At 71.4% G+C, this 114,221-nt stretch carries 105 protein-coding genes and 2 pseudogenes (2 of these 107 only partly in view); 65 read left to right on the top strand and 42 right to left on the bottom strand.

Annotated elements, in window-relative coordinates; translation table 11 throughout:
* The 3 genes from HD601_RS04765 to HD601_RS04755 form a co-directional block, all read left to right on the top strand.
* Positions 1–2,563 carry the 3' portion of a UvrD-helicase domain-containing protein gene (locus HD601_RS04765; RefSeq protein ID WP_184819801.1) on the top strand. Its footprint begins 209 nt before the window's first position, so the window shows 2,563 of its 2,772 coding nt (coding positions 210–2,772); its start codon lies beyond the left edge, outside the window; its stop codon occupies positions 2,561–2,563.
* A 104-nt stretch (positions 2,564–2,667) separates the two neighbouring features.
* The gene (locus tag HD601_RS04760) at positions 2,668–4,710 is read left to right on the top strand and encodes a helicase HerA domain-containing protein (RefSeq protein ID WP_184819800.1); all 2,043 of its coding nucleotides are present in this window, start codon (positions 2,668–2,670) and stop codon (positions 4,708–4,710) included.
* Positions 4,710–6,086 (top strand): DNA double-strand break repair nuclease NurA, encoded by a 1,377-nt coding sequence (locus HD601_RS04755; RefSeq protein ID WP_184819799.1) that lies wholly within the window; start codon positions 4,710–4,712, stop codon positions 6,084–6,086. The genes HD601_RS04760 and HD601_RS04755 overlap by 1 nt, the downstream gene beginning before the upstream one ends.
* A gap of 19 nt (positions 6,087–6,105) precedes the next feature.
* Here HD601_RS04755 and HD601_RS04750 read toward each other — a convergent pair whose 3' ends face one another.
* Entirely contained in the window at positions 6,106–6,993 is an 888-nt protein-coding gene (locus tag HD601_RS04750) for a DNA adenine methylase (RefSeq protein WP_184819798.1), read from the bottom strand.
* Between the two features lie 276 nt (positions 6,994–7,269).
* The gene (locus HD601_RS04745) at positions 7,270–10,605 is read right to left on the bottom strand and encodes an amidase family protein (protein WP_184819797.1); all 3,336 of its coding nucleotides are present in this window, start codon (positions 10,603–10,605) and stop codon (positions 7,270–7,272) included.
* A gap of 276 nt (positions 10,606–10,881) precedes the next feature.
* Between HD601_RS04745 and HD601_RS04740 the strand changes: the two genes are divergently transcribed.
* Together HD601_RS04740 and HD601_RS04735 are read left to right on the top strand one after the other, a co-directional pair.
* A complete protein-coding gene (locus HD601_RS04740; RefSeq protein WP_184819796.1) occupies positions 10,882–14,193 on the top strand; it encodes a DEAD/DEAH box helicase in 3,312 nt (1,103 codons plus the stop codon).
* Between the two features lie 16 nt (positions 14,194–14,209).
* Positions 14,210–14,758: a hypothetical protein gene (locus HD601_RS04735; RefSeq protein WP_184819795.1), complete on the top strand. Its 549-nt coding sequence runs from the start codon at positions 14,210–14,212 to the stop codon at positions 14,756–14,758.
* A 24-nt stretch (positions 14,759–14,782) separates the two neighbouring features.
* Here HD601_RS04735 and HD601_RS04730 read toward each other — a convergent pair whose 3' ends face one another.
* The gene (locus HD601_RS04730; protein WP_184819793.1) at positions 14,783–15,817 is read right to left on the bottom strand and encodes an NADPH:quinone reductase; all 1,035 of its coding nucleotides are present in this window, start codon (positions 15,815–15,817) and stop codon (positions 14,783–14,785) included.
* A 422-nt stretch (positions 15,818–16,239) separates the two neighbouring features.
* Between HD601_RS04730 and HD601_RS04725 the strand changes: the two genes are divergently transcribed.
* Both HD601_RS04725 and HD601_RS04720 read left to right on the top strand, forming a co-directional pair.
* Positions 16,240–16,392: a hypothetical protein gene (locus HD601_RS04725; protein WP_184819791.1), complete on the top strand. Its 153-nt coding sequence runs from the start codon at positions 16,240–16,242 to the stop codon at positions 16,390–16,392.
* 134 nt (positions 16,393–16,526) lie between these two features.
* A complete protein-coding gene (locus HD601_RS04720) occupies positions 16,527–17,417 on the top strand; it encodes an LLM class flavin-dependent oxidoreductase (protein WP_184819789.1) in 891 nt (296 codons plus the stop codon).
* A gap of 8 nt (positions 17,418–17,425) precedes the next feature.
* On the opposite strand, the gene HD601_RS04715 is transcribed toward HD601_RS04720, so the two are convergent.
* From HD601_RS04715 to sigJ, 3 genes are read right to left on the bottom strand one after another with little or no spacing between them, the layout of a single operon-like run.
* Positions 17,426–18,376, bottom strand: a complete 951-nt coding sequence (locus tag HD601_RS04715) for an RNA polymerase subunit sigma-70 (RefSeq protein WP_184819787.1) — start codon at positions 18,374–18,376, stop codon at positions 17,426–17,428.
* 39 nt (positions 18,377–18,415) lie between these two features.
* The gene (locus HD601_RS04710) at positions 18,416–18,844 is read right to left on the bottom strand and encodes a hypothetical protein (protein ID WP_184819785.1); all 429 of its coding nucleotides are present in this window, start codon (positions 18,842–18,844) and stop codon (positions 18,416–18,418) included.
* Positions 18,845–18,898: 54 nt separating this feature from the next.
* Entirely contained in the window at positions 18,899–19,816 is a 918-nt protein-coding gene (sigJ, locus tag HD601_RS04705; RefSeq protein ID WP_184819783.1) for an RNA polymerase sigma factor SigJ, read from the bottom strand.
* Positions 19,817–19,933: 117 nt separating this feature from the next.
* On the opposite strand from sigJ, the gene HD601_RS04700 reads away from it, so the two are divergent.
* Positions 19,934–20,344, top strand: a complete 411-nt coding sequence (locus tag HD601_RS04700) for a DUF6069 family protein (RefSeq protein WP_184819781.1) — start codon at positions 19,934–19,936, stop codon at positions 20,342–20,344.
* 14 nt (positions 20,345–20,358) lie between these two features.
* Here HD601_RS04700 and HD601_RS04695 read toward each other — a convergent pair whose 3' ends face one another.
* Positions 20,359–20,838 carry a hypothetical protein gene (locus HD601_RS04695; protein ID WP_184819779.1) on the bottom strand — a complete coding sequence of 160 codons (480 nt, stop codon included), beginning with the start codon at positions 20,836–20,838 and terminating at the stop codon, positions 20,359–20,361.
* A 100-nt stretch (positions 20,839–20,938) separates the two neighbouring features.
* On the opposite strand from HD601_RS04695, the gene HD601_RS04690 reads away from it, so the two are divergent.
* Positions 20,939–21,445, top strand: coding sequence for a hemerythrin domain-containing protein (locus HD601_RS04690; RefSeq protein ID WP_184819777.1), 507 nt, complete (start codon positions 20,939–20,941; stop codon positions 21,443–21,445).
* Positions 21,446–21,627: 182 nt separating this feature from the next.
* Here HD601_RS04690 and HD601_RS04685 read toward each other — a convergent pair whose 3' ends face one another.
* Positions 21,628–22,515, bottom strand: a complete 888-nt coding sequence (locus HD601_RS04685; RefSeq protein WP_184819776.1) for a sigma-70 family RNA polymerase sigma factor — start codon at positions 22,513–22,515, stop codon at positions 21,628–21,630.
* A gap of 37 nt (positions 22,516–22,552) precedes the next feature.
* On the opposite strand from HD601_RS04685, the gene HD601_RS04680 reads away from it, so the two are divergent.
* Complete coding sequence (locus tag HD601_RS04680; RefSeq protein ID WP_184819775.1) at positions 22,553–23,326, top strand: SDR family oxidoreductase; 774 nt, start codon at positions 22,553–22,555, stop codon at positions 23,324–23,326.
* A 163-nt stretch (positions 23,327–23,489) separates the two neighbouring features.
* Positions 23,490–23,906, top strand: a complete 417-nt coding sequence (locus HD601_RS04675; RefSeq protein ID WP_184819774.1) for a hypothetical protein — start codon at positions 23,490–23,492, stop codon at positions 23,904–23,906.
* Here HD601_RS04675 and HD601_RS04670 read toward each other — a convergent pair.
* Positions 23,861–24,268 (bottom strand): VOC family protein, encoded by a 408-nt coding sequence (locus HD601_RS04670; protein ID WP_184819773.1) that lies wholly within the window; start codon positions 24,266–24,268, stop codon positions 23,861–23,863. The two genes, HD601_RS04675 and HD601_RS04670, sit on opposite strands and share 46 nt — an antisense overlap.
* Positions 24,269–24,351: 83 nt before the next feature.
* Between HD601_RS04670 and HD601_RS04665 the strand changes: the two genes are divergently transcribed.
* From HD601_RS04665 to HD601_RS04635, 7 genes are all read left to right on the top strand, one after another.
* Positions 24,352–25,329, top strand: a complete 978-nt coding sequence (locus tag HD601_RS04665; RefSeq protein WP_184819772.1) for a glycerophosphodiester phosphodiesterase family protein — start codon at positions 24,352–24,354, stop codon at positions 25,327–25,329.
* Positions 25,330–25,461: 132 nt separating this feature from the next.
* The gene (locus tag HD601_RS04660; RefSeq protein ID WP_184819770.1) at positions 25,462–26,655 is read left to right on the top strand and encodes a right-handed parallel beta-helix repeat-containing protein; all 1,194 of its coding nucleotides are present in this window, start codon (positions 25,462–25,464) and stop codon (positions 26,653–26,655) included.
* Positions 26,656–26,773: 118 nt separating this feature from the next.
* Entirely contained in the window at positions 26,774–28,078 is a 1,305-nt protein-coding gene (locus tag HD601_RS04655) for an MFS transporter (RefSeq protein WP_184819768.1), read from the top strand.
* A gap of 38 nt (positions 28,079–28,116) precedes the next feature.
* Complete coding sequence (locus HD601_RS04650) at positions 28,117–28,500, top strand: metalloregulator ArsR/SmtB family transcription factor (RefSeq protein ID WP_184819766.1); 384 nt, start codon at positions 28,117–28,119, stop codon at positions 28,498–28,500.
* The gene (locus HD601_RS04645; RefSeq protein WP_184819764.1) at positions 28,497–29,159 is read left to right on the top strand and encodes an SRPBCC family protein; all 663 of its coding nucleotides are present in this window, start codon (positions 28,497–28,499) and stop codon (positions 29,157–29,159) included. Before HD601_RS04650 ends, HD601_RS04645 begins: the two co-directional genes overlap by 4 nt.
* Before the next feature lie 103 nt (positions 29,160–29,262).
* Complete coding sequence (locus HD601_RS04640) at positions 29,263–30,504, top strand: MFS transporter (RefSeq protein WP_184819762.1); 1,242 nt, start codon at positions 29,263–29,265, stop codon at positions 30,502–30,504.
* A gap of 240 nt (positions 30,505–30,744) precedes the next feature.
* Positions 30,745–31,332, top strand: coding sequence for a TMEM165/GDT1 family protein (locus HD601_RS04635; protein WP_184829446.1), 588 nt, complete (start codon positions 30,745–30,747; stop codon positions 31,330–31,332).
* Positions 31,333–31,341: 9 nt separating this feature from the next.
* Here HD601_RS04635 and HD601_RS04630 read toward each other — a convergent pair whose 3' ends face one another.
* Positions 31,342–32,961 (bottom strand): phospholipid carrier-dependent glycosyltransferase, encoded by a 1,620-nt coding sequence (locus HD601_RS04630; RefSeq protein ID WP_184819759.1) that lies wholly within the window; start codon positions 32,959–32,961, stop codon positions 31,342–31,344.
* 72 nt (positions 32,962–33,033) lie between these two features.
* On the opposite strand from HD601_RS04630, the gene rsmI reads away from it, so the two are divergent.
* Complete coding sequence (rsmI, locus tag HD601_RS04625) at positions 33,034–33,888, top strand: 16S rRNA (cytidine(1402)-2'-O)-methyltransferase (RefSeq protein ID WP_184829444.1); 855 nt, start codon at positions 33,034–33,036, stop codon at positions 33,886–33,888.
* Here rsmI and HD601_RS04620 read toward each other — a convergent pair.
* Together HD601_RS04620 and HD601_RS04615 are read right to left on the bottom strand one after the other, a co-directional pair.
* Positions 33,876–34,787: a M48 family metalloprotease gene (locus HD601_RS04620; RefSeq protein ID WP_184819757.1), complete on the bottom strand. Its 912-nt coding sequence runs from the start codon at positions 34,785–34,787 to the stop codon at positions 33,876–33,878. The two genes, rsmI and HD601_RS04620, sit on opposite strands and share 13 nt — an antisense overlap.
* The gene (locus tag HD601_RS04615) at positions 34,784–35,170 is read right to left on the bottom strand and encodes a BlaI/MecI/CopY family transcriptional regulator (protein ID WP_343076386.1); all 387 of its coding nucleotides are present in this window, start codon (positions 35,168–35,170) and stop codon (positions 34,784–34,786) included. Before HD601_RS04615 ends, HD601_RS04620 begins: the two co-directional genes overlap by 4 nt.
* Positions 35,171–35,266: 96 nt before the next feature.
* Between HD601_RS04615 and HD601_RS04610 the strand changes: the two genes are divergently transcribed.
* Genes HD601_RS04610 through HD601_RS04600 form a run of 3 tightly spaced genes read left to right on the top strand, consistent with a single transcriptional unit; the run spans position 35,267 to position 39,378 of the window.
* Positions 35,267–36,721, top strand: coding sequence for a cytochrome ubiquinol oxidase subunit I (locus HD601_RS04610; RefSeq protein ID WP_184819755.1), 1,455 nt, complete (start codon positions 35,267–35,269; stop codon positions 36,719–36,721).
* Between the two features lie 13 nt (positions 36,722–36,734).
* Positions 36,735–37,733: a cytochrome d ubiquinol oxidase subunit II gene (cydB, locus tag HD601_RS04605; RefSeq protein ID WP_184819754.1), complete on the top strand. Its 999-nt coding sequence runs from the start codon at positions 36,735–36,737 to the stop codon at positions 37,731–37,733.
* 19 nt (positions 37,734–37,752) lie between these two features.
* Entirely contained in the window at positions 37,753–39,378 is a 1,626-nt protein-coding gene (locus HD601_RS04600) for a Na+/H+ antiporter (protein ID WP_184819753.1), read from the top strand.
* Between the two features lie 25 nt (positions 39,379–39,403).
* Here HD601_RS04600 and HD601_RS04595 read toward each other — a convergent pair whose 3' ends face one another.
* Entirely contained in the window at positions 39,404–39,817 is a 414-nt protein-coding gene (locus HD601_RS04595) for a PRC-barrel domain-containing protein (RefSeq protein WP_184819752.1), read from the bottom strand.
* 109 nt (positions 39,818–39,926) lie between these two features.
* Here HD601_RS04595 and HD601_RS04590 point away from each other — a divergent pair, with 109 nt between their 5' ends.
* Both HD601_RS04590 and ligD read left to right on the top strand, forming a co-directional pair.
* Positions 39,927–40,199 (top strand): hypothetical protein, encoded by a 273-nt coding sequence (locus HD601_RS04590; RefSeq protein WP_184819751.1) that lies wholly within the window; start codon positions 39,927–39,929, stop codon positions 40,197–40,199.
* Positions 40,200–40,371: 172 nt separating this feature from the next.
* Positions 40,372–41,565, top strand: a pseudogene (gene ligD, locus HD601_RS33425) (non-homologous end-joining DNA ligase); the annotation flags it as partial.
* On the opposite strand, the gene HD601_RS33420 reads toward ligD, so the two are convergent.
* On the bottom strand, positions 41,547–42,362 hold the full coding sequence (locus tag HD601_RS33420) for a MerR family transcriptional regulator (protein ID WP_221440531.1): 816 nt from the start codon (positions 42,360–42,362) through the stop codon (positions 41,547–41,549). The pseudogene ligD and the gene HD601_RS33420 overlap by 19 nt on opposite strands.
* A gap of 102 nt (positions 42,363–42,464) precedes the next feature.
* On the opposite strand from HD601_RS33420, the gene uvrA reads away from it, so the two are divergent.
* The 9 genes from uvrA (at position 42,465) to HD601_RS04540 (ending at position 53,638) form a co-directional block, all read left to right on the top strand.
* Positions 42,465–45,020, top strand: a complete 2,556-nt coding sequence (gene uvrA / locus HD601_RS04580; protein ID WP_184819749.1) for an excinuclease ABC subunit UvrA — start codon at positions 42,465–42,467, stop codon at positions 45,018–45,020.
* Positions 45,021–45,037: 17 nt separating this feature from the next.
* Positions 45,038–45,913: an LLM class flavin-dependent oxidoreductase gene (locus HD601_RS04575; protein ID WP_184819747.1), complete on the top strand. Its 876-nt coding sequence runs from the start codon at positions 45,038–45,040 to the stop codon at positions 45,911–45,913.
* A 171-nt stretch (positions 45,914–46,084) separates the two neighbouring features.
* Complete coding sequence (locus HD601_RS36340) at positions 46,085–46,999, top strand: hypothetical protein (protein ID WP_184819745.1); 915 nt, start codon at positions 46,085–46,087, stop codon at positions 46,997–46,999.
* 75 nt (positions 47,000–47,074) lie between these two features.
* Complete coding sequence (metG, locus tag HD601_RS04565) at positions 47,075–48,658, top strand: methionine--tRNA ligase (protein ID WP_184819744.1); 1,584 nt, start codon at positions 47,075–47,077, stop codon at positions 48,656–48,658.
* Complete coding sequence (locus tag HD601_RS04560; protein WP_184819741.1) at positions 48,655–49,548, top strand: TatD family hydrolase; 894 nt, start codon at positions 48,655–48,657, stop codon at positions 49,546–49,548. The genes metG and HD601_RS04560 overlap by 4 nt, the downstream gene beginning before the upstream one ends.
* 334 nt (positions 49,549–49,882) lie before the next feature.
* A complete protein-coding gene (locus HD601_RS04555) occupies positions 49,883–51,019 on the top strand; it encodes a ubiquitin-like domain-containing protein (RefSeq protein WP_184819739.1) in 1,137 nt (378 codons plus the stop codon).
* A gap of 40 nt (positions 51,020–51,059) precedes the next feature.
* Complete coding sequence (rsmA, locus tag HD601_RS04550; RefSeq protein ID WP_184819737.1) at positions 51,060–51,953, top strand: 16S rRNA (adenine(1518)-N(6)/adenine(1519)-N(6))-dimethyltransferase RsmA; 894 nt, start codon at positions 51,060–51,062, stop codon at positions 51,951–51,953.
* 30 nt (positions 51,954–51,983) lie between these two features.
* Positions 51,984–52,871, top strand: a complete 888-nt coding sequence (locus HD601_RS04545) for a 4-(cytidine 5'-diphospho)-2-C-methyl-D-erythritol kinase (protein WP_184829440.1) — start codon at positions 51,984–51,986, stop codon at positions 52,869–52,871.
* A gap of 149 nt (positions 52,872–53,020) precedes the next feature.
* Positions 53,021–53,638, top strand: coding sequence for a nucleotidyltransferase domain-containing protein (locus HD601_RS04540; protein WP_221440529.1), 618 nt, complete (start codon positions 53,021–53,023; stop codon positions 53,636–53,638).
* Positions 53,639–53,878: 240 nt separating this feature from the next.
* On the opposite strand, the gene HD601_RS04535 is transcribed toward HD601_RS04540, so the two are convergent.
* Positions 53,879–54,721: a class I SAM-dependent methyltransferase gene (locus HD601_RS04535; protein ID WP_184819735.1), complete on the bottom strand. Its 843-nt coding sequence runs from the start codon at positions 54,719–54,721 to the stop codon at positions 53,879–53,881.
* A 47-nt stretch (positions 54,722–54,768) separates the two neighbouring features.
* Between HD601_RS04535 and HD601_RS04530 the strand changes: the two genes are divergently transcribed.
* Positions 54,769–55,377 carry a helix-turn-helix domain-containing protein gene (locus tag HD601_RS04530; protein ID WP_184819733.1) on the top strand — a complete coding sequence of 203 codons (609 nt, stop codon included), beginning with the start codon at positions 54,769–54,771 and terminating at the stop codon, positions 55,375–55,377.
* Here the strand turns inward: HD601_RS04530 and HD601_RS04525 are convergent.
* Positions 55,340–55,789, bottom strand: coding sequence for a MarR family winged helix-turn-helix transcriptional regulator (locus HD601_RS04525; protein ID WP_184819732.1), 450 nt, complete (start codon positions 55,787–55,789; stop codon positions 55,340–55,342). The genes HD601_RS04530 and HD601_RS04525 overlap by 38 nt on opposite strands.
* A 48-nt stretch (positions 55,790–55,837) precedes the next feature.
* On the opposite strand from HD601_RS04525, the gene HD601_RS04520 reads away from it, so the two are divergent.
* Positions 55,838–56,047: a hypothetical protein gene (locus HD601_RS04520; RefSeq protein WP_184819730.1), complete on the top strand. Its 210-nt coding sequence runs from the start codon at positions 55,838–55,840 to the stop codon at positions 56,045–56,047.
* 14 nt (positions 56,048–56,061) lie between these two features.
* Positions 56,062–57,816 carry an ABC-F family ATP-binding cassette domain-containing protein gene (locus HD601_RS04515; protein ID WP_184819728.1) on the top strand — a complete coding sequence of 585 codons (1,755 nt, stop codon included), beginning with the start codon at positions 56,062–56,064 and terminating at the stop codon, positions 57,814–57,816.
* Positions 57,817–58,339: 523 nt separating this feature from the next.
* On the opposite strand, the gene HD601_RS04510 is transcribed toward HD601_RS04515, so the two are convergent.
* Positions 58,340–58,966 carry a M23 family metallopeptidase gene (locus HD601_RS04510; protein ID WP_184819727.1) on the bottom strand — a complete coding sequence of 209 codons (627 nt, stop codon included), beginning with the start codon at positions 58,964–58,966 and terminating at the stop codon, positions 58,340–58,342.
* Between the two features lie 453 nt (positions 58,967–59,419).
* Here HD601_RS04510 and icmB point away from each other — a divergent pair, with 453 nt between their 5' ends.
* From icmB to HD601_RS04485, 5 genes are all read left to right on the top strand, one after another.
* A complete protein-coding gene (icmB, locus tag HD601_RS04505) occupies positions 59,420–59,833 on the top strand; it encodes a coenzyme B12-dependent isobutyryl CoA mutase small subunit (RefSeq protein WP_221440528.1) in 414 nt (137 codons plus the stop codon).
* A gap of 126 nt (positions 59,834–59,959) precedes the next feature.
* A complete protein-coding gene (locus HD601_RS04500; RefSeq protein WP_184819725.1) occupies positions 59,960–63,289 on the top strand; it encodes a phosphodiester glycosidase family protein in 3,330 nt (1,109 codons plus the stop codon).
* 129 nt (positions 63,290–63,418) lie between these two features.
* Complete coding sequence (gene sucC, locus HD601_RS04495; RefSeq protein ID WP_184819724.1) at positions 63,419–64,606, top strand: ADP-forming succinate--CoA ligase subunit beta; 1,188 nt, start codon at positions 63,419–63,421, stop codon at positions 64,604–64,606.
* A gap of 12 nt (positions 64,607–64,618) precedes the next feature.
* Positions 64,619–65,518 carry a succinate--CoA ligase subunit alpha gene (gene sucD / locus HD601_RS04490; RefSeq protein WP_184819723.1) on the top strand — a complete coding sequence of 300 codons (900 nt, stop codon included), beginning with the start codon at positions 64,619–64,621 and terminating at the stop codon, positions 65,516–65,518.
* A 128-nt stretch (positions 65,519–65,646) separates the two neighbouring features.
* On the top strand, positions 65,647–66,069 hold the full coding sequence (locus HD601_RS04485; protein WP_184819722.1) for a hypothetical protein: 423 nt from the start codon (positions 65,647–65,649) through the stop codon (positions 66,067–66,069).
* 295 nt (positions 66,070–66,364) lie between these two features.
* Here HD601_RS04485 and HD601_RS04480 read toward each other — a convergent pair whose 3' ends face one another.
* Complete coding sequence (locus tag HD601_RS04480; protein WP_184819721.1) at positions 66,365–66,976, bottom strand: TetR/AcrR family transcriptional regulator; 612 nt, start codon at positions 66,974–66,976, stop codon at positions 66,365–66,367.
* A 54-nt stretch (positions 66,977–67,030) separates the two neighbouring features.
* Here HD601_RS04480 and HD601_RS04475 point away from each other — a divergent pair, with 54 nt between their 5' ends.
* Positions 67,031–67,609, top strand: coding sequence for a dihydrofolate reductase family protein (locus HD601_RS04475; protein WP_184819720.1), 579 nt, complete (start codon positions 67,031–67,033; stop codon positions 67,607–67,609).
* Here HD601_RS04475 and kynU read toward each other — a convergent pair.
* The 5 genes from kynU to HD601_RS04450 are packed head-to-tail and all read right to left on the bottom strand — an operon-like array spanning position 67,602 to position 72,797.
* Positions 67,602–68,834, bottom strand: a complete 1,233-nt coding sequence (gene kynU / locus HD601_RS04470) for a kynureninase (protein WP_184819719.1) — start codon at positions 68,832–68,834, stop codon at positions 67,602–67,604. The genes HD601_RS04475 and kynU overlap by 8 nt on opposite strands.
* A gap of 37 nt (positions 68,835–68,871) precedes the next feature.
* Positions 68,872–70,344 carry a hypothetical protein gene (locus tag HD601_RS04465; RefSeq protein WP_184819717.1) on the bottom strand — a complete coding sequence of 491 codons (1,473 nt, stop codon included), beginning with the start codon at positions 70,342–70,344 and terminating at the stop codon, positions 68,872–68,874.
* Positions 70,341–70,868 (bottom strand): SigE family RNA polymerase sigma factor, encoded by a 528-nt coding sequence (locus HD601_RS04460; RefSeq protein WP_184819716.1) that lies wholly within the window; start codon positions 70,866–70,868, stop codon positions 70,341–70,343. The genes HD601_RS04465 and HD601_RS04460 overlap by 4 nt, the downstream gene beginning before the upstream one ends.
* A 5-nt stretch (positions 70,869–70,873) precedes the next feature.
* A complete protein-coding gene (locus HD601_RS04455) occupies positions 70,874–72,310 on the bottom strand; it encodes a hypothetical protein (protein WP_184819715.1) in 1,437 nt (478 codons plus the stop codon).
* Positions 72,303–72,797: a sigma factor-like helix-turn-helix DNA-binding protein gene (locus tag HD601_RS04450; protein WP_184819714.1), complete on the bottom strand. Its 495-nt coding sequence runs from the start codon at positions 72,795–72,797 to the stop codon at positions 72,303–72,305. Before HD601_RS04450 ends, HD601_RS04455 begins: the two co-directional genes overlap by 8 nt.
* 192 nt (positions 72,798–72,989) lie before the next feature.
* Between HD601_RS04450 and HD601_RS04445 the strand changes: the two genes are divergently transcribed.
* The 10 genes from HD601_RS04445 (at position 72,990) to HD601_RS04400 (ending at position 82,584) form a co-directional block, all read left to right on the top strand.
* Entirely contained in the window at positions 72,990–74,444 is a 1,455-nt protein-coding gene (locus HD601_RS04445) for a cell division protein PerM (protein ID WP_184819713.1), read from the top strand.
* 21 nt (positions 74,445–74,465) lie between these two features.
* Positions 74,466–75,071, top strand: a complete 606-nt coding sequence (purN, locus tag HD601_RS04440) for a phosphoribosylglycinamide formyltransferase (RefSeq protein WP_343076385.1) — start codon at positions 74,466–74,468, stop codon at positions 75,069–75,071.
* Positions 75,068–76,630: a bifunctional phosphoribosylaminoimidazolecarboxamide formyltransferase/IMP cyclohydrolase gene (purH, locus tag HD601_RS04435; RefSeq protein ID WP_184819712.1), complete on the top strand. Its 1,563-nt coding sequence runs from the start codon at positions 75,068–75,070 to the stop codon at positions 76,628–76,630. The genes purN and purH overlap by 4 nt, the downstream gene beginning before the upstream one ends.
* A gap of 217 nt (positions 76,631–76,847) precedes the next feature.
* Positions 76,848–77,021, top strand: a complete 174-nt coding sequence (locus tag HD601_RS04430) for a DUF5302 domain-containing protein (RefSeq protein WP_184819710.1) — start codon at positions 76,848–76,850, stop codon at positions 77,019–77,021.
* Positions 77,022–77,064: 43 nt separating this feature from the next.
* Complete coding sequence (locus tag HD601_RS04425) at positions 77,065–77,934, top strand: bifunctional methylenetetrahydrofolate dehydrogenase/methenyltetrahydrofolate cyclohydrolase (RefSeq protein WP_184819708.1); 870 nt, start codon at positions 77,065–77,067, stop codon at positions 77,932–77,934.
* Between the two features lie 74 nt (positions 77,935–78,008).
* Positions 78,009–79,136: a citrate/2-methylcitrate synthase gene (locus HD601_RS04420; protein WP_184819706.1), complete on the top strand. Its 1,128-nt coding sequence runs from the start codon at positions 78,009–78,011 to the stop codon at positions 79,134–79,136.
* Positions 79,133–79,486: a DUF3017 domain-containing protein gene (locus HD601_RS04415; protein ID WP_221440527.1), complete on the top strand. Its 354-nt coding sequence runs from the start codon at positions 79,133–79,135 to the stop codon at positions 79,484–79,486. Before HD601_RS04420 ends, HD601_RS04415 begins: the two co-directional genes overlap by 4 nt.
* Before the next feature lie 38 nt (positions 79,487–79,524).
* Complete coding sequence (locus HD601_RS04410; protein ID WP_184819704.1) at positions 79,525–80,508, top strand: malate dehydrogenase; 984 nt, start codon at positions 79,525–79,527, stop codon at positions 80,506–80,508.
* A 54-nt stretch (positions 80,509–80,562) separates the two neighbouring features.
* Positions 80,563–81,780 carry an NADP-dependent isocitrate dehydrogenase gene (locus tag HD601_RS04405; RefSeq protein WP_184819702.1) on the top strand — a complete coding sequence of 406 codons (1,218 nt, stop codon included), beginning with the start codon at positions 80,563–80,565 and terminating at the stop codon, positions 81,778–81,780.
* A 51-nt stretch (positions 81,781–81,831) separates the two neighbouring features.
* Entirely contained in the window at positions 81,832–82,584 is a 753-nt protein-coding gene (locus HD601_RS04400; protein ID WP_184819700.1) for a hypothetical protein, read from the top strand.
* Positions 82,585–83,537: 953 nt separating this feature from the next.
* Here HD601_RS04400 and HD601_RS04395 read toward each other — a convergent pair.
* From HD601_RS04395 to HD601_RS04375, 5 genes are all read right to left on the bottom strand, one after another.
* Positions 83,538–84,593, bottom strand: coding sequence for a glycoside hydrolase family 172 protein (locus HD601_RS04395; RefSeq protein ID WP_184819698.1), 1,056 nt, complete (start codon positions 84,591–84,593; stop codon positions 83,538–83,540).
* 20 nt (positions 84,594–84,613) lie between these two features.
* Positions 84,614–85,507 (bottom strand): carbohydrate ABC transporter permease, encoded by an 894-nt coding sequence (locus HD601_RS04390; protein WP_184819696.1) that lies wholly within the window; start codon positions 85,505–85,507, stop codon positions 84,614–84,616.
* Positions 85,491–86,402, bottom strand: a complete 912-nt coding sequence (locus HD601_RS33410; RefSeq protein ID WP_184819694.1) for an ABC transporter permease subunit — start codon at positions 86,400–86,402, stop codon at positions 85,491–85,493. The genes HD601_RS04390 and HD601_RS33410 overlap by 17 nt, the downstream gene beginning before the upstream one ends.
* Positions 86,399–87,721: an ABC transporter substrate-binding protein gene (locus HD601_RS04380; protein WP_184819692.1), complete on the bottom strand. Its 1,323-nt coding sequence runs from the start codon at positions 87,719–87,721 to the stop codon at positions 86,399–86,401. The genes HD601_RS33410 and HD601_RS04380 overlap by 4 nt, the downstream gene beginning before the upstream one ends.
* Positions 87,722–87,817: 96 nt before the next feature.
* The gene (locus HD601_RS04375; RefSeq protein ID WP_184819691.1) at positions 87,818–88,837 is read right to left on the bottom strand and encodes a substrate-binding domain-containing protein; all 1,020 of its coding nucleotides are present in this window, start codon (positions 88,835–88,837) and stop codon (positions 87,818–87,820) included.
* Positions 88,838–88,949: 112 nt separating this feature from the next.
* Between HD601_RS04375 and HD601_RS04370 the strand changes: the two genes are divergently transcribed.
* Both HD601_RS04370 and HD601_RS04365 read left to right on the top strand, forming a co-directional pair.
* On the top strand, positions 88,950–90,359 hold the full coding sequence (locus HD601_RS04370) for an L-fucose/L-arabinose isomerase family protein (RefSeq protein ID WP_184819689.1): 1,410 nt from the start codon (positions 88,950–88,952) through the stop codon (positions 90,357–90,359).
* Between the two features lie 49 nt (positions 90,360–90,408).
* Positions 90,409–90,831: an MmcQ/YjbR family DNA-binding protein gene (locus HD601_RS04365; protein WP_184819687.1), complete on the top strand. Its 423-nt coding sequence runs from the start codon at positions 90,409–90,411 to the stop codon at positions 90,829–90,831.
* Here HD601_RS04365 and HD601_RS04360 read toward each other — a convergent pair.
* The gene (locus tag HD601_RS04360; protein WP_184819686.1) at positions 90,767–92,215 is read right to left on the bottom strand and encodes an MFS transporter; all 1,449 of its coding nucleotides are present in this window, start codon (positions 92,213–92,215) and stop codon (positions 90,767–90,769) included. The genes HD601_RS04365 and HD601_RS04360 overlap by 65 nt on opposite strands.
* A 102-nt stretch (positions 92,216–92,317) precedes the next feature.
* Here HD601_RS04360 and HD601_RS04355 point away from each other — a divergent pair, with 102 nt between their 5' ends.
* A complete protein-coding gene (locus tag HD601_RS04355; protein ID WP_184819685.1) occupies positions 92,318–93,151 on the top strand; it encodes a helix-turn-helix transcriptional regulator in 834 nt (277 codons plus the stop codon).
* Positions 93,152–93,372: 221 nt separating this feature from the next.
* Complete coding sequence (locus tag HD601_RS04350) at positions 93,373–93,528, top strand: hypothetical protein (protein WP_184819684.1); 156 nt, start codon at positions 93,373–93,375, stop codon at positions 93,526–93,528.
* 16 nt (positions 93,529–93,544) lie between these two features.
* Here HD601_RS04350 and HD601_RS04345 read toward each other — a convergent pair whose 3' ends face one another.
* The gene (locus tag HD601_RS04345) at positions 93,545–94,498 is read right to left on the bottom strand and encodes a siderophore-interacting protein (protein ID WP_184819683.1); all 954 of its coding nucleotides are present in this window, start codon (positions 94,496–94,498) and stop codon (positions 93,545–93,547) included.
* 82 nt (positions 94,499–94,580) lie between these two features.
* Complete coding sequence (locus HD601_RS04340; RefSeq protein WP_184819682.1) at positions 94,581–94,937, bottom strand: nuclear transport factor 2 family protein; 357 nt, start codon at positions 94,935–94,937, stop codon at positions 94,581–94,583.
* A 41-nt stretch (positions 94,938–94,978) separates the two neighbouring features.
* On the opposite strand from HD601_RS04340, the gene HD601_RS04335 reads away from it, so the two are divergent.
* Positions 94,979–95,734: a GNAT family N-acetyltransferase gene (locus tag HD601_RS04335; protein ID WP_184819681.1), complete on the top strand. Its 756-nt coding sequence runs from the start codon at positions 94,979–94,981 to the stop codon at positions 95,732–95,734.
* 12 nt (positions 95,735–95,746) lie between these two features.
* On the opposite strand, the gene HD601_RS04330 is transcribed toward HD601_RS04335, so the two are convergent.
* From HD601_RS04330 to HD601_RS04310, 5 genes are read right to left on the bottom strand one after another with little or no spacing between them, the layout of a single operon-like run.
* Complete coding sequence (locus HD601_RS04330) at positions 95,747–96,658, bottom strand: aldose epimerase family protein (RefSeq protein ID WP_184819679.1); 912 nt, start codon at positions 96,656–96,658, stop codon at positions 95,747–95,749.
* A complete protein-coding gene (galK, locus tag HD601_RS04325; RefSeq protein ID WP_184819677.1) occupies positions 96,655–97,779 on the bottom strand; it encodes a galactokinase in 1,125 nt (374 codons plus the stop codon). The genes HD601_RS04330 and galK overlap by 4 nt, the downstream gene beginning before the upstream one ends.
* Positions 97,758–98,714 carry a UDP-glucose 4-epimerase GalE gene (gene galE, locus HD601_RS04320; protein WP_184819675.1) on the bottom strand — a complete coding sequence of 319 codons (957 nt, stop codon included), beginning with the start codon at positions 98,712–98,714 and terminating at the stop codon, positions 97,758–97,760. Before galE ends, galK begins: the two co-directional genes overlap by 22 nt.
* Positions 98,711–99,790, bottom strand: a complete 1,080-nt coding sequence (galT, locus tag HD601_RS04315; protein WP_184819672.1) for a galactose-1-phosphate uridylyltransferase — start codon at positions 99,788–99,790, stop codon at positions 98,711–98,713. Before galT ends, galE begins: the two co-directional genes overlap by 4 nt.
* Positions 99,787–100,590: a DeoR/GlpR family DNA-binding transcription regulator gene (locus HD601_RS04310; RefSeq protein WP_184819670.1), complete on the bottom strand. Its 804-nt coding sequence runs from the start codon at positions 100,588–100,590 to the stop codon at positions 99,787–99,789. The genes galT and HD601_RS04310 overlap by 4 nt, the downstream gene beginning before the upstream one ends.
* A gap of 358 nt (positions 100,591–100,948) precedes the next feature.
* On the opposite strand from HD601_RS04310, the gene HD601_RS04305 reads away from it, so the two are divergent.
* A complete protein-coding gene (locus tag HD601_RS04305; RefSeq protein WP_184819668.1) occupies positions 100,949–101,473 on the top strand; it encodes a DUF2087 domain-containing protein in 525 nt (174 codons plus the stop codon).
* Between the two features lie 12 nt (positions 101,474–101,485).
* Here the strand turns inward: HD601_RS04305 and HD601_RS04300 are convergent, their stop codons facing one another.
* Positions 101,486–102,694: an MFS transporter gene (locus HD601_RS04300; RefSeq protein ID WP_184819666.1), complete on the bottom strand. Its 1,209-nt coding sequence runs from the start codon at positions 102,692–102,694 to the stop codon at positions 101,486–101,488.
* 58 nt (positions 102,695–102,752) lie between these two features.
* On the opposite strand from HD601_RS04300, the gene HD601_RS04295 reads away from it, so the two are divergent.
* Positions 102,753–103,700, top strand: a complete 948-nt coding sequence (locus HD601_RS04295) for an ArsR/SmtB family transcription factor (RefSeq protein WP_184819665.1) — start codon at positions 102,753–102,755, stop codon at positions 103,698–103,700.
* A gap of 3 nt (positions 103,701–103,703) precedes the next feature.
* Here the strand turns inward: HD601_RS04295 and pgm are convergent.
* Positions 103,704–105,354, bottom strand: a pseudogene (pgm, locus tag HD601_RS04290) (phosphoglucomutase (alpha-D-glucose-1,6-bisphosphate-dependent)).
* 107 nt (positions 105,355–105,461) lie between these two features.
* On the opposite strand from pgm, the gene HD601_RS04285 reads away from it, so the two are divergent.
* Entirely contained in the window at positions 105,462–106,781 is a 1,320-nt protein-coding gene (locus tag HD601_RS04285) for a CNNM domain-containing protein (RefSeq protein WP_184819664.1), read from the top strand.
* Between the two features lie 9 nt (positions 106,782–106,790).
* Here the strand turns inward: HD601_RS04285 and HD601_RS04280 are convergent, their stop codons facing one another.
* Positions 106,791–107,438 carry a TetR/AcrR family transcriptional regulator gene (locus tag HD601_RS04280; RefSeq protein ID WP_425503476.1) on the bottom strand — a complete coding sequence of 216 codons (648 nt, stop codon included), beginning with the start codon at positions 107,436–107,438 and terminating at the stop codon, positions 106,791–106,793.
* A gap of 59 nt (positions 107,439–107,497) precedes the next feature.
* Here HD601_RS04280 and HD601_RS04275 point away from each other — a divergent pair, with 59 nt between their 5' ends.
* Positions 107,498–108,196, top strand: a complete 699-nt coding sequence (locus tag HD601_RS04275) for a DUF4386 domain-containing protein (protein ID WP_184819663.1) — start codon at positions 107,498–107,500, stop codon at positions 108,194–108,196.
* Here the strand turns inward: HD601_RS04275 and manD are convergent.
* A complete protein-coding gene (manD, locus tag HD601_RS04270) occupies positions 108,157–109,410 on the bottom strand; it encodes a D-mannonate dehydratase ManD (RefSeq protein ID WP_184819662.1) in 1,254 nt (417 codons plus the stop codon). The two genes, HD601_RS04275 and manD, sit on opposite strands and share 40 nt — an antisense overlap.
* A gap of 83 nt (positions 109,411–109,493) precedes the next feature.
* On the opposite strand from manD, the gene trpS reads away from it, so the two are divergent.
* The 3 genes from trpS to HD601_RS04255 are packed head-to-tail and all read left to right on the top strand — an operon-like array spanning position 109,494 to position 112,103.
* Positions 109,494–110,504, top strand: coding sequence for a tryptophan--tRNA ligase (trpS, locus tag HD601_RS04265; RefSeq protein WP_184819661.1), 1,011 nt, complete (start codon positions 109,494–109,496; stop codon positions 110,502–110,504).
* 4 nt (positions 110,505–110,508) lie between these two features.
* Positions 110,509–111,060 carry a 2'-5' RNA ligase family protein gene (locus HD601_RS04260; protein WP_184819659.1) on the top strand — a complete coding sequence of 184 codons (552 nt, stop codon included), beginning with the start codon at positions 110,509–110,511 and terminating at the stop codon, positions 111,058–111,060.
* Positions 111,057–112,103 carry a YhjD/YihY/BrkB family envelope integrity protein gene (locus tag HD601_RS04255; protein ID WP_184819657.1) on the top strand — a complete coding sequence of 349 codons (1,047 nt, stop codon included), beginning with the start codon at positions 111,057–111,059 and terminating at the stop codon, positions 112,101–112,103. The genes HD601_RS04260 and HD601_RS04255 overlap by 4 nt, the downstream gene beginning before the upstream one ends.
* Positions 112,104–112,115: 12 nt before the next feature.
* Here the strand turns inward: HD601_RS04255 and HD601_RS04250 are convergent, their stop codons facing one another.
* Together HD601_RS04250 and HD601_RS04245 are read right to left on the bottom strand one after the other, a co-directional pair.
* Complete coding sequence (locus tag HD601_RS04250; RefSeq protein WP_184819655.1) at positions 112,116–113,357, bottom strand: D-alanyl-D-alanine carboxypeptidase family protein; 1,242 nt, start codon at positions 113,355–113,357, stop codon at positions 112,116–112,118.
* A gap of 95 nt (positions 113,358–113,452) precedes the next feature.
* Complete coding sequence (locus HD601_RS04245; protein WP_184819653.1) at positions 113,453–113,953, bottom strand: MarR family winged helix-turn-helix transcriptional regulator; 501 nt, start codon at positions 113,951–113,953, stop codon at positions 113,453–113,455.
* 94 nt (positions 113,954–114,047) lie between these two features.
* Here HD601_RS04245 and HD601_RS04240 point away from each other — a divergent pair, with 94 nt between their 5' ends.
* Positions 114,048–114,221: the beginning of a methyltransferase domain-containing protein gene (locus tag HD601_RS04240; RefSeq protein ID WP_184819651.1), read on the top strand. Its footprint extends 594 nt past the window's final position; only the first 174 of its 768 coding nucleotides appear in the window; the start codon lies at positions 114,048–114,050; the stop codon falls past the right edge of the window.

Below are 114,221 nucleotides of genomic sequence, written 5' to 3'. Positions count from 1 at the left end.
GATCGTCGAGCGGGAACACGGCCAGCTTAACGGACTGGCTGAGATGTACATCGGGACGATGCACAGCTATGCGCTCGGCCTGCTGCAGCGGCTCGTTCCCGATACGTTCAAGTACTCGGTGCTCACCGACATCACCGCACAGCTCCTAGTTGACCGCTACAGCCGCAAGTCGGGGCTTACATCGTGCCCGACGACGGCCGTTCAGGGAACGCTCCGGCGGTACCGGAACTCCAAGCTCTACCTGCAGGTCGCGAGCGTGCTGCGCGAGGACCAGATCGACTACAGCAGAGTGCCGGCGGGCGTGCTCGAATCGTTCGAAAAGTACGCCGAGCTGCTCGAACAGAACGCGGCCTTTGACTACACCGAGATCATCCGTCGAGCTGTCCACTACCTGGAGGGTGATCCGTACGAGGACGACGATTTTGGTAGAGTACACGAGCACGTCGCGAAAGACATCAGGTACGTAGTCGTCGATGAGTACCAAGATGTTAACCCGCTGCAAGAGCGGCTCGTGCGCGGATTAGTCCGGTTCGGAGCGAACCTGTGTGTCGTCGGCGACGACGATCAAACGATTTATCAGTGGCGTGGTAGCCAGGTGTCGAACATCGTCACCTTCGCGAGACGATACGCCGACGTTCGACAGGTGAGGCTCGACGACAACTTCCGGTCCAGCATCGGAGTCGTTGAGCTTGGCCGCTCCGTCGCCGAGCGCATCCCGGCGAACGCGCGACTCCCGAAGTCGATGGTGGCGGCGGGTCATCAGAAGTGGGAGCGTGGCGACCTCGTCGCGCTGACCATGGATGACCCTCTCGCAGAGGCTACATGGATCGTCGACCGCATCGTCGAGCTGCGCGGCGTTGCGTTCCAGGATAGGCCCGACTCGGGGCCACGAGGTCTGTCGTGGTCGGACTGTGCAGTGCTCTTCCGTTCAGTGACAAATGACTCGGGGCCGTTGGTGGAGGAGCTGCGGCAGCGTGGCATCCCGTTCATCGTTAAAGGTCTCAACCGGCTCTTCGACAGCCCCGAGATCCAGGCAGTCGTAGGCGTGTTCCGATTCATGGTCTCCGAGATCGACGATGGCGCGCTCCGCGCACTTTGGGACGAGGCACAGCTCATTCCAGCAACGGGCGACTGGACAAGGGCCATTCGGGTGCTGGAGGTCGGGCGAGACTTCGCCGCGACCCGCCGCCATGCGGTCTACAACATCCAGCGTCTGTATCTCGACTTCCTCGAGGCCCTGGACGTGCGCGAGGAGAACCTCCCCGGCGCGCCGACGCGCGCCGAGCTCGTCTTCTACCAGCTCGGCAAGTTCAGTCAGGTGATCTCCGACTACGAGCAGATCTACTTCACTACCGAGCCCGCAGCAAAATATGAGGGTTTCGCAAAGTGGTTGCAATTCCAGGCGCCCGACTACTACGCTGACGCGGATGCCGACGTCGGTTACGCCACGCCCGATGCTGTAACCATTGCCACCGTGCATCAGGCCAAGGGTCTTCAGTGGCCGGCAGTCTTCCTGCCCGCGATGCGGCGAAACCGATTCCCGGCCCGCGTCATGGGTGGCGTGAGCCTTCGGCACGTCATCCCCGACGACGCGCTCGACGACCCTGCGCGCTACCGCGGCACCGTTGAAGACGAGACGCGGCTGCTTTATGTCGCCGTGACTCGCGCGCAGAAGTACCTCTACGTAACGTTCGCCCCGATCCAGTCGAACCAACAGCAGCGCAACCGGTCCGAGTTCTTCGACCACATCGCTGCTCAGCAATGGGTGTCGACGGCTGCATCGCCTGTGGCTGGAGCCAAGCTCGCGCCGCACCCCCTGCATGAGACGCCGCAGGTGACACTCTCGTTCTCGGAGCTGAAGTATCTCTTCGAGTGCTCTTACCAGTTCAAGCTCCGGTTCTTGTACGGTTTCAACGCGCCGATCCACGAGGCGCTCGGTTACGGCAAAGGACTCCACGACGCGTTGGCTGAGGTCCATAAGCGGGCGCTTGAAGGCGACATAGCCACCAAGGACGCTGCTGGTGCCCTGGTCGACCGCCACATGCACGCCCCGTTCGCCTACCCGGCGCTGAAGGAGCAGTTGCGCGCCTCCGGCATCAAAGCTCTTGAGCGCTACTTCGATACACACGGCAAGGACATCACCAAAACGGAGTTCTCCGAGAAGCAAATCCAGGTGCACGTCGCACCCGGTATCACCGTCGACGGGCGCATCGACCTCATTCGTCGCCTCGACACCGGTGAGGTCGCCATCGTCGACTTCAAGTCGACCGAGCGGGCGCAGGCCGAGGACGTGACCCGGGACCAGCTGCACGTGTACGCCGTGGGTTACCAGGAACTGACCGGGCGGTCCGCGGACGTGATTGAGGTGCTCAACCTTGACGAGAATGGCAAGACTGAGAGAGAGCCGATCAATGACCCCCTCCTCGTCGCAGTCCGCGACAGGATCCGGGATGCCGGTGAGGCGCTCCGCACCAACAACCTGCCCCGGCTCAGGGTCTGGGACAAGCACGCCTGCGGCTCGTGCGACCTTGTCGCCCTGTGTCGTGAGCGTCCAACGGCTTAACGATGTTCCGGTACGGAGGTGGCACCTTCCAAGCGGTCGATGAGGTTCTGTCAGACCGCTGTGCCAATCTCTACAAGAGACCTCGCTTCTTTCGGGAGACCGCGATGACCGAACTGATCCCCGGCGTCGGCGCCGGTTCGCTCCTGCACTCGCAACTGCTCGCCGACGACCGGTCGACCCGCATTGGAGCTGTCTACCGCATCGACTACGGCGAGGCGATCGTGCTTACCCACGACCGTTGGAAGTTCGACGCCGGGGGCATCCCCCAGTACTCCTTCCTGCTGGCGACTGCCCAGGACATCAACACCTCGCAGGTCGACGACGATGAGGTGCTCCTCCTTCGGGTGCAGGGCACGTCACCGTTGTCGATGGAGAGCGATCTGCATGCCGTCCGTGAGGAGTCGTTGCGCTCTGCCCTCTCGAGCAATCAGAACCCGTCGCCCTCAGTCGTCCTAGACGTCGAAATGGACCCCTTCACCAAGAACCGAGTCTCGTTCACCGGCCTGCGTTGCAAGGTCCTCGGCACATTCTACGAGGACGATGTGGATGGCCAGAAGGTCCTTGAGTTCGGCGCTGACGTCGACAATTTCTACGCCACGTCCACCTATCGGGTGCTCAAGCCCGTCGGTGAAGGACTATCGACTATCGCGTCGTATCTCAAACCGACCGGGCGGCCCGTCGAGAGGGTGCGCCTCGGCGCCGTACGGTACTCGGCAACTCGCCGCCGTGCCAAGGCGTCCAAGCAGGCTGACGCGGCCGTCGAGGTGAACATCCGTGACTTTATTGGGCACAAGACGGCGCTCCTCGGCATGACCCGCATGGGCAAGTCCAACACGGCAAAGATCATAATTGCGCGCACGTTCGCGGTTTCCGAGCGTCAGAGGGCGGCTGGTGGACGTCCTATCGGGCAGCTCATCTTCGATCCGCAGGGAGAATACGCCAACCCCAACACCCAGGACGGCACCGAGATCGCCGCCATTGGCGCGAAACACGTCCAGATCTTCAAGTTCGGCGCGGATGGATCCCAGCCGCATGTGAAGCCGCTGAACATAAACTTCTACTCGGAGAACCAGATCGATGCGGTTCAGAGCCTTATCTCGGACCAGTTGAGCACTGACGAGTCCGGCTACGTGAAGGACTTCGCGGGCGCTTCCTATGCCAACGTCTCGGGTGACCCGTCGGCAACCACCCATGCTCAGCGGGCACGACTCGTGCTCTACGGTGCGCTTATGAAGGCTGGATTCGCGGTGCCGGAAAGCTTCCGGGTGCGCATAAATGTCAAGGCCATTTTCCAGCAGAAGCTCGTCACCGCGCTCGGGCGGAACCCCTTCACACAGGCTGGCAGCACCGCGAACATGGTCACGATTTCCGCTACTGACGTGGAAGAGGTTGTCGACAAGATCGTCGAGCTCCGGGAGGTGGCAGACAAGGACGCGAGCGACTTCACGAAGGACGTTCGCTGGAAGAGCGTGGAGCCGATCTTCACCACAAAGAGTCAAGGCCGGAACGTTCGCGGTTGGAAGAACCTCAACCCTCTGCGCCCGTTCCACAGTCCGATCACGCAGAACGACCCAGCGATCGAGATTTACGACGAACTCGTCAAGGGCCGCATTGTGATCGTCGACCTCCACGTCGGCGCCGCCCCGATCACGAAGTCGCTCAGTGAGTCGATCACTGCACGCCTCCTGGAACGTCAGACGACCGTGTTCACATCCGGGGAGGAGCCGCCTGCGATCCAGGTCATGCTCGAGGAGGCTCACAACCTCTTTGCGTCGGACCGCTACAAGGATGACCGAGACATCTGGGTGAGACTCGCGAAGGAGGCCAGCAAGCTGAACCTCGGCATGACCTACGCCACGCAGGAGGTCTCAGGGGTCGCGCATCAGGTCAAGGCCAACACCGCAAATTGGGTCGTCGCCCACCTGAACAACACCAAGGAGGTACAGGAGTTGGCCCGCTTTTACGATTTCGGCTCCTTCTCCGACGCGATCATCGCCTCCGAGGACCGCGGCTACGTCCGCCTGAAGACCCTGTCATCGCCTTACATCGTCCCGGTTCAGATCGACCGCTACGATATGGAGCTCGTCAACGACGCTCGCGCCGCGGCCGGCGACGCGCCGCTGACTCCGAACGGATCGACTCCCTAATGCCGTACGAGACCGTTGGCGGCAGCTACGAGCTCGCCTCCCGCCTTGGACACGCGACCGCTGCTGTTCGCGCAATCGCGGATCAGCGCACTTTCCACGTCCCGGCGGAAGCCCTGCGCGATGTGGACGAAATCAAGAAAAGGATACGACCCCGGGTCAGCTTCGTCATCCCGAGCATGAAGCCGCAGTTGACGTCTGCCCTCGCTGTGGATGGCTCTCAAGTCGTCGAGAGAGTCCGAGACGGCCTGCCGTCCGTCCTGTACGGATTCGCGCAGGCGGCGGCCGCGTACGTCGACCTCGGCATCCTCGAGACGCAGAAGGCGGAGAGGTTCGTCGACCCCTACGAGATTGACCGCGCCGTGAACACCGCGCTCGTCACGCTCGATCTCCCTGTTGCAGGCGCCTACACGCGCGAGGGTGTCGACATCGTGACGTCCTGGCGCGAAGCGATCGATCAGCTGTTCCGCGTCAAGAAGATCGAGGTCAATCGCCTCAACCAAAGCCTCTTGGACCTACTCTTGCTGATGCACGGCGAGCCGGGGAAGCCCGTCGCGACCGTGCGCGTGAACTGCCCGACCGAGGACTGCAACGAGAACGTTCCGGTGCCCTCGACCGGTGTCGAGTGCGACGCGTGTGGCGTGCGGCTGTTCCCCACCGACGTGTTGCGCATCCATGAGGAGGTTGGGGAGGAAGGCAGCAACCAGTCCGCCCTAGGCCGGCTGATGTCGGTGGTCGAACTTCTCGTGCTCGTTGGTCTCGCCACGCTCCTTTGGGAGCAGTCGCGCCAGGAGCTCCTGCCGACCACGCTCTTCATCGTGGATGGCCCACTCGCGATGTATGGTCCTCCAGCGAAGTTGCGGGGGCGGGCTCTTGACTACTTCCAGAGCATGGCGCGCACTACGTCCGACGACGCACCTTACATCTGCGGACTCGAGAAGTCCGGCGCGATGGTCGATTACGCCCGGCAATTGGCGCGCCACGATGTGCTTGGCCCCGGTGACGTTCTAGTATGCGACGAAGAAGTTATCGCCCGTGTTGCCAACGTCAACAATGCCCGCGCTTACGGAAAAGAGACCTATTGGGGGCGCAAGTTCGTCTATCGCGCGCTCGACGGGCGAGTTGTTGTACCGACGATAATGCCGCCGACCGGCGCGCCTTACGACACCAACGGTGGCCAGCCTGACCCCGATGCGTATCCGACGCTACCAGCGATTCTGGACGTTATCGACCGGACAGGCTCATCGATGTACGTCGACGGCATTATCCCAGTCGCGGCCGCGCACGGGAAGGCAGCGTTTCCGATCGGCGTCGGCACTGACGTCCTGCGCCTCGTTGCAATCAAGCGCCTCGGCCTCGACAACTCGGATGATAGTTAATTGCCAGCACTCGTTCGCGTTAGTAACTCTCGGTCCTGGCCGCTTTCTTCGCGAACGCGTCGGCGAGCGGGTCGGATACGACCATCAGCTCGCTCGCCAGTTCGCGACGGTTCGCCGAGTAGTGCAGGTTAAAGTCCAGCATTGTGCGGTCCGTGTACATGGCCCGGATTGGTTCGGCCATGTCATAAGTCAGAACCCAGTTCGCGTCGGCTAGCGAGTTGAGCCAATTCGCGAGGTTGTGGTGTTGCGGGTCGTTGAACGAGTTGAGATAGAGAAAGCTTCCCTTTTCGTAGTAAGGCGGGTCAACGTATGCGAAGACATTCTCCTTCGGAAGCCAATGGCGGAGGCGGAGGACGCCATCTTGATGACTGACCAGGATCTTCGACCTGTGCTCGGCAACCTGCTCGATCCGCGCCCTTAGCGTCTCCCGGTTGAAGCGAGCGTCCATCCTGTAAGTGCCAGTCTGTTTGAGCCCGCCGATGATCCCTCCGCCCAGGACGCCGGAACGGTTAGTGCGATTGAGGTAGAAGGTCGCGAAGCCGAGGTCTTGGGGATCCAGATCGCCATCATCACGCCTGCGGTAAATCTCTCTCTGTCGTTTCCACTCATCGACAGTGAGCGGCGCACGTTCGAGACGCTGTAGGAAGTCGTCGGTACGGTGAAGCATGGAATCCCAGACCGCGTAGATCGACCGATCGAGGTCGTTGATCACGACCCGACCCACCACACCCCGGTACAAGAGGGCGAGGCCAGCACCCGCGCCGCCGGCGTACGGTTCGACGTAGGTGGGCTTCGACAGTCCGAGGGCGTTGATCGCGGACTCGAAGAAGTCCGCCAGCGACGCCTTGCCGCCCGGATACCGAAGGGGGCTCGGGTTCGATCGTCGGCGTGCGACAACGTCAATCACGCACGCCTCCGCTCACGAGTTCTTCCCTGGCCGCCTAAGAGTACTCAAGGGGTATGACATGAAGGGCGGGACGTGCTCCTGAGTTGAGGCAGGGCGCCCGCCTGCACCAGGATGGTAGAAGCGGGGAACCTGTCCAAGCGCTTCGGCGGCCGCCCCGCCACGTCGCCGGACCCGGTGCTGCCGAGAACATCCACATGGGTAAAGTGTGCTGGTCAATTTCGTGAGCGCGTGTGCTGGGTGGGGTCTCGCGCTCGAGGCCCCACCCAGCGTCCGTTGTTACGTCCTTGGCGGGGCGCAGCCGGTGACGGCCGCGACGCGGGAGGCCTCGGCGGTGATGGATGAGCCCGTTGCGGCGGGGACGCCCCGGCCGGACCTGCCGACGTTCGCTACGAGGGCGTCGATCAGCGAGCAGGCGGCAGCCTGGCGGTCATCCGACTTGGCGTCCTGGATGTTGGCCACGATCGAAGCCCAGCTGCGGCCGGGGCCGAGGCCGTCGACAAGTTCGGCGAGGGCTTCGCCGCTGTCGCCGGGGTTGCAGAGCTCGCCGGTGAAGAACGAGCCGCCCGGGGTGCAGCGCCACATCGACGGGTTCGTCACGCCAGGAGCGCGCCGACCGTACGAGTGGCCCTGCTCGAACGCGTACCCGGCCGCCAGCAGCGAGGCCTCGCTGCCCGCCGTCCCGACGAAGGTGACGCCGATGGGGTTGCGGCCGGCGTTGCCGGTGCCCTCACCCGCGGGAACGGTCAGAACCGGGTAGCCGGCGCGGTCGGCGATCCCGACCAGGGTGCTGTTGCTCGGCACCATGATCACGTCGTAGCCGGACGCGAGCACCGAGTCGATGACAGCGGCGCTCTCCGCGCGCCCGACCGACAGGTCGGACTCGTACGTCTCCAACGTCGCGGCCGATGCTGCCAGCAGCTCGTTCTGCTGGTACTTCAGGCCCTCGACCGGGTTGGCCTGGTTGTACGCGATGATCTCGTCCAGTGAGGACGCCCCGCCGAGATACGCATCCAGGTCCCGCGAGAATTCCCGCAGCACGATGCTCGGCCGCGTCGTCGGCGCACCCAGCGTCACTGAGCCGACCGTCGCGCCCAAGCCCTCGACGGTTGCTACCGCCGCCGGGTACGGGGCGGATCCGCCGGAAACGACGGCGACCTTCTTGCCGGCCAGCGCCGTCTGCGTCAGGCCGGCCGTGTAGTCGACCGACGACGAGTCGACAGCACCAAGAGTCACCGCCGCGTCGTACACCGACCGCGTCAACGGGCCGATGGCGTCCTGCGAGGACGCCACGGGAAGCACGCCGTCGCCGTCGACGACCCCCACGCCAGGCTTCAGGCCCACCACGCCCGCGACTCCCGCGGGAGCAATGAGCTGCGCGCCCACATCCGTCCCAGTTTCCATGCCGATCGTCAACGCCGCGAGACCAGCCGAAGTCGCCGCCGCCGAACCCGCGGACGATCCAGCAGGAGTCTTGTCGGTGTCCGACGGCAGCAACACCTGGCCGCCGAGCGACGAGTAGCCCTCGGGCAGGTTGGCGTCGAAGACGCCGTTGAGCTCCGTCACGTTGGTCTTGCCCAGGATGATCGCCCCGGCCGCCCGCAACTGAGCGACGACGGCGGCATCGTCGGCCGGCAACAACGACTGCAGGGCGATCGATCCCGCCGTCGTCGGCAGGCCAGCGACGTCGAAGGAGTCGTCGAGAAGAACAGGAATGCCGTGCAGGGGACCGCGCGGCCCGCTCTTCTTGCGCTCCTTGTCGAGCGCCTTCGCCTCGGCGACGGCATCGACGTTGAGCGCGCGCACGGCCTGGATCGCCGGACCCTCAGCATTGGAAGCGGCGATCCGCGCCAGGTACGCCCGCGTCAACGTCTCCGCCGTCAGCGTGCCCGCGGCCTGGCGCGCTTGCAGGCTCTGCGCCGTCTCCGTCTCGAGCGAGAAGGGCAGTCGCGGCACCGACCCGGCCAACTCCATCGCCGTCGAGTACGACGGGTTGCACCCACCACGCGACGCGAACGCAGGCGCCGGCACGGTGTCAGCGCACCGGTACATGCTCGGGTTCAATTCCGACACGGGCTGCCGCAAGCGAGTCGCCTGCTCGATCACGTAGGCAACGCCGATCAGGTTGCGCTCGCTGTACGCGTTCCCGTGGATCGACACGTTCACAGCACGCCGGTGCGTCGTCGAGTACCCCATCGGGATCGTGATCTGCGGCGTTCCGGCGGTCGCGCCGCTCGGGACGCTGCCGAGGATCGCCAGGAAGTCGTCCGAGGGATCGTCGGGTGTCTGGTTGTTCATCATGCTGTCGATCGCGGCCCACTGCGCCGCCCGCCGGATCGGCATGGCCGCGCGGTACGCCGTCTCGTTCGGCCCGCCCGGCTCCGTCTCGGCAGCCGCCGCGTTGGCGTGGTTCTGGTTGCCGAACTTCAGCGCCTGGTCCGACTCGGCCGCGTTGACGGCGACCTCTTCCTCCAGCGAGTTGATCGGAGCGGACGCCCCCAACCCGCGGTAGTACTCGTCGATCGCCTTGTGCTGCTGGTAACCGCTGGGCAGCGCGGGCACGTCGCCGACCGGTATCGACGGGCGCTCGACCATGATCGCGCCGGCCGCGACCAGAGCGTCGAAAGCGAGCGCCGTCGGCGACCCGGGCTCGATGGTGCCGTTGTAGCCGATCCGCTGGCCGCGGACGAAGTCGAGGTCGAGCGCGGACATGTAGTCCGGCGCCTCCTCGGGCGCCCGCTTGATCGACGCCTGCCAGTTCGGCCCGAAGACGGCGGCGTAGCCGGCCTCGTTCTTCGGGTCGCGGCCGACCATCGACTGCAGGTGCATGGCGGCATTGGCGACGGTGCGATCCATCGGACCCGCGGTGTCCTGCGACGACGAGATCGGGCCGATGCCGTAGGCGGGCACAATGCCGACGGTCGGGCGGATGCCGACCAGGCTCTGCGCGCCGGACGGGCTGATGATCGAGCCGGACGTCTCGGTGCCGACGGTGAGCATCGACAGCGCCGCCGCGCCGGCGGCCCCCGTGCCCGACGAGGACCCGCTCGGGTTCTGGTCGGCGTCGTTGGCGTTGAGCACCTGGCCCGTGAGATTGCCGAAGCCGGACGGCTGGCTGCCGAAGCTGTTCGCCCACTCCGACAGGCCGACCTTGCCGAGGATGATCACGCCGCTCTCGCGCAGCTTCTTGACGATGCCGGCGTCGTCCTCCGGGTAGGAGTGGCGCAGCGAGTAGTTGCCGTTCGACGTGTACATGCCCTTCACGTCGATGAGGTCCTTGAGCAGCACGGGCAGGCCGTGCGCGGGGCCGAGCACGACGCCGTCGGCGCGCAGTTCGTCGGCCCGCCGGGCTTCAGCCATGACGGCGGGATTGATCTGCGTGACGGCGTTCAGCCCTGGACCGCTCTTGTTGAGCGCCTCGATGCGCTCCAGGTACGCCTGCACGAGCTGCACGGACGTGAGCTCGCCGGACTCCATCATCTGCTCGGCAGTGAGGCCGTCGAGCGTCTCCAGATCGAGAACCGGGGGAGGCGGGGCCGCGCTGACGGGCGGCGAGCTGGGTGCCGCCGCCAGGACGGGCGCGGCGAGCACTGCCGCGACGGCGAGGGAGAGCAACCTCCGAACGATGACTGACCGATGCACCGCGACTCCTCGAGGGAAGCAGAACCGGGCCAATGTGACATTGCGGATCAAATGTCAACGAGGTCCGTTTCGCGCTCATGTCCGAGCCGTGACGATCACCGTCCGGTGATCTCCGCACGTCGTCCTGAGTCGGGCAAGTGCCGGGCGGGTTTGCCCGCAACGTCGGGCAAACTTGCCCGCCGAATCGGGCAAACGGGTATGCGGCGGAATGGCCCGAGATTGTCGGTGGCGACGGCTAACGTGCTCGATATGTGGCCGGGAATCCAGGTGAACGACGACGCGGGTCTGCTGAAGGTGGTGGACCCGTCGACGTACGTGCGCGGCCTCATGTACGCGCAGCACGGCGCGGTGACGGACGTGGTGTGGGGGCCGAACGACGGCATCGTGACGGGCAACGTCATCGGCAGCGCGCGGCAGCCGTACTCGACGGTCGCGATCATGAAGCCGGCCGGCGGCGGCAGGTTCACGTTCGTCGAAGGGCGCTGCAGTTGCCCGGTCGGGTTCGACTGCAAGCACGTCGTCGCGCTGGTGGCGACGGCGTTGAGCGGCGGCCTGCCGGGCGACCGGCAGGCTACGAACGAGGGTCCGGCGGACTGGCAGCTGTCGCTCGACTCGCTGCTCGACCCCGCCGTGGTGCACCACGACGGCGGCACCAGTGAGATCGCCGTCGAGCTGACGCTGTCGAGCAAACCGCGGGCGACCGGACGCTGGGAGGACGCCACCGGAACGCATCCGCGGCTACTCGCGAGGCTGGTGCGACCCGGCCGCGGCGGGTGGGTGGCCGGCGAACTGAGCTGGTCGCGGCTCCGGCACCGCCCCGAGCTGGTGGCCGGACCCATCGAGAAGCTGCGCTGGCTGCGTCAGTTCTTCCTGCTCTACGAGGCCGGCCGCAGCGACACCGGCTCCTACTTGCCGTACGGTCGCGAGGAGAAGCACCTCGACCTCACCGGGTTCGAGTCCACCCAGCTGTGGCCGCTCCTCGACCAGGCGAAGGACCTGGGCATCCGCTTCGTCTACGGCAAGAAGCGGGCCGGCGACATCGACGGCTACACGACAGCGTGCATCGTGCTCGACGTCACGAGGGACACGACGAGCGGTAACCTCGTGATCGTCCCGGTGCTCATCGTCGACGACGTGGGCACGGAGGTCGTGCCGGTCCGGTTCATCGGCGCCGACGGGCACGGCGTGGTCTACGCGCCGCGCCACAACCTCCAGACCACGCCCGACCCGCAGAACTGGCGGTTCGGGCTCGCCAAACTCGAGCGCGCGGCCAGCCGGCAGCTTCAGGACCTGGTGCTGGACCAGGGCCGGCTGATCGTCCCGGCGGGTGATACCGAGCGATTCCAGAGCGAGTACGTCCCGCGGCTGCAACGGCTGGCGACGGTCGTGTCGTCGGACGGGTCGTTCGTGCCGCCGGAGGTGTCCGGCCCGACGCTGGTCGCTCGCGCCGACTACAGCGAGGGTCACGGGCTGGAACTCGACTGGGAATGGCGCTACGAGATCGGCGACACCGAACGCCGGGTGCCGCTGGACGAGCTGCACGCACCCGGGCCGGACGACGGGTTCCGCGACACCGACGCGGAGCGGGCGTTGCTCGCCGAACTGGAAGCCGAGTTGAGTGGTTTCGGTCCGGACGCACAGCGCCGGTTCGACGGGCTCGAGACCATGCGCTTCAGTACCGAGGCGCTGCCGCGGCTGCGCGACTTCGACGACATCGACGTCGAGGTGTTCGGCGATCCGGCCGACTACCGCGAGGTTGGCGACTCCCTGGTCATCGGCGTGTCCACCGAGGCCGCAGAGGGCGAGAACGACTGGTTCGACCTCGGCGTCACCATCACCGCCGACGGGCAGGACGTGCCGTTCACCGACCTCTTCCTGGCGCTCGCCCGGGACCAGCCCTATCTCTTGCTGCCCGACGGTGGCTACTTCTCGCTCGAGAAGCCCGAACTGCAGGCACTGCGCCGGCTCATCGACGAGGCGCGGGCACTCGGCGACCACGCCGGCGACGGCACCAGGATCAGCCGATTTCAGGCCGGCCTCTGGGAAGAACTGGCCAACCTCGGCGTAGTGAACCACCAGGCCGACTCCTGGCAGCGGCAGGTGCAGGGGCTGCTCGCTCTGGGTGGCGCGCTCGACGCGGCCGCCGCGCCTCCCAGCATGCTGCACGCGGAACTCCGGCCGTACCAGCTCGACGGCTACCGCTGGCTGACGTTCCTGTGGGAGCACGGGCTCGGCGGGATCCTCGCCGACGACATGGGGCTCGGCAAGACCCTGCAGACGCTGGCGCTCGTCTGCCACGCGAAGCAGCGCGACCCGGACATGCCGCCGTTCCTCGTGGTGGCGCCGACCAGCGTCGTGTCGAACTGGGTGACCGAGGCCGCGCGGTTCGCGCCCGGGCTCACGGTCGTGCCGGTGACTGACACACTGCGGAAGCGCGGTAGGTCGATCGATGAGGTCGTCGCCGGCGCGGACATCGTCGTCACCACGTACACGCTGCTCCGGCTCGACGGCGACGCCTACCGACAGGCGGCGTGGTCGGGGTTGGTGCTCGACGAGGCACAGCACGTGAAGAACCACCAGTCCAAGACCTACCAGGCGGCGCGGAAGCTGCCGGCGCCGTTCAAGCTGGCCGTCACCGGCACGCCGGTCGAGAACAACCTCATGGAGCTGTGGTCCCAGCTCTCGATCTCCGCGCCCGGCTTGTTCCCGCACCCCGCCAAGTTCGAGGAGTACTACGCCAAGCCCATCGAGAAGCAGCGCGACACCGAGCGGCTCGCGCAGTTCCGCCGCCGCATCAAGCCGCTGGTCCTGCGGCGCACCAAGGAACAGGTCGCCGCCGACCTACCGGCGAAGCAGGAGCAGGTGCTCGAGGTGGACCTGCATCCGAAGCACCGCAAGATCTACGACAAGCACCTGCAGCGCGAGCGGCAACGCGTGCTCGGCCTGCTCGACGACGTCGACAAGAACCGGTTCGTCATCTTCCGGTCACTGACGCTGTTGCGGCAGCTCAGCCTGCACGCCGGCCTGGTCGAGGACGCGGACCTCGACGTCGCCAGCGCCAAGATCGACGTGCTGATCGAGCAGCTCGGCGACGTCATCGAGGGCGGGCATCGGGCGCTGGTGTTCAGCCAGTTCACCGGCTTCCTCGGCCTGGTGCGGGCCCGGCTCGAGGCGGCCGGCATCGAGTACTGCTACCTCGACGGCTCGACGCGGCACCGCGAGCAGGTGATCGCGCAGTTCAAAGAGGGCGACGCTCCGGTCTTCCTGATCAGCCTCAAGGCCGGCGGGTTCGGGCTCAACCTCACTGAGGCCGACTACTGCTTCATCCTCGACCCATGGTGGAACCCGGCGACCGAGGCACAGGCGGTCGACCGCACCCACCGCATCGGCCAGACCCGCAACGTCATGGTCTACCGGCTCATCGCCCGAGACACGATCGAGCAGAAGGTCATGGCGCTCAAGGAACGCAAGGCCGAGCTCTCGGCCAATGTCATGGACGACGGCGACGCTTTCAACGGCCGCCTCGGCGTCGACGACATCCGTCAGCTCTTCGACGACTAGATGGTGGTGAGGCCTGGTGCCTCCTGAGAACGCCCGACGCCTGGGTGAGTTGCTCCGTCGCCGCAACCTCATCGACGCTGAGATCGCGGCGCTGATCAACCGGCCGATGGCTGCCGGACATCCGGGCGAATGGATCGCCGCTCAGGTCTTCGACCTCCAGTTGGAGCCGTCGGCTACCGCGACCGCCATCGACGGCCGCTTCCGGTCCGGGCCGCTGGCCGGCCGATCCGTGAACGTCAAGTGGTACCTCAAGCGCGAGGGCATCCTGGACATGACCACGTCCGAGGTCCTCGACTACTACCTGGTCATGACTGGCCCTTCGGCGTCCGCGGCCTCGTCACGCGGCGGGGTGCGCCCTTGGTGCATCCACAACGTCTACCTCTTCGACGCGCGAGAACTGCTTGAGGTGCAGCGGGCGCGGGGCGTCAAGATCGGCATCGCATCGAGCGTCCCCAAGGCGCTCTGGGCCGCGGCCGAGATCTTCCCCGTCGCCACGAACGTGCAGCTCTCGATGACGGGGGAGCAGCGAGCAGCGCTCGAGGTCTTCCGGCTGGATGCGCCCTGACGAGGCGGGATGGTCCAGCCCCGGTCAGACGTCGAGGACGGAGATGAGGACCTTGCCGGTCGCGCCGTCCTCGACGGCGCGGTGGGCGTCGGCGGTCTGGTCGAGGCCGAAGTGGTGCAGCGGCAGCCCGGCCTCGTCGCCGACGCGGTAGCCGCCGTCTGCGATGGCGGCGTTGATGTCGTCGCCGGCCTCGCGGAGCTTCTCCCAACCCAGCGTGTACAGCAGCACGAACTGCAGCCGCGCGTTCAGGCCCATGTACTCGCGCACGTTGAGGTCGAACGGCCGGTCACCGTTGTTGGCGTAGATCGCGATCGTGCCGAGCGGCTTCACGACGGCGGTATCGAGAGCGGCGTTCGCGCCCGCCGCGACCTCGACGACCAGGTCGACGCCGTCGGGAGCGATGGAGCGGACGGCGGCAACGACATCAGACGACGACGCGGAACCGTAGGTCACGACGTGATGCGCTCCGGCCGCCGTCGCCAGCTCGCCCTTCTCGGACGAACTCACCGAGGCGATGACCGTCGCGCCGGCCCAGCGGGCCAGCTGGATCGCGGCGTTGCCCACCGCGCCCGCACCGCCCGCCACCAGCACCGTCCGGCCCGCCAGCGCACCCGGAAGCAGCCGGGTCGGGCCGCCCTCGGCGACGGTCAGGGCGCGGTGCGCGGTGATCGCCGGGATCCCCACCGCGGCACCCAGGTCGAACGGGGCGCCGTCGGGCAGTGCGAACACCCGCTCCGCCGGCACGACGGTGTACTCCTGCGCCGTCCCGCTGCCCGGGCGCTGGTACGCCGCCAGCGTCACCCACACCCGATCGTCCACAGACAGGCCGCTCACACCGTCGCCGACCGCATCGATCACACCCGCGCCGTCCTGATTGGGCACCGTCTCGATGCGTTCCATGGCGCCGTAGCCACCGCTGCGGGCCTTCCAGTCGGTCGGGTTCACGCCCGACACGACGACCCGGACGCGGACCTCGCCGGGGCCGGGATCGGGGACCGGGCGCTCGATGATCCGGAGGACGTCGGCGGAGCCGGACTCGTCGTGCACGATCGCCTTCATCGGGTGTCGCATCCCTTCAACGGACGGTGCCTTCGTACGGGCAACCGACCGTACCGCGGGCGCATTCCAGCCGTGTCGGCCGCGACGCAAGAAGCCCCGGCGCGGAGTCACAACAGCACGCGCCGGGGCTTGACTGGGATCATCAGTGTTAGCGCACCTCGCCCGGCCAGGACCGATGCTACGACGTAAGAAGTCCCGGCGCGGAACCACGACAGCACGCACCGGGACTTAGCCGGGATCGTAGGTGTAGACGCACCTCCCCCGACCGCCTCCAGACTACTCGTTGACGCCGTGGCTGTCGTCCTGTCATTCTGGTCGGCTAACTACATCGGGAATCCGCCCGGCGTAGTCGAGAAATCGGCTCTCGGGCGGACTGTAGACGCGGTTTGTCTGGTGGCCCTCAGCACTTGGGAGGAAACCCAGTGAACCACGACAACAGACGAGGAAGCGCGCTGAGCAGGCTACGGAAGCTGCGTCAGCACACCGAGGTCATCGGCCAGATCCTGAGGGATCTGTGGCCGTTGGTCGTGGTGATCTCCTCGATTCTGGGTGTTGCCCTGCATCAGCTCGGCTGAGGTCGAGCCGCCGGGAGCGAACGGGGTCGGCTGAGGCCGGCCCCTTCGTGCGTCTCGTGCGAAGCCCGATTCCTTCGCACCCGCCGTTCGGTCTGTCTGTCCAGGAATCAACGCAGACAGAGAGGCGATCTCCCATGGAATTCGGCATCTTCCTGCCGGTCGGGTTCGGCGGCGAATTCGGCGCGGACGGCGACCCGGTCGAGGCGGCAGAACGCGTCATCCAACTCACACAGACAGCGGAGGAGTGCGGCTTCGCGGCTGCCTGGCTCCCCGACCACCTGCAGACCATCCCGCCGTCGCCGTCGCACCTCTTCGAGTCGTGGGCGATGCTGACGGCGCTCGCGCGGCACACCGACCGGATCCGGATCGGGCCGCTCGTCAGCTCCAACTCGTACCGCAACCCGGCCCTCCAGGCGAAGATCGCGTCGACGGTGGACGTGCTGTCGCACGGACGGCTGACGCTCGGCCTGGGCGCCGGCTGGTACCAGCCCGACTACGACACGTTCGGCTACGAGTTCGCCGACGCACCCACGCGGCTCGCGAGCCTCCGCGACGGCGTCCGAACCATCACCGAGATGTGGCTGCACCCGACCACCGCACCGCAGCGCCCGCACATCCCGATCATGATCGCCGGCGGCGGCGAACGTGTCACCCTGAAGATCGTCGCCGAGTACGCCGAGGCCTGCAACGTCATGGTCTCGCCGCAGGAGGCGGCGCGGAAGTTCGCCATCCTCCGCGACCACTGCCGGACATTGAACCGCGACTACGGCACCATCCTGCGTACCGCCACCACCGGCTGCCTCATCGCCGCGACGGACGAGGAGGCGCAGGCCGCGCTGTCGCCCGCCATGGGCGCGTTCTACCCGGGCGACTTCGCCGACTACCTGCTCTACGGCTCGGTCGACACAGTCAAGAACCGCATCGCCGCCTACGAACAGGCCGGCGTCCAGCAGCTCATCGTCGGCTTCCACGAGGCGACCGACCCCGAGGCGATCCGCCGGTTCGCGAAGGAGTTCATCGGGTGACGACGGCGTCAGCCTGCGGCGGGCAGGGTGGCGGGTAGGCCGAACCGCCCCAGCAGGCCGTCGCCGGCGAAGACGGTGACCCGGGCGATCCCCGCCTGGGTCACCGTCAGCACTGCGAGCCCGAACGCCGACCCGTCGCGCAGGTACGCGCCGAACGCCGGCTGCCCGTTCGCCACCGTGGGGACCTTGCGCCAGTCGCCGGCCCCGCCGACGACCTCGCTCATCAGGTACTCCACGCAGGCGACCTTGCCGGCGAACCACATGGCGGCGGCCGGCATCTCCAGCACCGCGTCGGCCCGCAGCGCCTCCTCGAACAGCCGCGCGTCGGCCGTCTCGAACGCCGTCATGTACAGCGACAGCAGCTCCTGAGCCCGCGGATGCGACGGCTCCAGCACGGGTTCGTCGAGCGACGGCGTCACCGCGGCCAGCCGCGCTCGGGCCCGCTGCAGCAGCGACTTCACCGCGCCGACCTCCAACGACAGCGCCCCAGCCACCTCCGCCGCCGGCCAGGCCAAGACGTCGCGCAGGATCAGGACGGCCCGCTGGCCGGGCGTCAGGTACTGCAACCCCACGATCAACGCGAGCCGGACGCCGTCGCGCACCTCGGCGACCGCGGCGGGATCGTCCGACGACGGCGTCACCAGCGCGTCGGGCAGCGGCTGCAGCCAGCCCACCCCAGCTGCCGTGCTCGGTCCGCCGCCCATGTCGACGGGGACGGCGCGCCGGTCGCTGCGCTGCAGCGCGTTCAGGCAGGCGTTCGTCGCGATCCGGTACAGCCAGGTGCGCAGCGACGACCGCTCCTCGAACCCGTCGTACGACCGCCAGGCCCGCAGGTAGGTCTCCTGCACGAGGTCCTCGGCGTCGTCGAGCGAGCCCATCATGCGGTAGCAGTGGGCCAGCAGTTCGCGGCGGTAGCGCTCGGTCCGCCGTACGAAGTCGTCGTCCATGGTTGTGCTCATCCTCGTACCGACCGGCGCGGGCGCGGAAAGGAATCGCCGTCAGTCGTACGGCTCGGACCGGGAGTCGAGCCCGTGTCCCGGCGGCACGACTCGGCGGATGGCGGCGGAGAGGTCCTCGGAGTAGGTAGTGCCGCCGTGGACCACCTCGGACCGGTGCGCCGGCCGGACCCGCCGCGGGTCGAACACGCACCAGGCGGCCCGCCACCGCCAGGCCAGCCGCCCCTGCCCGTCGGTCTGGCGGTCCGGCCACAGCACCAGCAGGTAGCGCCACCGTCCCTCGCCCCGGCGCCGTCCCCACGCGACCAGCCGGCCCTGCACCCGCCGGCTGGACCGGTCGCCCATGATGACCGGAACCGCGCTGTACAGGCCGGACGCCTCGGTGTAGACGCGGAGCTTGATCTCCAGCTGCCCCGGATCGAGTTCGAGGACGTCGAGCGGTGGTTCTTCCAGCCAGTGCACGGACGACATGACGCCAGTATCGAACACATGTTCGCATGATCGGTAGTCGGGTGCGGCGCGCGGTCAGTCGGTCCAGGGGCGCAGCTTCTCCGGGTTCCGGACCGCCCACACGTGTGTGATGCGGTCGCCGGCCACGTCGAACGCGAGCACCGTCGCCGTCACGCGGTCCTCCTGCAGCACCAGGCCGGGCTGGCCGTTGACCGTCCGCTCCAGCATCGTCAGCTCCGGCGCACCCTCGAGCAGTTCGACGAGCGCGCGGGCGATCTGCGCACCGCCGTCGACCGGGCCCAGCGCCGTGACCAGCCCGCCGCCGTCGGCCACCGCGGTCGCGGACGGGTCGAGCAGGCCGACGAGCGCCTGGATGTCCTTGGCCGCCCACGCCTCCTTGAAGTCGCGGACGAGCTCGGCGCGGCGGGTCGACGTGGTGACGGCGGCAGCGGACGGCTGCGCGTCGCGGATACGGCGGCGGGCCGACGAGGCCAGCTGGCGGCAGGCGGCCGGGCTGCGTCCGACGACGTCCGCGACCTCGGCGAACGGGTAGCGGAACACGTCGTGCAGGACGAACGCGACCCGCTCGGCCGGCGTCATCGCGTCGAGCACGACGAGGAACGCCATGCTGATCGACTCGTCCAGCGTGACCCGGTCGGCCGGGTCGGCGGGCTCGGCCGTCGCGCCGCTCGACGGCCCGCCGGACCACTCGGTGCGGTCGGGGACCGGCTCCGGGATCCAGTCGCCGACGTAGCTCTCGCGGCGGACCCGGGCCGAGCCGAGCAGGTCGAGACAGATCCGGCTCGCGACCGTGGTCAGCCAGGCGGCCGGGGTCTCGACGGCGTCGCGCCGCTCCTCGGACATCGCGTACCAGCGCGTGTACGTCTCCTGCACGACGTCCTCGGCGTCGGCCAGCGAGCCGAGCAGCCGGTACGCGAGGTTGATCAGCTGCCGGCGCTCGCTCATGATCGCCTTCAGGCTCGGATCGGTCATGGCCGGCCTCCTCTCCTGCTCCACCGACGAGACAGTGACCCGAAACGTGAGGCCTGACGTTTCGCGCTCCTGTGTCGTCGTGTCGCTGACCGACCACCAGAGTGCCAGGAGGCGACGATGACGACGACGAACCTTGCAGTGCGACGACGAGGTGGTGCGATCGCGCTCGCGATTGCGGGGGCGACGGCGGCAGCTGCGGTCCCGTGGGCGGTCGCCGAGATCGCCGGCGCCGACCTCGAGGTGACCACGGGCGGCTGGACCATGGACGTCGGCCTGCCCATGGTGCTGGGCGCCGCGCTGGTGGTGTCGCTGGCAGGCTGGGGTCTGCTCACGCTGTTGCAGCGGCGACTGGGCGACGCGCGGGCCCGGCGGGTGTGGACGATCGTCGCGGTGACGGTCCTGCTGCTGTCGCTCGGTGGTCCGCTGAGCGCCGACGCGACGACGGCGACCCGGGTCTACCTGGCGCACATGCACGTCGCCGTCGGGCTGGCGCTGATCCCGGGCCTGCGCTGGGCCGTGCGGCCGTGACGCCGGCTTCGGCGTCAGGGGCCGATCATCGGCTCGGGCAGCCAGCCGTCCCAGCCGTCACGGTCCTTCCAGGAGCCCACATGGTCGGCCATCCAGCCGACGAGGTCGCCGCACCAGGTGACGCCGTCGTCGTCGCCGAGGTCGGCCGGCGGACCCTCCGCCAGCCACTCCAGACACACCGTGTGCAGCTTCTCCGGGTCGCCCCACAGCATCCAGGGACTGCGGCCGGTGCGGGTCAGCGCGTCGGACAACCACCCGGTCAGCGCGGCGCAGCGGTCGCCGTCGCTGGTGAACGGCCGCCCGGTCTGGTCGGTCCAGCGCTCACAGGCCTCCTCGACGGTGACGAGCTGCGCCGCCGGGTCGACGATCGCCCGCGGCGAGCGGTCGCCGTGCGTCGTCCACACCGCCGACGCCACCCCCGACGCGGCGATCGCGGTCACCGTTACGAGCGCGAGTGCCGGCCATGAGGGGCCGGCCCGCGTCTCCTCCCCCATACCGCCACCCTCGACCCGCCGGACCGCGCTGAGCAGGGCCGAAAGACCCCGGGCCGGAGCCGGGTTGCGGGGGAGCGGCGCGGCCTGATCGGATGGACCGATGCCCGACGGCGACCTCGACCGCACCGCCGCATGGAGCCGGCAGCTCACCGAGACGCACGCGACGCTGCGGGAGCGGCTGCGGCGGCTGCAGTCCGACCTCGGCGGTGAGACGGCCGCCGGGTTCGACGCCGACGGGGCCGACGGCGACCTGCTCGCCCACTGCCTGGGGTTCTGTGCGGCGCTCACGACACATCACGAGGGCGAGGACTCCGGCCTGTTCGCCGAGCTCCTCCGCGTCCGCCCGGACCTCGCGGCCACCGTCGCCGCGCTGCAGGAGGACCACTGGCTGATCGCCGGCATCCTCACCACCGTCCAAGGCTTGGCCGGTGAGACACAGGCCGGCGTCACCGCGGAGCGCCGCGACGCGATCCGGGGCGAGCTCGACGGGCTCGCCGCGATCATGGAGTCGCACTTCCGCTACGAGGAGCGGGCCATCGGCGCGGCGCTGGACCAGGGCGTCGCGGACACCGGCTGGACCCGGCCGGTCTTCGCGCTGCGCGACTGAGCAAGCGAGTCGACCGCCGGCGGCGCGGCAGACGATGAGTGTCGGCTGCGCGGGTGTAGACGCCAGTGCCAACAGTTGGCGTCAGCGTCAACACCTCCGCGATGGACATCCTCGCCCGTGCCCCGCGCGCCGGGCTCGAACAGGTGCGTCACCAGGTCTGCGTGGATGTTCGCGTTCCGGGATCAGGCATCGAACGCCGCCGGGTCGATGCGCTCGAGGCGGGCGGGGTCGTAGAGGACGTCGATCGCGGCGATACGGCCGTCGGCGACGGTGAAGGCCATGACGGCGAACACCCGACCGGCGATGACGACGACCGCGCCGGCCGCGCCGTTGACCAGCGCCGGCCGCACGTACCGCGACAGCCGCTGCGCCGTCGCGGCCTGCCCGGCGACCGTCCGCGCCCCGCGCAGCAGCACCGTCGGGCGGGTCCGCACCGCACCGCCGTCGGCGCGCAGGACGACCTCGGGGTCGAGCACCGACACCAGCGCGTCGAAGTCGCCGTCGCGGGCCGCGGCGTAGAACGCGTCGACCGCGACCCGCTGCCGGGCGAGGTCGGCGTCGGGGACCGGGGCGGCGTCGTGGACCCGGCGGCGGGCCCGGCTGGCCAGTTGGCGCGCGGCCTCCGGGGTCCGCTCGACCAGCGGCGCGACCTCCTCGAACGGGACCGCGAACAGGTCGTGCAGGACGAACGCCAGCCGCTCGGCCGGCGACAGGGTGTCGAGGACGACCTGCATCGCCAGCCCGACGGAGTCGGCGAGCAGCGCCTCCTGCTCGGGGTCCGGGCCGGTCAGCGGGCTGACGACCGGGTCGGGCAGCCGCAGGCTCACGCCGTCGCCGTCGTCCAGCGGCTCCTCGGCGCGAGTGGCTCGCGCCCGCAGCAGGTTGAGGCAGACGCGGCTGACCACCGTCGTCAGCCAGCCCGCGAGGTTCTCGACGTCGGAGGTGTCGGTGCGCTGGTAGCGCAGCCAGGTCTCCTGGACAGCGTCGTCAGCCTCGCTGAGCGACCCCAGCATGCGGTAGGCGACGGCGCGCAGGTGTGACCGGTGATGCTCGAAAACTTCTTCGCTCATCCGGTCACATTCCTCCGTCTCCGCGGGTCAGCCGAGTATGACCACACCTCTTCTCGTCACCGGCGGCACCGGCACCCTCGGACGTCTCATCGTGCCACGGCTGGTCGCGGCCGGCCGGACCGTCCGCATGCTCAGCCGCACCCCGCGCGAACCCGCAGCCGACGCCGTCGAGCACGTCGCGGCCGATCTCCGCGGCCCCGACGCCGCACGCCACCTCGACGCCGCGCTCGGTGGCGTCGAGGTCGTCCTGCACCTCGCCGGCGGACCCAAGGGCGACGCCGAGGCGACGACGGCGCTCGCCGCGGCCGCCGCCCGGGCCGGCGTGAAGCACCTCGTGCACATCTCGGCGATCGGCGCCGACCGGGTGCCGATCGCCTGGTTCCGCATGAAGCTGGCCGCCGAGGAGGCCGTGACCGGCGCGGGCGTGCCGTGGACCGTCCTGCGCGCCGCCCAGTTCCACGACCTCGTGTTGAAGACGGCGACGGCGATGGCGAAGCTCCCCGTGGTGCCGGTCCCCGGCGGCCTGCGGTTCCAGCCCGTCGACGCGCGCGACGTGGCCGCCCGGCTGACCGAGCTGACCCTCGGCGAGCCGGCCGGCCTGGTGCCCGACCTCGCCGGCCCGCGGATCGAGCCGATGGGCGAGCTGATGCGCTCGTACCTGCGGGCGGCCGGGAAGCGGCGGGCGCTGTTGCCGGTGCGGATGCCCGGCAAGGCGGGCCGCGCGTACCGCGACGGCGCCAACCTGACCGTCGACGGCGCCGACCTCGGCACCCGCACCTGGGAGGAGTTCCTCGCCGAGCGCCTCGGCTGACGCGGGCTGCCGCGCCGCCGCGCGCCGTCCCCCACCCAAGTTGATCTTGGAGTTCTTCGGCCATCAATCGGGGCAAATTACCCCGCATATGCCGAACAACTCCAAGATCAACGTGGGTGGGGGAGGTGGGGCATGCGTCCTGAGCGGCTGTCACACTGCGGACATGACGGACACCCGCGAGCTGCGCCTTCCGGACGAGCGCCCGTGGCCCGCGTGGGCGCTCCCGGTCTCGGCCGTGGCCGGCGTGGGCGCACTCGGCGCCGGACTCGGCCTGGCCGTGGCCCGGTACTGGGGCGATCCGCTCCCGCTGGCGATCGCGCCCGTGCTGCTCGTCATGGCTGCCGGCTGCGGCGCCGCGGTGGTGCGGCGGGCCCTGCGGCACGAGCGGCGCACGTACGCCGTGACCGAGGTGGCCGTCGTGCTGGCGGTGGCCGCGGTGCTCTACGCCGGCAGCCCGCTGGGTCGGGCGGTGCTCGCCGCGCTGGTGGGCGGCGGCCTGCTCGCGACCGCGTGGGCGGTCCGCAGCGAGCGCCGTCAGCCCACGAAGATGCAGAACGGGTGGCCGTCGAGGTCGGCATAGACGCGCAGCGGCTCGTCGGGGTCGTCGAGGCGGTCGAAGATCATGCGCCCGCCCAGCGCGAGCACGCGGTCGTGCTGGGCCAGCAGCTCCTCGAGCGACGGCACCGTCATGTCGAGGTGCAGCTGCTGCGGGACGGCGGCGTCCGGCCAGGTCGACGGCGTCAGCTGGTCGACCTGCTGGAACGCCAGCCGTCGCTCGCCGCCAGGCTCGTCGAGTAGGACCAGCCAGTCGTCGCCGGCGGGGTCGGTGGTCTCGTGGCCGGGCCGGTACACGTAGCCCAGCAACTGCCGGTAGAACTCCGCGGCGGCGCGGGCGTCGGTGGTGTCGAGGACGGTCTGCAACACGCTGGGATACGTCGCCATGATCCGGACCGTACCCACCAGCACCGACAGCACGTTCATCTCCTGTCGGCGCGACTGTCACCACCACCCACTACGGTGCCGCCATGAACAGGCTCACCGGTCTCGCTGCCGCCGGCGCCGTCGCCGCGGTCCTGCTCCCGACGACCATGACGGCGGCCGGCGCGCCTGCCGTCCCCGCCGCGGAGCAGAACCCGTGGCTGGAACGCCGTGTCCTCAACATCGCGCACCAGGGCGGCGAGATCGAGGCGCCGTCGGACACCCTCTACGCATTCGAGACGGCGCTCGACAAGGGCGCCGACGTGCTCGAGCTCGACGTGCACGCCACGGCCGACGGCGAGCTGGTCGTCCTGCACGACACCACCGTCGACCGCACCACGAACGGCACGGGCCGGGTCGACCGGCTGACGCTGGCGCAGATCCGCGCGCTCGACGCGGCGTACTGGTTCGTGCCCGGCTGCGGGACGTGCCACGACCAGGACGCGGCCGCGTACACCCTTCGCGGCGTCGCGACCGGCGACCGGCCGGCCCCGCCCGGCTACACCGCCGAGGACTTCCGCATCCCGACGGTGCGCGAGGTGCTCGAGGCGTTCCCCGGCGTGCTCATCAACGTCGAGATCAAGCGCACCCGGCCCGAGACCACGCCGTACGAGCGCACCATGGCAGACCTCCTCGCCGAGTTCGGCCGCGGCACCGACACCGTCGTCGCCTCGTTCTCCGACAGCGCGGTCACCCGGTTCAAGCTGTACAACCGCGAGGTCAGCACGTCGCCGGGCACCACGCAGGCCACGGCGTTCTGGCTGAACACGCTCGGCCCACTGACCGGCATCACGCTGCACGGCCACCACGCGCTGCAGGTGCCGCCGTCGCAGTCGGGCATCCCGGTGGTCACCGCGGACTTCGTCGCCGACGCGCACCGCCGCGGCCTCGCCGTCCACGTGTGGACCATCAACGACCGCGCCGAGATGGAGCGGCTCATCGACCTCGGCGTCGACGGCATCATGACCGACCGGCCGACGCTGCTCGAGGACGTGCTCCAGGACCGCGGGATCGCCGTCGGCTGACGCCGTCGGGCTCGACCCGGCACATAACCGAACTCTCACGCCGTCTTGACCGAATCCTCCCGGACGGTCGGAAGCGTGGGGGCCATGAGAACCCCCCTCAGAACGGCGGCTGCGGCCGCGATCCTGATTCTCATGGCGACGGTGTTCGTCCCGGTTGCCGCACACGCGGCTCCCAACTGCGGCGCCGTCGTCACCACCAACACCACCGTGACGGCCAACCTCACCGACTGCCCCGGCGACGGCCTGATCATCGGGGCGCACAACATCACCCTCAACCTGAACGGCCGCACCATCGACGGCGTCGGGCTGGGGGTGGGCGTGCGCAACAACGGCTTCGACAACGTCACCATCCGCAACGGCACGATCACCGGCTTCGACCACGGCGTCGCGCTCAACCCGGGCACCGTCGGCAACCTGGTGACGGCGCTGACCGTGCGCGGCAACGAGGTCGCCGGCATCCAGCTGTCCAACGCCGACACCAACAACCGCGTCATCAGCAACACCGTCGAGCTGCAGTCGCAGCGCGGCATCGCGGTCCTGGGCGACTCCAACGGCAACGTCGTGCGCAGCAACACCGTCCGCAACAACGCCGACGGCATCCACGTCGAGAACTCGCTGAGCAACCTCGTCGAGCTCAACAACGTCAGCGCCAGCAGCGACCAGAGCGTCGAGATCCTCGGCGGGCGCAGCAACACGCTGCGGCAGAACACGATCACGACCGGCGGCGACGGCGCCATCGGCCTGACCAGCACGACGCTGAACGTCGTCGACAACAACACCGTCACCGGCAGCGGCGACACCGGCATCGAGCTGATGACCGCGCCGAGCAACCAGGTCATCAACAACCGGGTCTCCGGCAGCAGCGACTCCGGGATCCTGCTCACGTCGTCGAACGGCAACACCGTCCGCTCGAACAACCTCAACGTCAGCGGGCCCAACGCGGCCGGCGTCGAGCTGGTGTCGTCGAACTCGAACACCGTCCAGTCCAACGCGGCGAACTCGCAGCTCAGCCACGGCATCGAGCTGCAGAACTCGGCGTCGAACCGGCTGCTGAGCAACACCGCGAACAGCAACAACAGCTCCGGCATCTACGTCTCCGGGTCCGCGGGCGTCGCGGCGAACCTGCTGGAGGCCAACACCGCGAGCAGCAACGAGGGCGACGGCATCCACGTCGCCAACGCCGGCAACACGCTGCGCCGCAACATCGCCCGGCTGAACGGCGGCTGGGGCATCTACGCGGTCGCCGGCACCACCGACGGCGGCGGCAACCGGGCCAGCGGCAACGACGAGGCGGCCCAGTGCTCCGGGGTGGTCTGCACGGCCTGAGGCGAAACCTGGTGTGTGCGGCGGGCCGTCGGGCATAGTTCGGGCATAGTTCGGGACGACGGGCACTTGTACCTTGATTAGTCGCGCCGACGCGGCTGGACGAGAGGACGCTGTGCCCATGAACACCGAGGCCCGCCGCATTCAGGGCGTCTACATCACGCTGATGCTCGGCAACACGCTCGCGGCGTCGTTCATCTGGGGCATCAACACGCTGTTCCTGCTCGACGCCGGGCTGAGCAACCTCGAGGCGTTCGCCGCCAACGCGTTCTTCACCGCCGGCATGGTGCTCTTCGAGGTCCCGACGGGGGTCGTGGCGGACACCGTCGGGCGGCGGGCGTCGTACATGCTCGGCACCCTGACGCTGGCCGCGTCGACGGCACTCTACTACCTGATGTGGCAGATCAGCGCGCCGTTCTGGGCGTGGGCGCTGGTGTCGGTCCTGATCGGCCTCGGGTTCACGTTCTTCTCCGGCGCGGTCGAGGCCTGGCTGGTCGACGCGCTGCACTTCGCCGGCTACGACGGCAGCCTCGAGACGGTGTTCGGCCGCGGCCAGATGGTGTCCGGCGTGGCGATGCTGGGCGGGTCGGTGGCCGGCGGCGTCATCGCGCAGGCGACGGACCTGGGCGTGCCGTTCCTGATCCGGGTCGCCGTCCTGCTCGCGATGTTCGTGGTGGCGGGGCTGCTCATGCGCGACCTCGGGTTCACGCCGGACCGCTCGTCGGGGACGGCGAAGGCGGTGCGCGGCATCTGGACGGCGTCGATCGAGCACGGCCTGAAGAACCCGCCGGTGCGCTGGGTCATGCTGGCCGCGCCGTTCGCGTCGGGCGTCGGCATCTACACGTTCTACGCGCTGCAGCCGTACCTGCTGGAGCTCTACGGCGACCCCGACGCCTACTCCGTCGCGGGCCTCGCCGCCGCCGTCGTCGCCGGAGCCCAGGTGGTCGGCGGGTACGCGGCGCCGTACGCCCGCAAGATGTTCCGCAAGCGGACGACGGCGCTCATCCTGGGGACGGTGCTCAGTGCCGTCATCCTCGGGCTGCTGAGCATCACCGAAGTGTTCTGGGTCGCGCTGCTCCTGCTGGTGCTCTGGGCGCTGATCTTCGCCGCCGAGACGCCGATCCGGCAGGCGTACCTCAACGACATGATCCCGTCGAAGCAGCGGGCGACGGTGCTCTCGTTCGACTCGCTCATGGGCAACACCGGCGGGGTCGTCATCCAACCGATCCTGGGCCGTGCGGCCGACGTGTACAGCTACGGCACGTCGCTGGCCATCGGCGCGGTGTTCCAGGTGCTGGCCGCGCCGTTCCTGGTCGGCAGCCGGCGGCAGAACTCGCCCGCCGACGTCGCGGTCACCGTGCCCGCGTCGCCGGTGGCGGACACTGTGGAGGGCGCGTCGCCGCGGCCGTCGAGCGAAGAGAAGTAGCGTTGACTTATATAAGTGACAAGCGATAGGTTGCGGATGTGCATGCCTTCGACGTGCTCGGCGACCCGGTTCGCCGGCGGATCCTGGAGCTGCTCGCCGACGGCGAGCTGACCTCCGGCGCCGTCACGTCGGTCATCCAGCAGGAGTTCGGCATCTCCCAGCCGGCCGTCTCGCAGCACCTCAAGGTGCTGCGCGAGTCCGGGTTCGCGACGGTGCGGCCCGACGGCGCGCGCCGGCTGTACGCCGTCAGCTCCGAACCGCTGCGTGACGTCGACGCGTGGCTGGACCGGTTCCGGAGGTTCTGGACGCCGCCGCTGGACGCACTGGCCACCGAGCTGGCCAGGGGCAAGCGCGAACGCCGGCTGCAGCAGCAGGCCGGCCAGGACCCATCGCACCCCGCGGATCAGGAGAACACCCCATGATCGACGTCGCCCAGCAGATCAACTCCGTGCGCCGCCAGGTCGGCTCGCGCACCATCGAGCCCGGCGAGGCACGCACCGTCGTGCTCATCCAGACCTACTCCGCCGCCGTCGACGACGTGTGGGACGCCGTGACCAACCAGGAGCGGATCCCGCGCTGGTTCTCGCCGGTCAGCGGCGAGTTGAAGCTCGGCGGCCGGTACCAGGTCGAGGGCAACGCCGGCGGCACCGTCGAGCGCTGCGACCCGCCCAAGAGCTTCGCGGCCACGTGGGAGTTCAACGGTCAGACCAGCTGGATCGAGGTCCGGCTCGCCCCCGACGGTGACGAGCGGACCCGGCTCGAGCTCGAGCACATCGCCCTGGTCACCGACGACGGCCTCGCGTTCTGGGACCTCTACGGCCCCGGCGCCGTCGGCCTCGGCTGGGACCTCGCGCTGATCGGGCTGACGCTGCACCTCACCTCGGGCGGCGAGCAGGTCGACCCCAAGGCGGTCGAGGCCTGGACCGTGTCCGACGAGGGCAAGGACTTCATCTCGTCGGCCAGCGAGAAGTGGCGCGATGCGAACGTGGAGTCCGGCTTCGCCAGTGCCGAAGGCGCCCAGGCCGCCGCCGACCGGACGACCGCCTTCTACACCGGCACCGAGGCCCCCGCGGAGGGCTGACTCCTTGCGTCGGGAGGGAGTTCTCCTCGCTATAGCGGGTGAAAGTCCCTCCTGACGACCACGCGGCCGACGTTGTCGGACCCTCGCCTTAACGTTCCGCGGCATGACGACGGTGGCGGAGGCGGGCGCGGCGGTGCGCTGGCGAGGCGGGTACGGGCGATTGTGGACGGCGGCGGTGCTGTCGCGGTTCGGCGACGCCGTGCGCAATGTCGCTCTGCCGCTGGTCGCCGTGGGCCTGACGACGTCGCCGTTCGTGCTGTCGCTGGTGTCGACGGCCGGGTACCTGCCGTGGCTGGTCTTCGGGCTGCTCGGCGGCGCGCTGGCCGACCGCGTCGACCGCCGCCGGGCCATGTGGATGGTCGACGTTGCGCGGGGAGCGCTGGTGGCGGCGTTCGCGGTCGCCCTGGCGCTCGGCCACGCGCACATCGCGGTGCTGGCGATCCTCGCGTTCGCGCTCACCACGCTGCAGACCCTGTTCGACAACGCGGCCACGGCCATCCTCCCGGGGATCGTGCCGCGCGACGCCCTGCCCTCGGCCAACGCGCGGCTCATGACCGGGCAGGCGCTGGCAGGAACGTTCCTCGGCGCGCCGGCGGCCGGGCTCCTGGTCGGTGCGGGCGTGGCGCTGCCGTTCGCCGTCGACGCCGCGACGTACCTGGTCGCGGCCGCGCTGATCGCCTCGCTGCCACGGCAGGCGGCACCCAAGGTGACGACGGCGCAGGGCAGCACGCTGCGCGCCGACATCGCCGAGGGCGTCCGCCGGCTCTGGCGCGACCGGCTCCTGCGCGGCGGCTGCCTGGCGAACCTGCTCGGCAACCTGGTCATCGGCGGGCTGCAGGCGGTGCTGGTGCTCATCATCACGCGCTGGGCCGGCGCCTCCGACGTCGTGTTCGGGCTGGTCCTCGCCGCGTACGGCGCCGGCGGGGTGGTGGGTGGACTGGTCGCGACGCGCATCGGCCGATGGGTCGGCGGCGGAGCGCGGGCCATGGTGCTGGCGCTCGCCGCGCAGGCCGGCTGCCTGGTCGTCATCGGTGGCGTCGCGCACCCGGCGGCGACGGCGGCCGCGCTGGCCGTGTTCGGGGTGGCCGGCATGGTGATCAACGTGCATCTCGTGACGCTCACCCAGCAGCGCACACCCGACGAGCTGCTCGGGCGGGTCAGCTCCGCCCAGCGCACGCTCGGCACCGTCGGCGCGCCCGCCGGAGCCCTGGTGTTCGGCGCGCTGGCCGAGGCCACCGAGGTCAACGTGCCGGCGCTCGTGGGCGCGGCCGTCATGGCGGTGTCGGCGCTGGTCGTCCTCCACGCCACCCGTGCCGACCCGACGACACCATCGACGACACCATGACCAGAAGGTGAACGCCGGGGTGTGAGCCTGCGCACGTCGGCTGGATTCCTGATCCGCGATCCCGGTAAGCTGCACACAGCGAAGGGGAGTAGCCCCCAATGTCGCGGTCGACACACTGACGCTCCGGCGTCCGGCCGCGCGGCCTCTTTCGAGAGGCGGGCGAGACCTTCGACCACTGGCAGCAATGCCGGGGTCGGAGTCTCGCGTCTTCCGGTCCCGGCCGTGACCGGAAGGGATCCGATGGCCGACCTGTGGGCCGCGTTCCTCGTGAGCTTCGGCGTGATCTTCGTGGCCGAGCTCGGCGACAAGTCCCAGCTGATGGCGTTGACGTTCGCCACGCGCTACAAGGCGTGGCACGTCATCCTCGGCATCACCATCGCGACCACCGTCGTGCACCTGGCGTCGGTCGCGATCGGGTTCGGACTGGGCGAGGCGCTCCCCACCGGCTGGATCAACATCGTCGCGGCCGTCGCGTTCTTCGGCTTCGCCGCGTGGACCTGGCGCGGCGACACCCTGACCGACGACGAGAAGAGCAAGGCCGAGCGAGCCACCCGGGCCGCCGTCATCGCCGTCGGCACCGCGTTCTTCCTGGCCGAGCTCGGCGACAAGACCATGCTCGCCACCATCACGCTGGCCGCCGACCACGACTGGCTCGGCGTCTGGCTCGGCTCGACGGTCGGCATGGTCGCCGCGGACGCGCTGGCCATCGTCGTCGGCCGGTACCTCGGTCAGCGGCTGCCGGAGCGGCTCATCCAGTACGGCGCCGCCGCGCTGTTCGTGCTGTTCGGCATCTGGCTGCTGATCGAGGGGATCGCGGAGCTCACCTGACAGGAGCGCTCAGATCCAGCTGTCGAACCACATGCGGGCCCGCCAGTCGTCGTACGGGATCAGCTGGTCGACATGGATGGGGTAGAACCAGGCGGCCACCGCGATGACGATGAGCACGTATCCGCCGGCGACGGCGACACCGATCGCCCGCCGCCGTGGTGAGGCGTCGGGTGGCCCGATGATCAGGCCCAGCACGAACGTCACGGCCAGCACCAGGAACGGCGCGAGGGCGACGGCGTAGAAGTAGAAGATCGTCCGGTCGGTGCCGGAGAACCACGGCAGCCAGCTGGTCGTGAAGAACATCCACGGCACCCAGGTGGCGGTGAAGCCGGCCAGGACGGCACCGGCCCGCCAGTCGCGGCGGAAGAACCACCACCACAGGCACACCAGGATCGCCGCGAGGGCCCCCCACCACAACGGCGGCGTGCCCAGCGCGAGCACCGCCTGGCTGCAGCGTTCGACCTGGCAGCCGCCCTGCCCGAGGTCATAGCCCTCGTAGTCGAACGAGACCGGCCGGCCGAGGTAGAGCCACTCCCACGGCTTGGACATGTAGTCGTGCGGGGTGTCGAGGTCGCGATGGAACCGCAGCATGTCGTCGTGGTAGTGCCAGAGGCTGCGGGCCCAGCTCGGGAACAGTGAGCCGAACGCGGACGGCGCGTGCTCCGTCGCCCACTGCCGGCCGTAGCCGTTCTCGGAGAAGATCCAGCCCCACCATGACCCGACGTACACGACGACGGCCGTGCCGACCATGGTCAGGAAGGCCACCGGGCCGTCGCGCAGCATCGAGTTCAGCACCGGGCTCTGCAGCTCGGCCGCGCGCCGGGCGCCGACCTCCCACAGCACCGTCATGAGCCCGAAGACGGCGAGGGCGTACAGCCCGCTCCACTTGGTGCCGCAGGCCAGGCCGAGCATGAGGCCCGCCGCCAGCCGCCACGGCCGCCACCAGAACAGCGGACCGTCGCCGGGCTCGGTCAGGCCGCGGGCGAGGCGCGCCTCGGCCCAGTCGGCGTACTTGGCCCGCATCGAGTCGCGGTCGACGAGCAGGCAGCCGAACGCCGCCACGATGAACATCGTCAGGATGCCGTCGAGCACCGCCGTCCGGCTCATGACGATGGACAGGCCGTCGACGGCGAGCAGCAGGCCGGCGACGCAGCCCAGCAGCGTCGACCGGAACATCCGCCGGCCGATGCGCGCGACCAGGACCACCGTCAGGATGCCGCACAGGGCCACCGCGATGCGCCAGCCGAACGGGTCCATGCCGAACACCCGGATGCCCTGGCCGATGAGGAACTTGCCGACCGGCGGGTGCACGACGAACGACGGCTCGTTGAGGAAGACGTCGAGGTCGCCGTTGAGAATGCGTTCGTTCGCGTCTTCGGTGAACTTGCGCGAGTAGCCGAACAGCAGCTGCGAGTAGGCGTCCTTGGCGTAGTACGTCTCGTCGAAGATGATCTTGTTGGGGCGGCCGAGGTCGACCAGCCGCAGCACCGCCGCGACCACTCCGACCAGCAGCGGGCCGATCCAGCCCCAGACGCGGTCGGTGGGCATCGGCCGGACGAGGCGGGCGCGGATCGCGGCCGCGGACCTCGCCGTCACGGATGCCTCGGGGGCGTCAACCGTCTGGGTCACCGGGTCATCCTACGAGTGCGTCCTGTGAAGTCCGGTGCATCGCTGCGCGAGGATGGGCGGGTGGCGAACTCGATGACCGACGGCGTGCTGGTGCTCGCCGGCACCCCGATCGGCGACGTCGGCGACGCGCCGCCGCGGCTCGCGGCCGAGCTGGCGACGGCCGACGTGGTGGCTGCCGAGGACACCCGGCGGCTGCTCCGGCTGACGTCGTCGCTGGGTGTGACGGTGTCCGGGCGGCTGGTGTCGTACTTCGAGGGCAACGAGTCCGCGCGGACGCCGGAGCTGCTGACGGCGCTGACCGACGGCGCGCGCGTGGTGCTGGTGACCGACGCCGGCATGCCGTCGGTGTCCGACCCCGGCTACCGGCTGGTGGCGGCCGCCGTCGACGCGGGCGTGCGGGTGACGGCGGTGCCGGGGCCGTCGGCGGTGCTGACGGCGCTCGCGCTCAGCGGGCTGCCGGTCGACCGGTTCTGCTTCGAGGGCTTCCCGCCGCGCCGGCCGGGGGAGCGGGCGCGGGTGTTCGGGGCGCTGGCCGACGAGCCGCGCACCATGGTCTTCTTCGAGTCGCGGCACCGGCTGGCCGAGACGCTGCGCTCCATGGCGACGGCGTTCGGTGACGGCCGCGCAGCGGCGGTCTGCCGCGAGCTGACCAAGACGCACGAGGAGGTCAAGCGCGGTCCCCTGGCCGAGCTGGCCGGCTGGGCCGAGACCGACGGGCCGCTCGGTGAGATCACCATCGTGGTCGGCGGCGCGCCGCCGAGAGCCGCGGCGACGGTGGCCGACGCCGTCGCGCTGGTGGCCGAGCGCGAGACCACCGGCGTCCGGCGCAAGGAGGCCATCGCCGACGTCGCCCGCGAGCTGGGCCTGTCCAAGCGCGACGTCTACAACGCCGTCGTCGCCGCGAAGGACTCTGCTCAGGGGAGCTGAGCGGCGCGCGTCAGGGCCGCGAGCCAGGGGGCGGCGACGGCGACGGTGGGGACGACGACCAGCGCGGCGGCGACCGTGTAGGCGACCGCGGCGATCAGCCCCACCGGGATCCGGCTCTCCATCGACGACGGCGCCAGCCTGCGGATCCGCACGGCCGGGGTCACCGCGCCGGAGCCCAGCGCGCCGGCCGGGACCGGGGCGTGCGCGAGCCGGGCCAGCGCCCGCGCCAGCGGGACCGCACCGGAACGCCGTCGGGCGGCGTCGTCGGCGAGCATCTCGACCAGCCCGGACGCCGAGTCGAGCGCCACTGAGCTGCGGACCAGCCGTGGGAACGCGTTGTGCAGCACGCCGAACCCCTCGAGCACGAGGTCGTGCCGGGCCCGGGCGTGCGCCCGCTCGTGCGCCAGGACGGCGTCGACCTCGGCCTCGTCCAGCGCTTCCAACGTGGGTGAGGACACCACGACCCTGGGCCGGACGCCGGGGATGCAGTACGCCAGGGCCGGCGCCACGTCGACCACCACCGCCCCCGGTGCCCGCCCGTCGGACCGCCCGACCAGGTCGACGACGTGCCGCTGCCGCCGTCGCCGCGCCCGCAGCGTCATGCCCAGCGTGTGCGCCGACCACAGCAGCCGCGCCGCCACCACGACCGTCAGCAGCAACGAGGCGCCGTGCAGCACCAGCAGCCACCAGGACGGCGCCGGATGTCCGACCACCAGCGTCCCCGCCGACGCGCCCGCGCCGAGCGCCGACAGCACCGCCGCCAGCGCGACCGCCTGCCAGAGCACCAGGGCCGCCCGCGGCGCCCGCAGCGGCCACCGCGACCGCGCCAGCAGCGCCGGCGCCGGCCCGGCCAGCAGCAGGGCCAGGACCAGCAGCACGACGGGCGTCGTCTCCGTCACGAGGAACCCTCGACCGCCTCGACCGCTTCGAGCGCCTCGCGCAGTGCCCGCGCGTCGTCGGCGGACGCGGACCCGACGAACCGCAGCAGCGCCGCCGTGCGGTCGGACCCGTCGACGGTGTCGAGCGCCTCGTGCATGAGCTCGGCCGTCAGCTCGTCGCGCGAGACGGCGGGGCGGTAGCGGTAGGCGCGGCCGTCGCGGATCTGCTCGGCCGACCCCTTGCGGGCCAGCCGGTCGAGCACCGTCATGACCGTCGTGTACGCGACGTCGCGCGACCCGGCCAGCGCCTCGTGCACCTGCCGCACGGTGGCGGGGGTCTCGAACGTCCACAACAGGTCCATGACGGTGCGTTCGAGTTCACCGAGTCGGGCGCGTCCTGGCACATCTCACAGTCTACCGACCGCTCGTAGTACTACAGTAAGTCGTAGAATCTACGACGGAATGTAGTACCCCGGCGCCCCGAAGGGTCACGAACGAACATGGACGTGCTGGACCTCGCCCGCTGGCAGTTCGGCATCACCACGGTGGTGCACTTCTTCTTCGTCCCGTTCACCATCTCGATGGCGTTCCTCGTCGCGATCATGCAGTCGGTCTGGATGCGCACGAAGAGCGAGCGCTGGCTGCGGCTGACCAAGTTCTTCGGGAAGCTGCTGCTGATCAACTTGGCCGTCGGCGTGGTCACCGGCCTGGTGCAGGAGTTCCAGTTCGGCATGAACTGGAGCGACTTCAGCCGCTTCGTCGGCGACGTGTTCGGCGCGCCGCTGGCCATGGAGGCGCTGCTCGCGTTCTACCTCGAGTCGGTCTTCGTCGGCGTCTGGATCTTCGGGTGGGGCCGCATCCCGCCGAAGATCCACCTCACGACCATCTGGGTGACGGCGTTCGGGACGCTGCTGTCGGCGTACTTCATCCTGGCCGCGAACTCGTTCATGCAGAACCCCGTCGGCTACGAGATCGACGAGGCGGCCGGATGCGCCGAGCTCACCGACATCTGGGCCGTGCTGACGAACAAGGTGCTGCTCGTCACGTTCCCGCACACGATCTTCGCCGCGTTCATGGTCGGCGGCGGAGTGGTCGCGGCGGTGGCGATGTGGCACCTGGTGCGCGGCGCGCGCAACCCTGACGACGCCGCCCCCGGCGCACCGTCCGACCGGGGCGCCTTCCGCACCGCCCTGCGCATCGGCGCCGTCACCGTCCTCATCGGCGGCATCGGCGTCGCGATCACCGGCGACACCCAGGGCAAGGTCATGACCGAGGTGCAGCCGATGAAGATGGCGTCGGCCGAAGCGCTCTACGAGACCGCGCAGCCGGCGCCGTTCTCGCTGTTCACCGTCGGCACGCTGGACGGCAGCGAGGCGCTGTACTCGATCGAGGTCCCGCAGCTGCTCTCGTTCCTCGGCACCGGCTCGTTCGACGGCCAGGTCGAGGGCATCAACGACCTGCAGGCGCAGTACGAGGAGCTGTACGGGCCGGGGGACTACAGCCCGAACATCCCGGTGACGTACTGGACGTTCCGCATGATGATCACCATGGGCGGGCTGGCCGGGCTGATCGCGCTCTGGCAGCTCTGGGCCACCCGGCGCGGACGGGTCCCGGCGTCGCCCTGGGCGCTGCGCGCGGCCGCCGTCCTGCCCGTCCTGCCGCTGGCCGGCAACGCGTTCGGCTGGATCTTCACCGAGATGGGCCGGCAACCCTGGCTGGTGTTCGGCCTCATGCGGACCGAGTCGGGCATCAGTCCCAGCACCAGCGCCACGACGGTGTTCGTCTCGCTCGCCGCCTTCACGGTGTTGTACGCCGGCCTGACCTGGCTGTGGGTGTACCTGCTGCTCAGACACGCCCGGCCCGGCCTGCCCGACGTGACGCCCACCGGCGGCGACGCGGAGCCGGACCAGCCCGATGAGGCCGACGCCGACAAGCCGCTGAGCTTCGCGTACTGAGAGGACGGACACGATGGAATCGACCACGCTCTGGTTCCTGCTCATCGCCGTCCTCTGGACCGGCTACCTGGCGCTCGAGGGCTTCGACTTCGGCGTGGGCCTGCTGACCCGCCGGTTCGCCCGCGACGACACCGAGCGCCGGGTCCTCATCAACACCATCGGACCGGTGTGGGACGGCAACGAGGTCTGGGTCATCACGGCCGTCGGCGCGACGTTCGCCGCCTTTCCCGAGTGGTACTCGACGGCATGGTCGGCGTACTACCTGCCGCTGCTGCTGATCCTGCTGGCGCTGATCGGCCGCGGCCTGGCGTTCGAGTACCGCGCCAAGGGCGACACCGACAGCTGGCGCCGTCGCTGGGACCTGGTGATCTTCGTGGGTTCGGCGGTCCCGGCGTTCGTCTGGGGCGTCATCCTGGCCGGGTTCGTGCAGGGCCTCCCGCTGGACGCGCGGCACGACTTCGTGGGCGGCTGGGCCGACCTCGTCACCCCGTACACGCTGCTGGGCGGCGTCGTGACGCTGGCGCTGGCGCTGCTGCACGGCACCCACTACGTCGCGCTCAAGACCGTCGGCGACATCCGGGTCCGGGCGCGGCGGCTGGCCGGGCGGCTCGCGGTCCCGGTCGGTGTCGTGCTGGCGGCGTTCCTCGCCTGGACGCTGCTGCGCGACGACACCCCGTCGCGGCTGGCGGCAGCCGGCGCGCTGGTGACGGTGGCGGCGGTCGCGGCCGGGGCGACGGCGATCGCGCGCGGCCGCGAGGGGTGGGCGTTCGTGGCGACCTTCGCGGCGGTCGCCGGCACCGCGGTGACGCTGTTCGCGGCGCTCTTCCCGGACGTGCTGCCGTCGACCCTCGATGCGGCGAACGGCCTGACGACGGCGAACGCGTCGTCGTCGGACTACACGCTGACCGTGATGACCTGGGTGGCGGTGCCGTTCGTCCCGGCGGTGCTGATCTACCAGAGCTGGGTCTACTGGATGTTCCGCAAGCGGATCGGGGTCCAGCACATCCCGTAGGCCGTTAGCCTGCTGATCGATGCAGTTGCTGCTCGTGGTGGTGGGCGCGATCGCGGTGACCGCGGTCGCCAACCGGCGCGGGCTGCAGCCGTCGATCGTCGTCGTGGTGCTGGCGTCGCTGGTCTCGTTCATCCCCGGGCTGCCGCGGTTCGAGTTGGACCCGGAGCTGATCCTCAGCGTCGTGCTGCCGCCGCTGCTGTACTCCGCGGCGCTGGACTTCAGCGTCTACAGCCTGGCCCGCAACCTGCGCCCGATCCTGTCCCTCGGCATCGGCATGGTGGTCGTGTCGACGCTGATCACCGGGGCCGTGGCGAACTGGGTGGTCCCGGGCCTCGGGGTGGTATCGGCGCTGGTGCTGGGCGCGGTCGTGGCGCCGCCGGACGCCGTGAGCGCCGTCGCCATCGGGCGCAAGCTCGGGCTGCCGAAACGGCTGATGACGATCCTGACCGGCGAGAGCCTGGTCAACGACGCCACCGCGCTGACCATCTTCACCCTCGCCGTCGCCGCGGCCACGGGCAGCCACCCGTTCATCGACAACGCGATCCTGCTGTTCCTGTACTCAGCGGCGGTCGGCTGCGCGGTCGGCCTGGCGCTGGCCGCGGGCGTGCACTGGGCGCGGCAGCGGCTCGGCGACAGCGGCCTCGAGACCGTCCTCGGCCTGGTGGTGCCGTTCGCGGCGTTCCTGTTCACCGAGGAGCTGCACGCCTCGGGCGTCCTCGCGGTGGTGACGGCCGGGTTCTGGCTCGGCCACCACGACGCCGATGCCGGCTTCGCGACCCGGTTGCAGGGACGCCAGGTCTGGCGCAGCCTCGACACGTTGCTCGAGGCGCTGGTCTTCGCCTACATGGGCCTGCAGTGCCGGTTCGTCTTCGCCGACCTCGGGCTGACGGACGGCGAATGGTGGCGGTTCGCGCTGGCCGCCGGGGCGGTGCTGCTGGTGGTGCTGCTGGTCCGGCCGTTCTGGGTGTTCCTCACCTACGGCCAGCGGGTGCTGCGACGGCGGTACCTGCCGTTCCGCAGGCGACGCCGTCGACCCCGGACATACCAGCCGTTGCCGCGTCCGTACCTGCTGGTCATCTCGTGGTCGGGCATGCGTGGCGTGGTGACCCTGGCGGCGGCCGCCGGCGTCCCGGCCACGACGGCGTCCGGCGCGCCGTTCCCCGGGCGCAGCACCATCCAGGCGCTCGCGTTCGTCGTCGCCGTCGGGAGCCTGCTCATCCAGGCCCCGACGCTGCCGCTGCTGGTCCGCCGGCTGCACCTGAACGCCGACGACGAGCAGGCCGCCGAGGCTGAGGCGCAGCGGCTGGCCCGGCAGATCACCCGGTCCGCCGCCGAGGAGACACTGCGCGACCTGCTGACCCACCCGCCGCCCGGAGCGGACCCCGTCGTGCTCGGGTCCATGCGCGACCGGATCGCCGCCGCGATGCGGGCCCGGAACTCCGCCGACGACGCCGACGCGGAGGTCGAGCTGGCCGAGCACGCACCGGCCATGCGCGCGACCATGCTGACGGTCCGCCGCGAGATCCTCGCCGCCCAGCGCCGTGCGCTCACCGCGGCGCGCGACGCCGGCGACCTCGACGACGAGGTCATGCGGCGCGAGCTGGAACGCCTCGACTACGAGGAGGCGGCCGCGGCGGCGGACTGAACCGCTGCCGCCGTCGCCCCCGTCGTCACAGGTAGAACGGGTAGGCGGGGTAGGCGTAGCCGGCCGCCCAGAACGGCGGGTAGCCGTAGTAGCCGTACAGCTCCTCGAAGTACTCGCCCTGCGGCACCAGGCCCGGGTCGTAGGCCGGTGCGCCCGCCACGTGGCCGCGCTCCTGGGCGATGTGCACCTGCTCGTCGACCTTCACCACGGCGTCGACCGGGATGAGCTGCTTCTTCTCGCCAAGGCCGAGGAAACCGCCGGAGCCGACCTGCAGGAACCGCACCTTCAGCTCCTGCGGGTCGATGACGAGGTCGTCGACGGTGCCGACCTCGTCGCCGTTGCGGTCCACGACCGGCCGGCCGCGCACGTCGTCCTCGATCTTCACGGTCAGGTCGGAATCGGCAAGGTGAACGAGCGAACGCGGGATGTCGGTGGTCATCGGAACTCCTCTCGATCACGTGGATCTGGGTGGTCCGTACCCCGTCTGGGCCGGATTGTCACCGCCGCATGGGATCGTGGGTGCTCAGGCCGCCTTCCGGGAGGTGCCCATGAGGGGTGACAGGGTCGAGATCGTCATCGACGCCGGCGACACCACGCGCAGCTACGAGATCACCGCCACCCGGGCCGGGCGCCGGGTCGACGTCAGCATCGGCCGCGGCGTGGTCGTCGTCGCCGAGGTCACCCGCTCCGGCACGCCCGTGCGGACCGCCCGGTTCATGTCCAGCCGCGTGCTCGCCCTGGTGGAGCATCCGGTCGCCGAGGCGCCGCTGGCCCAGGACGCCGCGACGCCGCCGCCCCCGCCGCAGGCGACGCCGTCGTGACCTGCCGGCACCGCCGCATCGAACCCTGACCGCTCGGCCTTGGCACGCCGGAGCGCTCCACACATGCCGCATCTCGGGCGCGATTGGTCGCTTCCGGCGTGCCAAGGACGACGCTCGAGCGTGCCAAGGCGTGAACCGACCGGCTGTCACCCCGTCCCTCTAAGGTGGGTTCATGGCGTCGTCCTCGAAGGTGCTCGAGGTCGCCGGACGCGAGGTGACCATCACCCATCCGGACAAGGTGGTCTTCCCCGACGGCGGCCACACCAAGCTCGACCTCGTCACCTACTACCTGGCCGTGGCCGAGGGTGCGCTGCGCGGCGTCGAGGGCCGGCCCATGATCCTCAAGCGGTTCGTCAAGGGCATCGACCAGGAGGCGTTCTTCCAGAAGCGCGCTCCCGACAAACGACCCGACTGGGTCGAGGTCGCGACGCTGCGCTACCGCTCCGGCACGTCCGCCGACGAGGTCGTGGTGCGCGACGCCGCGGCCCTGGCCTGGGTGGTCAACCTCGGCTGCATCGACCTCAACCCGCACCCCGTCCGCGCCGAGGACCTCGACCGCCCCGACGAGCTGCGCATCGACCTCGACCCCAACCCGGGCATCGAGTGGGCGCAGATCATCGACGTCGCCCTCGTCGCGCGCGAGGTGCTGCAGGACCACGGGCTCACCGCCTGGCCCAAGACGTCGGGCTCGCGCGGCTTCCACGTCTACACCCGCATCGACCCGCACTGGTCCTACCGGCAGGTACGCCTGGCCGCCGAGTCCGTCGCCCGCGAGGTCGAGAACCGCGCGCCCGGCATCGCGACCGCCAAGTGGTGGAAGGAAGAGCGCGAAGGGGTCTTCGTCGACTTCAACCAGAACGCCAAGGACCGCACCGTCGCCTCGGCCTACTCCGTCCGCGCCAAGGCTGACGCCCGTGTGTCCATGCCGCTGACCTGGGACGAGGTGCCCACCTGCCGGCCCGAGGCGTTCACCCTGGCCACGGCCGCCCAGCGCTACGAGGACATCGGCGACCCCTGGGCCGGCATCGAGACGTCGGCCGGCTCGCTCGACCGGCTGCTCGAGCTGGCCGAGCGCCTCGGCCCGGCCGAGAAGCCGCCCAAGGGCACCGGCCGGCGCACCCAGACCATGCCGCTCATCGAGATCGCGCGGGCCAAGACCAAGAACGAGGCCATGGCCGGACTCGAGCGCTGGAAGGAGAGGCATCCCGACGTCGTCGCCGACCTCGCGCCCGCCGACGTCCTGGTCGACGGCATGCGCGGGCGCAGCTCGCTCTGGTACCGCATCCGCGTCAACCTGCAGCACGTGCCGGAGGACCGCCGGCCCGAGCAGGAGCCGCTCGAGGTCGACTACGACCCCTGGGCCGGCACGCCCTGGGCCAACGCCGGCGAGGCCGTGCGCGAGGCTCGCGAAGCCGCCGCCGCGGGGTCCGACGGCGCCGGCGGTTCCGACGGTTCCGACGACAGGTAGGCGAACAGCCGGCCGGCGCCGTCGAGCATGGCCAGCGACCGCGCCGTCAACTGCTCCCGCCGCTGCGCCAGAACGGCCTGCAGCGCCTCGGTGCTGCCGGTACGGCGCAGCTCGCCGAGCACCGACCCGACCTGCGCCAGCCCGTAGTAGCTCTGCCGCAGCAGCAGCACGAGCTGCGCGTCGCGCACGTCGTCGGGGGAGTAGGTGCGGTACGACGTGCCCGGCTCGCGCGACGGGGTGAGCAGCCCGGCCGCCTCCCACGTGCGCAGCGCCGACGGCCGCACGCCCAGCAGGCGGGCGGCCTCGCCCACGCGCAGTCCGGACGCGACCCCGGCCGGAGCCGCCGCGGACCCCGTCGTGACCCCGCCGGCCAGAGCCGCCAGCGCCGCGGCCGTCCGGTGCAGCCGGCGCCGCTGGTCGTGCAGGTCGGCGTGCGCCGCGTCGACCAGCGCCAGCGCCCCGGGGACGTCGCCGTCGTGGACCGTCCGCATGATCGACCGCGCGGCGATGACGCCGAACCCGGGCACCAGCGACCGGAAGGTGAGCAGCGCCTCCAGATGCCGCTCGGAGAACTGCCGGTATCCCGACGCGGAGCGCGGCACCGGAGGCAGCACTCCGGCGTCCTCGTAGTTGCGGACCTGCTGCGCCGAGACGCCCACCGCCTGGGCCAGATCGGCAGGCCGCAACGCTGCCACCGTCGAGCCCTCCTTCACCACGGTACTTGAGACTCATCCTTGCAGTTCAGCCAGCATACGAGGCCAACCTTCAATAAGGAGTTCAATGAGAGACTTGAAGGTATGGATTTCGGCGAGATCAGGGTCACCAACGCCCGCCTGCACAACCTCAGGAACGTCACCGTCGCCATCCCGCGCAACCGGCTGGTCGTGCTGACCGGCCTGTCCGGGTCCGGCAAGTCCACCCTCGCCTTCGACCTGCTGCACCGCGAGGGCCAGCGCCAGTACCTCGAGTCGCTCGGGCTGGTCACCATGCAGATGAGCAAGGCGCCGGTCGACTCCATCACCGGCCTGTCGCCCTCCATCAGCATCGACCAGTACCTCACGAACCGCAGCCCGCGGTCCACGGTCGGCACCGCCACCGAGGTCTTCACCTACCTGCGCCTGCTCTGGGCCCGCGCCGGCCACCGGCCCTGCCCGGCCTGCGGCGGCGCGCTGCTGCCCAGCTACCAGGAGGGCGACGACGACCCGTGGGACGACGAGTCCGGCGAGCCGCGCGACTCCGAGACCGTGCCCTGCCCGCACTGCGGCACCCCGGTCGCCGACCTGGTCATGGGCGACTTCTCCTTCAACAAGCCGGCCGGCGCGTGCCCCACCTGCACCGGTCTCGGCGTGGTCATGCGGCCCGACGTGTCGTTGCTCATCGACGACGGCGTCAGCGTGGCGGAGGGCGCGGTACTCGGCTGGCAGCCGGTGCTGACCGACCGCAACATCCCGATCCTGCAGGCCGCCGGCACGCACTACGGGTTCGAGTTCGACGCCTACGTGCCGGTCCGCGAGCTGGGCCTGGCCCAGCGCGACCTGCTGGTCCACGGCGTCGAGAGCCCGCAGTTCCGCCGCCACGTCGACGCGTCGGCGCAGCCGCCGCGGACGGTGTCCGCCGGCCGGTTCGAGGGCGTGGCGACGGCGGTGCTGCGCCGCTACGCCGACCGCATCGAGGACGCCGGCTACCGCGAGAGGACCGAGCGGGTGCTGCGCCAGGAGACCTGCCCCGACTGCGACGGCACCCGGCTGCGGCCCGAGAGCCGGAAGGTCACCGTCGCCGGGCTGACCGTCGTCGACGCCGCCCGGCTGCCGCTGAGCGAGCTGGCGGCCTGGATCGACGCGCTGCGCGACCGGGTCACCGCCGAGGAGTGGCGCTTCGCCGAGCCCGTGGTCGCCGACCTCCACGAACGGGTCCGGCGGCTGGTCGACGTCGGCGTCGACTACCTCACCCTCGAGCGCGCCACGCCCAGCCTGTCCGCAGGCGAGGCGCAGCGGCTCCGGCTGGCGGCGCTGCTCGGGTCCGGGCTGACCGGCGTGCTCTACGTCCTGGACGAGCCGACCATCGGCCTGCATCCGGCCGACAGCGCGCGGCTGGTCGACGTGCTGCGCCGGCTGCGCGACCTCGGCAACACCGTGCTGGTCATCGAGCACGACCTCGACGTGCTCCGGGCCGCCGACCACGTCATCGACATCGGTCCCGGCGCCGGGCGCGACGGCGGCCGGGTGGTCGCGGCGGGGACGCCCGACGAGGTGGCCGCGACCGAGGGCTCGGTGACCGGGGCGTACCTGTCCGGGCGGCTGCGGGTGCCGTCGTCGTCGACGCTGGGGGCCGACGGCGGCAGCGGCGGTCCCGCGCTGGTCGTCCGGGGCGCACGCGAGCACAACCTGAAGGACGTCACCCTCGCGCTGCCCCTGGGGCGGCTGGTCGCCGTCACCGGGCCATCGGGGTCGGGGAAGTCGTCGCTGATCCTCGACCTCGTCGACAAGGCCGGCCGCCAGCGCTTCCACGGCGCCGGCGACCCGCCCGGCGACCACGACGGCATCGACGGCTGGGAGCACCTGGACAAGGTCGTCACCATCGACCAACAGGCGGCCGGGCGGATGCCCCGGTCCAACGTCGCGACCCTGTCCGACGCGTTCACCCCGATCCGCGAGGCGTTCGCCGCGACCGACGGTGCGCGGTCGCGGAGCCTCACCGCCGGGCACTTCTCCTTCAACGTGCCCGGCGGGCGGTGCGAGCGGTGCACGGGCGCCGGGGTGCTGACGGTGTCGATGCACTTCCTGCCCGACGTCCAGGTGCGCTGCCCGATCTGCCGCGGCCGCCGGTTCACCCGCGACGTCCTGCACGCGCGGTACGGCGGCCTCGACATCGCCGAGGCGCTCTCGCTGACGGTTGCCGAGGCGGTCGAGGTGTTCGACGGCGTGCCCGCGGCGGCGTCGCGGCTGCGGCTGCTGGCCGACGTCGGGCTCGGGTACCTCCAGCTCGGCCAGCCCACGACCACGCTGTCCGGTGGCGAGGCGCAGCGCATCAAGCTGGCGAAGGAACTGGCCCGGCGGTCGACGGGACGCACGCTGTACCTGCTCGACGAGCCGACCACCGGCCTGCATGTCGACGACGTCGCGCGGCTGCTCGGCGTGCTGCGGCGGCTGGTCGACGCCGGGAACACCGTCGTGGCGATCGAGCACGACCTCGACGTCATCGCGGCGGCGGACTGGGTGGTGGACCTCGGGCCCGCCGGCGGTGCGGCGGGTGGGCGGGTGGTCGCCGAGGGGACGCCGTCTGCCGTCGCCTCGACGCCTGCGTCGCGGACCGGCGCGTTCCTGCGCGGCAGGCTTGACCTCAACGTTGGTTGAGGTTGTGTAGTGGAGGCATGACCACCACAGCGATCGAGTTCGGCGCGGCCCTCCCTGCGTCGGCGAAGCGGCTTCCCGAGCTCCTCGAGGCGACCACCATCGCCGAGGAGCTCGGGGCCGGGCTCGTCACCGTCGCCGACCATCCGTACCTGCCGTCGGAGCTGGACGCGTGGACGCTGGTCCCGCTGCTGCTCGCCCGGACGTCGCGGGTCCGAGTCGCGACGAACGTGACGGCGCTGCCGTTCCGGTCGCCGACGGTCATCGCGAAGGCCGCCGCGACGCTGCAGTTCACCAGCGGCGGCCGGTTCGTGCTGGGGCTGGGCGCCGGCGGGCCGTACGACGGGCTGCCCGGGTGGGGCGCGCAGTGGGGCTCGCTCGGGCAGGCCATCGGCGCGCTGGACGAGGCGATCCCGCTGCTCCGGCGGCTGTGGAGCGGTCACCGCGTCGACCACGACGGCGAGTTCTACCGGCTGCGCGAGGCCGTCGCCGTCGCCGGAGCCCCGCCGGACCCCGTCCCGCCGGTCTGGGTCGGCGCGTTCAAGTCGCGCATGCTGGCGCTCACTGGCCGGCACGCCGACGGCTGGCTGCCCACCAATGCCTACCTGTCGCTGGACGAGGTGCCGGCCATGCAGCGCGCGGTCGACGCGGCCGCCGTCGCCGCGGGGCGCGACCCGTCCGCGATCCGGCGTGTGTTCAACGTCATGGGCGTCATCGACGACGACCAGGCGCGGCGCAACGACCAGCTCCTGGTCGGGCCGGCCGCGCACTGGGCCGAGGCGCTGACCGACTACCGCGAGCGGCTCGGCTTCGAGACCTTCGTCTTCTGGCCGGTACGCGGCGACACCCGCCGCCAGGTCGAGCTGTTCTTCGAGACCGTCGTGCCCAAGCTCTGACCCTCCTCGCTTGATCATCCACCGCTGGCGACACCATGACGTCGCCACCCGTTGATGATCATGGGCGAACGACAGTCGGGGCCGCAGGCGCGTGGCGTTCCGGTCCAACCCCGGTCCTCGCACGCGTCCCTGCTCCGCGGCGACCCCGCACGGATCACCGAAGACATCGGCGTGGCCGTACCGCAGCGTGGCCCGTCCGTGCGTGGTGGCGCGGTTGTCGCGATGACGGTCGCGGAACCGGCCCTCGTCGGCATGTCCGACCCGGCCGTCGAGCTCGACCCGGAGCGTGTACCGGTCGTAGTCGACGTCCACCCAGGTGACGCGGCCACCAGTCACCCGCCGTTGCCGATGGCCGCGAGGCAGGGCATGGGCACGCTCGACGGCGTGGAGGTGACGGAGCTCGAGCGGCGATTGCGCACCCTCCTCGACGTCGCTCAGCATGCTCTCCACCATCGGCCGCCAGCGGATCTTCTTGCGCAGCGCGAGCGCGTCGGCGAGGCGCTCTGGTGTCGTGCGGCGGCGCTGGCAGGCCGACGTCACCCAGGTCTCGACCTCCTGCGGACGGCGGGTGATGTCGACCAGGTCGAGGACCGTCTCCTCGGTACGGGTGCGGGGTGGCGTGCGTGTGGGGTGACGCGTCCGGTCCAAGCGGTGCGCGTAGTGGACCCGGACGCCGTCGATCCGGCTGCGCACGTGCCGGTCAGCCGGCACGGTGACGTGCACCACCGGCCCGGGTTCGTCGCAGAGACCATCGAGGTACGCGGCCGTCCGGTGACTGGCGACCGCGCCCCGGCCGGCGCGCAGGATCGCGGCCCAGACGAGGCCCTCGAACGAGAGCGGTCCGGGGAAGACGGCGTACACCCGGGCGTGCACGCGCCGCCAGCGCCCCGAGCGCACGAGCCAGCCGATGCGTCGCTGCGTCAGCCCGGCCGCGATCGCCTGGTCGAGGCCGATCACGCCGTGCTGCTGCGCGGCGATCACGGCGACATCGGAAGGCAGTCCCACGCCGCCGAGCCTCATCGACGCGCGCGCTGTGCGCCAGGGCCAGAACGTGATGTGTGGACAACCTCGTGGGTATCCACATGATCATCAACCGTTGGCGACGTCATGGTGTCGCCAGCGGTTGATGATCATGGATGGGCGGGGACTACCATCGGGCGCATGCCCAAGGCGTTCTACGTCACCACGCCGATCTACTACGTCAACGACGCACCGCACATCGGCCACGCGTACACGACCGTAGCCACCGACTTCATCGCCCGCTGGCACCGTCAGCGCCAGGAGGATGTCTGGTTCCTCACCGGCACCGACGAGCACGGCGAGAAGGTCATGCGCACGGCCGAGGCCAACGGCGTCACCCCGCAGGAGTGGGCCGACCGGCTGGTCGACACCGCCTGGAAGCCGGTGCTCGAGACCATCGACGCATCGAACGACGACTTCATCCGCACCACCGAGCCGCGGCACGTGGCCCGGGTGCAGGACTTCATCCAGCACCTCTACGACGCCGGCGAGATCTTCGAGGGCACCTACGAGGGCTACTACTGCGTCGCCTGCGAGGAGTACAAGCTCCCCGGCGACCTCGTCGAGGGCACCGGGGAGTACGAGGGGCAGCTGCTCTGCTCGATCCACGGCCGGCCGGTCGAGAAGCTGTCGGAGACGAACTACTTCTTCCGCATGTCCGCCTACACCGAGCGGCTGCTGGAGTTCTACGAGCAGAACCCCGACTTCGTGCAGCCCGAGAGCGCCCGCAACGAGGTGCTCGGCTTCGTCCGGCAGGGACTGCAGGACCTCTCCATCTCGCGCTCGACGTTCGACTGGGGCGTCCCGGTGCCGTGGGACGACGCGCACGTCATCTACGTCTGGTTCGACGCGCTGCTCAACTACGCCACGGCGGCCGGCTACGGCGCCGACCCGGAGAAGTACCAGAGCACCTGGCCGGCCGACATCCACTTCGTCGGCAAGGACATCCTGCGCTTCCACGCCGTCATCTGGCCGGCCATGCTCATGGCCGCCGGTGAGCCGCTGCCGAAGAAGGTGTTCGCGCACGGCTGGCTGCTGGTCGGCGGCGAGAAGATGAGCAAGTCCAAGCTCACCGGCATCGCCCCGGCGCAGATCATCGACACGTTCGGCTCCGACGCGTTCCGGTACTACTTCCTGCGCGCCATCGCGTTCGGCAACGACGGCTCGTTCTCGTGGGAGGACATCGCCGCGCGCTACCAGGCCGAGCTCGCCAACGGGCTGGGCAACCTCGCCTCGCGCGTCGCCGCCATGGTCGGCCGCTACTTCGACGGCGTGCTGCCGGCCCCTGGGCCGTCGACCCCCGCCGAGGACGCGCTGGCCGCCGTCGCCGCCAAGGCCGCGCAGGACGCCGAGGCCGCCGTCGACCGCGTCGCCCCGCACGAGGCGCTGGCCGCCGTCTGGACCCTGGTCGAGGCCGCCAACGGCTACATCACCGAGCAGCAGCCGTGGGCCGTCGCCAAGGACGAGTCGCAGCGCGAGCGTCTGGCCACCATCCTGTACTCCTCCGCCGAGGCGCTGCGGGCGCTGGCCGTGCTGCTGAACCCGGTCATGCCGAAGGCGACGGCGAAGCTGTGGGAGTCCCTGGGGGCCGAGAAGGCGCTCGGCGCGCTGGCCGCCCAGCCGGTCGCCGACGCCGGCCGCTGGGGCCAGCTGGTCCCCGGCGCCGAGGTCACCAAGGGCGACGCACTGTTCCCGCGGCTCGACCTCGCCGCCGACGGGCAGTGAGCGACACACCCCGCGAGCGGCGGTCGGCCACCGACGAGTCGGGCCGCAAGCGCGACCGGTCGCGGCCGCCGCTGCCCGAGCCGCTCCCGCTGCCCGTCACCGACACCCATTGCCACATGGACATCGCCGACGGTGACGACGGCGACGCGTTCGGGGTGACGGAGGCGCTGGACGCCGCCGCGAAGGTGAACGTGACCCGCGTCGTGCAGGTGGGCTGCGACCTGCCGGGCGCGGCCTGGGCCGTCGAGGTCGCCGAGCGGTACCCGTCGGTCGTCGCGACGGTCGCGCTGCACCCGAACGAGGCGCCGAAGCTGGCCGCCGGGGGCACGCTGGACGACGCGCTGGCCGAGATCGACCGGCTGGCCGGGTCGAGCCCACGGGTGCGCGGCATCGGCGAGACGGGCCTCGACTTCTTCCGCACCGGGCCCGAGGGCGTGGCCGCTCAGGAGTACTCGCTGCGCGCCCACATCGAGATCGCCCGGCGCCGCGGACTGGTCCTGACCATCCATGACCGGGACGCCCACGAGGACGTGCTGCGGGTCCTCGACGACGCCGAAACGCCCGATTGTGTCGTATTTCACTGTTTCTCGGGGAACGAGACCTTCGCGCGCGACGTCGCAGAGCGCGGCTGGTACCTGTCCTTCGCCGGTCCGGTGACGTTTCGGAACGCGGCCGATCTGCGTGCCGCGCTCGCCGTCACGCCGCTCGGAAACCTGCTCGTCGAGACCGACGCGCCGTTCCTCACGCCGCACCCGTACCGCGGCCGGCCGAACGCGTCGTACCTGGTCCCGGTGACGGTGCGGTTCATCGCCGAGACCCTCGGCCAGAGTGTCGAGACGGTGTGTCACGCGCTCCAGGAGAACACCGACCGTGTTTTCGGATCATGGTGACAGGAAGTCGTTTCCGCTGGTCAAGCGGGTGCCTGGGGCGGCTCGCGCGCGCGGGCGCCGGCGCGGCGCACGCGTGGGGGCGTCACAGTGTCACAACCGGCTCGGCCCGCCCGATATGTCTGGTTTCAGGGCATGTACGTGTTGTCCGGCCGCCCGCGATGCGTTACCGTCCCGAGATTGTTAGCCGGGGTCGGGGAAACTTCGGGTGGCAGATGAACGGCCGGACACACCGTCCGTCCAGCGGCGCGTCGATCAGGCGTGCGAAGGCTGGGCAGATCGCGTGACCGGCCGTGCCGCGCGGTCCCGTGCCCGGACGGTACGACCAAGGAGCACAGTGCGCCTGTCCGCGAAGACGATGGCGATCAATGCCACCGTCGTCACTGCTCTCGTAGGCGGCGGCGTCGCCTACATCACGCTCGACAACGCCGTCGCCCTGACCGTCGACGGCCAGACCGAGACCGTGCACACGTTCGGTGACTCCGTCGAGGACGTCCTCGACGACCGTGGCATCGAGCTCAGCGCACGCGACGAGGTCATTCCCTCGCTGGACAGCGACGTCGAGGACGGCACTGAGATCTCCGTCCGGTACGCCCGCCAGGTCACCGTCACCGTCGACGGCGAGGAGCAGCAGATCTGGACCACCGCGCTGTCCGTCGAGGAAGCCCTGGGCGACCTCGACATCCGCGCCGAAGGGGCCGACCTCTCGGTGGCGCGCTCGCAGCCCATCGGGCGCGGCGGCATCGACTTCGAGGTCCGCACCCCCAAGGAGATCACCGTCACCGCCGACGGTGCCTCGAACCCCGTCACGACGACGGCGCTCACTGTGCGTGAGGCCCTCGGCGACGCGGGCATCAGCCTCGGCGAGCGTGACCTCGTCGAGCCGGCCCTCGAGACCGCGCTGGCCGACGCGGCCACCGTCACCGTCCGGCGGGTCACCGTCGAGACCGAGACGGTCACCGCGGCGCTGCCGTTCGAGGTGACCGAGCAGGAGGACGACTCCCTCGAGAAGGGCTCCGAGTCCGTCGAGACCGAGGGCAAGGACGGCTCCGTCGAGCGGGTCATGCAGAACACCTACATCGACGGTGAGCTGCACAACCAGAAGATGCTCTCCGAGACCGTGATCGCCGCTCCGGTCGACCAGGTCGTGCTCATCGGCACCAAGGAGCCCCCGCCCCCGCCGGCCGACGAGCCGAGCGACGGTGGCGGCGGTGGTGGCGACGTCGACGGCGGCGTCTGGGACCGGCTGGCGGAGTGTGAGTCCGGCGGCAACTGGTCCATCAACACCGGCAACGGCTACTACGGCGGACTGCAGTTCTCCGTGGGCACCTGGCGCGCCTTCGGCGGCTCCGGCTACCCGCACGAGAACAGCAAGGCCGAGCAGATCCGCATCGCCACGAAGGTCCGCGACAACCGCGGCGGGTACGGCGACTGGCCGGCCTGCGCCCGGTCGCTCGGCCTGCCGCTCGGCTGACCCTGCGTGTCTGCTGCCTGAGCCCGGATAGGCTCGGGCGGTGCAGAACGACGAGACGTCCGCCGGTCCCAGACTCCTGGGGCCGGCGGACGTTCGCCGTCTGGCCGCCGAGCTCGACCTGCGGCCGACGAAGACGCTGGGGCAGAACTTCGTCATCGACCCCAACACGGTGCGCCGCATCGTCCGCATCGCCGGCGTCGGCCCGGACGACGTCGTGGTCGAGGTCGGCCCGGGGCTGGGCTCGCTGACGCTGGCGCTGCTGCCGGTCGTCAGCCGCGTGGTCGCCGTCGAGATCGACCCCGTCCTGGCCGGGCGGCTGCCGTCGACGGTGTCCGAGTACGCGCCCGGCGTGGCCGACCGGCTCGAGGTGGTGCCGGCCGACGCGCTGCGGGTGTCCGAGCTGCCGGGTGCGGCGCCGACGGCGCTGGTGGCCAACCTGCCGTACAACGTGTCCGTGCCGGTGCTGCTGCACCTCCTCGAGACGCTCCCGAGCCTGTCGCGGGTCCTCGTGATGGTCCAGAAGGAGGTCGCCGACCGGCTGGCCGCGCCGCCGGGGTCGCGCACGTACGGCGTCCCCTCGGTCAAGGCGGCGTGGTACGCGACGGTGTCACCGGCCGGTCCCGTGGGCCGCAACGTCTTCTGGCCGGCGCCAAACGTCGACTCCGGACTCGTGCTGCTGGAGCGCCGTCCCGGCGGTGCGCGCGACCCCGCGGACCGGGCCGCCGTCTTCGCCGTCGTCGATGCCGCGTTCGCCCAGCGCCGCAAGACCCTGCGGGCCGCGCTGAGCGGCTGGGCCGGGTCCCCCGCGGCGGCCGAAGAGGCCCTCACGGCGGCCGGCGTCGACCCTCGGGCGCGCGGCGAACAGCTCACCGTCGACGACTTCGCGCGGATCGCCGCGGCGCGTCCGACTATCACCACCTTTGGCGCCTCATGAGCCGGTATTTCCGGTAAGGTCTCGCTGGTGCTGCAGGTGATCGCCCGCGTCCCGGCGAAGATCAATCTGATGCTGTCCGTCGGCCCGGTGCGCTCCGACGGCTTCCACGAGCTCGCGACCGTCTTCCACGCCGTCTCGCTCTACGACGAGATCTCGGCCGTCCACGCCGACGCCGTCACCGTCCATGTCACCGGTCCCTACACCGACCAGACGCCGGCCGACGAGTCCAACCTCGCCGTCCGTGCCGCCCGCTCCCTCGCCCGCCGCGCCCGGTTGCGCAGCGGCGCGCTGCTGCGCGTGCACAAGGAGATCCCGGTCGCCGCCGGACTCGCCGGTGGCAGCGCCGACGCCGCGGGCGCCCTGCTCGCCTGCGACCGGCTGTGGGGGCTGCGGATGCCGGAGTCGCGGCTCTCGTCCGTGGCGGCGGGCCTAGGCAGCGACGTCCCGTTCGCGCTCATCGGCGGCACCGCCGTCGGAACGGGGCGCGGCGAGCGGCTGCGGCCGGTCCCCGTCCGCGGCGAGCTGCACTGGGTGCTCGCCACCGCCGACGGCGGCCTCTCCACCCCCGACGTCTACCGCCGCCTCGACGACCTCCGCTCCGACCGCAAGGTGCCGGCACCCTCCGTGCCCGGCGAGCTGCTGGCGGCGCTGGAGTCCGCCGACCTCGACGCCCTGGCCGTGCTGCTCCACAACGACCTGCAGGAGGCCGCCCTGGCGCTGCGGCCGACGCTGAAGGACACCCTGCGGGCCGGCGAGGAGCACGGGGCCCTGGCGGGACTGGTGTCGGGATCCGGGCCCACGTGCGTCTTCCTGGCCCGCGACGGGGCCTCCGCGGGGGCGCTGGCCGTCGATCTCGCGGCGTCGGGGACGTGTGCGCGGGCTGTTGCCGTGACCGGACACGCCGCCGTCGGGACGTGACCGTTGCGCTGCGTTGCGGGGGTCGGGGGGATGCCGTCCCCGCCCGCCTCGCTCGTTCCTCGCTCGGACGCCCGCGCCTACCCCTGACGGCATCCCCCCCGACCCCCGCGAGGCTGCCGGTTCCGTCCATCCCGGGCCCGGGCCTGCTCGTGAGCCATCCGGCGTTGGGGGCGTGGGCGCCGGTGACGCCGTCGGCGGTGGGGGAGCTGTTCGGTGGCTGGGCGGAGCCGTGGTGGGTCGCCGGCGGGTATGCGCTGGAGCTGGCCGTCGGGCGGTCCTGGCGGGCGCACGGGGACATCGACGTCCTGGTGCTGCGGTCGTCGGCGGGTGAGCTGCACGCCGTCCTGGCCGGCTGGGAACTGTGGGCGGCCGACCCGCCCGGGCAGCTGCGGTTCTGGCCGGCGGACGAGCCGCTGCCGGACCATGTGCACGACATCTGGTGCCGCCGTCCGGCGTCGCCCGCGTGGGAGCTTCAGCTCATGGTCGACGAGACCGACGGGGACCAGTGGTGCTCGCGGCGCGATAGCCGATTGCGGGCGCCGATCACGGGCCTGGGGCGTCGCAGCGTGAGCGGGTTGCCGTATCTGCGGCCGGAGATCCAGCTCTTCTACAAGGCCAAGGGTCTGCGGCCGAAGGACGAGGCCGACTTCGCGGTCGTGCTGCCCACCTTGGATGCCGCCGCCCGCGGATGGCTCGACCGCGCGCTGGCGCTGACGGCGCCGAACCACCCGTGGCGGGCCGCGCTCAGGGGCGGCGCACCAACGTGACGGCGCGGGTGCAGCGGACGGAAGCGCGCCCGAGGACGTCAAGAGCCCCGGCGCGGAGCCACAACTGCACGCGCCGGGGCCTGACCGGGATCACCAGTGTTGACGCACCTCCCCCGGCTCCCATCAAGGCTAGTCGTCGACCCCTGGTTGGCCGGCTGAGGTCGAGCCGCAGGGAGCGAACGGGGACCGGCGAGAGCTGGTCCCCGTTCGTGCGTTCTGCCGCAGCTGCGCGGGCGGCGGTCAGGGGCGGTGCGCCAAGGTGACGGTGCGGGTGCCGCGCACGTGCAGGTCGTCGCGGCGCAGCAGCGACGAGGGGCCGTCGGGGTCCAGCAGCCCGGCCAGTGTCGCCGCGTCCGCGGGCGTCAGCTGGTCGCTCAGCCGCTCACCCAGTCGCCGCAGCCAGAGGTCGGCGTAGCGGCCCGTGCTCGGCGGCGCCGGGGCGAGGTCGATGACGAACGGACGCACGTCCACCAGGGTGAACCCGGCCGCCGTCAGCCGGGCGGGCCAGTCGGTCCCGAGCTCGGGCAGCCGCTCGGCGTCGTGCTCGTGGAGCAGCCCGAGCAGCCGCTCCTCGAAGCCGTCCCCGACGGCGTCGGTGAGGAACCGCGGCCGGCCGTCGAACTCGGTGACGGCGACAAGCCCGCCCGGGCGGGTGGCCGCGTGCAGGTCGCGCAGGACGCGGTCCGGACCGGTCAGGTGGTGCAGCGACAGCGACGCCCACGTGACGTCGACGGTGCCGAGGTCCGGCCAGGGCTGGTCGAGATCGGCCTGGACGGTGCGGACCCGGCCGGCCAGCCCCTGGGCCAGGGCCTTCGCCCGGATCCGGTCGAGCATGTCGGGGGAGGAGTCGACGGCGACCACCTCGGCCTCGGCGAACCGGTCGGCCAGTCGCAGCGTCCCGGTCCCCGTCCCGGCGCCGAGGTCGACGATCCGCTGTCGCGGCCCGCCGTCGGCCGCCTGCCGGACCCAGTCCAGCGCGTCGGCCCAATAGTCGGTCAATACCTCGCCGTCGAGGTCGAGCAGCTCGGCGAGCGAGCTGTCGCCGTCGTCGCTCCCATGGCGGTGGTGGTGATGGTGGCCCATGCTGTGACGGTAGAACGACGGTGCGTCGATCGCATAGCCTCTTGCCTATGACGCAAGACGCCGATGACCTCGACGCCGTGATCCGGGCCCGCATCCGTGGTCTCCGCCAGGCCAAGGGCTGGTCGCTGGATGCGCTGGCCGCCCGCTGCCATCTGAGCCCGTCGACGCTGAGCCGCATCGAGACCGGACACCGGCGCATCTCCGTCGACCAGCTGGTGCTGATCGCGCGGGCGCTGGACTCCTCCGTCGACCAGCTGGTCGAGCCGGTCGACGACGCCGACGTCGTGATCCGGCCGCGGCACGACGTCGTCCACGGCGCCACCACCTGGCTGCTGTCCCGCGACGACGGGCCGCACGGGCTCACCGTCGCGAAGCTGCGCATCACCCGGCGGACCCGGCCGAAGCAGCTACGGGTGCACCCGGGGCACGACTGGTTCACGGTGCTGTCCGGGACCGTGCGGCTGTACCTGGGCGAGCGGGTGATCCTGGTGGCGCCGGGTCAGGCGGCGCAGTTCTCGACGCTGGCGCCGCACGCCATCGTCGCTCATGACGGGCCGGCCGAGGTGCTGACCATCCTCGATCACGAGGGTCAGCGGGCGCACCTCGACGCCGTCGACCTCACGCCGGAGTCGTCGCCGCCCGGATCACCCGGCTGAGCGACGTGTGCAGCTCCTCCAGCTCAGAGACCGGCATACCGAGCCGATCGACGACGGCGTAGGGGATCTTCTCGGCCTCGGCGCGCAGCGCGCGGCCGGCGTCGGTCAGCTCGACGACCAGTAGCCGCTCGTCGTCGGCGCTGCGCCGCCGAGTGACGTAGCCGACCGCCTCGAGCCGCTTGAGCAGCGGCGACAGTGTGGCCGACTCGAGCTGCAGCGTGCTGCTGAGATCCTTGACCGAGCGCGGCTCGCGCTCCCAGAGAGCCAGCATGACGAGGTACTGCGGGTGCGTGAGGCCCATGGGCTCGAGCAGCGGCCGGTAGAGGCCGATGACGCTGCGGGCGGCGACGGCGAGCGCGAAGCAGACCTGCCGGTCGAGGGCCAGCGGATCGTCACCGAGGTCTGTCGTCATGGTCACACTCTATCGCACGCGATTGATTAGTGTGCTAACTATTAATGCATGACGAGAAGCGAGGGCAAGGTGCCGTGGTACGGCCGGCTCACCGAGATCCTCATGCCGCTGCTCGGTCCCGCCGACGTCGGCCGCCAGGACGACGCTCCGCCGCCGCGCACGGTGCGCGAGGTGGAGTGCCCGCTGTGCCACCACCCGATGTCGGAGCACCGGCTCGAGCAGGTGGGCGGGAAGAACAGGCACTACTGCCCGGCGTGAGAAACTGGTGCCAAATGGCGCCCCGTAACCTCATCAACCTCGAGTCGGCTTCGCTGGCCTACGGCACTCGGTTCATCCTCGACGGGGTGTCCCTCGGTGTCGCCGACGGCGACCGCATCGGCATCGTGGGCCGCAACGGCAGCGGGAAGTCCACGCTGCTCCGGGTGCTGGCCGGCCTCGAACAGGTCGACTCCGGGCGGGTCAGCCGCACGGGTGGGCTGCGCATCGGCCGGCTCGGCCAGGGCGACGAACTCGACCCCGGCGCCTCGGTGGGCGAGGTGGTCATCGGCGACCGTGCGACGCACGAGTGGGCCGGCGACGCCCGCATCCGCGACGTCATGGCGCACCTGGTGCCCGGGCTGTCCATGGACGCGCTCGTGGGGCCACTGTCCGGCGGCGAGCGCCGGCGGGTCGCGCTGGCCCGGCTGCTCATCGGCGACGACGACCTGATCCTGCTCGACGAGCCGACGAACCACCTCGACGTCGAGGCGATCGACTGGCTGTCGCGCCATCTGTCCGCCGGCAGCCGGACGCTCGTCATGGTGACCCACGACCGCTGGCTGCTCGACACCGTCGCGACCACCACGTGGGAGGTCGTCGACGGCGCCGTCAACTCCTACGAGGGCGGCTACGCCGAATACGTCCTGGCCCGGGCCGAGCGGGTCCGCATCGCCGCCGCCGACGAGTCGCGCCGGCAGAACCTGCTGCGCAAGGAGCTGGCCTGGCTGCGCCGCGGCCCGCCCGCACGGACCTCGAAACCGCGCTTCCGCATCACCGCGGCCAACGCCCTCATCGAGAACGAGCCGCCGGCCCGCGACCGGTACGAGCTGGCGAAGATGGCCACGACACGCCTCGGCAAGAGCGTGTTCGACGCCGAGGACGTCACCGTCACGCTCGGCGGGCGCACCCTGCTCGACGACGTCACCTGGCGGCTGGGCCCGGGCGACCGCGCCGGCATCGTCGGCGTCAACGGCGCCGGCAAGACGACGCTGCTGCGGCTGCTCGACGGCTCACTGGCGCCCGACGGCGGCAAGGTGAAGGTCGGCCGCACGGTCGCCGTCGCGCACCTCGCCCAAGAGGTGGCCGGCCTCGACCCGTCGGCCCGCGTGCTCGAGACCGTCGAGGAGGTCCGCCGCGAGGTGCAGCTGGGCGGCGGCGACACCGTCACGGCCGGCCAGATGCTCGAGCGGTTCGGCTTCGCCGGCCAGCGCCAGTGGACGCTCGTCGGCGACCTCTCCGGCGGCGAGCGGCGACGGCTGCAGCTGCTGCGGCTGCTCATGGGCGAGCCGAACGTGCTGCTTCTGGACGAGCCGACCAACGATCTCGACGTCGAGACGCTCAACGTGCTCGAGGACGTCCTGGACGGCTGGCCCGGCTCGCTCGTCGTCGTCAGCCACGACCGCTGGTTCCTCGAGCGGGTCACCGACGCCATCTGGGCCCTCATGGGCGACGGCCGGCTCGTGCAGCTGCCCCGCGGGGTCGACCAGTACCTGGAACTGCGGCGAGAGCAGGCCTCGGTCGCGGCGGCTGCGGTGCCGGCGGCGCGGGCTCGGTCCGGTGACAGCCGGGCGGTCCGCAAGGAGATCGCCCGCATCGAGCGCGACCTCGAGAAGCTGGAACGGCGCGAGAAGACCCTCCACGAGCGCATCGCCGACAACGCCACCGACCACGAGAAGGTCCTGGCGCTCGACGCCGAGCTGCGCGAGGTGCACGGCGAGCGAGAGGCCCTGGAAGAGCGCTGGCTGGAACTCGCCGACGATCTCGGCTGAGGTCCCTGGGGTTGCGCTGGGTGAGCCCGTCCCCCTGCTGCCCATTCTCTTATGCCGCGCGGGTGCCCTCAAATCCGCGCGCCCAGGGGGCACTTGGACTTGACCGCACCCGCGCGGCCTAAGAACTCGGCAGCTATCAGGGGGACGGGGGGAGTCTGGCGACGGGTGGGTGGTTGGTCGCTGGTTGCGGGCGTCGGGAGGGACTTTTCCTCGCTATGGCGGGGAGAACTCCCTCCTGGCGCGCGTGGAGGGCGAGTTGCTGCTGCTCTGGCGGTAGTAACTCGCCCTCGACGACCTGTGGCGTCCGCGTTGTGGGATTTCCGGCGATTTTTGGGCCGCCCACCATGATTGCCCGACCTTCACGAGGCCTGCAGGCCTAGTACGGCACGGGATTTCGTGGTGAACGTGATCATCTCGGCCCGGGCGGATCGGAGCCGACCTCGCCAGCCCGGCAGAACCTACGCATGGGCGCGCGCCTACCGGGTAAACAACCAAGTGAGATGACAACGAAGACGACGAACCGTCAGACGTTGACGCCCTGGTCCTCGAGCCAGGAGCGCGGGTTGACGGGGTCGCCGCCGTCCGGGTGGACCTCGAGGTGCAGGTGCGGGCCGGTGGAGTTGCCCGTGGAGCCGACGCGGCCGATGACCTCGCCGGGGGCGACCTCGCCGGAGCGGAGGACGAAGCGCGAGAGGTGGCAGTACCAGGTCTCGGTGCCGTCCCAGTGGCGGATGACGATCTTGTTGCCGTAGGGGCCGTCGTAGCCGGCGAAGATGATCTCGCCGGACGAGAGCGACATGACCTCGGTGCCGGTGGGAGCGGCGAAGTCGAGGCCGGTGTGGCGGTTGGACCACATGGAGCCGCCGGCGCCGAACCCCGCGGTGATGCGGTAGTTCTCGACCGGGAGGAGCCAGCGCTTGGCCTCGCGCTCGGCGCGGGCGGCCGCTTCGGCGGCCTCGATGCGCTGCTGCTCGATGATGCGGGTGTGTGCCTCGGTGGCGATCTCGCCGGCCTCGGCCGCGAGCGACTGCTCTGCGGCGACCAGGGTGTCGAGCGCGCCGCCCTCAGTGGGGTGGCCCGACTCCTGGGGGCGCTGGGCGATGGCGTTGAGTCCGTCCGAGCTGTCCGTCGACCCGACCGCATGAGGCATGGCCAGGGCCCCGGAGGCCGCTGCTGCTACCGCTACGGAACCGACCACCGACGGGACACTGACGTGTCTGCGGCGGCTACGGTGACGCCCGCTGCCGGAGCGTTGCGACACGCCAGAACCTTTCGCCGGGGACAAGGACTCGGAGGACATTAACCGTCCCCTAGGGGTCCTGCCAAACGCCCCGCCTCAGGCGTTTCGCCACCTCATCACGGACTGTGACACCGGAAGCAACCCCGAACGGCCCGTAACCGGGTCGTGACCTCGACCAACAGGCAGACGTTGATCGACGTTGCGAGCGCAAGGTTCGTGACGCTCTGTGACATGTGATCTGCGTCACACTTGGCAACCTACGGCCGAGCTGAGGCGTCCCCCTCCACCGAACGGAGGGCGCGCGGTTCATCCGCAGGTAGTGTCGTAACACCGGTCGGATCAGCGTTGTTCCTGGAGGTGGTCATGGTGGACGCACGCCCGCTGCGGGTGGTCGTCGCGAAGCCCGGTCTCGACGGTCACGACCGGGGCGCCAAGGTGGTGGCGCGGGCGCTTCGTGACGCCGGCGTCGAGGTCGTCTACACGGGCCTGCACCAGACACCCGAGCAGATCGTCGAGGCCGCCATCCAGGAGGACGCCGACGCCGTCGGCCTCTCCATTCTCTCCGGGGCGCACATGACGCTGTTCAAGCGCGTCCTCGAGCTGCTGGCCGAGCGCGACGCCGGCGACATCGTCGTCTTCGGTGGCGGCATCATCCCCGACGCCGACATCCCGCTGCTGGCGGAACTCGGTGTGGCCCGCGTCTTCACGCCCGGTGCCTCGACGCAGGACATCGTCGCCTGGGTCGACACGCTGCGCGACCGCGCCCAGGCCTCGTAGTCCGGCTGGAAATCATTTCCGCCGATAGCACGAGTCTGCCCTGACTCGGTAAGGTTTGCCGGAAATTCACCGAGTTGCGGCCCGGCGATCGATGGCGGGTCGTCCGGCATCGATGGGGTGAACTCCGTGCTGAATCGACGTGATCGCGCGCGCTCCGCCGCCCTCACCACCGCCGCCGCACTGTTCATGAGCGGCCTGGTCCTCGTCCCCGCTGCCGCCGTCGAGCCGGAGGACCTCACCCGCCCGGGCGAGTCGGTCCTGGTCGACACCGACCGGCAGACCATCGCCCCGGGGATGGAGTTGACGACGTTCTCCCGGCTCGAGGACGGCGGCTGGAACGCCGGCAGCATCCTCGAGGTCGACCTCGACTCCGGCGTCACGCTGGACTACCAGTACTCCGGCGAGGTCACCCGGACCGCCACGGTCAGGTCGCTGGCGGAGGCCAGCGGCGCGACGGCCGCGGTCAACGGCGACTTCTACGACATCAACAACTCCAACGCGCCGCTCGGCGTGGGCGTCGGCCGCGACGAGGGCATGGTCACCGCCCCGACCGCGGGCCACGAGAACGCCATCGCCGTGGACTCCGCCGGCGCCGTCGCCATGGCGCAGGTCTTCCTCGAGGGCACCGCCGTCACGGGCGACGGCGTCAGCCTGCGGCTCGCGGGGGTCAACACCCACCGTCTGCCGGCCAACGGCATCGGCGTCTTCACGTCGGCATGGGGGAGCTACACCCGCGCCAACACCGTCCCGGCGACCGGCCCTCGCGCCGAGGTCACCGTCGTCGACGGCGTCGTCACCGCCGTGGGCGCGACGCCCGGCGCCGGCCCGATCGCCGCGAACACCGTCGTGCTGATCGGCCGCGACACCGGCGCCGCGTCGCTGCTCGCGCTGCAGCCCGGCGACACCGTCGACGTCTCCTACGCGCCGCGCTCGGACCTCGGCGAGGTCGCGGTCGCGGTCGGCGGCGGGGACGTGCTGGTCGACGACGGCGTGCAGCGCACCTTCACCGACACCGAGCCGGCTGCGCGCACGTCCATCGGGATCTCCGAGGACGGCCGCACCATGTATCTGGTGTCGCTCGACGGCAAGCAGGCCCACTCGCGCGGCATGACGCTCGGCGAGTTCGCGGAGCTGATGTCCGACGTCGGCGCCTACGACGCGCTGAACATCGACGGCGGCGGATCGTCCACGCTCGTGGTCCGCGACCCCGGCACCGACGACCGCACCGTCGTCAACACCCCGTCCGACGGCAGCGAGCGGTCGGTCGCCAACGGCCTGGCGCTGTTCGCGGCCGAGGGCTCCGGCGAGCTGGACGGGTTCCGCATCCTGGCCGGCCACGCTCAGGACACCGAGAACACCGACCGCGTGTTCCCCGGCCTCACCCGCACGGTCGAGGCGCTCGGCCACGACGAGACGTTCGCCGCCGTCGACGCCCGGCCGCGGTGGACGACGGAGGACCGCCGGGTCGCCTCGGTGCTGCGCGGCGACACCCCCACGACGGCCGTCGTCACCGGCATCCGGCCGGGGAGCACCGACGTGCAGGCCGACCTGCGCGGGTCCGAGGGCGCGCTGGACATCACCGTCCTGGGTGAGCTGCGGCGGCTGGAGCCCACCGCCACGCTGATCCCGCTGGGCGGCGCCGACGACACCGGGACGCTCGCGCTCACCGGCTACGACATCGACGGCTACCGCGCGCCGGTCGAGCCCGCTGACGTCACCGTCACCGGCGGCGAGGGCGTGGTCGCGCTGGTGCCCGACGGCGACGGGTTCACCGTCGACCCGCTGGTCGACACCGGGTCGGCGCTGGTGACGCTCGAGGCCGCGGGCGTCGAGACCAGCGTCGCGATCACCGTTGGCCTGGCCGAGGTGCCGGTCGCGGACTTCGCCGACGCGTCGCGCTGGACCATCAGCTTCGCCCGCGCGACCGGCGCCATCGCCCCCACCGAGGGCCCCGACGGCCGCGACGGCGTGCGGCTCACGTACGACTTCACCGGCGGCAACACCCGCGCTGCCTACGCCGCTCCGCCGGCGCAGTTCACCATGCCGGGGCAGCCGCAGAACATCAAGGCGTGGGTGAAGGGCGACGGCCAGGGCACCTGGATCCGGATGCGGATCTACGACCCCAACGGCACGCTGCTCACGCTCAACGGCGGCTACACGACGTTCACCGGCTGGCAGCAGCTGAGCTTCCCGGTCCCGGCCGGCACGCAGTACCCGCTGCGCTTCCGCGACATCTACGCCGTCGAGGCCTCCGGCGCCCGCAACTACCACGGCGAGACGTCGTTCAGCGACATCACCGTCGAGATCGCGCCCGAGGTGGAGCTGCCCGCGGCGGAGCGGTTCGAGGACCCGGTCGTCGTCACCAACGGCACCGCCGACGACGCCGCCCAGCGAATCGCCGTCATGAGCGACTCGCAGTTCGTCGGGCGCAACCCGGACAGCGACATCGTCCAGGCCGCCCGCCGGACGCTGCGCGAGATCGTCGCCGAGGACCCGGACGCGCTGGTCATCAACGGCGACCTCGTCGACGAGGCGGCCCCGATCGACTTCGACCTGGCCCGCCGGGTGCTGGACGAGGAGCTGGCCGGCGCCGACTTCCCCTGGTACTACGTGCCGGGCAACCACGAGGTGCAGGGCGGCCCGATCGCCAACTTCATCGCCGAGTTCGGCGCCACCCAGCACACCGTCGACCTGCCGACCGACCACGGCAGCACGCGGATCATCACGTTGAACTCCGCGTTCGGCACGCTGCGCGGTGGCGGGTTCGCCCAGGTGGCCGAGCTGCGCCGGGCTCTCGATGAAGCAGCCGAGGCGCCCGATGTCACCGGTGTGCTGGTCTTCATGCACCACCCGGCCAACGACCCGCTGCCCACGGCGAACAGCCAGCTGGCCGACCGGCGCGAGGCGGCGATGCTGGAGACCTGGCTGGCCGGCTTCGAGGCCGAGAGCGGCAAGTCGGCGGCGTTCGTCGGCGCCCACGCGGGCGTGTTCGACGCCAGTTCTGTCGACGGCGTGCCGTTCATCGTCAACGGCAACTCCGGCAAGGGCCCGGCCTCGACCCCGGACGACGGCGGCTTCACCGGCTGGACGCTGCTGGGCCTCGAGCCGTCGCGCGGGGAGAAGAAGGACGACGACGAGTGGCTGCGGGCGGAGGTCCGGGCGCGGGTCGACACCATCGCCCTGCAGGCCCCGGCGACGCTGGCGGCCGGCGCGACCGGTGCGGTCGCGGCCACCGTCGAGCAGGACGGCGTGCGCACTGTCCCGGTGCAGTGGCCGGTGTCGGCGCAGTGGGGCGGCGCCGGCGTGTGGGTCGGCGGGGCCGACGAGGCGCCGCGCTGGGCCACCGTCGCCGTCGACCCGGCGGCCGGGACGATCGTCGGCCTGCGGGCCGGAACCGCCACCCTCACCGTCACGGTGAACGGCGAGACGGCGACCCAGGCGGTCACCGTCGGCTGACACCGTCGGCGAAGACCGCCGAGCGCACTGGGGGTCACCGCCCGCCGAGGGTGGTGACCCCCTCTCGCTGCGGCCCGCGACGAGCGCGGATAGGCTGCGCACGACCGAGACTCTGAAGGATGGATTCGCGTGGACCTGATGGAGTACCAGGCGAAGGAGCTCTTCGCCAAGCACGAGGTCCCGGTGCTGCCGGGGTCCGTGGCCGAGACGGTGGACGAGGCCCGCAGGGCCGCAGCGGAGATCGGCGGCCAGGTCGTCGTCAAGGCGCAGGTGAAGACGGGCGGCCGCGGCAAGGCCGGTGGCGTCAAGCTCGCCGAGAACGACGTCGAGGCCGAAGAGAAGGCCCGGGCGATCCTGGGCATGGACATCAAGGGCCACACGGTCCACCGGGTGCTGGTCACCCAGGCGAGCGACATCGCCGAGGAGTACTACGTCTCCTTCCTGCTCGACCGCGCCAACCGGACCTTCCTGGCCATGGCCAGCGTCGAGGGCGGCATGGAGATCGAGCAGCTGGCGGTCGAGCGGCCCGAGGCGCTGGCGCGCATCGCCGTCGACGCCATCGAGGGTGTCGACGCCGCCAAGGCGGCCGAGATCGCCGACGCCGCCGGGTTCGCCCCCGACGTCCGCGACCAGGTCATCGACATCCTGCAGAAGCTGTGGACGGTGTTCACCAGCGAGGACGCCACGCTGGTCGAGGTCAACCCGCTGGTGAAGACGCCCGACGGCCAGGTCGTCGCGCTCGACGGCAAGGTCAGCCTCGACGAGAACGCCGAGTTCCGGCACCCGGAGCACGCCGAGTTCGAGGACAAGGCCGCGGCCGACCCGCTCGAGGCGCGCGCCAAGGAGAAGGACCTCAACTACGTCAAGCTGTCCGGCGAGGTCGGCATCATCGGCAACGGCGCGGGCCTGGTCATGTCGACGCTGGACGTGGTCGCCTACGCCGGTGAGGAGTTCGGTGGGGTCAAGCCGGCCAACTTCCTCGACATCGGTGGCGGCGCGTCGGCCGAGGTCATGGCGAACGGGCTGGAGATCATCCTGTCCGACGACGAGGTCAAGGCCGTCTTCGTGAACGTCTTCGGCGGCATCACCGCCTGCGACGCCGTCGCCAACGGCATCGTGCACGCGTTCGAGCTGCTCGAGGGCCGCGGCGACCAGGTCACCAAGCCGCTGGTGGTGCGCCTCGACGGGAACAACGCCGAGGAGGGCCGGCGCATCCTCTCGGAGTTCGCCGCCACGGCACCGGCCGGGCTCATCGAGCAGGTCGACACGATGGACGGCGCCGCGCGACGCGCGGCCGAGCTCGCGGCAGCGAAGTAGGGGCGACGAGTCATGGCTATCTTCCTCGACGAGAACAGCAGGATCATCGTCCAGGGCATCACCGGCGCCGAGGGCACCAAGCACACGCAGCGCATGCTGCGCGCCGGCGCCAAGATCGTCGGCGGCGTCAACGCCCGCAAGGCCGGCCAGGAGCTCGACTTCACCGAGTTCTCCTCCGACGCCGTCCTCACGGTGCACGGCACGGTCGCCGAGGCCATGGACAAGACCGGCGCCAACGTGTCGGTCGCGTTCGTCCCGCCGAAGTTCACCAAGGACGCCGTCATCGAGGCCGTCGACGCCGGCATCGAGCTGCTCGTGGTCATCACCGAGGGCATCCCGGTGCACGACACCGCCGAGTTCTGGGCCTACGCGCAGTCCAAGGGCAACAAGACCCGCATCGTCGGCCCGAACTGCCCCGGCGTCATCAGCCCCGGCAAGTCCAACGCCGGCATCATCCCGGCCGACATCACCGGCGCCGGGCCCATCGGCCTGGTCAGCAAGTCCGGCACGCTGACCTACCAGATGATGTACGAGCTGCGTGACATCGGCTTCTCCACCGCCGTCGGCATCGGCGGCGACCCGGTCATCGGCACCACGCACATCGACGCGCTCGAGGCGTTCGAGGCCGACCCCGAGACCAAGGCCGTCGTCATGATCGGCGAGATCGGCGGCGACGCCGAGGAGCGGGCCGCGGCCTACATCAAGGAGCACGTCACCAAGCCGGTCGTCGGCTACGTGGCGGGCTTCACCGCCCCCGAGGGCAAGACCATGGGCCACGCCGGCGCCATCGTGTCCGGCTCGTCCGGCACGGCGCAGGCCAAGAAGGAGGCCCTCGAGGCCGCCGGGGTCGCCGTCGGCAAGACACCCAGCGAGACCGCGCGGCTGATGCGCGAGATCTACCAGAGGCTGTAACCGCGGGCCGCCAGCCCGATGGCGCTTGAAAGAGAGAGTCCGCTGAGCCAACTGGGATCGGGAGAAACTCGGCCGGGTCGTCGATTCGTCGGCGGCCCGGCCGATCTCTGCCCGGGGAGTGAGGGCACGTGAGCGAGATCCTGGCCGAGCTGCGGCGGGTGTTCGACGGCGCCGTGAAGGACCCCGACGGCTACCGGATCGCCTACGGCTACGACTCGACCGAGAAGAACTACCTGGTCGTGAAGCGGACGATCATCCACTCGTTCGTCGTCGGCTACGTGCCGGGGGCGAAGGACCTCGCCATCCTCGAGGTCTCGGGTGAGCCCGGGGAGATCGAGGCCGCCGAGCCGCTGTACGTGACGGCGTCGACGCTGCGGTCGGCGAAGAAGGACCTGCAGCGCCGCTACGTCATCCGCACGACCGACGGCGACAAGGTGCGGTTCACGGTGCTGCCGACGGTGCCGAGGCTGCTGCAGGCCGCCTACGTGCTGGGCGTGGAGCAGCGCGACGAGGCGGCCGCGTTCGCGGAGTACTTCGACACGCTGCGCTGACGGGTTCGACGGATCGACGCGCCCTTCCTAGCCGTTCGTGATCATGTTCCCTCGCGGTCGCTGTGGCGCCGTGAGAGAACATGATCACCGGTACGACGACTGTCATCGGCGGACCTCCTCATTCGCGTGGGGATCACCTCACCCGGCATTGGGCCGCATTGTGGCGATCTGTTGTTGATCATGGAGAAGTGCGGCTTCCACGGCCCTGGAAACCCGCTCTTCTCCATGATCAACCGGGATCCGGGGCCGCGGACCCATTGATCCGTCGGGCACACCTTGATCCGCCAGACGCGCGCTAGGCGCCGTAGGCGGCGAGGAAGACGCGGACGCCCTCGTCGGCGTAGCGCCGTAGTTCGGCGGCCGGCAGGGGAGCGTCGTCGCCGGTGAGCATGGCCCGGTTGAGCGGTACCGACATGACCAGCCAGTTGAAGTGCGCGGCCGCGAGATCGGCGTCGTCGGCCGCGAGCAGGCCGCGCTCGGTGAGCCCGCGGAAGGCCGCCGCGAGGTCGGCGATGGTGCGGGCCGGGCCGCGCTCGGCGAACAGCCGGCCCAGTTCGGGGAAGCGGCCCGCCTCGCCGATGACCAGCCGGCGCAGCCGCAGCAGCCGCGGGCGCATGACCATGGCCAGCTGGCGGCGGGCGAGGTCGCGCAGGTCGGCCTCGACGTCGCCGGTGTCGCGAAGCGCCGCGACCTCGGCGTGCACGGGGTCGGCCGCCTCGTCGACGGTCAGCGCGACGATGGCCGCGAACAGTGTCTCCTTGCCGGCGAAGTGCGCGTACACCGTCGGCTTCGAGACCGCGGCGCGCGCGGCGATCTGGTCGATGCTGGTGCCGGCGTAGCCCTGGGCCAGGAAGACCTCGGTCGCGGCCTCGACGATGGCCTGCTGCTTGCCGGGGCGGGGGCTCATGGAGCAGACTTTACTACACCGTTTAGTTTGGTTTGGTCTGTTGAGAGGTGGATGATGGGCAGGATCATCGTCATCGAGAACGTCACGCTCGACGGCGTCATGCAGGCTCCGGCCGCTCCCGAGGAGGACACCCGCGGCGACTTCCGGTACGGCGGCTGGGGCGCGCCCTATTCCGACGAGGTCGCGATGCGCGAGATGGGCGAAGGCATGGCCCAGGGCGGCCCGCTGCTCTTCGGCCGGCTCACCTACCAGCAGTTCGAGGGGTTCTGGCCGAAGCAGACCGACGGCAACCCATTCACCCCGGTGCTCGACGCCGCCACGAAATACGTCGCCTCGACCACGCTGACCGAGCCGCTGAGCTGGGAGAACTCCGTCCTCGTCGGGCCCGGTGAGCTCGCCGCGCTGAAGGAGCGCGAGCCGCGCGACATCGGCGTGCTCGGGAGCGGCGAGCTGGTGCAGTCGCTGCTGCGCGAGGACCTCGTCGACCAGTTCCTGCTGTCGATCCACCCGCTGGTGCTCGGCGAGGGCACCCGGCTGTTCCGCGACGGCGCGCAGCTGGCGCCGTTCCGGCTGGTGAAGTCCGTCCCGACCACGACGGGCGTGATCATCGCGACCTACGACCGGATCAGGTGACGGCGGCGCGGGCGACGTTCTCGGGGCGACGGTGCTCGCCGGCGGACAGGACGGCGGCCATGTGCTCGACGGCGTCGTACACGTTGGTGAACCGGAGGTAGAGCGGCGCGAGGCCGAACCGGGCGAGGTCGGGCTCGCGGAAGTCACCGACGACGCGGCGGGCGATCAGCGCCTGCACGAACCCGTACGCCTCCGGCAGCCGCAGGCACAGCTGCGAGCCGCGGGCGGCGTGGTCGCGCGGCACCTCGGGCTCGACGCCGTACTCGCCCAGACGTGAGGCGGCCAGCGCGAGGAAGAAGTCGGTGAGCGCCAGCGACTTGCGCCGCACGTCGGCCATGGCGACCCCGTCGAACGCGTCCAGCGCGGCGTCGAGCACCGCCGTCCCGATGACCGGCGTGGTGCCGCTGAGCAGCCGCCGCACGCCGTCGGCCGGGCGATAGTCACGCTCGAGCGCGAACGGCGTCGCGTGCCCGAACCAGCCGGTGACGGGCTGCTCGACGGTGCCCAGCCAGCGCGGCGCGGCGTAGACGAACGCCGGTGCGCCGGGACCGCCGTTGAGGTACTTGTACCCGCAGCCGACGGCGAGGTCGGCGCCCCAGCCGGCGAGGTCGACGGCGACGGCGCCCGCGGAGTGGCAGAGGTCCCAGAGCACGACGGCGCCGGCCTCGTGCACCGCCCGGGTGACGGCGGCGCCGTCGTGCATGCGCCCGAGCCGGTAGTCGACGTGGCAGAGCGACACGACGGCGACGTCGTCGTCCAGGACCTCGTCGAGGGGCTGGGTCGCGGGGTCCCACCAGCGCACCGTCAGCCCGAGCAGCCGCGCGACCCCGTCGGCCACGTAGGAGTCGGTGGGGAAGGCGCCCGGCTCGGTGACGATGACCGTGCGGTCCGGCCGCAGCCGCGCGCCCGCCACGAGCAGCTTGAACAACTGCACGCTGGTGGAGTCGCCGACAGTGACGGTGCCCGGCTCCGCGCCGAGCAGCGGCTCCAGCTTGGCCCCGACCGTCGCCGGCAGGTCGTACCAGCCGTGCGCGTTCCACGACGTGATGAGGTCGTCGCGCCACTCGGTGCCGACCAGCCGCCCGACCCGCTCGGCCACGCCGCGCGGCAGCGGGCCGAGCGAGTTGCCGTCCAGGTAGATGACACCGTCGGGCAGGTCGAACCGGTCGCGCAGGTGCGCCAGCGGGTCGTCGCGGTCCAGTGCCTCGGCGTGTGCGCGCTCCATGCCCCGCAGCGTACGACGGCGTCAGCGTGCGGCGCCGTCAGCCGACGGCCCGCTCCAGCGCCGTCGCGAGCAGCGGCGTCACGACGCCGGGCCAGTCGCCGCCGGACGGATCGTCCATCGCGCCGAACGACACCACGACGACGATGTTGCTCACCCGCGCGATCCCGACGCCGGAGAACGAGCCCGAGGAGCCGGCGTTGTCCGCGGTCGGCTCGCTCGTGACGGTCCAGGCGATGGCGTCGTCGGCGCCGTCGACCTCCAGGGTCACCGGATCGCCGACCGTCTGCTCCCGATCCTCGCCCACCTCGCCGCAGGTCTCGGGCAGGGCCGTGTGGGCCGCGACCACCCGGAACGCGGTGTCCGCGTCCGGCAGCTGCAACGCCCACTCGGCCAGGCTGGCGTCGAGGTCGTGGATGTAGCCCAGCACCTCGACGGTGTCGGCGCCGACGGCCGTGAGGTCCTCGAGGCAGGGCGCCTGGTGCGCCGTGGTCTCGGTCGACTCCGGGCTGCGGAAGAACCCGGTCGCCGTGCCGACCGCTGCGACGTCGTCGTCGGTGAGGAACGGGTCGTCGGCGAGGCTCAGCACCTCCGGCTCGGCGTCCCCGGTGGGGTCGCCGGTCGGGTCGCTGGTGGGATCGCCGGTCGGGGCGTTCGTCGGTCCCTCGGTCGTCACCGGCCCGTCCATCGGCTCGATGAAGGGCTCGTCGACGCAGGTGTCGCCGAAGAGCACGTCGCAGATCCGCTCCGCCGCCGCGACCGGCACGTCCATGTCCAGGGCGCGTTCGCCGACGGTGTCGGCGGTGGTCTCGGTCTTGACGGTGACGCTGACGACGTCGCGGCTGCGGACGATGGCCACGGTCGCCACCGTCGCCGCGTCGTCGTCGGGATCGGCGTAGTACCGGACCATCCAGCCCTCGTCGCCGACGCCGCCGAGCCGCACGGTGTCGGTGACCGCCGGCAGGGCGTCGGCGCCGCGTTCGGGGAGGCAGCCCAGCAGCTCGTCGCGCAGCCCGGCGGCGCTCGCGCCGTCGACGAACCGCACGAGATCCTGGCGCACCTCGCCGGACTCGGAGGCGAAGCCGGCCTGAGCGCGGTCGGTCAGCGCGCTCATGGTGTCGACGGTGCCGGACGGGTCGCAGGCGACGGCCGGGCCGGGCTCGTCGGACTGCTGCCAGTCGACCGCGGTGGCCTCGGTCAGATCCTCGGGGGTGAGCAGGGCCGCGCTCACCGCGGGCGCCGACGTCGTGGTGGCCGGGTCCGTGGTCTGCGGGGTCGAGAGGCTGGCGGGCGGGGCCGGGTCGGGCGTGGTCGAGAGGTCCGGCGGGCTGATGATCGCCACGCCGGCCGCGACCGCCGCCACCCCGGCGAGCACGCCGCCGGTCACCTGGTGCCGGGTCCGCCGGGCCGCCCGCTGCCGTGCCGCCGACGGCCCCGGCAGCGAGACGCCGTCGAGGTCGGCCGAGAGCCCGCCGAGCCGCCGGCGCAGCTCGTCGTCGAAGTCGCCCGTCACGACGCTCCACCTCCCGCCGGTATGCCCGCCGAGTCGGTGGTGTCGCCGGGGTCGGTGAGCAGCTGGGCCAGCGCCGCCCGCCCCCGCGACAGGCGCGCCTTGATGGTCCCGGTCGGCGACCCGGTCTCGTGCGCGATGTCCTCGACGCTCATGCCGGCCAGGTGGTGCATGACGATCGCCTGGCGCTGGCTCTCGGGGATCTGCTTGAGCGCGGTGACCAGCGCGACGTGGTCGGGGTCGGGCGACGGCGCGTGGTCCGGCGCGCCGTGGCGGACCAGCGCCGTGACGCCGTTCTTCGCCTTGCGCCAGCGGCTCGCCGCGATGCGCCAGGCGACGGTGCGGATCCAGGCCTCCGGGTTGTTCGCCTGGCTGACGGTCTTCCAGCGCTGCCAGGCGCGGGCGTACGCCTCTTGCGTGCACTCCTGCGCGTCGGCGAGGTTGCCGGTCATGGCGTACATCTGGTGCAGCACCCGGCGGTGGGTGGCGTTGTAGAACTCGTCGAAATCGGTGGTGTCGGCGGCCATGGTCGTCACCCCCCGATCCGCTGCGCTGCGAGCTCGAGCAGCTGGCGCATCTGATCGGGTGACAGCTCGTCGGCGATGAGCCCGTAGTAGACGACGGTGACGACGTCGCCGCTCACCGCGGCGCCGTAGAGCCACGACGTCCCGAACTCGGTGTTCGTCAGCTGCCATGTGGTGCCGTCGTAGCCGTCGCCGGAGACGGTGCCGGTGTTCTCGACGGTGTCGCCCGGCTGGGAGGGCTGTTCGGCGGCGGCCGTCAGCGCGTCGTAGTGGGCGCGCGCGGACTCGGTGTCCGGGAACTGGGCGCGGAACTGGGTGAGCTGGACGCCGCCGGGTTCCAACGGATCGTCGTAGGTCCGTTGTTCGAGTGACTCGGCGTCGTCGGCGAACGGGTCGCGCTCGAGGCCGACGAAGCCGTAGTCGGTCAGGCCCAGCTCGGTGGAGTCGGTCACGTCGCTGCCCCTGGCGAGGATGTCCAGCCCGACCTCCGCGAGGTCGTCGAGGGCCAGCCAGCCCGGCACATCGCCGACCGGCTCCGGGTAGAGCTGCTCGCGCTCCGGCTCCGACGGGCACTCGGTGTTCGAGACCGCGCACAGCCGGCTGACGGCCTCGACCGCGTCGTTGGTCTGCGGGACACCGTTGTAGTCCTGGCCTGCGCCGCCCCTGATCACGATCTCGACGAAGCCGTCGGCGCGGGACAGGCTGGCCTCCACGTAGGTCTGGGTCTCCTCGGTCCGTGGCGGGCCCTGCCAGGCCAGCAGATAGGTCTCGTCGCCCACGCCGGTGACCTGCCACACCTGGATGAGCTGGTGGTCGCCGCCCTCGGCGCACGCGGTGAGGTCGTCGCGCAGCTGCGCGAGCCGGGCCTCGGCATCGGTCCCGGCTGGCTCGACGATGTGCTCGACGCGGTAGTAGTCGTCGACCTGGAACGCCACGGCCTCGGCGGCGTCGCCGGCGGCCGGCATGCACGGCAGCCAGCTGTCGCCCGCCGGCACCTCGACCCAGTCCGACGGGGACTCCTGGCCGCGGATCAGGTACTCGAGGTCGATCAGGGCGCCCGGCGGGACGGCGAGCGAGCTGGTGCCGTCGTCGCCGGTGCTGCCGTTCTGGCCGCTGCCGTCGGGGCTCTCGTTTTCGGACGGGTCCGGGGTGGGCTCGGCCGGCGGGGTCGACGGCGGCGTGGTCGGGGACGTCTCCTCGGTCGTGGGGGAGTCGGTGACCGGGCCGACCGGCTCCGGCGACGCCACGAAGTCCGGCGGGCTGATCGCGAACACCCCGGCGGCGATCGCCGCGACCCCCGCCAGCACCCCGCCGGTCACCTGGTGCCGGGTCCGCTGCGCGGCACGGCGCCGGGCGGCGGCCGGACCGGCCAGCGAGATGCCCGCTAGGTCCGTTTCGAGCGACGACAAGCGCCGGGAAAGGCTGTCGTCGAGGCTGTCAGACACGGTGGCCTCCGGTGAGAACGGCGGTGTCGTCGGGAAGAATTCGGGCGAGCGTGGCGCGGGCCTTCGCGAGGCGGTTCTCGACGGTCGCGACGGACGCTCCGGTCTCGGTCGCGATGTCGGCGACGGCCGCCCCGGCGATCAGCCGGGCGACGATCGCGTACCGCTGCCGCTCGGGCAGCTTGCGCAGCGCGGCGACGAGGTCGGCGCTGCCGCCGCCGGGCGTCCGCGCGGCGCGCGTCGAGGGCCGCTTGGCGGGCCGTTTGACGGCGATCCGGCGGCCCGGCGCGAGCCGCCAGGCGGTCGTGCGGACCCAGGCCTCCGGGCTGGTGGCGGCGCTGACCGCCGGCCACTGGCGCCAGGCCCGAGCGTACGCCTCCTGGGTGCACTGCCGGGCCTGTTCGAGGTCGCCGGTCAACGCGTACAGCTGATGCAGGACGCGGCGGCTCGTCGCGTCGTAGAACGCGTCGAAATCCGCGGATCGACCCATGACCGCTACCTCCCCCGTGCCCGTCGCTCGTGACCTACACCCTGGAGGACCCGTGAGTGCGCTCCACGGTTGCACGGCCATTCGGGGAATGAGCGTGTTTCCTCGTATTCCGCACCGAGAAAAGGCAGCTGATCAGGGCGTGATCGGCGTGGCAGTGCCGATATCGGGGCGATGTGCGGTGACGATGGAGACGTGGCCGACCTGCTGACCCGACCGCTGCTCCGGCGCGACGAGCCGGCGTGGGGGTCGCGGGTCCCGTGGCTCGCGGCCATGGTCGCCGCCGCCTGGGCGCTGCTGGCCGGGTTCGCGCTGTGCGTGCTGCCCGGCGTCGCGGTGTGGATCGCCGAGGGTGCCATCGGCCCTCTGGGCGACCCGCTGCGGTTCGGCTCCCGGGTCTGGCTGACGGCGCACGGGTCGGGGCTCGACCTCGAGGCCGGGTCGCTGACGCTCGCCCCACTGGGGCTGACGCTGCTGTTCGTGCTGCTGCTGCACCGCTCCGCGCGGTGGGCGGCGCACTCGGCCGGGGTGGCGACGACGCGCGGCGCGGCCGCCGTCGTCGTGCCCGCGGTCGTGACGTATGCCGTGGGCGCCGGGATCATCGCGGCGCTCTCCGCCACCGCCGACGCCTCGAGCCAGCCGCTCGAGGCGGTGCTCTGGGCGGCACTGTGGTCCGGCGCCGCCGTGACCACCGGGGTGGCGCACGAATCCGGACTGCTGGCCGGCTGGTGGCATCAGGTGCCACCTCTCCTACGCGCGGCGACTGCCGGCGCGGCCGCGGCGGTGGCGGGGCTGGTCTGCGTGGGCGCAGTGCTGATGGGGGTCAGCCTCGTCGCCCACGCCGGCCGGACCGGGGACCTCGCCACCGCCCTGGACGCCGGTCTGCTCGGCTCGACGCTGCTGGTCGTGGGCTGCGCGCTGATCGTGCCGAACCTGGTCATCTGGTCCGCGGCGTTCGCGCTCGGGCCCGGCTTCGCCGTGGGGACGGCGACCTCGGTGGCGCCCGACGGCGTCACGCTCGGCCTGGTGCCGGCGGTCCCCGTGCTGGGCGCCCTGCCGACGAGCGTCCCCGGCAATCTCACCTGGCTGGTCGTCGCCGGGCCGGTGCTGGCCGGCGTGCTGGCGGGGTTGCTGGTGCACCGCCGGCTCGGCCCGGTCGACGTGGCTGACGAGCTGTTGGACGAGGCGGACGAGGTCGTGCCGGCGGACGACACGGTCGAGGAGCCGGTGCCGCTGGGGACGGCGGTCGTGGTGGCGGGTGGGGCGGGGGCGATCGCCGCGGTCGCCATGGCCGTGCTGGCACTGCTGTCCGGCGGGTCGGCGGGGGCCGAGCGGCTGGCCGTCCTCGGCCCGGTGCCGTGGGAGGTCGCCGCCGCGACGCTCGGCCTGGTCGGCGTGCCCGCGATCCTGGTCGTGCTGGTGCTCCGCTTCCGGCGGGCGCCGCGGGCCGAGGCGGACGAGGAGGACCCGGCGGACGAGGATTCGGCGGACGACGACGATGCGCCGGCGGACGGTGCGGCGCATGCGGCGGACGGCGGCCCGGCGGACCGCTCGGGAGGCACGGCGGAAGGTGAGCCGTCCGCCGTCGAGGAAGAGGAAGAGGAACCACTGACCGGCCCACCGCCCCCGCCCCTGCCGGGCCAGGGGTGATGGACGGGTATTGTCGCCCGCGTGACCTGCCGGATCGTGGTGCTGGTGTCGGGCACCGGCAGCAACCTCGCCGCCCTGCTCGACGCGTGTGCCGACCCCTCCTACGGTGCGACGGTCGTGGCTGTCGGCGCCGACCGTGACGGGATCCGGGCACTCGACCTCGCCGCCGGCGCCGGGGTGCCGGCCTTCGTCGAGCGGGTCAAGGACCACCCCGAGCGCGCCGACTGGGACCGCGCGCTGGCGGCACGGACCGCCGAGCACTCGCCGGACCTGGTGGTGTCGGCGGGCTTCCTCAAGCTGGTCGGCCCGGCGTTCCTGAGCCGGTTCGGCGACCGCTACCTCAACACCCACAACGCGCTGCTGCCGTCGTTCCCCGGCATCCACGGCCCCCGCGACGCGCTCGCCTACGGCGTCAAGGTCACCGGCGCCACGCTGTTCTTCGTCGACGAGGGCGTCGACACCGGGCCGATCGTCGCCCAGGTGGCCGTCCCCGTCCTCGACGACGACACCGAGGACACGCTGACCGAGCGGATCAAGGTCGCCGAGCGCGCCCAGCTGGTCGACTGGGTCGGCCGGCTGGCCCGCGAGGGCTGGACCATCAACGAGAGAAAGGTCACCATCCCGTGAGCGAGGCACGTACGCCGATCCGGCGCGCGCTGATCAGCGTCTACGACAAGACGGGGCTCGAGGAGCTCGCGCGCGGGCTGCACGCGGCCGGTGTCGCCATCGTCTCGACGGGGTCGACGGCGGCCCGCATCGCCGACGCCGGGGTGCCGGTGACCGCGGTCGAGGAGCTGACCGGGTTCCCCGAGTGTCTCGACGGCCGGGTCAAGACGCTGCACCCGAACGTGCACGCGGGCCTGCTGGCCGACGTCCGGCACGAGTCGCACCGGGCGCAGCTGGCCGAGCTCGGCATCGAGCCGTTCCAGCTGCTGGTCAGCAACCTGTACCCGTTCGCTCAGACGGTCGCGTCGGGCGCGGGACCGGACGAGGTCATCGAGCAGATCGACATCGGCGGGCCTTCGATGGTGCGCGGCGCGGCGAAGAACCACGCCAACGTCGCCGTCGTCGTCGACCCCGCCCGCTACGGCGAGGTGCTGGCCGCCGTCGAGGCCGGCGGGTTCACGCTCGGCGAGCGGCAGCGGTTCGCCCTGCAGGCGTTCTCGCACACCGCCACCTACGACGTGCACGTCGCGTCCTGGCTGGGCAGCGTCGTGGCGCCGCCGGCCGACGGCACCGTGTTCCCGTCGTGGATCGGCGGCACGTGGGAGCGCGAGGCGGTGCTGCGCTACGGCGAGAACCCGCACCAGGCCGCGGCGCTGTACCGCACCGGCTTCGGGGCGCCCGGGCTGGCCGGCGCGGAGCAGCTGCACGGCAAGGAGATGTCGTACAACAACTACGTCGACGCCGACGCTGCCTGGCGTTCCGCGCACGACTTCACCGACCCGGCCGTCGCCGTCATCAAGCACGCCAACCCGTGCGGCATTGCCGTCGGCACCGACATCGCCGACGCGCACCGCAAGGCCAACGCGACCGATCCGGTGTCGGCGTTCGGCGGCGTCATCGCGGCGAACGGGCCGATCACCGTGGCGGCCGCGGAGCAGATCGCCGAGATCTTCACCGAGGTCGTCGTCGCGCCGGACTTCGAGCCCGGCGCGCTGGACGTGCTGACGCAGAAGAAGAACGTGCGGCTGCTGCGGGTCGCCGGTGCCGACCTGCGGCCGGTCGAGACGCGCGCGATCTCCGGCGGGCTGCTCATGCAGCAGGTCGACCGGGTCGACGCCGAGGGCGACGACCCGGCGACGTGGACGCTGGCCGCCGGCACCGCCGTCGACGAGTCGACGCTGGCCGACCTGGTGTTCGCGTGGCGGGCGGTGCGGTCGGTGAAGAGCAACGCGATCCTGCTGGCTTCCGGTGGTGCGGCGGTCGGGATCGGCATGGGCCAGGTCAACCGGGTCGACTCCGCCCGGCTGGCGGTGTCGCGGGCGGGCGAGCGGGCGGCCGGCTCGGTGGCCGCGTCCGACGCGTTCTTCCCCTTCCCCGACGGCCTGCAGGTGCTGACCGACGCCGGCATCCGCGCCGTCGTCCAGCCCGGCGGTTCCATCCGCGACGAGGACGTGGTCCACGCCGCCCGCGAGGCCGGCGTGACCATGTACTTCACCGGGACGCGGCACTTCTTCCACTGACGCTCCGGGCGGGCTGACCGGGCGACTCCTCGGCGGCGTCGGTGTGGGTGTGGTGCGGGAACTGTGTGGCGCAACTGTCGCTCTGGCGACAGTGGCGCCACCCCGACGCGGCAGCGATCTCACACCGTTTCGCCGGCCCGGCCGCACGCCGCCGCACGCCGCCGGGCGCTGGGAAAACGGGGATGATCAGGGGAGTCGGCGGGGTAGGGTGAACGACATGGCAGCCAAGAAGTCAGGCGGCAACGACGAGCTCAAGGCCAAGATGCGCGAGGCCCTCGAGCGGAAGAAGTCGGCCGACCACGACCACCCGCACGACGAAGCGTCCGGCACCGGCCCCTCGCACGAGGACGCCGCGAAGACCCAGCGGATGTTCCGGCGCAAGAGCGGCTGATCGCCGTTCGGCCGCCGGTCCGGGTCATGCGAGAATCAGATACGTGAGCGCAAAGATTCTCGACGGCAAGAACACGGCGGCCATCATCCGTTCCGAGCTCACCGCCAGGGTGAAGGCCCTCGGCGAACGGGGTGTGGTCCCGGGCCTCGGCACGGTGCTGGTGGGCGACGACCCCGGCAGTCATGCCTACGTCGCCGGCAAGCACCGCGACTGCGCCGAGGTCGGCATCGAGTCCCTCCAGATCGAGCTGCCCGCCACGGCCACGCAGGCCGAGGTCGAGGCGGCCGTCGCGCAACTCAACGAAGACCCGAGCTGTCACGGCTTCATCGTCCAGCTGCCGCTCCCGAAGGGCCTGGACGAGGAGCGCGTGCTGTCGGCCATCGACCCCGCGAAGGACGCCGACGGCCTGCACCCGCAGAACCTCGGCAAGCTGGTGCTCATGCAGCCGGCGCCGCTGCCCTGCACCCCGCGTGGGTGCCTCGAGCTGCTGCGCCGCTACGACGTCCCCGTCGACGGCGCCGAGCTGGTGGTCGTCGGGCGCGGCGTCACAGCCGGCCGGCCCATGGGGCTGCTGTTCTCGCGGCGTTCCGAGAATGCAACCGTCACCATCTGCCACACCGGCACCCGCGACCTCGTGGGCACGCTGCGGCGGGCCGACATCGTCATCGCCGCGGCCGGGGTGCCGGGGCTCATCACGGCCGACATGATCAAGCCGGGGGCGGCCGTCCTCGACGTCGGCATCACCCGAGTCGTCGGGCCCGACGGCAAGGGCCGCTACACCGGCGACGTCGCGCCCGAGGTGCGCGAGGTCGCGGGCCATCTCGCGCCCATGCCCGGGGGGATCGGGCCCATGACTCGTGCAATGCTGTTGGCCAACGTGGTGGAGGCGGCCGAGTCCGCCGTCCTCGCGTAGGCCGGACCACGCCCGGCGAGCGGATCGGCAGTGTTCACGCCGGTTCGTTCTTCCCCTTGAGGAGGACACATTCCATGGCCGAGAAGTCTCCGCGCGGCCTCGCCGACGTCGTGGCCGCGTCCACGTCGATCTCCGACATCGACGGGCGAGCGGGTCGGCTCTCCTACCGCGGTTACGACATCCACGACATCGCCGGGCGCATCTCCTTCGAGGAGTGCGTCCATCTGCTCCAGCGGGGCACGCTGCCGACGCAGGCGGAGCTCGACGGCCTGACGGCGGAGCTCGCCGAGGGCCGCCAGTACGGCTCCGTCGCCACCACGCTGCTCCCGTACGTCGTCCAGAGCGGCACCCCCATGGAGGCGCTGCGCACGCTGGTCTCCTCGCTGGCCATCGACGACCCCGACGCCTCCGACGCGTCCATCGAGGCCGACCGCCGCAAGGCCACCCGGCTGGTCGCGCAGATGCCGGTGCTGGTCGCCACCTACGAGGGGCAGCGCTCCGGCCGCGAGGTCCCCGACGCCGACCCCGAGCTGGGCATCGCCGGCAACTTCCTGCTGCAGATCACCGGCGAGCGGCCGGCGCCGCGGGCCGCCGAGATCTTCGACGAGTGCCTGGTGCTGCACGCCGACCACACCATGAACGCCTCGACGTTCACCGCCCGGGTCATCGCCGCCACGCTGTCGGACATGCACTCGGCCATCACCGGCGCCATGGGTGCGCTGCGCGGGCCTCTGCACGGCGGGGCCAACGAGGCGGTCATGAAGACCCTCACCTCCATCGAGGGCGAGGCCGACGCCGTCGACCAGTTCGTCCGCGACGAGCTCGCCGCCGGCCGCAAGCTCATGGGGTTCGGCCACCGGGTCTACAAGACCGAGGACCCGCGCGCCACGCACCTGCGGCGCATGAGCGAGGAGCTGGCCGAGCTCACCGGCAACCGCCGCTACTACGAGTTCTCGCGGCGCATGGAGCAGACGGTGCTCGACGAGAAGGGCCTGTACCCCAACGTCGACTTCTTCGCCGCCAGCGTCTACCACGCGCTGGGCATCCCGACGGACCTGTTCACGCCGGTGTTCGCCATCTCGCGCATGAGCGGCTGGACGGCGCACGTCATCGAGCAGCACGAGGACAACCGCCTCATCCGGCCCGACAGCGACTACACCGGGCCGCACGACCAGCAGTGGGTGGAGATCTCGCAGCGGTGAACACACGCGCCGGTTCCCATCGCGCGGCGGCCAGCAGCCGCTGGGCCGCGGCCGCCGAGCGGCGGCTCATGCCCGCGAGCTGGCTGCGCGCGGTGTTCCGGCAGTGGCCGCTGCTGCTGGTGCTCGCCGTCATCGCCGTCGGCACCGTCATCGTCGCCGACAACCACTTCCGCCGGGGCACGTTCATCATCGCCGGCGGCATCTGCCTGGCGGTCGTCCTGCGGGCGGTGCTGCCCAGCGGCATCGCCGGCCTGCTCAAGGTGCGCTCGCGCGCCATCGACCTGTTGACGCTGGGGTTCCTGGGGGCGGGGACCCTGATCGCGTCGCTCATCGTCCCGCCCCCGTCCTGAATCCGATTCCGTCGCACCTCAACGAGGAGAGATCCACCATGGCCCAGCCCGTCAACGTCACCGTCACCGGCGCGGCCGGTCAGATCGGCTACGCGCTGCTCTTCCGGGTGGCGTCGGGTCAGCTGCTGGGAGCCGACACCCCCGTGCGGCTCAAGCTGCTCGAGATCCCCCAGGCCGTGAAGGCCGCCGAGGGCACCGCGATGGAGCTCGACGACTGCGCGTTCCCGCTGCTCAGTGGCATCGACATCTATGACGACCCGACCCAGGCGTTCGACGGTGTCAACGTCGCCCTGCTCGTGGGGGCGCGTCCGCGGTCCAAGGGCATGGAGCGCGGCGACCTGCTCGAGGCCAACGGCGGCATCTTCAAGCCGCAGGGCGAGGCGATCAACGCCGGCGCGGCGTCCGACGTTCGCGTCCTGGTCGTCGGCAACCCGGCCAACACCAACGCGCTGATCGCGCAGTCGCACGCGCCCGACGTGCCGGCCGACCGGTTCACCGCGATGACCCGCCTCGACCACAACCGCGCGCTGTCGCAGCTGTCGTCGAAGCTGGGCGTCGGCGTCGCCGACATCAGCAAGCTGACCATCTGGGGCAACCACTCCGCCACGCAGTACCCCGACATCTTCCACGCCGAGGTCTCCGGCAAGCCGGCGGCGGAGCTGGTCGAGGAGTCCTGGCTGACCGACGACTTCATCCCGACGGTGGCCAAGCGCGGCGCCGCGATCATCGAGGCGCGGGGCGCGTCGTCGGCGGCGTCGGCGGCCAACGCGGCCATCGACCACGTGTACGACTGGGTCAACGGCACGCCCGAGGGCGACTGGACGTCGGCCGCCATCGTGTCCGACGGCTCGTACGGCGTGCCCGAGGGCATCATCTCGTCGTTCCCGGTCGTCTCGCGCGGCGGCGCCTGGGAGATCGTCCAGGGCCTCGAGGTCAGCGACTTCTCGCGGCAGCGCATCGACGCGTCGGTGGGCGAGCTGACCGAGGAGCGCGACGCGGTGGCCGCGCTCGGGCTCATCTGAGCGCGTCTGTTATCTTGACGTCGAGACAAATCTATTCTTCCGGGAGACGCTGACATGGCGAAGATCAAGGTGGCCGGGCCCGTCGTCGAGCTCGACGGCGACGAGATGACGCGGATCATCTGGCAGTTCATCAAGGACCGCCTGATCCACCCGTACCTCGACATCGACCTGCGCTACTACGACCTCGGCATCGAGCACCGCGACGCCACCGACGACCAGGTGACCATCGACGCCGCCAACGCCATCAAGGAGCACGGCGTCGGCGTCAAGTGCGCCACCATCACGCCCGACGAGGCGCGGGTCGAGGAGTTCGGCCTGAAGAAGATGTGGATCTCGCCCAACGGCACGATCCGCAACATCCTCGGCGGCGTGGTCTTCCGCGAGCCGATCATCATCTCGAACATCCCGCGGCTCGTGCCGGGCTGGACCAAGCCGATCATCATCGGCCGTCACGCCCACGGCGACCAGTACAAGGCCACCAACTTCAAGGTGCCCGGCGCCGGCGAGCTCACCATCACCTTCACCCCGGCCGACGGCTCCGAGCCGATCCAGCACGTGGTGGCCAACTACGGCGCCGACGGCGGCGTGGCCATGGGCATGTACAACTACAACAAGTCCATCGAGGACTTCGCCCGCGCCTCGTTCTCGTACGGCCTGCAGCGCGGCTACCCGGTCTACATGTCGACCAAGAACACGATCCTCAAGGCCTACGACGGTGCGTTCAAGGACATCTTCGCCGACGTCTTCGAGCGCGAGTTCAAGGCCGACTTCGAGAAGGCCGGCCTCACCTACGAGCACCGGCTCATCGACGACATGGTCGCGGCCGCGCTGAAGTGGGAGGGCGGCTACGTCTGGGCCTGCAAGAACTACGACGGTGACGTCCAGTCCGACACCGTCGCCCAGGGCTTCGGCTCGCTCGGCCTCATGACGTCGGTGCTCATGACGCCCGACGGCAGGACGGTCGAGGCCGAGGCCGCGCACGGCACGGTCACCCGGCACTACCGGCAGCACCAGGCCGGCAAGCCGACGTCGACCAACCCCATCGCGTCCATCTACGCCTGGACCGGTGGCCTCAAGCACCGCGGCAAGCTCGACAACACCCCCGAGGTCACCGGCTTCGCCGAGACCCTCGAGGACGTCATCATCAAGACCGTCGAGTCCGGTGTCATGACGAAGGACCTCGCGCTGCTGGTCGGGCCGGACCAGGAGTGGAAGACCACCGAGGACTTCCTCGGCGCGCTCGACGAGAACCTCGCCAAGCGCCTCGTCTGAGAACCGTGAAGCCGTTCGCCGTGCGGTCGGGTCGCGCCTAGGCTCGACCGCATGGTGGACGAGGAGACCTTCCGGGCGCTCGCGCGCTCGTCGCCCTGGCGCTGGCGGTCGGTGGAGCTGACCCGCCGCCTGGTCGGCGACGCGATCACGGCCGACGAGGAAGTGCGTGCCTGGATCGACCGGCCCGGCCGCATGCGCGTCGTCGACCACGACGGCACCGAGCACCTGGTCGACGAGACGCCGGCCGACCGAGGCCTCGTCCTCGTGTCGAGCTCCGACGACGGTTCCGGCGACGGTTCCGGCGGCGCGCCCGTCGAGCCGTCGGTGGTCACCGTCCCGCTCGATCCCGCCGCGCCCGCGCCGGAGCGCCGCCCCGACGGTCTGGTCGCGCGGCGGCCGTCCGGTGTCACCGTCGCCTACGACGACCCCATGTACGAGAACTACCTGTGGGTCGCCATGCTCGACCCCGTGGAGCTGTCCGACGGCGTCGACGTGCTGTCGGTCGAGCAGGTGGTCCGCGAGGGCCGCGACACCCTCGAGGCGACCGTCCGGCCCACCGCGGCCTACGACCCGCGCTGCACCTGCTGCGCCCTGCTGATCGGCGAGGTCTCGGCCGAGCTGCTGCGGGCCGAGGGCGGGCCCGATCCCGAGGACCGCGCCTTCGCCGACGCGTTCGCCGTGGCCCTCGACGTCGAGACCGGCATCTGCGTCGAGCTGCGCGAGCTCGGCGGCGACGACGACGGCGCCGGCTTCGACGTCCGCATCGAGGCGGTCGTTGCGGTCTCACCTGCGGAATTTGGCTAGTGGATGGTGTGGCATCCTGCTACTGACGCCTGCGTAATCTGCCCATTCGAGGGTGCGGCGCTTTGCTCGAAGCAGCATCCTCCTCGATCAGCCGGCCCAGGGCGCGGTCGCCGGCGCGGACCCCGAGCCCTGGCCGCTTCATCCTCACCGGTTCGGTGCGGGGCGACCTCGACATGCCCAGCCGGCCCGGCACCGGTCGCATTCTGCGGGTGCCGATGCACGGACTCACCGTCGGTGAGATCAGGGGTGATCTGCTCGCATCGGAAGCGGTTGAAGCGTCTGGTCCGTGGCTCGAAGCGATACGTCGTCGATCCATCGCTCGCGCTCGCCGCCCTGCGACCGGATGTCGCGGAACCGCGCCGCCGCGCCCTCGCCTTCAACAGCACCAGGGCCCCCTCCCCGGATGGCCCGGCCCTCAGACCCGCTGGTGTTGGGTTGCGCTGGCCGCCCGCTGTTGATCATGGAGAAGGGCGGCTTCCGAGGCCGGTTTTGGTCGCTCTTCTCCATGATCATCAATGATTCGACCCCCTATAGGTGGTTGGATCATTGATGATCATGGAAAGTGGTCGGCGGGGCTGGATGTCCGCGGGACCGGTCGCCGAACCCACGGCGGAACCGCCAGCGGCCGGCGTGACTCGGCAAACCCAGCGCACGGTCACCCAGCGAACCTCAGCGGACGGGCGGTGACGGGGTCGTGGTGCCGTCGCCGACGGCGACCGTCTGCGAGAGCGGGATGCCCTCGGCGGCGGCGAAGCGGGCCAGCGCGGCTGCCTTGCGCTAATAGAGGACGCGGACATGCTGGGCCGCACCTTCGACACGCTGGTCGTGGCGCACCTCCGAGCAGAGATGGGCCGGAGCTCCTCGTCACCGAGGCTCCCATCACCGGCGACCGGTTCATCGGCGGGGCCGTTCTGCACACCGGTCCGCGCGCCTTCGTGCTCGACACGAACTCCTCAGAACAGCCGCTCGCCCGGCCGCGGCAGGCGGTCGCCGACGGCCGGCAGCGGCGGGAACGGGGCGTGCGGCTCGGTCTGGTACCAGTACGCCGTGCTGGACCAGTCGTCGGAGCGGTGGTTGTCGTGCCCGTGCTCGATGGTCACCCTGATCGACCGCTGGAACCGGACCGGGTCCTCGACGTGGTAGCGGTAGAGGGAGATCTTCCCGGACCAGTTCTGCCCGCCCGGCAGCACGATGCCGTGGTAAGGCGCGTTGTACTCCTCGGACGGGCACCAGGCGGTGTTGAAGTAGTCCTCGGTCCCGGTGCCGTGCAGCGCCGGCGGGAACGGCTCGCCGTCGACGAAGATCATGTCGTCACCCTCGCCGTACCAGTTGAACTGGGCGGGCCCGACCTGGCGCAGGTTCTCGATGTCGACGTGGCAGCCGACGTAGTGGCCCTCGCCCGCGGCGTCCAGCAGCACGTAGTTGCCGGCGCCGTCGGTGTTGGTGCCGCCGAACTGGAACTCGCTGTTGGTCAGCCCGGACTCGTCGGCCAGTCCGTCGGTCGGGTTCTGCCGCCGCCACTGCGTGTGGAACCGGCCGGCCCGCGTGTCGGGCTCGCCGGTGAGCTCGTAGTCGACGTAGTAGTAGAAGATCACGTCGGTGCCGCACTCGTTCGCCACCTCGAGCCGGGCGGAGTCGAACGGCATCGGGAACCAGCAGTTGAACGCCTTGCCGTCCTGCGGGCTCATCTGCAGCGGCAGCGACACGAAGTTGCGGTGCTGCGCGTGCCCGAGCCCGAAGTAGTCGCCCACCGGCGCCTCGACGCACGGGGTGTCGGCGCCGTCCCAGTACATCCGCAGCACGATCTTGCGCAGGTAGTGCTCGTCCTCGCAGGCGATGGTCACCCAGATGTGCCGGACGACGCCCGGCTCGTCGACGGCCGCCAGCAGCGCCGTCTCACCCGGCGCGATGGTCAGACGGTCGTCGTTGCCGCCCGTCCGGTCCCAGCTGGACGCGCGGGCGCTGCGGGTGCCGGTGAGCCGCGGCAGGTTCGACAGGGGTCCGGTCATCGGCGCTCCTTCTCGAGAGGTCAGCCCTTGAGGCCGGTCAGTTTGATGCCCTCGACGAGCCGGCGCTGGAGGACGAAGAACAGGATCAGCGTCGGCAGCGCCGCCAGCGTCGAGGCGGCCATGATCAGGTGGTACTGCGTGCCGTGCTGGCCGGTGAACTGCTGCATGCCCAGCTGCACGACCCACAGCTCCTGCGACTGTGTGACGATCAGCGGCCACAGGAAGTTGTTCCAGTTGGCCAGGAAGAAGAAGATGCCCAGCGCCGCGAGGATCGGCCGCGACAACGGCAGCACGATGTGCCAGTACACCTTGACCAGCCCGGCGCCGTCGACGATCGCCGCCTCCTCGAGCTCCCGCGGCAGCGACAGGTAGAACTGGCGCAGCAGGAAGATCCCGAACGCGTGCGGGATCATCGGGATGATCAGGCCCTGGTAGGTGTCCACCCAGCCGAGCCAGTCGACGATGATGAACAGCGGGATCACGATGACAGTGAACGGCACCATCAGCGTCGACAGGATCGCCAGGAAGATCGCGTTGCGGCCGGGGAAGCGCAGCCGGGCCAGCGAGTAGGCCGCCATCGAGTGGAACAGCAGCGATATCGCCGTCACCACCGTCGCCACGAACAGCGAGTTCAGCATGTACCGCGCGAACGGCACCTGTTCGAACACGTCGACGTAGTTCTGGAAGTGCAGCTCGCGCGGCACCACGGTCGGCGGGTTGGCCAGCACCTCGGAGCCGTCCTTGAGCGAGCTGGACAGCATCCACAGCAGCGGCCCGGCCAGCACGACGAACGCCAGGATCGCCAGCGTGTACAGCACCAGCCGGTCGGCCAGCCGGTGCCGGCGCCGACGGCGGGGGATCGGCGGGCGGGCGGCCGCCTCGCGGGCCGGCGCGGCCTCAGTCGTAGGACTCATGGCGGAAGATCCGTAGCTGGAGGAGGGAGAAGACCAGGATGATCACGAACAGCGCCACCGACAGCGCCGACGCGTAGCCCAGCTGCAGGAACTGGAACGCGGTCTCGTAGATGTAGACGACGGTGGTCCGGGTGGCGCCCGCGGGCCCGCCCTGTGTCAGCACGTAGATCGGGTCGAACAGTTGCAGCGCGCTGATGAACGTGATGAGCAGGACGAACACGCTGGTGGGCCGCAGCAGCGGCAGCGTGATGCCGCGGAAGCGCCGCCACGCGCCGGCGCCGTCGACCACCGCCGCCTCGTAGTAGACCTTCGGGATGTCCTGCAGCCCGGTCAGGAAGATGATCATGCTGTAGCCGACGCCCTGCCAGAGCGTCACCAGGATCACCGACACCATCGCCAGCCGGGTCGAGCCGAGCCAGGGCTGCGGGTCGATGCCGAACAGCCCGAGGACCGCGTTCAGCACGCCGCCGGGGTCCTGCAGCATGAAGCCCCAGACGACCGACGCGACCACCAGCGACACCATGAACGGCGCGAAGTAGGCCGACCGGAAGAACCCGCTCAGCGCCAGCCCGCGGTTGACCAGCAGGGCCAGCGCCAGCGACAGCACGAACAGCAGCGGCACGAACGTGACGGTGTAGACGGCGGTGATCTTCAGCGAGTCGCGGAACGCCTGGTCGTGCAGCAGGGTCTCGTAGTTGGCGGTGCCGGTCCACTCGCGTGCCCCGATGCCGGTCCAGTCGTGGAACGAGATGTAGAACGCGCCCAGGATCGGCAGCGCCACGAACACCGCCAGGCCCAGCAGGTCCGGCAGTAGGAACGCGTACCCGACCAGTCGCTGCTCGCCGCGCCGGGTCCGCCACCACCGAGGCGGCGCGGTGCCGACGGCGCTGCTCACGTGGTCTCGGGGTTGAGCGGCGCCCCCTGGTAGGAGGACAGGAACGTGTCGATGGCGTCGGCCGCCAGCGCCGCCGCCTCCTCGCCGCTCGCGCCACGGAACATCGCCGCCTGCAGGCCGTCGCCGACGGCCTTGACCACCTGGTCGGGGTAGCGCGGCTCGGCCCGGGCGATGGGCAGGATCTGGTCGGCGAACACGCTGTGCGTGGCGGCGCCGAACACGTCGGCGCAGGCCTCGTTGACCGCCTCGCGCGGGGAGAACTTCGAGCCGGCCCGGCAGGCCCACTCCTCGGCGAACACGTCGTCGTCGACCCAGAGCCACTTCGTGAACGCCTTCGCCGCGTCCAGGCGCGGGCTCTCGGCGTTGAGCATCTGCGTCCAGCCGCCGTAGACCGAGACGGGGCTGCCGCCGTCGGGCGCGGGGATGGGGATGACGTTGATCGGCTGGTCGGCGAACTCCTCCTGCAGTGCGGCGATGGCCCAGAACCCGCAGACCTGCATGGACGTCTCGCCCCGGCCGAGAGTGCCGATGTCGGTGGTGGACGTCGCGTTGTCGTTGGGCGCGTAGCCCTCGGTGACGAGGCGCCCCCAGAGGTCGAACGCCGCGGCCGCCTCGGGGGAGCGCAGCGCGGACTCGGTGGAGTCCTCGTTGACGACCTCGCCGCCGGCGCTCCAGAGGAACGGGTACCAGGTGAAGTTCTGGTACGGGCCGGGCGCGACCTCGATGATGATGCCCTTGCGATCTCCCGAGGTGAGCTCCTGGGCGGCGGAGAACAGCCCGTCCCAGGTGGTGGGCGGCTCGAGGCCGGCGTCGGCCAGGTGGTCCTCGCGGTAGAACAGAGCCACCGGCTCGATCTCGAACGGCAGCGCCTGCATCGCCCCGTCGACGGTGACGGCGGCAACGGACGCCGGGTTGTACCCGCCCTTGTCGACGAGGTCGTCGACCGGCGCGGACACCCCGGTGTTGACGTAGTTGAGGAACGCGCCGGGACTGATCCAGAACACGTCCGGGCCGTTGCCGGCGGCGAACGCGGTGGTCAGCTTGGTGCCGGTGTAGTCGGCGAACGGGAAGGTCTGGAACTCCACCTGCATGTCGGCGTTCTCGGCGTTCCAGCGCTCGATCGCCGCCTCGATCTGCGGGTCGTCGCCCTCGGCGACGAACTTCCAGAACTGGATCGGCCCGCCGCCGTCACTGCTGCTGTCGTCGCCACCTCCGCACGAGGAGAGCAGCGGTCCGAGGATGCCGGCGGACGCGCCGGCGGCGACCATCCTGGTGGTGAACTGACGGCGGGTGAGCACGTGGGGGCGGGAACCGGCCATCTCGCGTCTCCGTCTCTCTCGCCGACCCCGATGTCGGCTGAGAAATCGATTTCGAACGACGCTAGGCGCGGGCTACACCGACTGTCAAGGGGTGAGTCAGCGCGGTCGGGCGGTGACGCGGATCGAGCTGGCCCGGATCTGCAGCGCGGTCGGCAGCACCACGTGGGTGGGCTCCTCGGCGGGCCCGGCCAGCCGTTTCACCAGCAGTTGCGCCGCCCGTCGGCCGACCTCGTAGGTGGGCTGCGCGACGGTGGTCAGCGTCGGCCGGATGAGGTCGGCCCACGGGATGGCGTCGAAACCGACGATGGCGACGTCGGACGGCACCGCGATGCCGCGCTCGACCAGGCACTCCATGGCGCCGATGGTCATGAGGTTGTTGGCGGCGAAGACGGCGTCGGGCGGTGCCGCGGCGTTGTCGTCGAGCAGCGACGCCATGGCCTCGTAGCCGCCGCGCTCGCGGAAGTCAGCGTGCCGCACCAGCGCGGGGTCGACCGGCAGCCCGGCCGCGCGCAGCGCCTTGCCGTAGCCGTCGAGGCGCTGGGTGGCGGTGCTGAGCCAGCGCGGCCCGGCGATGCAGGCGATGCGGCGGAAGCCCTGGTCGGCGAGGTGCGTGGTGCCGATCTGAGCGCCGTGCTCGTTGTCGACGAGGACGGTGTCGGTGCTGATGCCGGCCAGCTCGCGGTCGATGACCACCACCGGGCAGCCGGCCTGGAGCAGGAGCTCGACGTCGTCGACACGGTGGGACGACGGCGAGATGACCACGCCGGCCATGCGCTCGGCCAGCGCCGCCGCGATGTAGTTCGACTCCTTCTCGGGGTTCTCGTCGCTGTTGCAGAGCACGACGGAGTACCCGGCGGAGAGCGCGACGTCCTCGATGCCGCGCACCATGGACGTGAAGAACGGGTTCTGGACGTCGGAGACGATGACCGCCCACAGCGTGGTCTGGCTGGTGCGCAGGTTGCGGGCGACGGCGTTGCGGCGGTAGCCGAGCTGGGCGACGGCGTCGGTGACCCGCCCGGCCAGCACGGGGTCGACCTTGACGTGGCCGTTGAGCACGCGCGACACGGTGGCGGCCGACACGCCCGCGTGGCGTGCGACGTCGTAGATGGTGACCACCGAGCCCCCGTTCCGCGATCCGGCGCTGCCCCCGTTGACATCCGCTCCGCGGTCATCCTAGCGTGGCGGGCAATCGATTTCTGACTGTTCCCGCCGACGCGAGGAGTGCACCGTGGCACGGATCGGCCTGCTGACCATCTCCGACGGGCGCGACTTCGTGCACCGCGACATCGAGGCCTGGGCCCGCTCGTCGGAGGACGCGATCGCCGCGGCGCTGGAGGGCGCCGGGCACGAGGTGGTGCGGGCGGCGGAGCCGGTGTGGACGAACGCGCTGGCCTCCAGCCTGGCCCGGCAGGTCGCCGAGGCACGGCCCGACGTCACGATCTTCAACTACTCCGTCTGGGCGTTCCCGCACTTCTCGATGCTCGCGGCCGACGCGACGCCGGGGCCGCTGGTGCTGCTGTCGAACATCGACCCCGTCCAGCCGGGCATGGTCGGCATGCTGGCCGCGGGCGGCGCGCTGGACCAGATCGGCCGCGTGCACGGGCGGGTGTGGGGCGACGTCGCCGACCCCGAGACGCTGGGGCGGCTGCTCGTGCACGTCCGCGCGGCGCAGGCGGTTGGCGGGCTGCGCGGCAGCACGTTCGGCCGGTTCGGCGGCCGGCCCATGGGCATGTACACCGCCGTCGCCAACAGCGACCAGTGGCTGTCGACGTTCGGCGTCGACGTCGAGGAGATCGACCAGTGGGAGATCGTCCGCCGCTCCGAGCTGGTGTCGCCGGCCCGGGCCAAGGAGGGCCGCGAGTGGCTCGAGACGCACGCCACCGTCCACTACGACGGCAAGCAGCTCACCCCTGAGCTGCTGGAGCGGCAGATCCGGTCGTATCACGCGGTGCGCGAGCTGATCGACGAGTGGAACCTCGACTTCTCCGGCATCAAGGGCCAGCCGGAGCTGACCACGCACTTCACCACCATGGACATCACCGAGGCGTTCCTCAACGACCCGTACGACTGGGAGGGCCCGAAGCCGACCCACGTCACCGCGACGGAGTCGGACATGGACGCCGCGCTGACCATGCAGATCCTCAAGCTGATCTCGGGCGACCCGGTGCTCTTCGCCGACGTGCGGCACTACCACGCCGACCGCGACATCTGGGACCTGTGCAACTCCGGCCAGCACGCTACCTGGTACGCGGCCCGCAGTGACGACCCGGCCGAGAACCTGCGCCGGGTGCACCTGTACCCGGAGGTGTTCTTCTTCCCGGCCGGCGGCGCGTCGGTGCACCACGTCGCGGCGCCGGGCGACATGACGCTGACCCGGCTCACGCGGCACAGCGGCCGCTACCGCATGCAGGTCGTGCGCGGCGCGTTCGAGGACTACGGCGACGAGGTCAACGAGCAGCTGGCGCGGCAGTCGACGTTCGAGTGGCCGCACGCGTTCACCCGCATGGACGTGCCGGCCGACGAGTTCCTGTCGCGGTTCGGCGCCAACCACATCCACGCCGTCCCGGGCGACTACGTGGCCGAGCTCGAGCAGGTCTGCCGGCTGCTCGACGTCGACTACCAGCCGCTGGGCGGGTAGCCGGCCGCGCGCCGCGGCGGCTGTCGGACCCGGCGGCTAGCCTCGTCGGATGGTGCAGCACGACGACGACGTCCCCGACGAGCTCGTCGAGCCGCTGCGCGAGATCTGCATGGGCCTGCCCGGCGTCTATGAGGAGCAGGCCTGGATCGGCACCCGCTGGCGGGTGCGCGGGCGCACGTTCGCGCACGTGCTCTGCATCGAGCCCGACCACGACATCGTCTACACCCGGGTGGCCGGCGGCGGCCGGACGGAGCCGCTGCCGCTGCTGACGTTCCGCGCGCCGCCCGACGACCTCGCCGCGCTGGTCTCCGCCGGGCCGCCGTACTTCAAGGGCAGCTGGGGCCGCGACGTCGTCGTCCTGGTGCTGCCCGACGACGACGTCGACTGGACCGAGATCGCCGAGCTGGTCACCGAGAGCTACTGCGTGCTGGCGCCGAAGAAGCTGGTCGCCCAGGTCCGCCGGCCGTCCTGACGGTCACGGCCACCAGCGCGGCCGCCGCCAGGCAGAGTGCCGCGTCGACGCCGATGGCCAGCCGCAGCGCCGGCAGCAGCCCGTCGGCGAGCCGTCCCGCCAGCACTGCCGAGAGCAGCGGCGTGCCGAGCGTGATGCCCACCTGCTGGCTCAGGGTGACCAGCCCGGTGGCGAGTCCCTGCTGGCCGGCGGGGACGCCCGCGGTGGTGGTGACGGCGTAGCCGACGATCACGACGAGGTTCGCCACCCCGCCGGCGAAGGTCAGCACCAGCAGCGGCACGACCCAGGCCGACGAGCCACCGGCGAAGGCCAGCGGCAGCGTCGCGGTGGCCTGCACGACGAAGCCGGCCACCATGGCCCATTTCGCGCCGGTCCGGCCGATGACGCGCGGTGCGGCGAGCCCGCCCACGACGGTGCCCACCCCGAGAACGGCGAGCGCGAGGCCGGCGGCGACGGCGCCGAAGCCGAGGACGTCCTGCAGGTAGAGCGTCAGCAGGAACACCAGCGCGGTCTCGGTGGCGAAGGCCAGCAGCCCGGCGACGGCGCCCCACGAGACGTTGTGCCGGCGCAGGATCGACGGCGCGACCAGCGGCTCGCGCACCCGGTTCTCCACCTGCCAGAACGCCACCAGGAGCACGGCGGCCGCGAGCAGTACCCCCCACGCCGCAGGGTGGGTCCAGCCGGACTCCCCAGCGGTGCTGATGCCGTAGGCGACGGCGACCAGCGCCAGTGTGACGAGGACCGCGCCGGGCGCGTCGAGCCGGGGCCGTCGCCCCGCGGTGCCGCCGCTGAGCACGAACGGCCCGGCGGCCAGCACCACCACCGCGACCGCGACGTTGACGTAGAACGCCCACCGCCAGCTCACGGCACCGGTCAGCACGCCGCCCAGAACGGCGCCGGTGGTGAACCCGGCCGCCATGAGCGCCCCGTTGAGGCCGAGCACGCGGGTCCGGGCGGTTCCCTCGGGGAACAGCGTCGTCAGCAGCGACAACGCCGCGGGCGTGACCATCGCCGTCGCGACGCCCTGGGCGACCCGGGCCACGATCAGCAGCGCCGGCTCCTGGGCGAGCGCCCCGGCGGCGGACGCGGCACCCAGCAGGGCGATGCCGGCCAGGAACAGCCGCCGTCGCCCGAAGACGTCGGCCACGCGCCCGAAGAACAGCGTGCCGCCGGCGGCGCAGAGCGCGAACGAGGTGACGATCCACTGCAGGTGCCCGGTGGCGAGGCCGAGGTCCTGGCCGATCCGCGGCAGGGCGACGTTGAGGATCGAGAAGTCGACGGCGAGGGTGAAGTTCGCTGTGAGCAGCACGGCGAGGGCGAGCCGCTCGGCCGCCGTGAACCGCGGCGCGGGGGGAGCCGGCTGGAGGTCGGTGTGGGTACTCATGGCAGCGAGCGTCCGTCCGGCCGCCCCTGCCAGCCAGGCCCCTGCGCTGCCTACCACCGGCAGGGTCAGGCAGCCGCGCCGGCAGCGGCGCAGAATGGGGACATGACCGAGCTGGGCGAGTTCCTGCGCTCCCGCCGCGACCGTCTCACCCCCGACGAGGTGGGCGTGCGCAGCTACGGGCAGCGGCGGGTGGTTGGCCTGCGCCGCGAAGAGCTGGCGCAGCTCGCCGGGGTCTCGGTGGCGTACTACACGCGCCTCGAGCAGGGCCAGTCCGCCAACGCCTCCGACGCCGTCATCGACGCCCTGGCCCGCGCGCTGCGACTCGACGACGACGAGCGCGCCCACCTGTTCGCGCTGGCCCGCCCGGTCGCCCCCAAGCGGCGCCGGGCGCCGCGGCCCGAGGTGCCGCACGCCGGGGCCGTGCAACTGCTGCGGGCCATGGATGCCGTTCCGGCCCTGCTGCTGGGGCGGCGCAACGACATCCTCGCCTGGAACCACGCCGGGCACCTGCTGCTGGCCGGGCACCTCGACGACGGCGCGCCCGTCCGGCCGGCGACCCGCCCGAACCTCGTCCGCATGCTCTTCCTCGACCCGCACACGCGCGAGCTGCACCGCGACTGGGACGCCGAGGCCGCGCTGGCGGTGGCGTCGCTGCGCTACGTGGCGGCGCAGTTCCCCGACGACCGCCGGCTGGCCGAGCTGGTCGGCGAGCTGAGCCTCGGCAGCGCCGCGTTCGCGACGCTCTGGGCCCGGCACACGGTGCGGCTGTGCACCAGCGGCACGCGGCTGCTGCACCACCCGGCGGTCGGCGACCTCGACCTCGACTACGAGGTGCTGCACCTGCCCGACGGCGACGGCCAGCGCATCCTCACCCACACGGCCCGGCCGGGCAGCAGCTCGCAGGCCGCGCTGCGGCTCCTGGCGGCCGCCGGATGAGGATGGTGCGCATGAGCCGGTCCGCCTCCCACACGTCGCCCTCGTCACCGGAGCGAACGCGGGCGCCCGCGCGCATGCCGTCGAGGGCCGACCTCACCGGTCCCGCGGCCCGGCGCGTCCTGGCTGTGCTCGCCTGGATCGACGGTGCCGGCTCGTGACGCGCTGAAACGGGCGAGAGTCCGATGCCGGCATGTAGACGCTGATGCCAACAAGCTGTTGGCGTGTGTGTCTACATGTCGGTGGTGGACTCTCCTGGATCCGGGTCGAGTCGGGTGTCCTACGGCGCGGCCAACATCGTCTACCCGCCGGTCATCGACACCGGCTGGGTCACCGACGAGGCGCGGCTGTTGACCGGCAGCGTGGTGCGGCTGCGCTGACGGAAAGCTGCCGCCGTCAGTTCTCGGATCGGCCGGTGCGCCAGTAGCCCATGAACGACACCGCGCCCTTGTCGATGCCGCGCTCGCGGACCAGGTGCCGGCGGATGGTCTTGACGGCGCCGGCCTCGCCCGCGATCCAGGCGTAGGCGCTGCTGCCGGCCGCCGCGGCGACCTCCCACAGCACCTCGAGGTCGATGTCGACGGTGTCGACGGCGCTCGCGTCCAGCGCTGCGGCCCGGGCCCCTCGGCCGAACTCCGCCGCGCACACGGCCTCGACCAGCAGCTCGCCGTTGGCCGTGACGGAGCCGTCGGGGCGGCGGCGCGACAGCCAGGTGATCTCGGCCTGGTCCGGGGCGATCAGCGGCAGGATGTCGCCGTCGTCGGGGACCTCGAGGAAGACCTGCAGCCGGGCGCCGGGATCGAGCGTGCCCCTCAGACGCTCGAGGATGCCGGCGATGGCGGGGACGGCGGTCTCGTCGCCGGCGATGAGCACGTCGCGGACGTCGACCGGCGGGTTCCACTCGTGGCCCTGGCAGTCGGCGCCGTACAGCCTGTTCGGGCCGACCAGCACGACCTCTTCGCCGGCCGCGGCGCGGACCGCCCAGGCCGAGGCGGGGCCGGCGTCGCCGTGCAGGGCGAAGTCGACGTCGACCTCGCGCTGTGCGGGCCGGACCTGGCGGATCGTGTAGGTGCGCAGGTGGCCGCGGGCCTCGGGGTCCATGGCGCGGTACTGCGCGTACCAGTCGCCCTCGGCGAACTCCGGGAAGCCCTGGCCGGCCGCCGGGAGATAGAGCTTGATGCGCTGGTCGGGTCCGTCATGACCGAACTCGTCGAGGTCGCCGCCGGTGAAGGTGATGCGCAGGAAGCACGGCGTGAGCTGCTGGACGCGGGCCACGGTCACCCGGAACGGGCGCCAGGACGGCACGTCTGCGGCGCGCCGGACGGCACGCTCGGTGGTCGCGATGGTCATCGAGTCCCCGTGTGAAGGTTGCTTCGCCTTACTTAGGGGAGGCTAACCGATCGATTCCTTGATCGCACGCCGGGTCGGCAGATCAGCCGGCGGGATAGGTGCCGTGGCCCTCGCGCACGAGGTCGCCGTCGAAGATCAGCACCTCGTTGACCAGCACGTCGTTCTGGTTCCGGTAGGTGATGACGACGGCGGAGACTCCCGCGAAGACGGCCTCGACGCTGAACCGGAGGTCCGGGAGGAGCCGCAGCCCCTCGGTCCAGTACCGGCGCAGCTCGTCCTTGCCGCGGACCACGCCGCCGGACTCCGGCAGCACCCGGGTGGCGAACGGCGAGGTGAAGACGACGTCGTCGTGGAAGTGCCGCAGCACCGCCTCGACGTCGTGGGCGTTCCAGGCGGCGACCCAGTCGCGGGCGAAGGCGTGCGGATCGGGCGGTGTCATGCCGGCGATCCTCCCACGGACAGCGTCATTACCCTGGTTCGGTGCTGACGTCCACGCTCACCGAACTGCCCGACCATGCCGCGCTGCTGGCGGCCGGCGGGAACCACCCGATCACTCGCTGGCTGACCTCACCGGACGTGCTCGAGCAGGCGTGGTCGCAGGGCGACGCCGTCGGCTGGACGGTGTCGAAGTGGGGCGGCGGCCGGACGCTCTGGGGCCTCGGCTCGGCCGCCGACGCCGGCGGTCTCGTCACCGCTGTGCTGGGTCGCGGCGACGCCTCGATCGGGCGGGTCATCGTGCCGGTCGGCGCACTGGCGCACGTGGACACGCCGCTCGGGGCGGGCGACGACTGGGACTGGTTCTGGACGGCGGCCGCTCCGGACCCGCGGCGGCCGGGCGAGGACGCGGTCCGGGTGCTCGGTGCGGCCGACCTTGGCGACCTGGAGGAGCTGCTGCGGCTGTCGTCGCCCCGGTCGTCGGCCATGCCCGACGACGCGAGCGTCGAGGCCTGGTACGGCGTCCGCGACGCGTCGGGCACGCTGGTGGCCTGCGCGGCCCGCGACGAGACGGTGAGCGGCGTGCCGCACCTGCGGGCGATCGCCACCCACCCGTCGTTCCGTGGCCGCGGGCTCGGCGCCGACGTCACCGCCGCCGTCACCCGCGCGGCACTGGCCGGCGGCGCGGAGGCGGTGACCCTGGGCATGTACGCCGACAACGACGTCGCGCGCCGGCTCTACGAGCGGCTCGGATACCAGGTCGGCCAGGCCTTCGCCACTCGCGCGGTCGCCGGCCGCTGACCCCGTAGCCCGTCAAAGGGCGGCGATGGTCCACGTGGTCTGGTGGGACGCGCCCGGCTCCAGGACGACGAGGTCGGTGCCGGAGTTGAACGCGTCGGGCGGGCAGGTCATCGGCTCGACGGCGAGGCCGATGCGGTTGCCGGGCTCACCGGGCCGGTCGGCGGTGTGGATCTGCACCCACGGGCATTCATCGGCGTTCCAGGAGCAGACCACGCCGCGCCCGTCCGCCGCCCGGACGTGCACGCGCGCGACCCCGTCGCCGTCGGCGGTCAGCCCGGTGAAGGCGTGGTCGATGAAGATGTCGCCGAGCGCGCGCGGCGAGCGGAAGTCGAACCCGGCGGACTCGACGGTCTCGACCCCCACCGGCACCAGCCGGTCCGGCGTCACCGCGAGGTACTCGGCCGCGGGCAGCTCGAGCGACCAGTCGTCGACCCGGCCCTCGCCGCCGACGAGGTACGGGTGCGGGCCGGTGCCGTAGGGGGCCGCGCCGGCGCCGGTGTTGGTCGCCGACACCGTCCAGTGCAGGCCGTCGTCGTCGAGGGCGTAGCGGACCCGCAGGTCCAGCGGGTGCGGGTAGGCCGGGGTCGGCACCAGCGCGTGCCGCAGCTCCGCCGACGACTCCGACTGCTCGAGCACCTCCCAGCGGACCCAGGCGACCAGGCCGTGCAGGGCGTTGCCGCGGTCGGGCTCGGTGAGCGGCAGCTGCCGCCGTTGGCCCTCGAAGGTGTAGACGCCGTCGGTGACGCGGTTGGGCCAGGGCGCCAGCACGGCGCCGCGGAAGTTGGGCCGGATGTCGTCGGCGCCGAAGCCGACCACCAGGGGCCGGTCGTCGTGGCGCAGCTCACGCAGGGTGGCGCCGACCTCGGTGACGACGGCGGAGTACGCGCCGTGGCGCAGTTCGACCTGGGTGCCGCTGGGGCTCACTGGCTGTTCTCCTCGATGCCGGCGCCCGCCGCCGGGCGGACGGTGAAGACGGACGGTGACGCGTAGCCGTGCTGGTCGAACGCGGTGCGGACGGCGTCGCCGACGGCGTCCTGGCCGGCCGCGGTGGTCAGCGCGATGACCGACCCCCCGAAGCCGCCTCCGGTCATCCTCGCACCCAGCGCGCCGGCGTCGAGCGCGGCCTCGACCGCGAGGTCGACCTCGGGCACCGTGATCTCGTAGTCGTCGCGCATCGAGGCGTGCGACGCGGTCAGCAGCGGCCCGGTCTCGGCGGCCCGCCCGGCCCGCAGCAGGGCGACGGTGTCGAGGACGCGGGCGTTCTCGGTGAGCACGTGCCGCACCCGCTTCACCATGACGTCGTCGTCGAGCTTGCCCAGGACGTCGTCGACGGCGTCGCCCTGCACCTCGCGCAGCGTCCGGACGCCGAGCAGCGCCGCGGCCTCCTCGCAGGTGGCGCGGCGGGCGCCGTAGCCGCCGTCGACGTGGTCGTGGTGCACGCGGGTGTCGACGACGACCAGCCCCAGGCCCGCGGCGGGGAGGTCGCACGGCACCGGCTGCGCCGTCATGGCCTGCGCGTCGAACAGGATGACGTGGCCGTCCTGCCCGTACAGCGACGCCATCTGGTCCATGGTGCCGGTGGGCGCGCCGACGTAGTGGTTCTCGGCCCGCTGCACCAGCAGGGCGAGCGACGTGCGGTCGAGGCCGAGCCCGTGCAGGTCGTTCAGCGTGACCGCGACGGCGACCTCGAGCGCGTGCGACGACGACAGCCCGGCGCCCGACGGGACGGTGCTGTCGATGGTGACGTCGGCGCCCGGCACGTCGTGCCCGGCGTCGCGCAGCGCCCAGAACACCCCGGCGACGTACGCGGCCCAGCCGGTGACCTCGCCGGGGGAGCTGCCGACGGCGAACCGGGCCGGCTCGGTGCCGGGCGCGGTCGAGGCCGCCACGATCACGCCGTCGTCGCGGGTGCGCACCCGTGCCGTCGTGCGGGCCGGGATGGCCAGCGGCAGCGCGAAGCCGCCGTTGTAGTCGGTGTGCTCGCCGATGAGGTTGACCCGGCCGGGAGCCGACCCCGTCCGCGTCAGCCCTGCAGGAATCGCCATGCGTCCTCCACGATCGTGTCCAGGTCGTGCTCCGGGCGCCAGCCGAGGTCGGCGGCGATGCGCTCGGCCGACGCGACCAGCACCGGCGGGTCGCCGGCGCGCCGTTCCCTGTCGTTGGTCGGGACCGGGTGCCCGGTGACCCGCCGCACGGCCTCGACGACCTCGCGGACGGAGTAGCCGGTACCCGAGCCCAGGTTGTACACGCGGTGCTGCCCGGTGGCCTCGGCGGTGCCGGTCCAGTCCAGCGCCAGCAGGTGCGCCCGGCCGAGGTCCTCGACGTGCAGGTAGTCGCGCACCGCGGTGCCGTCGGGCGTCGGGTAGTCGGTGCCGAAGACGTCGACGGCGTCGCGGCGGCCGGCCGGGACCTGGAGCACGTTGGGGATGAGGTGCGTCTCGGGGTCGTGCCGCTCGCCGTAGCGGCCCAGCGCCCCGCCGACGTTGAAGTAGCGCAGGCTGACCGCGGCGAGGTCGTGCGCCCGGGCCTCGCCGGCCAGCGCGTGGTCGACGGCGAGCTTGCTCTGCCCGTACGGGTTGATCGGCACCGCGGGGGTGTCCTCGGTGATCGGGCTCTGCGCCGGTTGGCCGTACGTGGCCGCCGTCGACGAGAACACCAGCCGGCGCACCCCGGCCGCGCGCATGGCGTCGAGAAGCCGTAGGGTGCCGACGACGTTGTTCCACCAGTACAGCTGCGGCTCGGAGACAGACTCGCCGACCAGCGACCGGGCGGCGAAGTGCAGCACGGCGTCGAAGCTCGAATCGACCGCATCCGCTGCATCTTCAATGCCCGCCCGGACGAAGCGGGCGCCGTCGGGCACGCCGTCCTCGTGGCCGGTGAGCAGGCTGTCGAGCACCACGACCTCGTGGCCGGCCGCCACCAGCTGCGACCCCACCACTGAGCCGATGTACCCGGCTCCGCCGGTGACCAGCAGTTTCATCGGACCTCCACGTCGCGCAGGCGGGCGGCGACGTCCTCGGGCAGGACGTCGGTGACGAACGCGCCCATGGCCGACTCCGACCCGGCGAGGTACTTGAGCTTGTCGGCCGCCCGCTTGATCGAGAACACCTGCAGGTGCAGGTAGGCGAGGTCGCGGTCCTGCCGGACCGGCGCCTGGTGCCAGGCGGCGATGTAGGGGAGCGGCGCGTCGTAGAGCGCGTCGAAGCGGCGCAGCACGTCGAGGTAGAGCGTGACGAACTCGTCGCGCTCGGCGTCGTCGAGGTCACCGATCTCGGCCACCTGGCGGTGCGGGTACAGGTGCACCTCGACCGGCCAGCGGGCGGCGGCCGGCACGAACGCCGTCCAGTGCTCGGTCTGCGCGACGACGCGGGTCTGCGCCGCGCGCTCCTCGGCGAGGACGTCGGCGAAGAGGTTGCGGCCGGTTCGCTGGTGGTGCTCGCGTGCCGACTGCATCATCCGCGCGGTGCGCGGCGTGACGTACGGGTAGGCGTAGATCTGGCCGTGCGGGTGCGACAGCGTGACGCCGATCTCCTGGCCGCGGTTCTCGAAGCAGAACACCTGCTCGACGTCCGGGACGGCGGACAGCTCGGCCGTGCGGTCGACCCAGGCCTCGACGACGAGGCGCGCGTGGGCGGGTTCGAGGGTGGCGAAGGACGCGTTGTGGTCGCTGCTGAACACCAGCACCTCGCAGCGGCCGGTGCCGGGACGGACGGGGACCAGTTCGGTGCCGGTCTCGGTGGTCGTCGCGTGCGTCGACAGGCTGGGGAAGCGGTTCTCGAACGCGACGACGTCGTAGGTGCTGTCGGGGACCTCGGTGGGACGCTCAGGGGTCGAGGCGCACAGCGGGCAGAGGTCCTTCGGCGGCAGGAAGGTGCGGGTCTGCCGGTGCCCGGCCATGGCCACCCACTCGGCCAGGACGGGGTCGTAGCGCAGTTGCGACGTGGTGCTGACCGGCGGCAGGTCGCGCGGGTCGTTGAGGCGGTGGGTGGCGTCGTCGCGCCGGTCGAAGTAGATGATCTCGCGGCCGTCGGCCAGCCGCGCCGTGGTGCGTTTCATCGAGGTCCGTTCGTCTGTGGCGTGGGAACGAGGATCAGCTCGCCGACCTGGTCGGCGAGGGTGTCGCGGGCGTCGTCGGGGAGGGCGTCGTCGGTGACCAGCACGTCGGCCTCGTCGAGCCGGGCGATGGTGCTGATGCCCACCGTCCCCCACTTCGTGTGATCGGCGACGACGACCAGCCGCCGGCCGGCCGCGACGAGCGCGCGGTCGGTGTCGGCCTCGAGCAGGTTCGGGGTGGTGAACCCGGCGTCGGCGTCGATGCCGTGCACGCCCAGGAACACGACGTCGAGGTGCAGCAGCCGCAGCGACGAGACCGCGACCGGCCCGACGAGCGCATCGGACGGCGTGCGCACCCCTCCCGTCAGGACGACGGCGAGGTCGGTGCGGTCGTCGTCGTGCAGTTCGTCGGCGATGCGGATGGAATTGGTGACGACGGTGAGCCGCGGGATCTGGCGGAGGTGGCGGGCCAGCGCCCACGTGGTGGTGCCCGCCGACAGCCCGACCGCCGATCCGGGCTCGACCAGCGCTGCGGCCGCGCGGGCGATGGCCTCCTTCTCGGCCTGCTGGCGTCGTTGCTTGGCCCGGAAGCCCGGCTCCTCGGTGCTGGGTGCTCTGGTCTCGCGTCTCGTGGTGGCGCCGCCGTGCACCTTGTCGAGCGCACCCCGCCCCACCAGCGCGTCGAGGTCGCGCCGGATGGTCATCTCGGAGACCTCGAACCGGCCGGCCAACTCGCCTACGGTTGCGGCGCCGCGTCGCTGGACCTCGTCCAGGATGAGCGCCTGCCGTTCAGCGGCGAGCATGGAGGCCGTGCCCTTCTGTTCGAATCTGTGCGATCGTGTTCTTTCACGATAGCACCACGGCCCTGCGGTGGGATTTCTCGGCGTTTGCTGGGCCGCCCACCACGATCACCCGGGCATCACGAGGCCTGCAGGCCTAGTGCGACACGGAATTTGGTGGTGAACGTGATCACCTCGGCCCGGGCGGACCGCCATGGAGCGGGCGAGGCGTGCCCAGAGGGACGGGGAGGCGACCTCGCCAACCTCGAGCCACGCCCGAGCCGCTGCCTGCCGACTGCACCTCGCCGCCGGAGTGTCAGGAGGACGCGGCCGACGAGTAATCCAGGTGCGGTCACGGCGCCACGCCGCCTACCGTGCGCGCATGACCACCGAACTGCTCAGCGCGCTGGGCGACCGGAAGCGGCTGGCCGTCCTCGGCGCGCTCTGTGCCACGGGCCCGGCCGCAGCGCACACCGTCGCCGATCTCGGGGATCGCACCGGGCTGTCCGAGCGGGACGTGCAGCGGGCGCTGGCGGTCCTCGGCGGGGCCGGGCTGGTCCGCCGCGACGAGACCGGGCTGAGCGCCGGGCTCGAGCCGATCCGGACGGCGGCCGCCGCCGGGTCCGCGTCGACGCCGGTGGGACGGGTGGCTGCGGACTTCCCGCGGCTGGACGGCTGCCTGAAGAACGGCCGCATCGCCACCATCCCGGCCGACGACCGGCTGAAGGACGAGCTCGGCCGGCTGGTCATGGCCGCGCTCCCGCGCCGCGACAGCTACACGGAAAAGGAACTCACCGCCGAACTCCACGAACTCGGCGACGAGTCGGTCGCCCTGCGCCGCCTGCTGGTCGACTTCGGCTACCTGGACCGCGACGCCGACGGGTCCCGGTACTGGCCCGCGACATGAGGTGACCGGCGCTCACACCAGCACGGGCGCGGGCTCAGGCGCAGGCGCCGGAGCGCGGTCCCTCATCACCCGGGCCAGCGGCCGGGTCAGCGCCACCGACACCAGCAGCGAGGCCGCAGCGCACACCGTCATCGCCGGACCCGCCGCGGTGAGGTCGGCCAGCGCGCCGGCCGCGATCGCCACCACGCCGAACGTGGTCATCCGCAGCGCGGACTCCAGCCCGAGCACCTGGCCGTGCAGCTCCTCCGGCGTCAGGTCCACCAGCACCTCCTGCTGGGCCAGCGACGCCGCGTAGCCGCTGCTGCCGATCGCGACGAGGACGCAGAGCACGCCGATCGGCAGGTCGAACGCGAAGCCCAGGAACGGCACGGCGAGGACGAAGCGCAGCACCCGGCCCGCGACCCGGCGCCCGCCGGGCGTGAGCAGCCGCCCGACGACGAGGTCGCCGGCCATCATGCCGGCCGCGCCCGCCGCTAGCAGCCACCCGGCCTGGGCCCCGGAGTGCGGGACGAAGAGCGCCTCGCAGCCGACGATCAGGCCGTTCGGGACCGTCAGCGCCAGCAGCAGCGGGCGGGTCCGGACCTGCGCGAGCAGCCGGCGGTTACCGCGCCAGGTCTCGGCGAGGCCGGTGCGGGCCAGTCGCCGCGGGGCGCGGTCGAGCAGGCCGAACCGGACCACGGGGACGGCGAGGGCGGCGCAGCCGGTCGCGATCCAGAGCACCGCCAACGGGCTGACGGCCTGCAGGAGGACGCCCGCGATGCCGAAGCCGGCGATCTGCATCGCGCCGACCGACAGGTTCATCGCGGACCGGCCGAGCACGAACTGGTCCGCGCGGACCACCTCGCCGAGCAGTCCCCAGCGCACCCCCGCCCCGATCGACAGGCCGTAGGCGACCGCGAACGCGAGCAGCAGGCGCTGGCCGGCGGAGAGGTCGAGCCCCGCCTGCAGCCCGGCCGCGACCGCCGAGAACGCGGCGAGCAGCGTCAGCAGCCGTCGCGGCCGGGCCGTGTCCGCCGCGGACATCAGCGTCGACACGCCGAGCACCTGGGCGAGCGACGGGCCGAACATGATCATCGCCGCCAGCAGTGCCGAGCCGGTCGCCTGGTCGACCATGATCGCCAGGGTCAGGCTGGTCATCGTCGACGACGCGTTGCCCAGCGCGCTGCCGAACCACAGATTGCGGAACTCGCGGTTGGCGAAGATCGCCCGGTAGGTAGCCATGCGAGCAGCATCGACGCCGGTGCGCGCGGCGCCTACAGTTTCGGGTGGAGGCGAAACGTTGTCCGAGTTCCTGGTCGATGCCGACACCCTCGCCAACGCGCGGTTCGGCACGTCGCCGTACATCGAGACCGTGTCGGCGCTCAAGCTGCTGCGCGCACCGGTCGAGCCGTGGTTCCGGCCGTGGAAGGACGCGCACTCCGCCGCCTACCGCGCCGTGCTGGCGGCCCACCCGGTGTGGGAGGCACTGGTCGACAGCGCATTCAGCCGGAGCTGGGCCGCCGACTTCTTCGCCCTGCTGCCGTCCACGCCGGACCTCGAGCTGCACGAGGAGCTGGAGGCGCTGCTCGCCCTGTCCGACGACCGCATCCGCGCGGACCTGAGCGTCGTGCGCACGCCGCTGCCGCCGTTGCTGATCGAGACGAGCGGCCTGGCGGCCGAGGCGGCGGCGCTGCTGCGGTGGATCTGGACCGAGACCGTCGAGCCGGAGTGGCCACGACGGAACCGGCTACTGCGCGCCGACATCGTGTCGCGGACGTCGCGGCTCAGCGAGCAGGGGTGGGCCGGAGTGCTGCGCGGGCTGGGGCCGGACGTGCACTGGCTGGGCGACGGGCGGATCCAGATCAACCGCTGGGACTATCCGGTGACCGACGTCCGCGGGTGCGACCTGCTGTTCATCGCGACGCACGCGCAGCGCGTGCACGTCGGCTGGCTGCCGCCGGACCTCTACTCGCTGATGTACCCCGTCACGGGCATCTTCGCGACGGACGCGGTCGCGGCCGAGCCGTTGGTGCGCCTGCTCGGCCGCCATCGCGCGCGCATCCTGGTCGAGGCGGCCGAGCCGGTCAGCACGACGTCGCTGGTCGCGACCACCGGCTTGGCGCTGGCGAGCGTCTCGGACCACCTGCGGGTGCTGACCGACGCCGGGCTGCTGGAACGGCGCCGGTCCGGCCGATCGGTCCTGTACTGGCAGTCCGCCACCGGCCGCAGCGTCGCGGAAGGCCGCTGACGACTACCCGAGCACGTCGTCGACGACGGCGCGCGCCTCGGCCTGGATGCGGGCCAGGTGCTCCGGCCCCTCGAAGCTCTCGGCGTAGATCTTGTAGACGTCCTCGGTGCCGGACGGGCGCGCGGCGAACCAGCCGGACTTGGTCGCGACCTTGAGCCCGCCGATCGGGGCGTTGTTGCCCGGCGCCGCCGTCAGCTTCGCCGTGATCGCCTCGCCGGCCAGCTCCGTCGCCGTCACCTGCTCCGGCGACAGCTTCGCGAGGACCGCCTTCTGCTCGCGCGACGCGGGGGGCGTCGACCCGCGCGTACACCGGGTCGCCGAACATCTCGGTGAGCCGGGCGTAGTGCTCGCTCGGCGTCGACCCCGTCACCGCGATGATCTCCGCCGCCAGCAGGCAGGCGATGATGCCGTCCTTGTCGGTGGTCCAGACGCGGCCGTCGCGGCGCAGGAACGACGCGCCCGCCGACTCCTCGCCGCCGAATCCGACCGAGGAGTCGACCAGGCCCGGCACGAACCACTTGAACCCGACCGGCACCTCGAGCAGCGGCCGGCCCAGCGACGCGGCCACGCGGTCGATCATGGACGAGCTGACCAGGGTCTTGCCGACGGCGGTGGCATCGGGCCAGTCGGCGCGGTGCCGGAAGAGGTAGTCGATGGCGACGGCGAGGTAGTGGTTGGGGTTCATCAGCCCGCCGTCGGGCGTGACGATGCCGTGCCGGTCGGCGTCGGCGTCGTTGCCGGTCGCGACCGCGAAGTCGGCGCCGTCGGACAGCTTCGAGATCAGCGACGCCATGGCGTACGGCGACGAGCAGTCCATGCGGATCCTGCCGTCCCAGTCCAGCGTCATGAACCGCCACGTGGGGTCGACCAGCGGGTTGACGACGGTGAGGTCGAGGCCGTGCCGCTCGGCGATGGCCGCCCAGTAGTCCACCGACGCGCCGCCGAGAGGGTCGGCGCCGATGCGCACCCCGGCCGCCCTGATCGCGGCGATGTCGATGACCGACGGCAGGTCGTCGACGTAGGCGCCGAGGAAGTCGTACGTGGACGTGGTCTCCGCCGCCCGCGCCGACGCCAGGTGCAGGCGCCGCACGCCGTGCAGCCCGCGCTCGAGGTAGTGGTTCGCGGCGTCCTGGATGGCGCCGGTGATCTCCGAGCCGGCCGGGCCGCCGTCCGGCGGGTTGTACTTGAAGCCGCCGTCCCAGGGCGGGTTGTGCGACGGGGTGACGACGACGCCGTCGGCGCGGCGCCGCCCCGGCACGGAGTTGTAGGTGAGGATCGCGTGCGACACGGCGGGCGTCGGCGTGTACCGCTCGTCGGCGTCGACCAGCAGCGTCACCTCGTTGGCCGCGAACACCTCGACCGCCGTCGCCCACGCCGGCTCGGACAGCGCGTGCGTGTCCTTGCCCAGGAAGAGCGGCCCGTCGATGCCGTTGGCCGCCCGGTAGTCGCAGATCGCCTGCGACGTCGCGGCGATGTGGTCCTCGTTGAACGCCGCGCCCAGCGAGGACCCGCGGTGGCCGGAGGTGCCGAACGCGACCCGCTGTCCGGGGTCGCCGGGGTCCGGATGGGTCGTGTAGTACGCCCGCACCAGCTGGGGCACGTCGACCAGGTCCTCGGGGGCGGCGGGCAGACCCGCACGCGGGTGGTTCGTCACCGTGTCATCCTCTCTCGGCTCGGGTACGGCTGGAGCGTGGCATCCCCATACAATTCGCGGATGAACGACAGCACACCCGGCCGACATAGCGTGCAGGGGTCCCGCTCGTGAACCAGGGCACCCTGCTGAACTTCGGTCTCGTCCTCGTGTTCATCCTCATCGGCGGGGTCTTCGCGGCCACCGAGCTCGCCCTCGTGTCGCTGCGTGAGAGCCAGCTGGGCCAGATGGCCCACCAGAGCCGTCGCGGCGAACGGGTCTCCGAGCTCGCCCGCAACCCCAACCGCTTCCTCTCCGCCGTGCAGATCGGCGTCACCGTCGCCGGCTTCTTCTCCGCCGCCTACGGCGCCTCGACCCTCGCGCCCGACCTCTCGCCGCTCCTGCAGGACGCGGGGCTGCCCGAGGGCGCCGCCGACACCCTCTCCTTCATCGCGCTCACGCTGTTCATCGCCTACCTCTCGCTGGTGCTCGGTGAGCTCGTACCCAAACGCATCGCCCTGCAGCGGGCGGCCGGCGTCGCCATGGCCGTCGCGCCGCCGCTGGACCGGTTCGCGACGCTGATGCGCCCGGTCATCTGGTTCCTGTCCAAGTCCACCGACCTCGTCGTCCGCGGGCTCGGCGGCGACCCGTCGGCGCAGCGCGAGGAGATGAGCGAGGACGAGCTGCGCGAGCTCGTCTCGGGCCACGAGGGCCTGAGCGAGGAGGAGCGCCGCATCGTCGGCGACGTGCTCGACGTGGGCGACCGGCAGGTCCGCGAGGTCATGCGACCGCGCACCGAGGTCGACTTCCTCGACGCCGACATGCCCGTCTTCAAGGCGGTCAAGCTGGCGTCGACGATGCCGCACTCGCGCTACCCGGTGGTCGGCACGTCCACCGACGACGTCGTCGGGTTCGTGCACGTGCGCGACCTCTTCGACCCCGAGGTGTCCGGCCGCAGCATCCGCGTGGGCGAGCTGGTCCGCGACGTGCTCGTGCTGCCCGGCACGAAGCGCGTGCTCCCGGCGATGTCGGAGATGCGTCGCGAGGGCTCGCACCTCGCCGTCGTCGTCGACGAGTACGGCGGCACCGCCGGCATCGTCACCCTCGAGGACCTCGTCGAGGAGCTGGTCGGCGAGATCCGCGACGAGTACGACACCGACGAGCTGCCCACCGCGGCCGGCGCCGGCGGCGTGGTCGACGTCGACGGCATGCTCAACCTCGGCGACTTCGCCGACCGCACCGGCGTGCGCCTGCCCGACGGGCCGTACGAGACCGTCGCCGGCTTCGTCGTCGCCCGGCTGGGACGGCTTCCGTCGGTCGGTGACGTCGTCGACTACGACGGCGTGCGCATCGAGGTGCTCTCGCTGGACGGACGGCGTGCGTCCCGGCTGCGCGTCCACCCCCGTCCCGAGGCGGTGCCGTCCGAGGCGATGCCGCCCGTCACGGGCTGAGCGCGCCGGTCACGGGCTGAGGGCGCCGATGACGAGGTCGAGGCCGTAGTCGAACTCGTCGCCGAAGTCGTAGTCGTCGCGCATGGCGTGCTCGGTCATGAGCTCCATCAGGTGCGGGTACCGGTCGGCGGGGAACTGGGCGAGCATGGTCTGCGCCACCTCGCCGGCCGTACCCTGGCCCTCGAAGGGCAGCGAGATCTCCTGGACGACGAATCCGTAGACGTAGGCGTCGAGCAGCGCGTAGGCGTGGGCCGTCATGGCGACGGAGAAGCCCGCCTGCCGGAGGGTGCCGAGGACGGCGTCGTGGTGGCGCAGCGTGGCCGGCCCTGGGGTGACGCGGTTCTCCAGCAGTCCGATGGCCCAGGGGTGACGACGGAGCACGGTCCGGGCCGACCGCGCCCGGCGTCGTAGCTCGTCGGCCCAGTCGCCGCCGGGTATGGGGAGCTCGATCTCGCCGAAGACGAGGTCGACGATGCCGTCGAGGATCTCGTCCTTGTGCGCGACGTGGTGGTAGAGCGCCATCGGCTTGACGCCGAGGTGATCGGCGAGCGCGCGCATCGTCAGGGCACCGATGCCGGCGTCGTCGGCGACCTCGACGGCGCCGGCCAGCACCCGGTCGCGGGTGAGCCGGCCGCGGCCTGTCTGCGTCACGTGGATCTCCGGTGTCGTCGACGTCACTCTTGCCGACGTCACTCTAACCCATTACCGTACTAAGTATGCGTACTAAGTACGGTATCGCGCTGCTGGCGGGGATCGGCCTGGCGGCCATGGCACTCCTGGGCGGGTTCGCCAACTTCGTCGTGCTCGAGGGGCTGGTGACGCCCGGCGATCCAGCCCGCACGGCGGCCGACGTCCTCGACTCGGAGGGCCTCTACCGGCTCGGGATCGCGAGCTTCTGCCTGGTCGTGGTCCTCGACATCGTGGTGGCGTGGGCGCTGTACCGGCTGTTCGAGCCGGTCGACCGGGCGGTGTCGATGCTCGCGGCGTGGTTCCGGGTCGCCTATGCGGCCGTCTTCCTCACGGCCATCGCCCAGCTCGTCGCGGCGTTGTCACCGCTGACGGACGCGGCGGCGTTCGGCGGGTTCACCGAGCAGCAGCGCCAGGCGCTCGCGCTGTCGCGGATCGACACGTTCGACGCGATCTGGAGCGCCGGGCTCGCCGTCTTCGGCCTGCACCTCGTCGTCGTCGGCTCCCTGGCCCTCCGCTCGACATGGGTGCCGCGACTCGTCGGCGTGCTGGTGTGCGTCGCCGGTGCGGGCTACGTCGTCGACTCAGCGGCCAAGGTGCTGGTGGCGGACCCGCCGTTCGAGGTCGCGGCCGTCACCTTCGTCGGCGAGATCGCGCTCATGCTCTGGCTGCTGGTCGCCGCCCGCCGTCACCAGTCGTGGACGGTGCCGTCGGAGAGCCGGTTGTAGGGGAGGTAGGCCTGGACGTAGGGGTACTTCCCGGCCCCGTCGACGTCGAGGGTGACGCCGAGGCCCGGCTCGTCGCCGGGGTGCAGCAGGCCGTCCTCCCAGCGGAACGACTGGCGGAACACCTCGTCGGTGCGAGCGCCGTGCTTCATGTACTCCTGGATGCCGAAGTTGTGGATGGCGAGGTCCAGGTGCAGCGCGGCGGCCATGCCGACCGGGGAGATGTCGGTGGGCCCGTGGATGCCGGACCTGATCTGGTACTGCGCGGCGAAGTCGAGGATCTTGCGCAGCGCGGTGATGCCGCCGGTGTGCGTGACGGCGGAGCGGACGTAGTCGATGAGCTGCTCGCTGACGAGGGTCTGGTAGTCCCAGACGGTGTTGAACACCTCGCCGATCGCCAGCGGCGTCGTGGTGTGCTGCCGGACCAGGCGCAGGCCCTGCTGGTTCTCCGCGGGAGTGCAGTCCTCGAGCCAGAACAGGTCGTACGGCTCCAGCGACTTGCCCAGCTTGGCGGCCTGGATCGGGGTCATCCGGTGGTGCCCGTCGTGCAGCAGCGGCAGCTCCGGCCCGAACTCGTGACGGACCGCCTCGAACACCGTCGGCAGGTGCCGCAGGTAGGCGGGGGTGTCCCAGTCCTCCTCCTGCGGCTGGGGGCCGCGGCCGGCCGGTTCGTAGTCGTAGCGGCCGCCGTCGTCGGCGCCGGTGGGCTCGGCGCTGCGGGCGTTGGACGCGACCCCGTAGATGGTCTTCAGGCCGGGGACGCCGGTCTGGATGCGGATGGCGCGGTAGCCCTGCTCGAGGTGGTCGCGGACGCTGTCGAACAGTTCCGGCAGGTCCCGGCCGGAGGCATGCCCGTACGCCAGCAGCCCGTCACGCGACGCCCCGCCGAGCAGCTGGTACAGCGGCATCCCCGCCGCCCGCGCCTTCAGGTCCCAGAGCGCGACGTCGACCGCGGCGATCGCGGCCATCGTCACCGGACCCCGCCGCCAGTACGCGCCCCGATACAGGAACTGCCAGGTGTCCTCGATGCGATGCGGGTCGCGGCCGATCAGCAGCGGCACCACGTGGTCACGCAGGTAGGACACCACGGCCAGCTCGCGACCGTTCAGCGTCGCGTCGCCGAGCCCGACCAGCCCCTCGTCGGTGGTCAGCCGCAACGTGACGAAGTTGCGGTCCGGGCTGGTCACCACGACCTCGGCGGTCTCGATGCGCGTCATGCGATGCATGCTAGGGACCGGCCCAGGCGGGCGTAACGGCGCACCGGCGTGTCCCGCCGCGCAGTGACTGACAGAATGACCGTATGACCAACAGTCGCCGCCCCCGTGTGCTCTCCGGCATGCAGCCGACCAACGCGTCGCTGCACCTGGGCAACTACCTCGGGGCGCTGCGGCAATGGGTCGCGCTGCAAGAGGACCACGACGCCTTCTACTGCGTCGTCGACCTCCACGCCATCACCGCCGGGCACGACCCCGCCCAGCTGCGCCAGCGCACCCGCGTCACGGCGGCGCAGTACCTCGCCGGCGGCGTCGACCCCGAACGCAGCACGCTGTTCGTGCAGAGCCACGTGCCCGAGCACCCGCAGCTTGCCTGGGTGCTCAGCTGCATCACCGGCTTCGGCGAGGCCAGCCGCATGACGCAGTTCAAGGACAAGTCCGCCCGCGCCGGCGCCGACAGCACCACCGTCGGGCTGTTCACCTACCCGATCCTGCAGGCCGCCGACATCCTGCTCTACAACGCCGACCAGGTCCCGGTCGGCGAGGACCAGCGCCAGCACATCGAGCTCACCCGCGACCTCGGCGGCCGGTTCAACTCCCGCTTCGGCGAGACGTTCGTGCTGCCCAAGGCGTACATCCCCGAGGCCACGGCGAAGATCTACGACCTGCAGGAGCCCACGGCCAAGATGAGCAAGAGCGTGGCCGGGTCCGGGCTCATCGAGCTGCTCGAGTCGCCCAAGACCATCGAGAAGCGCATCAAGAGCGCCGTCACCGACACCGGGCGCGAGGTCGTCGCCGATGCGCAGAACAAGCCCGGAGTCACCAACCTCATCACTATCCTGGCTGCGTTCAGCGGTCGCTCGGTCGCGCAGATCGAGCAGGACTTCGCCGGGCGGGGGTACGGCGACCTGAAGAAGGAGGTGGCGGCGGCGGTGCTCGACGTCGTCGTTCCGTTCCAGCAGCGGGTCAACGAACTCCTCGACGACCCCGCCGAGCTGGACGCCGTCCTGGCCAGGGGTGCCGCCAAGGCCCGCGAGGTCGCCGCGCCGGTGCTCGCCACCGTGTACGAGCGCGTCGGGTTCCTTGCAGCGCGGTGACCCTGTGACAGTCGACTCCCGGCCCGCCGGCCAGACCATCGGACTGGCCGTCCCCATTCCGGAGCCCTACGGCAGCGAGCTGCAGGACTGGCGGCGCTCGTTCGGCGACCCTCTCGCCGACGCCATTCCGGCGCACATCACGCTGCTGCCGCCCAGGGTCATCGCCGACGCCGACCGCTCCGGCCTGTACGAGCACCTCGACAAGGTCGCCAGCCGGTTCGCGCCCTTTCGGGTGCACCTGCGCGGCACCGCCACCTTCCTGCCCGTGTCGCCCGTGGTGTTCGTGGCGCTGGCGCAGGGCATCTCCGCGTGCGAGCGGCTGTCCGACGCCATCCGCACCGGCCCGCTCGACGTCGAGCTGTCGTTCCCGTACCACCCGCACGTCACCGTCGCCCACCACGTGTCCGAAGAGGCCATGGACAACGCCTTCGACACCCTGGCGGGCTACGACGCCGGCTTCGACGTCGCCGCGTTCAGCCTCTACGAGCACGGCGACGACGGCTACTGGCGCCGCGAACGCGACTTCGTCCTGACGGGAGAGGCAGCCCGCGTGTGATCGCCCGGCTCCGCACGGTGTGGGCGCGGTTGCAGCTGACCCTCCCACTGCGCGCCTGGAAACGCTACGGCGACCTGCGGGGCAACCGACTGGCCGGCGCGTCCAGTTTCTACGGGTTCGTGTCGCTGTTCCCCCTGCTGGTGCTGTCGGCGGCCATCGTGAGCGCCGTCGCGGGGCCGTCGGGGGTCGAGCGCGTGCAGGACATCGTCAACGAGAACCTGCCGGGCCTGAACGTCAACGTGTCGACCTTCCACGAGAACGCGGGGACGGTCGGGGTCATCGGTGCGCTGGTCCTGCTCTTCACCGGCCTCGGCTGGGTCGACTCCGTCCGTGCCGCGGTCCGGTCCATGTGGGGCCTCGACGACCAGCCCGGCAACATCGTGGTGCGCAAGGCCTGGGACATCGCGGTGCTGGCCGGGCTCGGCCTGCTGATCCTGGTGTCGTCCGGCGCCAGCGTCGTGCTCATCTCCTTCGCCGGCGACGTGCTCGACTGGCTCGGGTTCGGCAGCGGCGGCTGGCTGCTCCGGCTGATCAGCGGCCTGGTGTCGGTGGGCGCCAGCACGGCGCTGTTCGCCTACCTGCTGGCCGGGCTGCCGCGCATCGTCGTGCCGTGGCGCAACCTCGCCGTGGTGTCCCTGCTGAGCGCCGTCGTCTTCGAGGCGCTCAAGCAGTTCCTCGTCCAGTACGTCGTCGGCACGGCGACGCAGAACTCCTACGCGGCGTTCGCCACGCCCCTGGCCATGCTGGCCTGGATCTACCTGGTGACCCGGCTGCTCATGGTGGCCGCCGCCATCACGGCCGAGAGCGCCATCGACCAGCTCGAGGCGAACGAGCGGGCGGAGAGCACGCGGGCGCTGCAGTCGCAGACCCGCGGCGTCCAGCCGGCCGTGCCGTCTCCGGCCGACGTGCTGACGCCCGGCCAGGTCCGCGCGACGGGGGTGGCCGCCGGTGCCGTGCTCGGTGCGGCCGGCCTCGCGCTGGCGATCTTCGCCACCCGGGCCGCCCGCACGGCGACGTCGGCGCTGCGCCGGCACGACGACTGACCGGCGACGCCGTCACTTCGAGGAGTAGCGGCCCGTCGTCTTGGGACGGCGTCGGCGCAGGGCGAAGCCGAGCCCGCCGGCCAGCGCCGCCGCGGCGAGGCTGAGCCAGACCACCGTCGGCACGCCCTGGGAGCTGCCGCCCGGACTGCTGAGCACGTCCTCGTAGTCCTCGAGCGGGTTGCGGCCGATGATGTCGCCGTCGTCGGATGCCTCGGTGACCATGGTCTCGACCTCGTCGGGCGCGACGAGGTGGCCGACCGCCGGCGCCTCCGGAGCGGCGAAGGCCCAGTCGAACAGGGCGGCCGCGGCATCCTCGGCCCGCCCCTCGGACCCGAGGATCGTCGCGATGAGCAGCCGGCCGTCGCGCTCGACCGCGCCGACGAACGTGTGCCCGGCCAGCGTCGTGAACCCGGTCTTCAGGCCGATGGCGCCCTCGTACGAGCCGAGCAGCCGGTTCTGGTTCTGGATCTGGAAGGTCGCGCCGTCGGTGCCGGGGAAGTCGTAGACGGGCGTGCCGGCCAGCCGGGTGATGGTCTCGTCGTCCAGCGCCTCGCGGCCGATGAGCGCGAGGTCGTACGCCGACGACAGCTGGCCGGGCGTGTCGAGGCCGTGCGGCGTGGCGGCCCTGGTGTCGAACGCGCCGAGCCGGCGGGCCTCGTCGTTCATCTCGTCGACGGTCTCGTCGAGCCCGCCGGCCGCCTCGGCGAGGGCGTGCGCGGCGTCGTTGCCCGACGCCAGCAGCAGGCCGTGCAGCAGCTGGTCGACGGTGTAGGTCTGGGCGGCGACGATGCCGACGCGACTGCCCTCGACCGAGGTGTCGGCCTCGGTGGCGACGTAGGTCTCCTCGGGGTCGAGCGAGGCGCCGGCGGCCAGCACCGTCAGCAGCTTGAGCGTGCTGGCCGGGGGACGGCGCTCGTGCGGGCTGTACGCGGCGAGCACGTCGCCGGACTCGGCGTCGGCGACCAGCCAGGCCTGCGCGTCGACCGACGGCAGCGGCGGCGCCGACGGCGACACCAGCGGTATCCCGGTGGCCGCCAGATCCTCGCCGCCGACGATCTCGTCGACCGGGGAGTCGGCCGGCGGTTCGAGGACGGTGGGCGACGGCGCCGGCGTCGGGCTGCCCGGCTCGGAGGCCGCAGGCGTCTCCGTCGCTGCTCCGGCCGGCAGCAGCGCCCCGGACCCGAGCACGACGAGGGCAGCCACCGCCGTGATCCAGGCGCGGTGGCTGCGGGGGGAGCGCAGTGCGGAGCCCATGGTCGACGTCAGCCTAACCAACGGCCGACCGCAGGGTCAGAAGCGGTGATGAGTCCCACGAGGAAAGGAGATCAGCCCATTCGGTGACGGAACAGTCAGCTCGGTGCGTCGTCGAAGGGGAGCACGAGCGTGCGCAGCAGGTCGCCGAGCCGCTTGCGCTCCTCGGTGTCGAGCCCGACCAGCAGCCTCCGCTCGTTCGCGAGCAGCCCCTCGAGGGCGGCGTCGACGGACTTCTTGCCGAACTCGGTGAGCCGGACCCGGACGGCGCGGCGGTCGTCCTCGTCGCGGCGGCGGCTCACCAGCCCGCGGGCGGTGAGCTTGTCGACCCGCGCGGTCATGGTGCCGCTGGTGACCAGCGTCTGGCCGAGCAGGACGCCGGGGGACAGCTCGTACGGCTCGCCGGCCCGGCGCAGCGCCGCGAGCACGTCGAACTCCCAGGGCTCGAGGCCGTGCTCGGCGAACGCGGCCCGGCGTTCGCGGTCGAGGTGCCGGGCCAGCCGGCTGACGCGCGAGAGCACCTCCATGGGGCTGACGTCGAGGTCGGGCCGCTCGTGCCGCCACGCCTCGGTCAGCCGGTCGACCTCGTCCTGCGCCATGGTCCGACTCTACGGTGTCGGCCAAGCATCTTGACGTCGAGAGAGCGGTCTGATTCGGTTATCTCGACGTCAAGATTTCTGGGAGGGCCGCACGATGTGGGATCCGGACCGCTACCTGACTTTCGCGAGCCAGCGGGCCCGGCCGTTCACCGACCTCATCGCCCAGGTGCGCGCCGAGCCCGGGACCGTCGCCGAGGTGGCCGACCTCGGCTGCGGGCCGGGCACGCTCACCGTGGGGTTGGCGCAGCGGTGGCCGGGCGCGCACGTC

This window comes from Jiangella mangrovi, assembly GCF_014204975.1.
GTDB classification, from domain to species: domain Bacteria; phylum Actinomycetota; class Actinomycetes; order Jiangellales; family Jiangellaceae; genus Jiangella; species Jiangella mangrovi.
This window is presented reverse-complemented; position numbering and strand designations above follow the sequence as displayed.

Excerpts from the sequence above, each read along its gene's own strand:
- HD601_RS04635 (WP_184829446.1), top strand. The coding sequence starts at position 30,745 with ATGGCCGACCTGTGGGCCGCGTTCCTCGTGAGCTTCGGCGTGATCTTC.
- HD601_RS04310 (WP_184819670.1), bottom strand. The coding sequence starts at position 100,590 with ATGCTCGCCGCTGAACGGCAGGCGCTCATCCTGGACGAGGTCCAGCGA.
- HD601_RS04355 (WP_184819685.1), top strand. The coding sequence starts at position 92,318 with ATGACCGAGCTGGGCGAGTTCCTGCGCTCCCGCCGCGACCGTCTCACC.
- sucD (WP_184819723.1), top strand. The coding sequence starts at position 64,619 with ATGGCTATCTTCCTCGACGAGAACAGCAGGATCATCGTCCAGGGCATC.
- HD601_RS04345 (WP_184819683.1), bottom strand. The coding sequence starts at position 94,498 with ATGACCATCGCGACCACCGAGCGTGCCGTCCGGCGCGCCGCAGACGTG.
- HD601_RS04685 (WP_184819776.1), bottom strand. The coding sequence starts at position 22,515 with ATGAGCGAAGAAGTTTTCGAGCATCACCGGTCACACCTGCGCGCCGTC.
- HD601_RS04395 (WP_184819698.1), bottom strand. The coding sequence starts at position 84,593 with ATGACCGGACCCCTGTCGAACCTGCCGCGGCTCACCGGCACCCGCAGC.
- HD601_RS04475 (WP_184819720.1), top strand. The coding sequence starts at position 67,031 with ATGGGCAGGATCATCGTCATCGAGAACGTCACGCTCGACGGCGTCATG.
- manD (WP_184819662.1), bottom strand. The coding sequence starts at position 109,410 with ATGACGCGCATCGAGACCGCCGAGGTCGTGGTGACCAGCCCGGACCGC.
- HD601_RS04675 (WP_184819774.1), top strand. The coding sequence starts at position 23,490 with ATGACGGACACCCGCGAGCTGCGCCTTCCGGACGAGCGCCCGTGGCCC.
- HD601_RS04420 (WP_184819706.1), top strand. The coding sequence starts at position 78,009 with ATGGCCGAGAAGTCTCCGCGCGGCCTCGCCGACGTCGTGGCCGCGTCC.
- HD601_RS04660 (WP_184819770.1), top strand. The coding sequence starts at position 25,462 with ATGGCGACGGTGTTCGTCCCGGTTGCCGCACACGCGGCTCCCAACTGC.
- sigJ (WP_184819783.1), bottom strand. The coding sequence starts at position 19,816 with ATGACCGATCCGAGCCTGAAGGCGATCATGAGCGAGCGCCGGCAGCTG.
- HD601_RS04690 (WP_184819777.1), top strand. The coding sequence starts at position 20,939 with ATGCCCGACGGCGACCTCGACCGCACCGCCGCATGGAGCCGGCAGCTC.
- HD601_RS04365 (WP_184819687.1), top strand. The coding sequence starts at position 90,409 with ATGGTGCAGCACGACGACGACGTCCCCGACGAGCTCGTCGAGCCGCTG.
- HD601_RS04575 (WP_184819747.1), top strand. The coding sequence starts at position 45,038 with ATGACCACCACAGCGATCGAGTTCGGCGCGGCCCTCCCTGCGTCGGCG.
- HD601_RS04510 (WP_184819727.1), bottom strand. The coding sequence starts at position 58,966 with ATGCCTCATGCGGTCGGGTCGACGGACAGCTCGGACGGACTCAACGCC.
- icmB (WP_221440528.1), top strand. The coding sequence starts at position 59,420 with ATGGTGGACGCACGCCCGCTGCGGGTGGTCGTCGCGAAGCCCGGTCTC.
- rsmI (WP_184829444.1), top strand. The coding sequence starts at position 33,034 with ATGACCGACGGCGTGCTGGTGCTCGCCGGCACCCCGATCGGCGACGTC.
- HD601_RS04600 (WP_184819753.1), top strand. The coding sequence starts at position 37,753 with ATGCAGTTGCTGCTCGTGGTGGTGGGCGCGATCGCGGTGACCGCGGTC.
- HD601_RS04410 (WP_184819704.1), top strand. The coding sequence starts at position 79,525 with ATGGCCCAGCCCGTCAACGTCACCGTCACCGGCGCGGCCGGTCAGATC.
- HD601_RS04480 (WP_184819721.1), bottom strand. The coding sequence starts at position 66,976 with ATGAGCCCCCGCCCCGGCAAGCAGCAGGCCATCGTCGAGGCCGCGACC.
- metG (WP_184819744.1), top strand. The coding sequence starts at position 47,075 with ATGCCCAAGGCGTTCTACGTCACCACGCCGATCTACTACGTCAACGAC.
- HD601_RS04670 (WP_184819773.1), bottom strand. The coding sequence starts at position 24,268 with ATGGCGACGTATCCCAGCGTGTTGCAGACCGTCCTCGACACCACCGAC.
- HD601_RS04300 (WP_184819666.1), bottom strand. The coding sequence starts at position 102,694 with ATGGCTACCTACCGGGCGATCTTCGCCAACCGCGAGTTCCGCAATCTG.
- kynU (WP_184819719.1), bottom strand. The coding sequence starts at position 68,834 with ATGGAGCGCGCACACGCCGAGGCACTGGACCGCGACGACCCGCTGGCG.
- cydB (WP_184819754.1), top strand. The coding sequence starts at position 36,735 with ATGGAATCGACCACGCTCTGGTTCCTGCTCATCGCCGTCCTCTGGACC.
- HD601_RS04360 (WP_184819686.1), bottom strand. The coding sequence starts at position 92,215 with ATGAGTACCCACACCGACCTCCAGCCGGCTCCCCCCGCGCCGCGGTTC.
- HD601_RS04245 (WP_184819653.1), bottom strand. The coding sequence starts at position 113,953 with ATGGCGCAGGACGAGGTCGACCGGCTGACCGAGGCGTGGCGGCACGAG.
- HD601_RS04520 (WP_184819730.1), top strand. The coding sequence starts at position 55,838 with ATGACGAGAAGCGAGGGCAAGGTGCCGTGGTACGGCCGGCTCACCGAG.
- HD601_RS04430 (WP_184819710.1), top strand. The coding sequence starts at position 76,848 with ATGGCAGCCAAGAAGTCAGGCGGCAACGACGAGCTCAAGGCCAAGATG.
- HD601_RS04680 (WP_184819775.1), top strand. The coding sequence starts at position 22,553 with ATGACCACACCTCTTCTCGTCACCGGCGGCACCGGCACCCTCGGACGT.
- galT (WP_184819672.1), bottom strand. The coding sequence starts at position 99,790 with ATGAAACGCACCACGGCGCGGCTGGCCGACGGCCGCGAGATCATCTAC.
- HD601_RS04525 (WP_184819732.1), bottom strand. The coding sequence starts at position 55,789 with ATGACGACAGACCTCGGTGACGATCCGCTGGCCCTCGACCGGCAGGTC.
- HD601_RS04610 (WP_184819755.1), top strand. The coding sequence starts at position 35,267 with ATGGACGTGCTGGACCTCGCCCGCTGGCAGTTCGGCATCACCACGGTG.
- HD601_RS04535 (WP_184819735.1), bottom strand. The coding sequence starts at position 54,721 with ATGGGCCACCATCACCACCACCGCCATGGGAGCGACGACGGCGACAGC.
- HD601_RS04595 (WP_184819752.1), bottom strand. The coding sequence starts at position 39,817 with ATGACCACCGACATCCCGCGTTCGCTCGTTCACCTTGCCGATTCCGAC.
- HD601_RS04640 (WP_184819762.1), top strand. The coding sequence starts at position 29,263 with ATGACGACGGTGGCGGAGGCGGGCGCGGCGGTGCGCTGGCGAGGCGGG.
- HD601_RS04730 (WP_184819793.1), bottom strand. The coding sequence starts at position 15,817 with ATGAAGGCGATCGTGCACGACGAGTCCGGCTCCGCCGACGTCCTCCGG.
- trpS (WP_184819661.1), top strand. The coding sequence starts at position 109,494 with ATGACCAACAGTCGCCGCCCCCGTGTGCTCTCCGGCATGCAGCCGACC.
- HD601_RS04720 (WP_184819789.1), top strand. The coding sequence starts at position 16,527 with ATGGAATTCGGCATCTTCCTGCCGGTCGGGTTCGGCGGCGAATTCGGC.
- HD601_RS04760 (WP_184819800.1), top strand. The coding sequence starts at position 2,668 with ATGACCGAACTGATCCCCGGCGTCGGCGCCGGTTCGCTCCTGCACTCG.
- galE (WP_184819675.1), bottom strand. The coding sequence starts at position 98,714 with ATGAAACTGCTGGTCACCGGCGGAGCCGGGTACATCGGCTCAGTGGTG.
- HD601_RS04405 (WP_184819702.1), top strand. The coding sequence starts at position 80,563 with ATGGCGAAGATCAAGGTGGCCGGGCCCGTCGTCGAGCTCGACGGCGAC.
- HD601_RS04645 (WP_184819764.1), top strand. The coding sequence starts at position 28,497 with ATGATCGACGTCGCCCAGCAGATCAACTCCGTGCGCCGCCAGGTCGGC.
- HD601_RS04700 (WP_184819781.1), top strand. The coding sequence starts at position 19,934 with ATGACGACGACGAACCTTGCAGTGCGACGACGAGGTGGTGCGATCGCG.
- galK (WP_184819677.1), bottom strand. The coding sequence starts at position 97,779 with ATGGCGATTCCTGCAGGGCTGACGCGGACGGGGTCGGCTCCCGGCCGG.
- HD601_RS04740 (WP_184819796.1), top strand. The coding sequence starts at position 10,882 with ATGTGGCCGGGAATCCAGGTGAACGACGACGCGGGTCTGCTGAAGGTG.
- HD601_RS04460 (WP_184819716.1), bottom strand. The coding sequence starts at position 70,868 with ATGGCCGCCGACACCACCGATTTCGACGAGTTCTACAACGCCACCCAC.
- HD601_RS04450 (WP_184819714.1), bottom strand. The coding sequence starts at position 72,797 with ATGGGTCGATCCGCGGATTTCGACGCGTTCTACGACGCGACGAGCCGC.
- HD601_RS04665 (WP_184819772.1), top strand. The coding sequence starts at position 24,352 with ATGAACAGGCTCACCGGTCTCGCTGCCGCCGGCGCCGTCGCCGCGGTC.
- uvrA (WP_184819749.1), top strand. The coding sequence starts at position 42,465 with ATGGATTTCGGCGAGATCAGGGTCACCAACGCCCGCCTGCACAACCTC.
- HD601_RS04710 (WP_184819785.1), bottom strand. The coding sequence starts at position 18,844 with ATGTCGTCCGTGCACTGGCTGGAAGAACCACCGCTCGACGTCCTCGAA.
- HD601_RS04695 (WP_184819779.1), bottom strand. The coding sequence starts at position 20,838 with ATGGGGGAGGAGACGCGGGCCGGCCCCTCATGGCCGGCACTCGCGCTC.
- HD601_RS04715 (WP_184819787.1), bottom strand. The coding sequence starts at position 18,376 with ATGAGCACAACCATGGACGACGACTTCGTACGGCGGACCGAGCGCTAC.
- HD601_RS04305 (WP_184819668.1), top strand. The coding sequence starts at position 100,949 with ATGACCACCGAACTGCTCAGCGCGCTGGGCGACCGGAAGCGGCTGGCC.
- HD601_RS04590 (WP_184819751.1), top strand. The coding sequence starts at position 39,927 with ATGAGGGGTGACAGGGTCGAGATCGTCATCGACGCCGGCGACACCACG.
- HD601_RS04380 (WP_184819692.1), bottom strand. The coding sequence starts at position 87,721 with ATGGCCGGTTCCCGCCCCCACGTGCTCACCCGCCGTCAGTTCACCACC.
- HD601_RS04275 (WP_184819663.1), top strand. The coding sequence starts at position 107,498 with ATGCGTACTAAGTACGGTATCGCGCTGCTGGCGGGGATCGGCCTGGCG.
- HD601_RS04250 (WP_184819655.1), bottom strand. The coding sequence starts at position 113,357 with ATGGGCTCCGCACTGCGCTCCCCCCGCAGCCACCGCGCCTGGATCACG.
- HD601_RS04390 (WP_184819696.1), bottom strand. The coding sequence starts at position 85,507 with ATGAGTCCTACGACTGAGGCCGCGCCGGCCCGCGAGGCGGCCGCCCGC.
- HD601_RS04655 (WP_184819768.1), top strand. The coding sequence starts at position 26,774 with ATGAACACCGAGGCCCGCCGCATTCAGGGCGTCTACATCACGCTGATG.
- HD601_RS04400 (WP_184819700.1), top strand. The coding sequence starts at position 81,832 with ATGGTGGACGAGGAGACCTTCCGGGCGCTCGCGCGCTCGTCGCCCTGG.
- HD601_RS04515 (WP_184819728.1), top strand. The coding sequence starts at position 56,062 with ATGGCGCCCCGTAACCTCATCAACCTCGAGTCGGCTTCGCTGGCCTAC.
- HD601_RS04755 (WP_184819799.1), top strand. The coding sequence starts at position 4,710 with ATGCCGTACGAGACCGTTGGCGGCAGCTACGAGCTCGCCTCCCGCCTT.
- HD601_RS04530 (WP_184819733.1), top strand. The coding sequence starts at position 54,769 with ATGACGCAAGACGCCGATGACCTCGACGCCGTGATCCGGGCCCGCATC.
- HD601_RS04340 (WP_184819682.1), bottom strand. The coding sequence starts at position 94,937 with ATGACACCGCCCGATCCGCACGCCTTCGCCCGCGACTGGGTCGCCGCC.